Annotated in this window: 100 protein-coding genes, 13 tRNA genes and 1 pseudogene (1 of these 114 only partly in view); 77 read left to right on the forward strand and 37 right to left on the reverse strand. The window is 27.9% G+C overall.

Annotated elements, in window-relative coordinates:
• From CG473_RS04215 to CG473_RS00060, 4 genes are all read right to left on the reverse strand, one after another.
• On the reverse strand, positions 1–182 hold a 182-nt coding region (locus CG473_RS04215; RefSeq protein ID WP_169709372.1), incomplete at its 3' end, for a hypothetical protein.
• Between the two features lie 229 nt (positions 183–411).
• Positions 412–897, reverse strand: a complete 486-nt coding sequence (locus tag CG473_RS00050; RefSeq protein WP_166623169.1) for a hypothetical protein — start codon at positions 895–897, stop codon at positions 412–414.
• 142 nt (positions 898–1,039) lie between these two features.
• Positions 1,040–2,869, reverse strand: a complete 1,830-nt coding sequence (gene pepF, locus CG473_RS00055; protein WP_243720089.1) for an oligoendopeptidase F — start codon at positions 2,867–2,869, stop codon at positions 1,040–1,042.
• Positions 2,870–2,876: 7 nt separating this feature from the next.
• Positions 2,877–3,383 carry an adenine phosphoribosyltransferase gene (locus tag CG473_RS00060; RefSeq protein ID WP_094254277.1) on the reverse strand — a complete coding sequence of 169 codons (507 nt, stop codon included), beginning with the start codon at positions 3,381–3,383 and terminating at the stop codon, positions 2,877–2,879.
• A gap of 114 nt (positions 3,384–3,497) precedes the next feature.
• Between CG473_RS00060 and lepA the strand changes: the two genes are divergently transcribed.
• Both lepA and CG473_RS04345 read left to right on the forward strand, forming a co-directional pair.
• On the forward strand, positions 3,498–5,291 hold the full coding sequence (lepA, locus tag CG473_RS00065) for a translation elongation factor 4 (RefSeq protein WP_094254278.1): 1,794 nt from the start codon (positions 3,498–3,500) through the stop codon (positions 5,289–5,291).
• Positions 5,292–5,573: 282 nt separating this feature from the next.
• Positions 5,574–7,706 (forward strand): phosphoglycerate kinase, encoded by a 2,133-nt coding sequence (locus CG473_RS04345; protein WP_094254279.1) that lies wholly within the window; start codon positions 5,574–5,576, stop codon positions 7,704–7,706.
• A gap of 123 nt (positions 7,707–7,829) precedes the next feature.
• On the opposite strand, the gene CG473_RS00075 is transcribed toward CG473_RS04345, so the two are convergent.
• Positions 7,830–9,965, reverse strand: coding sequence for an ATP-dependent Clp protease ATP-binding subunit (locus CG473_RS00075; RefSeq protein ID WP_094254280.1), 2,136 nt, complete (start codon positions 9,963–9,965; stop codon positions 7,830–7,832).
• 194 nt (positions 9,966–10,159) lie between these two features.
• Between CG473_RS00075 and CG473_RS00080 the strand changes: the two genes are divergently transcribed.
• The 15 genes from CG473_RS00080 to CG473_RS04335 all read left to right on the forward strand — a co-directional run bounded on the left by CG473_RS00080 (position 10,160) and on the right by CG473_RS04335 (position 29,867).
• Positions 10,160–10,246 (forward strand) — tRNA-Leu (locus CG473_RS00080).
• Between the two features lie 5 nt (positions 10,247–10,251).
• Positions 10,252–10,327, forward strand: a tRNA-Lys gene (locus CG473_RS00085).
• A 148-nt stretch (positions 10,328–10,475) separates the two neighbouring features.
• A tRNA-Leu gene (locus tag CG473_RS00090) sits at positions 10,476–10,557 on the forward strand.
• Between the two features lie 72 nt (positions 10,558–10,629).
• Positions 10,630–11,310 (forward strand): hypothetical protein, encoded by a 681-nt coding sequence (locus CG473_RS00095; RefSeq protein ID WP_094254281.1) that lies wholly within the window; start codon positions 10,630–10,632, stop codon positions 11,308–11,310.
• A 104-nt stretch (positions 11,311–11,414) separates the two neighbouring features.
• The gene (locus tag CG473_RS00100) at positions 11,415–13,973 is read left to right on the forward strand and encodes a hypothetical protein (protein ID WP_094254282.1); all 2,559 of its coding nucleotides are present in this window, start codon (positions 11,415–11,417) and stop codon (positions 13,971–13,973) included.
• 199 nt (positions 13,974–14,172) lie between these two features.
• Positions 14,173–15,144: a phosphotransacetylase gene (locus CG473_RS00105; protein ID WP_094254283.1), complete on the forward strand. Its 972-nt coding sequence runs from the start codon at positions 14,173–14,175 to the stop codon at positions 15,142–15,144.
• Positions 15,144–16,334 (forward strand): acetate/propionate family kinase, encoded by a 1,191-nt coding sequence (locus CG473_RS00110; RefSeq protein WP_094254284.1) that lies wholly within the window; start codon positions 15,144–15,146, stop codon positions 16,332–16,334. Before CG473_RS00105 ends, CG473_RS00110 begins: the two co-directional genes overlap by 1 nt.
• A 169-nt stretch (positions 16,335–16,503) precedes the next feature.
• Complete coding sequence (locus CG473_RS00115) at positions 16,504–18,597, forward strand: S8 family serine peptidase (RefSeq protein WP_094254285.1); 2,094 nt, start codon at positions 16,504–16,506, stop codon at positions 18,595–18,597.
• On the forward strand, positions 18,598–19,584 hold the full coding sequence (locus CG473_RS00120) for a hypothetical protein (protein WP_094254286.1): 987 nt from the start codon (positions 18,598–18,600) through the stop codon (positions 19,582–19,584).
• Positions 19,585–19,734: 150 nt separating this feature from the next.
• A complete protein-coding gene (gene rpsL, locus CG473_RS00125; protein WP_094254287.1) occupies positions 19,735–20,151 on the forward strand; it encodes a 30S ribosomal protein S12 in 417 nt (138 codons plus the stop codon).
• Between the two features lie 30 nt (positions 20,152–20,181).
• Positions 20,182–20,652, forward strand: coding sequence for a 30S ribosomal protein S7 (gene rpsG / locus CG473_RS00130; RefSeq protein WP_094254288.1), 471 nt, complete (start codon positions 20,182–20,184; stop codon positions 20,650–20,652).
• A 6-nt stretch (positions 20,653–20,658) separates the two neighbouring features.
• Complete coding sequence (gene fusA, locus CG473_RS00135; protein WP_094254289.1) at positions 20,659–22,737, forward strand: elongation factor G; 2,079 nt, start codon at positions 20,659–20,661, stop codon at positions 22,735–22,737.
• Positions 22,738–22,903: 166 nt separating this feature from the next.
• Positions 22,904–25,084 (forward strand): hypothetical protein, encoded by a 2,181-nt coding sequence (locus CG473_RS00140; RefSeq protein WP_094254290.1) that lies wholly within the window; start codon positions 22,904–22,906, stop codon positions 25,082–25,084.
• 81 nt (positions 25,085–25,165) lie between these two features.
• The gene (locus CG473_RS00145; protein ID WP_094254291.1) at positions 25,166–26,152 is read left to right on the forward strand and encodes a hypothetical protein; all 987 of its coding nucleotides are present in this window, start codon (positions 25,166–25,168) and stop codon (positions 26,150–26,152) included.
• A gap of 295 nt (positions 26,153–26,447) precedes the next feature.
• Positions 26,448–29,867, forward strand: coding sequence for a hypothetical protein (locus tag CG473_RS04335; protein WP_094254292.1), 3,420 nt, complete (start codon positions 26,448–26,450; stop codon positions 29,865–29,867).
• Positions 29,868–29,949: 82 nt separating this feature from the next.
• On the opposite strand, the gene CG473_RS00155 is transcribed toward CG473_RS04335, so the two are convergent.
• Both CG473_RS00155 and CG473_RS00160 read right to left on the reverse strand, forming a co-directional pair.
• Positions 29,950–30,948, reverse strand: a complete 999-nt coding sequence (locus CG473_RS00155; RefSeq protein ID WP_094254293.1) for a hypothetical protein — start codon at positions 30,946–30,948, stop codon at positions 29,950–29,952.
• Between the two features lie 509 nt (positions 30,949–31,457).
• Positions 31,458–33,530 carry a S8 family serine peptidase gene (locus CG473_RS00160; RefSeq protein WP_094254294.1) on the reverse strand — a complete coding sequence of 691 codons (2,073 nt, stop codon included), beginning with the start codon at positions 33,528–33,530 and terminating at the stop codon, positions 31,458–31,460.
• Between the two features lie 611 nt (positions 33,531–34,141).
• Between CG473_RS00160 and CG473_RS00165 the strand changes: the two genes are divergently transcribed.
• From CG473_RS00165 to tuf, 4 genes are all read left to right on the forward strand, one after another.
• Positions 34,142–35,698 (forward strand): substrate-binding domain-containing protein, encoded by a 1,557-nt coding sequence (locus CG473_RS00165; protein WP_094254295.1) that lies wholly within the window; start codon positions 34,142–34,144, stop codon positions 35,696–35,698.
• Between the two features lie 82 nt (positions 35,699–35,780).
• Entirely contained in the window at positions 35,781–37,376 is a 1,596-nt protein-coding gene (locus tag CG473_RS00170) for a sugar ABC transporter ATP-binding protein (RefSeq protein WP_094254296.1), read from the forward strand.
• A gap of 1 nt (position 37,377) precedes the next feature.
• A complete protein-coding gene (locus CG473_RS00175; protein WP_094254297.1) occupies positions 37,378–38,718 on the forward strand; it encodes an ABC transporter permease subunit in 1,341 nt (446 codons plus the stop codon).
• A gap of 243 nt (positions 38,719–38,961) precedes the next feature.
• Positions 38,962–40,152, forward strand: a complete 1,191-nt coding sequence (gene tuf / locus CG473_RS00180; RefSeq protein ID WP_094254298.1) for an elongation factor Tu — start codon at positions 38,962–38,964, stop codon at positions 40,150–40,152.
• Between the two features lie 49 nt (positions 40,153–40,201).
• On the opposite strand, the gene CG473_RS00185 is transcribed toward tuf, so the two are convergent.
• A complete protein-coding gene (locus CG473_RS00185) occupies positions 40,202–41,062 on the reverse strand; it encodes a hypothetical protein (protein ID WP_094254299.1) in 861 nt (286 codons plus the stop codon).
• A 120-nt stretch (positions 41,063–41,182) separates the two neighbouring features.
• Between CG473_RS00185 and CG473_RS00190 the strand changes: the two genes are divergently transcribed.
• The 4 genes from CG473_RS00190 to mgtE all read left to right on the forward strand — a co-directional run bounded on the left by CG473_RS00190 (position 41,183) and on the right by mgtE (position 45,902).
• Positions 41,183–42,340 (forward strand): YitT family protein, encoded by a 1,158-nt coding sequence (locus CG473_RS00190; RefSeq protein WP_094254300.1) that lies wholly within the window; start codon positions 41,183–41,185, stop codon positions 42,338–42,340.
• A 176-nt stretch (positions 42,341–42,516) separates the two neighbouring features.
• On the forward strand, positions 42,517–43,782 hold the full coding sequence (locus CG473_RS00195; protein WP_094254301.1) for a coiled-coil domain-containing protein: 1,266 nt from the start codon (positions 42,517–42,519) through the stop codon (positions 43,780–43,782).
• A 7-nt stretch (positions 43,783–43,789) separates the two neighbouring features.
• On the forward strand, positions 43,790–44,371 hold the full coding sequence (locus tag CG473_RS00200; protein WP_094254302.1) for a diadenylate cyclase: 582 nt from the start codon (positions 43,790–43,792) through the stop codon (positions 44,369–44,371).
• A gap of 19 nt (positions 44,372–44,390) precedes the next feature.
• Positions 44,391–45,902 carry a magnesium transporter gene (mgtE, locus tag CG473_RS00205; RefSeq protein WP_094254303.1) on the forward strand — a complete coding sequence of 504 codons (1,512 nt, stop codon included), beginning with the start codon at positions 44,391–44,393 and terminating at the stop codon, positions 45,900–45,902.
• Between the two features lie 177 nt (positions 45,903–46,079).
• On the opposite strand, the gene CG473_RS00215 is transcribed toward mgtE, so the two are convergent.
• Positions 46,080–46,586 carry a hypothetical protein gene (locus CG473_RS00215; protein ID WP_094254305.1) on the reverse strand — a complete coding sequence of 169 codons (507 nt, stop codon included), beginning with the start codon at positions 46,584–46,586 and terminating at the stop codon, positions 46,080–46,082.
• 40 nt (positions 46,587–46,626) lie between these two features.
• Between CG473_RS00215 and CG473_RS00220 the strand changes: the two genes are divergently transcribed.
• The gene (locus CG473_RS00220; RefSeq protein ID WP_094254306.1) at positions 46,627–47,499 is read left to right on the forward strand and encodes an ECF transporter S component; all 873 of its coding nucleotides are present in this window, start codon (positions 46,627–46,629) and stop codon (positions 47,497–47,499) included.
• 118 nt (positions 47,500–47,617) lie between these two features.
• Here the strand turns inward: CG473_RS00220 and CG473_RS00225 are convergent, their stop codons facing one another.
• Genes CG473_RS00225 through CG473_RS00235 form a run of 3 tightly spaced genes read right to left on the reverse strand, consistent with a single transcriptional unit; the run spans position 47,618 to position 49,788 of the window.
• A complete protein-coding gene (locus CG473_RS00225; protein WP_094254307.1) occupies positions 47,618–48,376 on the reverse strand; it encodes a ribonuclease HIII in 759 nt (252 codons plus the stop codon).
• Entirely contained in the window at positions 48,366–49,304 is a 939-nt protein-coding gene (locus CG473_RS00230; RefSeq protein WP_094254308.1) for a Cof-type HAD-IIB family hydrolase, read from the reverse strand. Before CG473_RS00230 ends, CG473_RS00225 begins: the two co-directional genes overlap by 11 nt.
• The gene (locus tag CG473_RS00235; protein WP_211276223.1) at positions 49,294–49,788 is read right to left on the reverse strand and encodes a metallophosphoesterase family protein; all 495 of its coding nucleotides are present in this window, start codon (positions 49,786–49,788) and stop codon (positions 49,294–49,296) included. Before CG473_RS00235 ends, CG473_RS00230 begins: the two co-directional genes overlap by 11 nt.
• Positions 49,789–49,842: 54 nt before the next feature.
• On the opposite strand from CG473_RS00235, the gene CG473_RS00240 reads away from it, so the two are divergent.
• Genes CG473_RS00240 through CG473_RS00265 form a run of 6 tightly spaced genes read left to right on the forward strand, consistent with a single transcriptional unit; the run spans position 49,843 to position 54,547 of the window.
• Positions 49,843–50,376 (forward strand): tRNA (cytidine(34)-2'-O)-methyltransferase, encoded by a 534-nt coding sequence (locus CG473_RS00240; RefSeq protein ID WP_094254310.1) that lies wholly within the window; start codon positions 49,843–49,845, stop codon positions 50,374–50,376.
• Positions 50,366–51,070 carry a TrmH family RNA methyltransferase gene (locus CG473_RS00245; protein WP_094254311.1) on the forward strand — a complete coding sequence of 235 codons (705 nt, stop codon included), beginning with the start codon at positions 50,366–50,368 and terminating at the stop codon, positions 51,068–51,070. Before CG473_RS00240 ends, CG473_RS00245 begins: the two co-directional genes overlap by 11 nt.
• Complete coding sequence (locus CG473_RS00250) at positions 51,070–51,339, forward strand: MAG0865 family DivIVA-related protein (protein WP_094254312.1); 270 nt, start codon at positions 51,070–51,072, stop codon at positions 51,337–51,339. The genes CG473_RS00245 and CG473_RS00250 overlap by 1 nt, the downstream gene beginning before the upstream one ends.
• Positions 51,323–52,183, forward strand: coding sequence for a ribosome biogenesis GTPase YlqF (gene ylqF, locus CG473_RS00255; protein ID WP_094254313.1), 861 nt, complete (start codon positions 51,323–51,325; stop codon positions 52,181–52,183). Before CG473_RS00250 ends, ylqF begins: the two co-directional genes overlap by 17 nt.
• Positions 52,116–53,048, forward strand: coding sequence for an Hsp33 family molecular chaperone HslO (locus CG473_RS00260; protein WP_094254314.1), 933 nt, complete (start codon positions 52,116–52,118; stop codon positions 53,046–53,048). The genes ylqF and CG473_RS00260 overlap by 68 nt, the downstream gene beginning before the upstream one ends.
• Positions 53,048–54,547 (forward strand): DUF2130 domain-containing protein, encoded by a 1,500-nt coding sequence (locus tag CG473_RS00265; protein ID WP_094254315.1) that lies wholly within the window; start codon positions 53,048–53,050, stop codon positions 54,545–54,547. Before CG473_RS00260 ends, CG473_RS00265 begins: the two co-directional genes overlap by 1 nt.
• Before the next feature lie 32 nt (positions 54,548–54,579).
• Here the strand turns inward: CG473_RS00265 and CG473_RS00270 are convergent, their stop codons facing one another.
• Complete coding sequence (locus tag CG473_RS00270) at positions 54,580–55,881, reverse strand: thymidine phosphorylase (protein WP_094254316.1); 1,302 nt, start codon at positions 55,879–55,881, stop codon at positions 54,580–54,582.
• A gap of 3 nt (positions 55,882–55,884) precedes the next feature.
• Positions 55,885–56,583: a purine-nucleoside phosphorylase gene (deoD, locus tag CG473_RS00275; RefSeq protein WP_094254317.1), complete on the reverse strand. Its 699-nt coding sequence runs from the start codon at positions 56,581–56,583 to the stop codon at positions 55,885–55,887.
• A gap of 175 nt (positions 56,584–56,758) precedes the next feature.
• On the opposite strand from deoD, the gene CG473_RS00280 reads away from it, so the two are divergent.
• The 9 genes from CG473_RS00280 to CG473_RS00320 all read left to right on the forward strand — a co-directional run bounded on the left by CG473_RS00280 (position 56,759) and on the right by CG473_RS00320 (position 66,557).
• Positions 56,759–57,217 (forward strand): hypothetical protein, encoded by a 459-nt coding sequence (locus tag CG473_RS00280; RefSeq protein ID WP_094254318.1) that lies wholly within the window; start codon positions 56,759–56,761, stop codon positions 57,215–57,217.
• A 2-nt stretch (positions 57,218–57,219) separates the two neighbouring features.
• Positions 57,220–58,149, forward strand: coding sequence for a hypothetical protein (locus tag CG473_RS00285; protein WP_094254319.1), 930 nt, complete (start codon positions 57,220–57,222; stop codon positions 58,147–58,149).
• 41 nt (positions 58,150–58,190) lie between these two features.
• Positions 58,191–59,213 carry a LacI family transcriptional regulator gene (locus CG473_RS00290; protein ID WP_094254320.1) on the forward strand — a complete coding sequence of 341 codons (1,023 nt, stop codon included), beginning with the start codon at positions 58,191–58,193 and terminating at the stop codon, positions 59,211–59,213.
• On the forward strand, positions 59,206–60,042 hold the full coding sequence (locus tag CG473_RS00295) for a deoxyribonuclease IV (protein ID WP_094254321.1): 837 nt from the start codon (positions 59,206–59,208) through the stop codon (positions 60,040–60,042). Before CG473_RS00290 ends, CG473_RS00295 begins: the two co-directional genes overlap by 8 nt.
• Before the next feature lies 1 nt (position 60,043).
• Positions 60,044–61,822: an ABC transporter ATP-binding protein gene (locus CG473_RS00300; RefSeq protein ID WP_094254322.1), complete on the forward strand. Its 1,779-nt coding sequence runs from the start codon at positions 60,044–60,046 to the stop codon at positions 61,820–61,822.
• The gene (locus CG473_RS00305) at positions 61,815–63,656 is read left to right on the forward strand and encodes an ABC transporter ATP-binding protein (protein ID WP_166623167.1); all 1,842 of its coding nucleotides are present in this window, start codon (positions 61,815–61,817) and stop codon (positions 63,654–63,656) included. The genes CG473_RS00300 and CG473_RS00305 overlap by 8 nt, the downstream gene beginning before the upstream one ends.
• A gap of 158 nt (positions 63,657–63,814) precedes the next feature.
• Positions 63,815–64,639, forward strand: a complete 825-nt coding sequence (locus tag CG473_RS00310; RefSeq protein WP_094254324.1) for an MAGa7180 family putative nuclease — start codon at positions 63,815–63,817, stop codon at positions 64,637–64,639.
• Positions 64,620–65,345, forward strand: coding sequence for a hypothetical protein (locus CG473_RS00315; RefSeq protein WP_094254325.1), 726 nt, complete (start codon positions 64,620–64,622; stop codon positions 65,343–65,345). The genes CG473_RS00310 and CG473_RS00315 overlap by 20 nt, the downstream gene beginning before the upstream one ends.
• Positions 65,346–65,447: 102 nt before the next feature.
• Positions 65,448–66,557 (forward strand): DUF2779 domain-containing protein, encoded by a 1,110-nt coding sequence (locus CG473_RS00320; protein ID WP_094254326.1) that lies wholly within the window; start codon positions 65,448–65,450, stop codon positions 66,555–66,557.
• 73 nt (positions 66,558–66,630) lie between these two features.
• Here CG473_RS00320 and ftsZ read toward each other — a convergent pair whose 3' ends face one another.
• Genes ftsZ through CG473_RS00340 form a run of 4 tightly spaced genes read right to left on the reverse strand, consistent with a single transcriptional unit; the run spans position 66,631 to position 70,427 of the window.
• Positions 66,631–67,839, reverse strand: coding sequence for a cell division protein FtsZ (gene ftsZ, locus CG473_RS00325; RefSeq protein ID WP_094254327.1), 1,209 nt, complete (start codon positions 67,837–67,839; stop codon positions 66,631–66,633).
• A 9-nt stretch (positions 67,840–67,848) separates the two neighbouring features.
• On the reverse strand, positions 67,849–69,048 hold the full coding sequence (locus CG473_RS00330; RefSeq protein WP_094254328.1) for a cell division protein FtsA: 1,200 nt from the start codon (positions 69,046–69,048) through the stop codon (positions 67,849–67,851).
• 9 nt (positions 69,049–69,057) lie between these two features.
• The gene (gene rsmH / locus CG473_RS00335) at positions 69,058–69,957 is read right to left on the reverse strand and encodes a 16S rRNA (cytosine(1402)-N(4))-methyltransferase RsmH (RefSeq protein WP_243720088.1); all 900 of its coding nucleotides are present in this window, start codon (positions 69,955–69,957) and stop codon (positions 69,058–69,060) included.
• A gap of 2 nt (positions 69,958–69,959) precedes the next feature.
• Entirely contained in the window at positions 69,960–70,427 is a 468-nt protein-coding gene (locus CG473_RS00340; protein ID WP_094254330.1) for a division/cell wall cluster transcriptional repressor MraZ, read from the reverse strand.
• 132 nt (positions 70,428–70,559) lie between these two features.
• Between CG473_RS00340 and CG473_RS00345 the strand changes: the two genes are divergently transcribed.
• The 20 genes from CG473_RS00345 (at position 70,560) to CG473_RS00440 (ending at position 76,362) form a co-directional block, all read left to right on the forward strand.
• Positions 70,560–71,150, forward strand: a complete 591-nt coding sequence (locus CG473_RS00345) for an ECF transporter S component family protein (protein WP_094254331.1) — start codon at positions 70,560–70,562, stop codon at positions 71,148–71,150.
• The gene (locus CG473_RS00350) at positions 71,122–71,604 is read left to right on the forward strand and encodes a hypothetical protein (RefSeq protein WP_094254332.1); all 483 of its coding nucleotides are present in this window, start codon (positions 71,122–71,124) and stop codon (positions 71,602–71,604) included. Before CG473_RS00345 ends, CG473_RS00350 begins: the two co-directional genes overlap by 29 nt.
• A 177-nt stretch (positions 71,605–71,781) precedes the next feature.
• Entirely contained in the window at positions 71,782–72,216 is a 435-nt protein-coding gene (rplM, locus tag CG473_RS00355) for a 50S ribosomal protein L13 (RefSeq protein ID WP_094254333.1), read from the forward strand.
• Positions 72,216–72,608 (forward strand): 30S ribosomal protein S9, encoded by a 393-nt coding sequence (gene rpsI / locus CG473_RS00360; protein ID WP_094254334.1) that lies wholly within the window; start codon positions 72,216–72,218, stop codon positions 72,606–72,608. Before rplM ends, rpsI begins: the two co-directional genes overlap by 1 nt.
• A 49-nt stretch (positions 72,609–72,657) precedes the next feature.
• Positions 72,658–72,734: transfer RNA gene (locus CG473_RS00365), tRNA-Ile, on the forward strand.
• 104 nt (positions 72,735–72,838) lie between these two features.
• On the forward strand, positions 72,839–73,165 hold the full coding sequence (locus tag CG473_RS00370; RefSeq protein ID WP_094254335.1) for a PTS sugar transporter subunit IIB: 327 nt from the start codon (positions 72,839–72,841) through the stop codon (positions 73,163–73,165).
• Positions 73,166–73,347: 182 nt separating this feature from the next.
• Positions 73,348–73,424 (forward strand) — tRNA-Pro (locus CG473_RS00375).
• Between the two features lie 6 nt (positions 73,425–73,430).
• Positions 73,431–73,507: transfer RNA gene (locus CG473_RS00380), tRNA-Ala, on the forward strand.
• A gap of 4 nt (positions 73,508–73,511) precedes the next feature.
• Positions 73,512–73,588: transfer RNA gene (locus CG473_RS00385), tRNA-Met, on the forward strand.
• 23 nt (positions 73,589–73,611) lie between these two features.
• Positions 73,612–73,687, forward strand: a tRNA-Ile gene (locus CG473_RS00390).
• A 1-nt stretch (position 73,688) separates the two neighbouring features.
• Positions 73,689–73,781: transfer RNA gene (locus tag CG473_RS00395), tRNA-Ser, on the forward strand.
• 36 nt (positions 73,782–73,817) lie between these two features.
• A tRNA-Met gene (locus CG473_RS00400) sits at positions 73,818–73,893 on the forward strand.
• Position 73,894: 1 nt separating this feature from the next.
• Positions 73,895–73,971 (forward strand) — tRNA-Asp (locus CG473_RS00405).
• A gap of 3 nt (positions 73,972–73,974) precedes the next feature.
• Positions 73,975–74,050: transfer RNA gene (locus tag CG473_RS00410), tRNA-Phe, on the forward strand.
• Positions 74,051–74,152: 102 nt separating this feature from the next.
• Entirely contained in the window at positions 74,153–74,434 is a 282-nt protein-coding gene (locus CG473_RS00415) for a hypothetical protein (RefSeq protein WP_094254336.1), read from the forward strand.
• The gene (locus CG473_RS00420; protein ID WP_094254337.1) at positions 74,427–74,960 is read left to right on the forward strand and encodes a hypothetical protein; all 534 of its coding nucleotides are present in this window, start codon (positions 74,427–74,429) and stop codon (positions 74,958–74,960) included. The genes CG473_RS00415 and CG473_RS00420 overlap by 8 nt, the downstream gene beginning before the upstream one ends.
• 36 nt (positions 74,961–74,996) lie before the next feature.
• Positions 74,997–75,527, forward strand: coding sequence for an MHO_1580 family protein (locus CG473_RS00425; protein ID WP_094254338.1), 531 nt, complete (start codon positions 74,997–74,999; stop codon positions 75,525–75,527).
• Positions 75,514–75,963 carry an MHO_1590 family protein gene (locus CG473_RS00430; RefSeq protein WP_094254339.1) on the forward strand — a complete coding sequence of 150 codons (450 nt, stop codon included), beginning with the start codon at positions 75,514–75,516 and terminating at the stop codon, positions 75,961–75,963. The genes CG473_RS00425 and CG473_RS00430 overlap by 14 nt, the downstream gene beginning before the upstream one ends.
• A 7-nt stretch (positions 75,964–75,970) precedes the next feature.
• Complete coding sequence (locus tag CG473_RS00435; RefSeq protein ID WP_094254340.1) at positions 75,971–76,201, forward strand: acyl carrier protein; 231 nt, start codon at positions 75,971–75,973, stop codon at positions 76,199–76,201.
• An 86-nt stretch (positions 76,202–76,287) separates the two neighbouring features.
• Positions 76,288–76,362 (forward strand) — tRNA-Trp (locus CG473_RS00440).
• A 14-nt stretch (positions 76,363–76,376) separates the two neighbouring features.
• Here the strand turns inward: CG473_RS00440 and CG473_RS00445 are convergent.
• Entirely contained in the window at positions 76,377–77,243 is an 867-nt protein-coding gene (locus CG473_RS00445; RefSeq protein ID WP_094254341.1) for a DegV family protein, read from the reverse strand.
• 21 nt (positions 77,244–77,264) lie between these two features.
• Here CG473_RS00445 and CG473_RS00450 point away from each other — a divergent pair, with 21 nt between their 5' ends.
• Genes CG473_RS00450 through CG473_RS00460 form a run of 3 tightly spaced genes read left to right on the forward strand, consistent with a single transcriptional unit; the run spans position 77,265 to position 79,580 of the window.
• A complete protein-coding gene (locus tag CG473_RS00450; protein ID WP_094254342.1) occupies positions 77,265–77,867 on the forward strand; it encodes a hypothetical protein in 603 nt (200 codons plus the stop codon).
• On the forward strand, positions 77,846–79,099 hold the full coding sequence (gene tyrS, locus CG473_RS00455) for a tyrosine--tRNA ligase (protein WP_094254343.1): 1,254 nt from the start codon (positions 77,846–77,848) through the stop codon (positions 79,097–79,099). Before CG473_RS00450 ends, tyrS begins: the two co-directional genes overlap by 22 nt.
• Positions 79,089–79,580 carry an L-threonylcarbamoyladenylate synthase gene (locus CG473_RS00460; protein WP_094254344.1) on the forward strand — a complete coding sequence of 164 codons (492 nt, stop codon included), beginning with the start codon at positions 79,089–79,091 and terminating at the stop codon, positions 79,578–79,580. The genes tyrS and CG473_RS00460 overlap by 11 nt, the downstream gene beginning before the upstream one ends.
• Positions 79,581–79,590: 10 nt before the next feature.
• On the opposite strand, the gene CG473_RS00465 is transcribed toward CG473_RS00460, so the two are convergent.
• Positions 79,591–80,304, reverse strand: a complete 714-nt coding sequence (locus CG473_RS00465; RefSeq protein WP_166623166.1) for a YgjP-like metallopeptidase domain-containing protein — start codon at positions 80,302–80,304, stop codon at positions 79,591–79,593.
• Positions 80,273–80,947, reverse strand: coding sequence for a nuclease-related domain-containing protein (locus tag CG473_RS00470; RefSeq protein ID WP_094254346.1), 675 nt, complete (start codon positions 80,945–80,947; stop codon positions 80,273–80,275). Before CG473_RS00470 ends, CG473_RS00465 begins: the two co-directional genes overlap by 32 nt.
• 180 nt (positions 80,948–81,127) lie before the next feature.
• Between CG473_RS00470 and rpsT the strand changes: the two genes are divergently transcribed.
• Entirely contained in the window at positions 81,128–81,394 is a 267-nt protein-coding gene (gene rpsT / locus CG473_RS00475) for a 30S ribosomal protein S20 (RefSeq protein ID WP_094254347.1), read from the forward strand.
• A 79-nt stretch (positions 81,395–81,473) separates the two neighbouring features.
• Positions 81,474–82,028, forward strand: a complete 555-nt coding sequence (locus tag CG473_RS00480; RefSeq protein ID WP_094254348.1) for an inorganic diphosphatase — start codon at positions 81,474–81,476, stop codon at positions 82,026–82,028.
• Between the two features lie 408 nt (positions 82,029–82,436).
• Here CG473_RS00480 and topA read toward each other — a convergent pair whose 3' ends face one another.
• From topA to rpsF, 12 genes and pseudogenes are all read right to left on the reverse strand, one after another.
• Complete coding sequence (gene topA / locus CG473_RS00485; RefSeq protein ID WP_094254349.1) at positions 82,437–84,284, reverse strand: type I DNA topoisomerase; 1,848 nt, start codon at positions 84,282–84,284, stop codon at positions 82,437–82,439.
• Positions 84,285–84,332: 48 nt separating this feature from the next.
• The gene (gene ligA / locus CG473_RS00490; protein ID WP_094254350.1) at positions 84,333–86,327 is read right to left on the reverse strand and encodes an NAD-dependent DNA ligase LigA; all 1,995 of its coding nucleotides are present in this window, start codon (positions 86,325–86,327) and stop codon (positions 84,333–84,335) included.
• A gap of 6 nt (positions 86,328–86,333) precedes the next feature.
• Entirely contained in the window at positions 86,334–87,275 is a 942-nt protein-coding gene (locus CG473_RS00495; RefSeq protein WP_094254428.1) for an energy-coupling factor transporter transmembrane component T family protein, read from the reverse strand.
• Positions 87,268–88,197 (reverse strand): ATP-binding cassette domain-containing protein, encoded by a 930-nt coding sequence (locus CG473_RS00500; protein ID WP_094254351.1) that lies wholly within the window; start codon positions 88,195–88,197, stop codon positions 87,268–87,270. The genes CG473_RS00495 and CG473_RS00500 overlap by 8 nt, the downstream gene beginning before the upstream one ends.
• The gene (locus tag CG473_RS00505; RefSeq protein ID WP_094254352.1) at positions 88,182–88,985 is read right to left on the reverse strand and encodes an energy-coupling factor transporter ATPase; all 804 of its coding nucleotides are present in this window, start codon (positions 88,983–88,985) and stop codon (positions 88,182–88,184) included. The genes CG473_RS00500 and CG473_RS00505 overlap by 16 nt, the downstream gene beginning before the upstream one ends.
• 117 nt (positions 88,986–89,102) lie before the next feature.
• Entirely contained in the window at positions 89,103–90,356 is a 1,254-nt protein-coding gene (locus CG473_RS00510) for a hemolysin family protein (RefSeq protein ID WP_094254353.1), read from the reverse strand.
• Positions 90,356–91,813: a replicative DNA helicase gene (locus tag CG473_RS00515; RefSeq protein WP_094254354.1), complete on the reverse strand. Its 1,458-nt coding sequence runs from the start codon at positions 91,811–91,813 to the stop codon at positions 90,356–90,358. The genes CG473_RS00510 and CG473_RS00515 overlap by 1 nt, the downstream gene beginning before the upstream one ends.
• Positions 91,806–92,255 (reverse strand): 50S ribosomal protein L9, encoded by a 450-nt coding sequence (gene rplI, locus CG473_RS00520; RefSeq protein WP_094254355.1) that lies wholly within the window; start codon positions 92,253–92,255, stop codon positions 91,806–91,808. The genes CG473_RS00515 and rplI overlap by 8 nt, the downstream gene beginning before the upstream one ends.
• A complete protein-coding gene (locus CG473_RS00525) occupies positions 92,236–94,233 on the reverse strand; it encodes a GGDEF domain-containing protein (protein ID WP_094254356.1) in 1,998 nt (665 codons plus the stop codon). The genes rplI and CG473_RS00525 overlap by 20 nt, the downstream gene beginning before the upstream one ends.
• A gap of 192 nt (positions 94,234–94,425) precedes the next feature.
• Positions 94,426–94,665: pseudogene (gene rpsR, locus CG473_RS00530) on the reverse strand (30S ribosomal protein S18); the annotation flags it as partial.
• A gap of 12 nt (positions 94,666–94,677) precedes the next feature.
• Positions 94,678–95,130, reverse strand: a complete 453-nt coding sequence (locus CG473_RS00535) for a single-stranded DNA-binding protein (protein ID WP_094254358.1) — start codon at positions 95,128–95,130, stop codon at positions 94,678–94,680.
• A 2-nt stretch (positions 95,131–95,132) separates the two neighbouring features.
• Complete coding sequence (gene rpsF, locus CG473_RS00540; protein ID WP_094254359.1) at positions 95,133–95,531, reverse strand: 30S ribosomal protein S6; 399 nt, start codon at positions 95,529–95,531, stop codon at positions 95,133–95,135.
• Between the two features lie 185 nt (positions 95,532–95,716).
• Here rpsF and CG473_RS00545 point away from each other — a divergent pair, with 185 nt between their 5' ends.
• A complete protein-coding gene (locus CG473_RS00545) occupies positions 95,717–96,970 on the forward strand; it encodes a J domain-containing protein (RefSeq protein WP_094254360.1) in 1,254 nt (417 codons plus the stop codon).
• Positions 96,971–97,072: 102 nt separating this feature from the next.
• Here CG473_RS00545 and CG473_RS00550 read toward each other — a convergent pair whose 3' ends face one another.
• From CG473_RS00550 to rpsP, 4 genes are all read right to left on the reverse strand, one after another.
• Positions 97,073–97,582: an RpiB/LacA/LacB family sugar-phosphate isomerase gene (locus CG473_RS00550; protein WP_094254361.1), complete on the reverse strand. Its 510-nt coding sequence runs from the start codon at positions 97,580–97,582 to the stop codon at positions 97,073–97,075.
• A gap of 97 nt (positions 97,583–97,679) precedes the next feature.
• A complete protein-coding gene (gene rplS, locus CG473_RS00555; RefSeq protein ID WP_094254362.1) occupies positions 97,680–98,045 on the reverse strand; it encodes a 50S ribosomal protein L19 in 366 nt (121 codons plus the stop codon).
• On the reverse strand, positions 98,035–98,754 hold the full coding sequence (gene trmD, locus CG473_RS00560) for a tRNA (guanosine(37)-N1)-methyltransferase TrmD (protein ID WP_342351476.1): 720 nt from the start codon (positions 98,752–98,754) through the stop codon (positions 98,035–98,037). Before trmD ends, rplS begins: the two co-directional genes overlap by 11 nt.
• The gene (gene rpsP / locus CG473_RS00565; RefSeq protein WP_094254363.1) at positions 98,721–98,981 is read right to left on the reverse strand and encodes a 30S ribosomal protein S16; all 261 of its coding nucleotides are present in this window, start codon (positions 98,979–98,981) and stop codon (positions 98,721–98,723) included. The genes trmD and rpsP overlap by 34 nt, the downstream gene beginning before the upstream one ends.
• 371 nt (positions 98,982–99,352) lie before the next feature.
• On the opposite strand from rpsP, the gene CG473_RS00570 reads away from it, so the two are divergent.
• The 10 genes from CG473_RS00570 to atpG all read left to right on the forward strand — a co-directional run.
• Complete coding sequence (locus tag CG473_RS00570) at positions 99,353–107,512, forward strand: SGNH/GDSL hydrolase family protein (protein ID WP_094254364.1); 8,160 nt, start codon at positions 99,353–99,355, stop codon at positions 107,510–107,512.
• Positions 107,513–107,610: 98 nt separating this feature from the next.
• Positions 107,611–108,555, forward strand: a complete 945-nt coding sequence (pheS, locus tag CG473_RS00575) for a phenylalanine--tRNA ligase subunit alpha (protein ID WP_094254365.1) — start codon at positions 107,611–107,613, stop codon at positions 108,553–108,555.
• Positions 108,556–108,562: 7 nt separating this feature from the next.
• A complete protein-coding gene (locus tag CG473_RS00580) occupies positions 108,563–110,710 on the forward strand; it encodes a phenylalanine--tRNA ligase subunit beta (RefSeq protein ID WP_094254366.1) in 2,148 nt (715 codons plus the stop codon).
• A 148-nt stretch (positions 110,711–110,858) separates the two neighbouring features.
• The gene (locus tag CG473_RS04150; RefSeq protein WP_133509954.1) at positions 110,859–111,257 is read left to right on the forward strand and encodes a hypothetical protein; all 399 of its coding nucleotides are present in this window, start codon (positions 110,859–110,861) and stop codon (positions 111,255–111,257) included.
• On the forward strand, positions 111,244–112,017 hold the full coding sequence (locus CG473_RS00590; protein ID WP_094254368.1) for a F0F1 ATP synthase subunit A: 774 nt from the start codon (positions 111,244–111,246) through the stop codon (positions 112,015–112,017). Before CG473_RS04150 ends, CG473_RS00590 begins: the two co-directional genes overlap by 14 nt.
• Positions 112,018–112,085: 68 nt before the next feature.
• The gene (locus CG473_RS00595; protein WP_094254369.1) at positions 112,086–112,388 is read left to right on the forward strand and encodes an ATP synthase subunit c family protein; all 303 of its coding nucleotides are present in this window, start codon (positions 112,086–112,088) and stop codon (positions 112,386–112,388) included.
• 26 nt (positions 112,389–112,414) lie between these two features.
• Positions 112,415–112,954 (forward strand): F0F1 ATP synthase subunit B, encoded by a 540-nt coding sequence (gene atpF / locus CG473_RS00600; protein WP_094254370.1) that lies wholly within the window; start codon positions 112,415–112,417, stop codon positions 112,952–112,954.
• Entirely contained in the window at positions 112,954–113,511 is a 558-nt protein-coding gene (locus CG473_RS00605) for a F0F1 ATP synthase subunit delta (protein WP_094254371.1), read from the forward strand. Before atpF ends, CG473_RS00605 begins: the two co-directional genes overlap by 1 nt.
• Positions 113,498–115,162, forward strand: coding sequence for a F0F1 ATP synthase subunit alpha (gene atpA / locus CG473_RS00610; RefSeq protein ID WP_094254372.1), 1,665 nt, complete (start codon positions 113,498–113,500; stop codon positions 115,160–115,162). The genes CG473_RS00605 and atpA overlap by 14 nt, the downstream gene beginning before the upstream one ends.
• A gap of 2 nt (positions 115,163–115,164) precedes the next feature.
• Positions 115,165–115,343: the beginning of an ATP synthase F1 subunit gamma gene (atpG, locus tag CG473_RS00615; RefSeq protein ID WP_094254373.1), read on the forward strand. Its footprint extends 679 nt past the window's final position; 179 of the gene's 858 nt are visible here — the first part of the coding sequence; it begins with the start codon at positions 115,165–115,167; the stop codon falls past the right edge of the window.

Genomic DNA, 115,343 nt, shown 5'->3' on the forward strand with positions numbered 1-115,343 from the left:
GCTTTAATTTCTTTGATCATCTCAAAAAGTTGACTTTCAAACGATTTATTTTTCATATTAGTTTCATTATAACTTAAAGTAACGTCTAATTTAAGTTTATAATCTTCTAATATTTTTCCTTCAATTGGATTACTATTTCATTCATACAATTCAGCCAGTTTATTTCTAGAGTTTAAAACCAAGTTTTCTCCAATATTATGACTTCAAATGTAATTTTCAAACTTTTGAGCATCTTTGTTTTTAATAGTTTTAATAAATGTACTTTTGATTGCGTCAAAATATTACTATTATTAATGCAATTTGATTTACTAAAAAAGCACTCTGATTCAGAATGCCTTTTAAACTAGGCCAATATCACTTTCATTATCCTAATGACCTAGTTTGCTTAGTTACACGATGGTTACAAATATTTTAAATATTATGAAATCCCTTTAAGACTGTGATATCAGTTTTCATATCTGCAATCTCCACTTTCATTTCAGCGATTTCAACTTTTATATCAGCGATTTCAACTTTTATGTTCGCAATATCAGTTTTCATTTCAACGATATCTGCTTTAATGCCGACAATTTCATCTTTAATTTCTTTGATCATCTCAAAAAGTTGACTTTCAAACGATTTATTTTTCATATTAGTTTCATTATAACTTAAAGTAACGTCTAATTTAAGTTTATAATCATCTAATATTTTTCCTTCAATTGGATTACCATTTCATTCATACAATTCGGCCAGTTTACTTCTAGAGTTTAAAACTAATTTTTCCCCAATATTATGACTTCGAATGTAATTTTCAAACTTTTGAGCATATGTGTTTTTAGTTGTTTCGATATATACCTCCTTTATCCAATTATAAAACCTAATTACCGTTCATTTTATAATGTTGATAAAAATTTCCACATTTTTCCACATTGTAATTTAGAACACCGTTTTAATAATGTTATTTTTCAATGGTTTTTTGAAATATATAAAATGCAAATTTTTATAACATTTACTAATCGAAAAACAAAAAAAGCGTTTTTGTTAAACACTTTAAAAATAATTATTTTTTAAAAATTTCTTTTCCTAAAGAAATAAATTTATCAACTTTTTGATTCAATAATTCAAAAGCCAAATCGTAAATTTCTGGACTATATAAATCAATTCCTGATTCTTTTAGTAAATCAGCAGGTCATAATTTTGAACCCATTGATAAGAATTTATCGATGTAATTTTCTAAAGCTGAAATACCTTCATCTTTGTATTTTTTGAAAAATACATTAGCAACTACATAACCAATAGCATATTTATAAACATAAAAATTATAATAATAATGCGGAACCATAACAGATAATATTGCTTGTTCATGTTTTTCAACAACTTCCGGGAAATTATCAATTTTATATTTGTTACCTAGATCTTGGTATATTTTTTGTAAATCTTCAAATGTCCCCAAAGGCACATTTTGATCCATTGCCTTATATAAAGTGTATTCATATTCGCTAAAGTGAGTTTGTCTAAATACTGTATTTTGAAAATCTTGTATTGAATCACTTAAAAGATTAAATTGTAATTTTTTATCTTTAGTTTTGTGCATTAAATAATCTTCAAGCATTAATTCATTAAAAATAGATGCAATTTCGGCTAGAAAAATTGGGTATTGGCTTAAATTATATGCTTGCTTTTTATCTGAAAAATAAGAGTGCATTGAATGACCCAGTTCATGAGCTAAAGTTTTAACTGAAGTCAATTTGTAATCATAGTTCATGTTTATATATTTTTTTTCTAATGGATAAGACTGTCCTATTGAATATGCACCACTTCTTTTATTATCAACTGGCATATAATCTATTCAGTTTTCATTAAATGCTTTCTTAAGAACATCTTGGTATTCTTGACCCAAATCTTTTGTTGCGGCTAATATTAATTCTTGAGCTTCTTCAACTGAGTATTTACTTTGAACTTTCACTAAAGGTAATTTTGAATCTCATCTTTTGTAAGTTTTATTATACTTAGATTTAAAAAATTTAGCATAGTTAGTTCAGTACTTTTGCAAAATATGAGTATTTGAAGCTACTTTTTGATATAAGTTTTTTACTAAAACTTTATCAACTTGATCTTCTCATAAATATGATTCAACACTAGATTTGTGACCTCTTAATAATGCAGCAGCAGAAATGTCTCTAAAATGTGAAATTAGTAATTTAGCAAATGATTGTCTATGTTTTGCAAAACCTCTGTTGTAGCCAATGTAAGCGCTTTTTCTAAAGTCTTCATCTTTATCTTCAAGTAATGAAACATGATTGGCTAAAGTTATTTTAGTTTTACGTTTACCTTCTTTTGTTTGAGCATAACCATAATCTAATTCTGAATTAGAAATAACTGAAAAAATTTCACTTAAATTAATATCAGCATATGCTCTTTTTTTAAGATATTCTTCAACTTTAGCTGGAAGTCTAAATTTTTTTGAATTTAATGTAAATTCTAAATCTTTACGATAGTTTTTAAATGCTTCATCTTTTAATCATTCTTTAAGTAAAGATTCTGCATCTAAAATTCTTTTTTCATGATCACCAAACTTAGCTATAAATTTGTAATAAATTGTCATAAATTTTTGATTTAGTTGGTTATATTTTGGATCAATTACATTTACTGCTAAATTATTAGAAATATAATTAGATGCTTTATCAACTAATTTTGACCATCTATCATAAGCTTTTAAAAATTTTAAAAATGAATCTTTATCTTTTAAATATTCATCTTTAACTTCAACTAATTTTTCTGCACCTTGAGTAATTTTTTCAAAAAGACTTTCTATTGTTGATCCTTCTAAAATTGCTTCTAGATCAAATCGATATTTTTCAGGTACATCTTCATATTTTTTATATTGCATATTTTTCCTATTCAACTGTAATTAAGCTCTCTACTGGAGCATTTAATATTTTTCTTCCTTCTAAAAAAGCTAATTCCATTAAAACTATAATTTTTATAACACTAACTCCTTGAGAAGTAAGTAAATCAATGATTGCATTTAAAGTACCACCTGTAGCTAATACATCATCAATGATAACGGCTTTTTGACCAGCTTTTACGTAGCCTTTTTGTAATTCTAAAATATTTTTTCCATATTCCAAGGCATAATTTTTTCTGATTACTTCACCAGGCAATTTACCTGCTTTGCGGACCATAATAAAAGGTTTTTCTAAAAAAGCAGCTACTGGTGTACCAAAAAGAAAACCACGTGCATCTGGTCCTACTATAATGTCAGCATCTTTAGCCATTTCAGCAATTTGTTTAATTGTATAATTAAGCGCTTTACCATTTGCTAATAAAGGCGAAATGTCTTTAAAGATTATTCCCTTTGAAGGAAAATCTGGAACATCTTTAATATATTTTTTTAAATCCATAACCTATTAATTATAATTCATTTTTAACGATAGGTTATTATTGCCTTGCTTAAATTTAAAGATAAGCAGCTAATTATCTTAATAATATTAATTTAATTTATAATTTGATTTTATATGGATAAATCAAGAATAAGAAATTTTTCAATTATAGCCCACATTGATCATGGAAAAAGTACATTAGCAGATCGGATTTTAGAACTAACTAATGCAGTTGAAAAACGCGATCTATTAGCTCAGCATTTAGATTCTTTAGATATAGAAAGAGAACGCGGTATTACAATTAAATTGAATGCAGCTCAAATTAAATATAAAGACTACACTTTCCATTTAATTGACACACCTGGCCATGTTGATTTTACTTATGAAGTATCGCGATCTTTAGCAGCTAGTGAAGGAGCCTTATTAATTGTTGATGCTTCGCAAGGAATCGAAGCCCAAACTTTAGCTAATGTTTATTTAGCTATTGAAAATAATTTAGAAATTATTCCAATAATTAACAAAATTGATTTACCTTCAGCTGATGTTGAAAAAGTTAAAAATGACATTGAAGAAATTATTGGTATAGATGCTAGTGATGCTATTTTAATTTCTGCTAAAAATAATATAAATATTGAAGCGGTTATGGAAGCTATTGTTGCTAAAATTCCTGCACCAAAAAATGCTGATGATTCTAAACCATTAAAAGCTTTAGTTTTTGATTCATATTTTGATCCTTACCGCGGTGTTGTACTTTTAGTTAGAATCATCGAAGGTAAAATAAAAGTAGGCGATAAATTCATTTTTATGGCAACTAAAAATGAATTCCATGTTACTGAATTAGGAGTTAAAACTCCTGTTGAAGTTAAAAAAGAATTTCTTGAAGCTGGTGAAGTAGGTTGAATAGCTGCTTCAATTAGAAATGCTAAAGATGTTTCTGTTGGAGATACAATTACTTTAGTTGACAGACCCACTGAAAATGCTTTACCTGGTTATAAAAAAATGAAAGCAGTTGTTTTTACCGGTTTTTACCCAATAGATGGTAAAGATTATCCAATGCTAAAAGATTCATTAGAAAAAATTGCCTTAAGTGATAGTTCGATTACTTGAGAATTAGAAACTTCAAAAGCATTAGGTTTTGGATTTAGAGTTGGATTCTTAGGACTTTTACATATGGAAGTTTTACAAGAAAGACTTTCTAGAGAATTCAATGTTGATTTAATAGCTACTAGTCCGAGTGTTACATATGAAGTAACTAAAACAGACGGAAGTGTTGAATATATTTCTAATCCAGCAGATTTTCCAGAAAAAAATTACATTACTAAAATGGCAGAACCATTTATTAAAGCGAAAATATTAGTAATTGAAGAATATATTGGAGCTGTAATGGAATTATGTAATTCTAAACGCGGTAAGTATATCGATATTGAATATCATTCAAAACGAATGACTGTAATTTATGAAATGCCACTTGGTGAAATTATTTTAGATTTTTTTGATAGATTAAAATCAGTTACAAAAGGTTATGCATCATTTGATTATGAAATGATTGGTTATAAAGAACAAAGACTAGAAAAAGTTGACATACTTTTAAATCGTGAAAAAGTTGATGCTTTTAGTTTTATTAGTCACATTGACTTTTCATATGAAAAAAGTAAAGCACTAGTTGAAAGATTAAAAGAAGTAATTCCAAGACAATCTTTTGAAGTGCCGGTTCAAGCCGTTATTGGCGCTAAAGTAATTGCTAGAGAAACCATAAAAGCTTACCGAAAAGATGTAACTGCAAAACTATATGGTGGAGACGTAACGCGTAGACAAAAACTTCTTAAAAAACAAAAAGAAGGTAAAAAGCGTATGAAGGCAATTGGTTCAGTTAACATCCCGCAAGAAGCATTTTTGGCAGTTTTAAAAACAAATACAGACAAAAATTAGATTCAAAATATTTAATTTTTTAGTTTGTTTTGAGCAATTTAAAGTTAATTTTATTTTGTGAAATTAATTATAAATTTGTCAATTTTTTTGACGCACCCAAGATAAAAACAATATAGAAAATTAAATATTTTGGTAAAATTATATTAATTCATGGATTTAGTAATTTATAATACCTTTTGAGTCTTATTTGAAAGCTCAATGAATTAATTAGTTCAATGAATAAATCCAGAATTAAACTTAATCGTTATTGAATAGTTAATTATTCGTACATGAGAGGAAAGAATGAAAAAACACATCACAGATTTAGAACTGCGAGGTAAAAAAGTTTTAGTTAGACTTGACCTTAATGTTCCTATGAACAAAAGAGGACAAATTACTTCAACTACAAGAATAGAAGCTGCATTAGAAACATTAAGACATATCATTGACCACGGTGGTAGAGCTATTGTTTTTTCTCACTTAGGAAGAGTTAAAACTAAAGAGGATAAAGAAGCAAATACATTAGCACCAGTTGCAGCAAAATTAGCTGAATTACTTGGAGAAGATGTTAAATTTGTACCTCAAACAAGAGGTAAAAGATTAGAAGCTACAATTGACAGAATGAAAGATGGAGAAGTTGTTGTAGTTGAAAATACAAGATTTGAAGATTTAAATGGAAAGCTTGAATCAGGTAATGATGCAGAACTAGGAAAATACTGGGCTTCATTAGGTGATGTTTTCATTAACGATGCATTTGGTACAGCTCATAGAGCACACGCTTCTAACGTTGGGATCGCAACATATATTAAAGAATCAGCATTAGGATTTTTAGTTAAAAAAGAAATTCAAGCGCTTGAAGTTGCATTGCACAGTCCTGAAAGACCATATATTGCTATTGTTGGTGGTGCAAAAGTTAGTGATAAAATTGAAGTTCTTAAAAAATTAGTAGACAATGTTGATAAATTAGTAATCGGTGGAGCTATGGCATATACATTTATGGCTGCACAAGGTGTTGGTTACGGTAATTCATTAGTTGAAAAAGACAAAATTGAATTAGCTCGTGAATTCATTAAAACATACCATGACAAGCTTATTCTTCCAATTGATCATGCAATCTCAAGAGAATTTAAAGATTTTCCACCTCAATTCAATTCAGAAAATCCAATTGAAATTCCAGCAACTTTTATCGGAATGGATATTGGACCTGAAACAATTAAATTAATTAAAAAACATATTGTTGGAGACGAACTAGAAGGAATTCCTACTGCAAAAACATTATTCTGAAACGGACCTATGGGAGTTACAGAATTTAAAAATTACCAAGCAGGTACTCACGGAGTAGTTGAAGCAGTTAAAGCATCAGGCTCACTATACAGTGTTGTTGGTGGTGGAGATTCAGTAGCCGCAATTGAAACTTTACATGCAGCAGATTACTTTAGTCATATTTCAACTGGTGGTGGTGCTTCTATAGAATTTATAGAAGGTAAAGAATTACCAGGTTGAGAAGTTATTCAAGATAGAGATGCAATGCCAATCGATTTATATGAGCATTCAAATGTTTATGCAAATGATAGTTTAGATGATGTCTTGGTTCAAGAACCACATGTTGAAATATCTAGAGAACTTGATGCTTATGCAGATACAATGAATATGAGTTCTCCAGAAGTTGAAGTACATCAATCACAAGATTTATTTTTAGATGAAGAAGAAAATGACTTTTCAGAACTTTCAACAATCGAATTAGAACAATCACTTTTAAATGATCTAGAAGTTATTGACAGTAAAGATCAAGTTCACGATGTTGTAGTTGCTTCAGAAATTAGTCAAAGTGCTGAACAAAGTGCAGAAATTGAACATTCAACAGATGAATTATTTGAAGAAATCGATGAAGCCGATGATTTATTATTAGTTACCGAAACACAAGAAGAAGCATTTGACACTCATGAACATGAAGATGTTGAGCATCAGGATCATCACACAGAAGAAACTTACAATACACAAGAGCAAGCAAATACTCAAGAAGATTATTTCCATACTAAAGAAAATTACATAACTCAAGAAGAAACTCAAGAAGACTTTAATATTGAAGATAGTTATTCAACTCAAGAAGATGCTTTTGAAAATTTCACTACTGATGAACAAAGCTACTCTACACAAGAACAAACTGGTACAATTGAAAATGAAAGTACAATCGAAATGTCTAATAGTGATACTTTAGAAGATGAACTTGAATCTGAAAATGGTACAGATACAGACGAATTTTTAAGTGTTACCGAAGAACAAGATTTATCACAAGTTGATGATTTCTTAGATGAACATTCAGCTGGTAAAGAAAATATCGAATCAATGTTTGAAGATGTAGAAACTAATTCACAAGAAATTGATGATTCACCTAAAAAACGTGGTTTCTTTTCTAAGTTATTCAAGAAAAAATAGAATTAAATTAGTGTCTCAAATGAGACATTTTTCATTAAATTAAAATTTAAAATTACCTTAAAACAAAAGCCACCTCCAAAAATATTGGGGTGGCGTTATTTTATTAGTAAGCTATTTTATGATTTAATTTGGCAAAGATTTTCTTGTGACAAATTTACCAGCTTCATAACTAATAATATAATGTAAATCAACACTTAAATCTTGTTCAAGAATTTTTTGCGCTAGCATTGATTCAATATTGTCTTGAAGATATCTTTTAATTGGACGGGCACCGTATTGCTCATTAAAACCTCTTTGACTAATTTGATAAATAACATTTTCATCAAACGAAATATTGTAGTGATTTTTACTTAATCTTTGAGCTAATTTTGATAATTCTAATTTGACAATTTCAGCTTTAGTCGATTCATCTAACTTATTAAAAATTACAGTTGAGTCAATTCGATTTAAAAACTCGGGGCGTAAAAATTTTAATAATTCTGTTGTTACTTGACTTTCAGAAGCTTGATTAATATTTTCAATTGATGAAGTAAGATTACTTGTCATAATAACAATTAAATTTTTACCATTAATTTTTCTGCCTTGTGAATCAGTTAATTCTCCATTATCTAAAAGCTGCAATCAAATATTCATAACATCTGGGTGAGCTTTTTCGATTTCATCGATTAAAAGGATTGAATAAGGTCTTCTTCTAATTTTTTCTGTTAATTGTCCACCTGATTCAAAACCAATATAACCTGGAGGGCTACCAATTAATTTAGAAACAGAATGTTTTTCCATATATTCTGACATATCAAGTCTAATTAAATCGTTTTCACTTGCAAAAAGAATTTTTGCTAAAGCACGAGCCATTTCTGTTTTTCCAACACCTGAAGGACCTAAAAACAAGAATGAGCCAATAGGTTTTCTAGGATCGTTTATATTAGCTTTATTTCTCATAATTATTTTATGAACTTCTTTAATAGCTTCATTTTGACCTTTAATTTGCTTTCTTAATTCAGAATCAAGATGCAAGATTTTATCTCTTTCAGTTTTTGCTAATTTTGAAGCTGGTATACCAGTTCATTTTGAAATTATTATCATAATTTCTTCACGAGTAACTTTATTTTTTATTAATTGATCAGGATCGTTATTGATTGCTTCTTCTAATTTTTTAGTTTCTTCTTCTAATTTTGGCAATGAATTATATTTTAAAGCAGCTGCTTTTTCGTAATCTGCTTCACTATAATATTGTTCAATTTTATGATTTGTTTCATAAATTTTATCTTGCAAAATTGCTAATTTATCAATATTAGATTTAGATTTAAGTCATTTTTTTTCTAAATCTTTGTATTTTTCTTGACTATCTTTTAATAATTCATCAATTTCATCTAACCTATTTTTATGTTTATCTGCATCACTAGAACGCAATGCAACTTTTTCCATTTCTAAAGAAGCTCTTTTTTCTTTTTCTTCAATAATTACTAACGGTTCATAGTTCATTTCTACTTTTATTGAAGCTGCTGCTTCATCTACTAAATCAATTGCTTTATCTGGTAAAAATCTATCAGCAATATATCTATCACTCATAGTTGCAGCTGTAACTAAAGCTTCATCATCTATTTTAACTTTATGGAATGCTTCAAATCTATCTTTAATACCGCGCAATATTGTAATTGTGTCGTTAACTGTTGATTCATTAACAATAATTTTTTGCATTCTTCTTTCAAAGGCAGGGTCAGTTTCAATGTATTGCTTAAATTCATTTAAAGTAGTAGCACCAATTAAATGCATTTGCCCGCGTGCTAACATAGGTTTTATAATGTTGGCAGCATCCATACCACTTCCACTTGAATTTTTACCCATTCCACTAATCATGTGAATTTCATCTATAAAAAGAATGATTCTCCCGTTTTCGTTTTCGATTTGTTTTAACAAATCTTTTAGTCGCTTTTCAAATTGGCCTTGATATGAAGCTCCTGCAATTAACGAAGGTAAATCAATTTCGTATAATTCCTTATTTAATAGATCTAACGGAACTTGCTTTTCGACAATTTTTCTAGCTAATCCTTCAACAATTGCAGTTTTTCCAACACCTGGATCTCCAATTAAAACTGGGTTATTTTTACTTTTTCTAGACAATATTCGAATCATTTGCCTTATTTCGCCATCACGATTAATTACCGGCTCTAGTTTATTTTCTCTTGCTAAAGCAGTAAGATTTCTTCCATATTTTTCCAATGGTTTGCGATTATCGTTTTCTGTAAAATTTGCTTGCATAATTACCTCCTAATGTTTTTATATTTTAATTTTAGCACTCTTAGCCTTCTAGTGCTAAAAAAATTTAATTTTGTTAAATTGCTTTTGCTATCAAAAAAAACATCCGTAATTCAAATAAAAATTTCTTAAAAAATTTACTTCATTTTTACAATGCATGTATATAATAAATAAGCCTACTAAGCAAAAAAACACTTGCCCGAGTGGCGGAATAGGTAGACGCAGGGGACTTAAAATCCCCCGGCAGAAATGCTGTGCTGGTTCAAGTCCAGTTTCGGGTACCATTTAAGCGCCCTTAGCTCAGCAGGTAGAGCAAATGGCTTTTAACCATTGGGTCAGAGGTTCGAATCCTCTAGGGCGTACCATTTCATTTTAAATGACTAATTTATGTTCTTCGGAACATTTTTTATTACTCTTTGTAGTAAGACAAATAATTTTACATATTCTTATATCAACTTAGGCCATTATAAAATTTAATTTGCTTTTATAGAATTGGTTTATAATTTTAAACAGGCCCGTGTGGTGAAATGGCAGACACAGTTGACTCAAAATCAACCGCGAAAGCATGCTGGTTCGAGTCCAGTCACGGGCACCATATACAAATGTACCTAAGTGAGCAATATTGCTCATTTTTATTTTGACTAAAATAGATTAAAATAGAACTATCATGAATATAAAAAAAGCAGCTTTTACAATTTTATCAACATTTGTAATTGCAATATCTGTGACATTATTCATTTTATATTCATATACATTAATAACAATCCACTACCAGTTTAATCCTTCAGTGATTAATAATGATGTAATAGCATATGTTAATACCATAATTCCTTTAAGCATCTTTGCAATTTTAAGTGCAACAGTTTTAACAGGCTCTATTTTGCTTTACATGATAGGTAAGTATTGATATTCAAATTCGGAATCCAAACAATCAGAAAACTATTTAAGATTTAGAAAGAAAAGCAGCTTGATTTATTTTAATTTGCTAGTTATAGTTTTTGTAGTTTTATTAATTTTAACAATTGTAATTCTTAGTTTAAATATTCATTACATAGAACTATATTATTCTTATTTAGATTTAAGTATTGTGAAAGTACAAGTTAATGTTTCGATTGTTTCACTAGTTTTTTACCCAGTTTTGTTAATAATCTTTACTTTTATAACTTGATTATTAGTAAAAACATTCGAATTAATCAGAAATTTAAGAGTATTAAGATTAAATACTAAAACTAGTCATTATGTAATTAACTCACTAGTTTATAAAATATTTCCGCTTTTAAATAAACTGACATTTAATTATTATAAAAATGTAAATTTAATCTATTTAAATACTATGTCGAAGAAGTAAAAAAGCGATTTTTCCACAAATTTGAAAATTAAACAAAAAAATTTTAATGTGATATTATTACCGTACCAAATCAAATATGGAAATATATTTAATCGGAGGCAACTGTGTTAAATAAAAAAACCGTTATTTTACTAACCGCAGGATTGGGAGTTTTTGTAGTAGGAGCAGGAGCTGCTTCAGGAATCATTGTTAGCACTAGAAATAATAAAAACGTTACTATAGAACCTGTTCAAGCTGTCCAAAATACAGATTCATCTGAATTTGTTGAGCAAATTAAAAATTTTGATTTCAATAGAACAGAAAGCGCTCAAAGTATTTTTTCTAAAGGGAAAATGAGTGCAGACCAAGTTTCTAAATATATTGATACAAAAAAATTAAAAGATGATGAAAAATTAGAAATTGAAGTTACTGAATTAAGTGATGAAAAAGCTGTAATGAATGTTTATGTCTTAAAAAACGAAACTGTACAAAGTCAAAGCGAAATTACAATTTCGGATTTTAACAAAACACTTTTTAGTTATAACTCAAATACTAATGTTGAAGTTGTTACTCCAAATACCTTTGAAGAAGAAATTAAAAATTTCACTACTAAATTAACTTCAAGAAGTTTTCCGGTTAATCCAAAAATACAAACATCAGTTTTTGAAAAGCAATTTAATTCAAAATCAAATGCCGATAAAGTAACTTATGTTTATTCTTTTAACGATGAACTAAGAACATTATTAAATTCAAGACCAGAATATAGGGTTAGCAAACTTGAAATTACAGATTGAGATAAATTAGTTGTTGATTTAAAAGTAACTATGACTAGTTCTGATAAAAGTTGAGAAATTAATTTTAGACTTGCAGATTTTGCTCAAGAAAATGCAAGTTCTAATAATTCAACAAGTCCAGAAATTGATACTGCATTAATAGAATTAGAAACTATTAAAAAATCATATATGTCAGAATATAAAAATTTAAATGCATCACTTGATTTAAATGCTTTTTCTTCTGGTTTAACTAAAGATAATTTAATTTCTAAACTTGAATCAAATTTCCAAAATTTTGAATTTTTAGGTAAAGACTATTTAGTTGACTTTACAACTGAAGTTAGCAATTTACAAAATAAAGTAAACATAAAACTGAAATTACAATCTAAAAACGAAACAGTCATTATAAGTTTTAATTTAGTTAATTTTGTCGTAATTGATTCTAAATCTGTAGAACAATTTGAAGCACTTGAAAAATTAGTAAAAAGCAAAAACAATTCATTAATTATTAGTGTTAATAAAACTGCAGAAGATTTTTATGAATCATTCTTAAAGGGAAATTCAGTTAAAGCTCAAGAAGACTATTTAAAAGCCAATCTAGATAAATCATCTTTAACTGTTTTTAATGAACTTATTAAAAAAGAACTAAATTTTGCATTTCAATCAAATATAGTATTGAATAAAGCTAATAATGATAGTTCAAGTGGGTATCTAGAATTACAATTAAGTGCATTAATAAATAACAAAATTAGACACATCAATGTACAAATTGTTGGTTTTTTATCAAAAGTTGAATACCAAGCATTTTTAAATAAAGTTGCTCAAGAAGAATTCCAAAAAGCACTTCAAAAAGAAATCGAGCAAAAAGCAAAGCAAGAAAAACTTGAATTAGAAAAAGTTAATGCATTAATTACTAAATTGCAAAATACAAAATCATTAGAAATTAGTGCTTCACAATCACTAAAACAATTGTATGATGAATTAAGAGTTCTTCCATTTAGTGAAGCGATTTTGAAAATAAGAAATTTTGTTAAATTGAGCGAATTTTCAGAAATCAACAATTATGTTGCTATTGAAAGTGTAATTTTTAATTTCAATACAAAAGCAATAATTGGTCAAAATCCATTAACTGCAACAATCAAAGTAGCTCATAAATCTAGAAAGTTTACTTTGGTTTTTGAATTAAAAAAACAAGATGAATTACTAAATTACAATGGTACAACAATTGAAATGAACAGTACTTATCCTCTTACTTTAATTAGAAAGTATTTTGCTGCATCTGCAAATGATGCTAAAGAAAAATTACAGCCAGTTTTAGATGAATTAAAAAATTCAAATTTACAAGTTGTTGAATTTATTAGAAAAACAAGTTTCAAATCAGTTGTTTTAAACCCGCTTGCCAATTCAAAACATAGTTTCAATTTAGAATTGATTGACCAAAACAATATTAAGTATTTTTTCATCATGAAAATGCAACCTTACAAAGTTAATCTTTCAGAAGCATTTTACATTGAAGAAATGACTGTAAAACTACATTTAGCAGCTAGAACTAGACAATGACTTTCAAATTACAATTGACAAAGAGTTGCTGAAGTAATTTGGTTTCAACGCTTAGTTTATCCACATATAAAAGATTCTTTCCAACCGGTTATTGACAAAAATAAAATAAACAATAGAGACGTTAATCAAAAGTTTTCAATTAATCAAGAATTATATAACTTTTTAACAAGTAATAAAGTTGCGGTAATGCGTTATTTTTCAGTTGGTTCAGATAACCAAATTGGAGTTACTATAGTTTTTGATGCTATTGATGAAAATGGCAATAGAGTTGATAGTTATAATGTTGTAAACTTTATAGTTCCTTATATACAAATTTGAGAACCTCATACTCGATATTGAAGAACCTGATAATAATTTACAGCTAATATATTTTAAAAAGCACCCGATTATAATTTCGGGTGCTTTTTAATTACAATTTAGCTATTTTATGCTTAGATTAGATAAATTATTACCAAAGATTTACATTAGATTTAATTGTTACAAACAATAATTATTAACTACTACGTGTATAATTAAAGTATTAAATTTATTATTATAGAAAGAAGGAAATATGGCAATTAATGCGGCTCCATACATCTTAAAAAGAATGGAGACAATTAAAGAACCTATTAAAATCTTGATAGTAGATGGTGATGACCAACGTGCTATCGAAGCAGCAAAGATATTAGAACAATATCCAAATGTTGAAATTACTTTACTTGTTGAACAAGACTTAAACATTGGCTCATTAGAATTTATTAATATTAATAAAAATGAAGCTCAATACAAAAATTTTTGTGAGTTGCTTTTTGAACAAAGAAAAGGAAAAGACAGCATGGATTCAATTAAAAAGGCTTTAAAAACAAGACCTTTTTATGCGATGATGTTATTAAAAAGCGGGCAATTTGACGGCGTAGTTGGCGGTCTTGCTTACAGCACAGCTGATATTTTAAGAGCTGCTTTTAAAGTTATCGGACCTCAAAAAGGTGTTAAAACTATTAGTTCATTAATGATTATGGCTAAAGAAGAAAAAATGATGGTTTTTTCAGATATTAGTATAAATATTGAACCAGATGCATTGCAATTAGTTGATATTGCAAATAATTCAGCTAAATTTATGGAAAGCTTTAAAATGAATGTTAAACCTGCTTTTCTATCTTTTTCAACTCAAGGTTCAGCTACTAGTCCTCAAAGTACAAAAATGCTTGAAGCAAAAGAAAGATATAATCAAGAAAATCCACATCGTCCTGCTTTGGGTGAAATTCAATTTGATGCAGCTTTTAGCCCTGAAATATTATCGAAAAAATATAAAAATCCAGAATTTAATGATGCAACAAATTTATTTATTTTTCCGGACTTAGGTGCAGGAAACATTGGATACAAAATTGCTCAACGTTTAGGTGTATATGATGCGTTCGGACCAATTATTACTGGAGTTGCACTGCCAGTTAATGATTTAAGCCGCGGTGCTAAAACTGTAGACGTTGTTAATACTGTTTTCATTACTGCAATTCAAGCACATTCACTAAAAGAAGGTAAATAATGTCAAAAGTTTTAGTAATAAATGCTGGCTCAAGTTCAATGAAAGTTGCGCTTTTAGATAGCCAGTCAATGGAAGTAATAGCTGAAGGAATTGCTGAAAGAATTGGCTTAAATGTTTCTAATATTAGTTTTAAATTTAATGGTAAAAAATTCACTAAAGAATTAAAATTAGATAACCATGCTCAAACGGTTAAAGCATTTTTAAGCTTGTGAAAAGAAATTAATCTTTATAAAGATTCTAAAGAAATTACTCACATCGGTTTTAGAGCTGTAAATGCAGGACCTACATTTACTAAATCAGAAATTTTAACTGATTCAGTATTACAAGCTTTAACTGATAATATTGATCTAGCTCCTTTACATAATCCTGCTGCTATTGCTTCAATTAAAGCTTTTAAAAAAGAAATGCCACATGCTAAATTAAGTGTTTCTTTTGATACAGCATTTCACTCAAGCATGCCAAAACTAAGTTATGTTTATCCAGTTCCTTTAAAATGAACTAAAGAATTAGGGATTAGAAAATACGGAGCACACGGAACAAGCCACTTATATATAACTAAAAAAATGGAGCAAATTTTATCAAAACAAGAAGTTAATATAGTTTCTGCTCACATTGGTAATGGTGCTTCAATTACAGCTGTAAAACATTCTAAATCATTAGACACAAGTATGGGATTAACACCATTAGCAGGTGTTATGATGGGAACTCGTTCTGGTGATATTGATCCTTCTATTGCTGAATTTGTGATGAATAAAACTAAAATGTCAATTACTGAATTTACACAAGCACTAAATAAAGATAGTGGATTAAAAGGTGTTTCAGGTGTTTCTAGTGACATGCGTGATGTAATTTCAAAAGCCGAAGAAGGCGATGTTGATGCTGAATTTGCTTTAGAACTATATAGTCAAAAAATTGCAGATTATATTGTGATTTATTTAAATAAATTAGGTCATTGTAAAAATATTGATGCCATTGTTTTTACAGCAGGAGTAGGCGAAAACTCTTCAGTAATTAGAAAAAAAGTGGTTGAAAAATTAAGACTAGTTAATATTGAAATTGATTTACTAGAAAATGAAAAACGTCCAAGCGATTATTTAAAAATTTCTACAAATAATAGTGCAATTGCAGTTTATGTTGTTCCAACAAATGAAGAATATGTAATTGCTAAAGACGCTTTAGATTTACATTAATGAATTGATAACAGGCTTTATATGTCTGTTATTTTTTGTTTTTAGATGGAGTTTTGGCTCTAATTTAAGTGCATAGAGACACTAAATCATAAGCATTAATTGTGAAAATGAGATAATTTACTTAGGAAAGGAGTGATAAGTAGTTAACTAAATTAAGTAAAGGAAAAATATGAAAAAAAATAAATTAATAAGCCTTTTAGCAGCATCAGCACTTACAGTTACACTTATTGCTGGTATTGCTTCTAATAATTTGCAAAATCTCTCTTATAAATTACCCAATTCATTAAATAATAATAAAGTAAATTTAGAAGGTAGTGTTGAACCAATTTATAAAAACTCTGACACCGAAATAAAAAATAAGAGCAAAATAATAACCATTAAGAATAAATCTTATATGGTCCAATTAGATAAATCTTTCCATGATATAGTCGAAACAAAAGAATATACGACAAGTATTTATTTAAAATCTACAGACAATATAGATGAAATTATAAAAACACTATCTGAACAAAATTTTTCACAAATTAATCAGATTCATATTTCATCTGTTTTACCATTAATTTTAATTACATTTGATGATGAAAAATTTTATGAAAATAATGACAATATTTTAATGTCTTTACCATTTGTAGATTTTTCAATTTCCGAAGTTTCAAATAATATTGTAAATCGCGAGTTATTTTATGACAAGATTGAAGACATAACACCAATAAGGATTAATAATAATCTATTTAGAAACGAACTTTACAATTATCATAAAACTAGATCAAATAATTCACATTTAGGTAAAGTAAAAGTGGGAGTATTAGAAGCTGGTGGATATGTAGATAAGAATAATGATGCATTTAATATTTGAAGAAACACTATTCATACTATGGATAAGGATATTACATTTAATAAAACATCTGATCATGCTACAGCAGTGGCATCATTAATTACCGGAAAAAATTCTATTACCAACGATACAGAAATTTACAGTGGTGTTGTTACAAATTACACAGATCTAATAAAAACTTTTGAATGAATGATTCAAAATGGTGTAAAAATAATAAATCATAGTTATAAAAGAACTATTGTTGAACATATTAAAGGAATAGTAAATGGCAAGGAAGTAACAATTGACAAAAGGTTTATGGGTTATGTTGGATACGACCAGTTCAATTACTACTTAGATTATATTTCACAGAGATACAATATTACAAATATTTTTGCTGCAGGAAATGATGCCGAAGAAACATTTGAAGGAAGAAATTACGAAAAAATTGAAGGTTGAGCACTTAGTCCGAATGTTATAGCGGTTGGAGCATACTCTAAATCATTAAATAAAAATAATACAGAACTAATTTCAAAAACAGATTATTCTGAATCTGGAGTCGAAGAAAGCGGACTGAGTAATAAATATTATTCATTTACTGATTTACCTAAGCCGATTATTGTTGCCGAAGATAATGTTATAATAAAGTCCAAAAAAACAGAAAGTGGATTTTATGATGCTGTTGGCACAAGTTTTTCGGCTCCAAGAGTTACATTAGGATTAGCCCTAGTTGATCAAAAATTCAAAAATCTTAATAGTAGAGTAGATACTCATATGGCAATATTGGCTGCTTCTGGCAATAATTTTAAAAACAAACCATACACTAATGGCGAAAGAAAAAATGATGTCATTCGCTACAATGGTTTTGATAAAAAAGTAGGAGCAGGTAAATTAGATTATGACTCAATTAAAATTGCGGCACAAAACGTAAAACAGTATGAAGTTCCTCATCAAACTAAAAAATTTGAAGTTACCACTGATATGTTTATAATAGATTACGGCAAAATCATATCAATTGGTGTTGCGTGATTATACAATGCAGGATATAAAATGGAAGTTGAACTTCCGAGAAATAATTTTTTATATGATTTTATCCCTCGTGAAGGTCCAGCAATTATTTTTGGTTCAAATGGCGGGCCAACTCATAAAACTAAAGAAGGACAAGCTAACTTTCAAGAAGGTTACACAATTATTAAAGGAACAATATATTCTGATTTCGATGTTTACTTAGAAAATTGAAATGCATGAGGACAAAGATGGGAAACAGCAGTATCAGCACGAAGTTCATCTACAAATGTTGAAAGATTGGTGTATGAAAATAGATATGGAGGTTATACAAATAGTTTTAGAATTAGAATTGTGAAATATAGAACCGCAGAATCAAAATACGTAACCAAAGCTATTGATAAAATGTCTTTAAGCTATGTTATTTGAGACAAGGATAATTAAATGAAAAAGTACACTAAATTAATTTTGTCATTTTTTACATTTTTATCAATCCCATTAGCAGCATGTAATCCCCCCGATACATCAAATATTGTTGAAAAAGAAAAAATAAATTACGAATTAAATTTATCTATTGCAAACAAAATTGAGCGTAATATAGAAAAAATCAAAACCATAAATATCGAATCAGAAATATTGAATTTAGCAGTAAAAGTTAATTATTCATTTAATTTAAATTTACAAAATGAACTTGCAAAATTAAAATTCAAAGATTATCCGCTTAAGGAATCTGATATAAAAAATTATATTACTGGTTTTATTGACACTATAAAAAATAGAGAAATAATTGAATCACTAACTTCAAAGGAAATTAATAAACTATTTGAAAGTCAATTGTTAAATAAACAGGAATTAAATATAAAATTCAAACAAAGTATAAGTGGAAAATCACAATACGATAGATTTCCGAATTTTTACAAAATAATTGATTCATTTTCCGATTTTAAGCAATATTTGGCATATTCTAAAGACTTGCCTTTAAGTAAATTAACTGATGATTCAAATATTTTAAGTTTAAAAAAATTACAAGCAGACAGTTTGGATAACCTAATTGAATTTAACGGCATAAGCGAAAACTTCTTTAAAGATAATTTATTACTAATATCTGGATTAGCATTTTATGAAGAAGTGATAAATATAAATTATGATGAACATTCACAAAAATTAAACTTAGAAACACTAACTATAAAAAATTTTCCAGATTCGAACAATAATTATTTTGCAACCGTAAATAAATTGCAAGAAGATAAAATTGAAGAACCTTTACCTGTCCAGGATTTATCTTCAGTAATTTACCGTTGATCTAGACAGAATGAATGATTAATTGTATTAAATAAGCAGCAATTAGGAATTGGTGAAAAAATTGAAGATATTGAAATTAGTGAAACAAATTTAGATAATTATGATTTACTAGTTGAAAAATATATTTAAACTTCCACCTAATCATCTAGGCAAAATCAGGTATAAATTAGCTAATAATTTATTAGAATTATTTTTTGACACACTAAACGGAGTTGTTGTATAATGAAACAAGTTTTCTAATTTTGAAGACTGCCAAAATTAATAAATTGAAAGGAAAACATGGCAACAATTAACCAATTAATTCGCCAGGCACGTAAGCCTAAAGTTAAAAAACCTAATGCACCTGCATTAAGTCAAAACTTTAATTCTATTCACAAGAAATATACTAAACTTTCTTCACCTTTTAAAAGAGGAGTTTGTACAAGGGTTGCAACAATGACACCTAAAAAACCTAACTCTGCTTTGCGTAAATACGCAAGGGTAAGATTGTCAAACGGAATGGAAGTAACTGCTTACATCCCTGGAGAAGGACATAACTTACAAGAACACAGTGTTGTTTTAATCAGAGGAGGTCGTGTTAAAGACTTACCTGGGGTTAGATATACAATTGTACGTGGAACTCAAGATACAGCTGGTGTAAATAACAGAAAACAAGCTCGTTCACGTTACGGTGCTAAATCACCTAAATCAGAATAATTATTATTAAATTAGAGAAAGGAAAATAATATGGCAAGAAAACATAAAGCGCCGCAACGACAAGTATTACCAGATCCAGTTTTTGATCAAGTTATCATTACAAAACTAGTTAATAGTATTATGCTTGACGGTAAAAAATCAATTGCTCAGAAAATACTTTATTCAGCTTTTGACATTATTAGAGAAAAAACTCAAAAAGATCCAATGGAAGTGTTTAACGAAGCTATTAAAAATGTTACACCTCAAATTGAAATTAGAACTAGAAGAATTGGTGGAACAAACTACCAAGTTCCTATGGAAGTTTCAAAAAGAAGAAAAGCAACTTTATCATTAAGATGAATCGTTCTTTATGCTAGATTAAGAAATGAAAAAACTATGGACTTAAGATTAGCTAACGAAATCATTGATGCTTCAAACAAAATTGGTGGGGCAGTTAAAAAACAAGAGGATACACATAAAATGGCTGAAGCAAATAGAGCTTTTGCACATTTCAGATGATAGTTGATTATGGCAAGAGATTTTAAATTAGCAGATTATCGTAATATCGGTATCATGGCACACATTGATGCTGGTAAAACAACAACTACAGAAAGAATTCTTTTACATACAGGTAAAATCCATAAAATTGGAGAAACCCACGATGGTGGATCTCAAATGGACTTTATGGAACAAGAAAAAGAACGTGGTATCACTATAACAGCTGCTGCTACAACAGCTTTTTGAAAAGATAAAAGAGTTAATATAATTGATACTCCAGGTCACGTTGATTTTACAGTTGAAGTTGAACGTTCACTTAGAGTACTTGATGGAGCAGTAGCAGTTTTAGATGCACAATCAGGAGTTGAACCTCAAACCGAAACAGTTTGAAGACAAGCAACAAATTACAAAGTTCCTCGTTTAGTTTTTGTAAATAAAATGGATAAAGCTGGAGCAAGTTTTGCTAAAGCTGTTCAATCTGTTCACAAAATTTTAAGAGGAAATGCAGTTCCTATTCATTTAAATATTGGTAAAGAAAATGAATATCAAGGTCACATTGATTTAGTGGAAATGAAAGCATACATTTTTGATGGTTCACCTGAAGAAGTGGCTAAAGAAATCGAAATTCCGGCTGAATTAAAAGACAGAGCAAAAAGATGAAGAATTCGTTTAATCGATGCAGTTTCAACATATGATGATGAAATCTTTGAACTTGCTTTAGAAGAAAAAGAAATTCCAGTTCCTAAATTAAAAGCTGCAATTAGAAAAGCTACTTTAACTAGTGAATTTTTCCCAGCAGTTTGTGGTACAGCTTTTAAAAACAAAGGTGTTAAAGCTTTATTAGATGCAGTTGTTGATTATTTACCTTCGCCTTTAGATGTTCCTGCTATTAAAGGGCATTTAGGTGAAGAAGAAGTTACAGTTGAAGCAAGTGATGAAGTACCTTTTGCGGCTCTAGCTTTTAAAATTATGAACGATCCATTTGTTGGTTCATTAACATTCGTACGTTCATATGGTGGTATCCTTGAAAAAGGAACATATGTTTACAATACTACTAAAGATAAAAAAGAACGTGTTGGTCGGATTTTACAAATGCACGCTAACAGTCGTGAAGAAATCAGCCAAGTATATGCTGGTGACATTGCTGCTTTAGTAGGATTAAAATCAACTACAACTGGAGATACTTTAGTATCTGAAAAAGCTCCTAAAGTTGTTTTAGAAAAAATGGTTTTCCCAGAACCAGTTATTTCACAAGCTCTTGAACCTGAAAGTAAAGCTGCTACTGAAAAATTATCATTAGGATTACAAAAATTAGCAGCAGAAGATCCTACTTTTAGGACTTACACAGATGAAGAAACCGGGCAAACAATTATTGCTGGTATGGGTGAGTTACACTTAGATATTATTGTCGACAGACTAAAAAGAGAATTTGGTGTTCAAGCTAAAGTTGGTGCACCGCAAGTTTCATATCGTGAAACAATTACTAAAACGGCTGATATTGAAGGTAAATACATTAAACAATCAGGTGGAAAAGGACAATACGGACACGTATGAATTACTTTTGAACCTAACCCTGATAAAGGTTTTGAATTTGTTGACAAAATTGTTGGTGGTAAAATTCCTAAAGAATATATCAAAACAATCCAAAAAGGTCTTGAAGAAAAAATGGCAGCTGGTATTTTAGCCGGTTATCCTATGATAGATCTTAAAGCAACATTATTTGATGGATCATACCATGATGTTGATAGTAGTGAAATGGCTTATAAAATTGCTGCATCAATGGCACTTAGTGCTGCTAGAGATAAAGTAAATACTGTTTTACTTGAACCTATTATGGACGTATCTGTAGTTGTTCCTGAAGATAACTTTGGTGATGTTATGGGTGATTTAAGTCGACGTAGAGGTCAAATTGTTAATAATGAAACTCGTTCAGATGGAGCAAGTATTATTAGAGCACACGTACCTTTAAGTGAAATGTTTGGTTATGCAACTGAATTACGTTCAATGTCAAGTGGACGTGGTACATATCAAATGAGTTTTGATCATTACGAAAAAGCTCCTAAAAATATTTCAGACAATATTATCAAAGCAAGAAACGTAAAAAATTAATTTTTTAAAAGAGCCGCGGCTCTTTTTTTAATTACTTAATCAACTGAATCCATTTCATTACGTGTTTTCCACACTTTTAGTTTTTTCAATATAATTTTTCATTTGTTTTATAATGTGGGCGAAAAAGAGTCACAGAATAATAAAACTCTTTAAAAAAGGACTTTCTATGAAAAAAAATCGCTTATTTACATTTGCTACCTTATCTACTCTTGCTTTTACAAGTGCTTCAATTGCTATTGCCTGTTCAGCAGATCCTGGTAATAATGTAAGTGTCGCACCGATTACATATAATGTTTCGAAAATCTCAAATAATCAGGCACAAATAAATTTTAACGGTCTACAAAGTAGCCAAATTTATTTGGTTTCACTTTCTAAAAAAAGTCATGATCAATTTCAGGAAATTAAGAAAATTAATGCCTCTATTGAAACAACAATTGATAACCTAGATTCAAATACTTCATATTATTTCAAATTGCTTGATGCGCAGGATAATACTTTATTACAAGGTTCATTTAAAACAATGATCGAAAACAAAGTTACACCCAATCCAACACCAACTCCAAAACCTACTCAGCCACCTACTTCTCCTCAACCAAAACCCACACCTGAACCTACTCAGCCTCCTACTTCGCCCGAGCCAAATCCTACACCAGAACAACCAGCTCCAACACCTGAACAACCAGCTCCAACACCTGAACAACCCGCTCCAACACCTGAACAACCCGCTCCTACACCAAAACCTAATCCTAAACCTACTCAACCTCCTTCTGATTCGGCATCTACATCTAGAAATGTTGTAGTTACTTCTTCAACAAATTTGAAAATTCATTCGGGTTACGATAATAGTAATTTAACAACCATAAATGAAGTAGCGAACGCTGAAGATAATAAACGTTTTTCATATACTGAAAGTGCGGACACGACCAATTTTACAACAACGTGAAGTGCTCAAAAAGATTCAATTAATGGTTCTTTGAAAGATTCTGATTTTCTAATTTCTAACCGAAAAGCTGATTCGCCAGAATATAACCCTAACAACAATACTTTTAAAACTGCTAAAGAACAACGAGATGAAATTTATCTTTCTACTAATGGTGATGTTAATCCCGTTGGCAATGTATATGTACAGAACTATAATTTTTGATACAATTACAAAATTCAAAGCACTCGTTCACACTCAAATCTAGAAAGAACTCATATTGACAGTTTGGCAAAAGCACCGCAACCGATTAAATTACCAGATAAATTTAATTCAATGATTAAGCAAATGGATTCAACTGAAGGAATTAAGTTTAATCAAGAATCACTTAAGTATTTAGTCACTCATAATGAAATGGGTCAAAATCCAAAAATGTTTGCATGAAAATTAATTACACTTAGTGATGAGATCAGAATGAATCAAAAATCTATAATTAGTGATCAAATTCCTGAAACAAAGATTAAAGACAATGAAAAAACAATGCGTTTATTTCAAAATTTACCAAACGGTACAAAAAATATTAAGTTTTACACAGACGAAAAAGGTGCAAATAACACTACAGGTGTTCTAAAAATTTATGTTGTTTATACTGATGCAAACAACAAAGAACATGTCTTAGAAAAAGATTTAACTCCAGATTATGCTGGATTAAAAAGAGATGTTGATTATTTAGCAGCTATTGGTGACCGCTCATTTGTTATTTCATATAGATACGCTGGTTACTTTGATTCAAATGATGATTATACCGACGACAAGAATACGACTTTTAAGCCTACATATGACACAGTAAAACAATACGCAAGTGATTTCAATCGTAACCCCTCAGCTCTGAAAAGTAGAATAGATAGTTACTACAAGTACCCTAAATCTAAAAATTTAAAAAATGTTACTAATTCAGGTGGTACGGCTTGACTAGTAGATAGAATAATTGAAGATGGTCAAGATCCTAAAACTAAGCAAGATGTTTATTCATTCATAGTAGCTACAAATAAACACGTAGCTGATATTTCACGTTATTCTGGTGCTAATATAAGTGGTGGAAGACTTAATTCAGATGGATCAAATCCGTTTCCAAGTCTTTCCGTATTTAAAGGTGAAAATGCTGGAAGGTATGATGAACAAAATAGACAACGTTTAAACGCACAAGTTAGTTGAACTAATAATTCAGGATTTGATACTTTTATGTGATCTCGTTTTATTGAATCTGACCAATTAAAATATGAGAATGTAAAGCAAATTCCTTTTTGGGAAATTGAAGGAGGAAGAGCAAGGGAATCGGGTGACTATTGGAATCAAATGATTTACTACGATACATTAAGCCTCAATGCAAAACCATCTCCATGACGTCCTGTTACTAACATTCACTAAGACTATATTAAAGGACTTAGTTACTCAGACTTTCTTAACCTTAAACACAAAAATTTAGATACAACTAAATTCGAATTTAATATGAATGAAAATGATCCTACATGACTTACCAAAAGTAAGAAAAATTTTCTAGATTCTATTATCTACACGCCAAAAGTAACAATCGGCCATATTAATAGAGCTGGTAAACCAGATGAATTTAATAGTCCAATGTATAGTGCTGGTTTAAAACGTGAAAAAGATTTTGGTCATGTTACTAACGAATTATTTGGACTAGACTTATTTTTAATGAAAATGTCATTTAAACGAACTGATTTGGAATCAATGTGACCTGAATTAATTAAAATTCTTGATTCAGATGCAAGCGTTCAAAAAGAGTTTTTTTCACATAGTTTAGATGGAAGTGCCCCAGTTATTGGAGATAACGATGAACGCTTTATTTTACCAAGAACCGACGAAAGAGTAAATTCATATTTTGCTGGCTACCCTTCTAATAAAACAGTTGAACCTGATGGCCTTGCTTTTAGTTGAGGTAATCCTGAAACAAGCGGAACTTCGTCCATGAAACCTTACTACGTTGTCGGAGGAAGTAATAGTGATGATTTAAATTATTTAGATAAATTTAACAAAGAATACTTTAAGAAGTATTACTCTGAATATTCTGAAGGTGGAAGATTTAACGGCGACTTATATAACGAAAAAGATTTACCTTCTAACTTTAACCATAGTAAATTAGTTAACAATGAAAAAGCAGGTATGTGAACTTCAAATTCAAATGCTGTTACAACAACTTTCTTATCAGGTAACCCTGTTACACGTGGGTTTTCTGGGTCAATGGTGCTTGATGCAAATTTTAGAAATTATGGGATAGTTTTTGCTCAAGGTACTGCATCAAGCGAAGATGCAAAAGGAATTACCCGAGTTACATTAGTAGCTAATTTTATACAAGAAGATCCATATTCTAAAAGTCAGGTTGATGGCATTACAAGACCTAGTGTTCGTTTAGAATTAGAAAATGTTTTAAAAGCCAAATTTCCAAATTTAAAAACATTAGTTTTAAACAAATAAACCTGTTTAATTTGTCACTAAAACGGTCCCTTGTTGAAATTTCAAGTGCAATACTGGCAACAATATTACTAAAAGAGAGATGAAAAATCTCTTTTTTTAATTTTTATATATTAACAGGGCAATTAATTACAAATAGGGGGAGCTAACAAAAATTGACGGTGAAATATTTATAATTTTTTAGTCCTATTTTGTGGATTCTTTACATTTTAGGTTTTTTAATATAATTTTTCATTTGCTTTATAATTTGCGCGGAACAATGTGTCTGAATAATAAAACATTTTAAAAAGGACTTTCCATGAAAAAAAATCGCTTATTTATATTAGCTTCCTTATCTACTCTTGCTTTTACAAGTGCATCTATTGCTATTGCTTGTTCTCCTGAAAATGGTAATAATCCAAGTCAAGATTTGACAAATATTTTTACAAAGACAAAAGATCAAGTAAACAAGTATTTAACAAATACTTACAACAATAAATCTTTAACAGTTAAAAAAGATGAAGTTATAAATATTGAAAATAATGTAAGTTTTGATAACGAGTGAAGTGCCAAAGTAAAAGTTTTAGAAATTAATAATACTGACAAAAAACTTAGCTTCAATGTCAAGGTAAATTACAAATCACAATTATTCAAAAATGACGGTAATAATTATTCCTTAACTCTTTCTTATATTTCTGAAAGTTCTAATCCAATTATACCTAAACCAGGTCCGACTCCCAATCCTCAACCAGAACCAAAACCTACTCAACCACCAACTTCTTCAGAACCAAAACCCGATCCTCAACCAGAACCAAACCCCACACCTAAACCTACTGAGCCTCATACTCCTTCTGAACCAAATCCTAAACCTGATCCATCACCAGCTCCAAAACCCGAAACCGATCCAGTTGTTGACACCAATCCTGCTCAGCCCCCTACTCCTTCAGAACCAAAACCGGATCCTCAACCAGAACCAACCCCCACACCTAAACCTACTCAGCCACCTACTCCTTCAGAACCAAAACCTGAACCAAAACCTGAACCAAAACCTGAACCTGAGCCTAGTCAACCACCTTCTTCTTCAGATGCGACATCTACACCTAGAAATGTTGCAGTTGCTTCTTCAACAAATTTGAAACTACATTCTGGTTACGATAATAGTAATTTAGTTGCCCTAAATCAAGTAGCAAACTCTGACGATAATAAACGATTTGTATATAGTGAAAATTCGGACAAGACCAATTTTACAACAACGTGAAGTGCTCAAAAAGATTCAATTAATGGTTCTTTTAAAAATTCTGACTTTCTAATTTCTAATAAAAATGCTGATGCACCAGAATATAATCCTAACAGCAACACTTTTAAAATGGCTAAAGAGCAACGCGATGAAATTTATTCATCTACTAAAGGTGATGTTAATCCTGTTGGCAATGAATATAAACAGAATTATAATTTTTGATACAATTACAAAATTCAAAGCACTCGTTCACACTCAGATCTAGAAAAAACTCATATTGACAGTTTGGCAAAAGCACCGCAACCGATGAAATTGCCGGAAAAATTAAAACCACTGATTAAGCCAATGGATTCAACTGAAGGAATTAAGTTTGATCAACAATCACTTAAGTATTTAGTTACACATAATGAAATGGGTCAAAATCCAAAAATGTTTGCGTGAAAATTAATTACACTTAGTGATGAAATTAGATTGAATCAAAAATCAATAATTAGCGACCAAATTCCTGAAACAAAGATTAAAGACAATGAAAAATCAATGTACTTATTTCAAAATTTACCAAGCAACGCAAAAAATATTAGATTTTACACGGATGAAAAAGGTGCAGATAACACTACAGGTGTTCTAAAAATTTATGTTGTTTATACTGATGGCAAAAACATAGAACATGTCTTGGAAAAAGATTTAACTCCAGAATACGCTGGATTAAAAAGAGATGTTGATTATTTAGCGGCTATTGGTGACCGCTCATTTGTTATTTCATATAGATATGCTGGTTACTTTAATTCAAGTGACGATCGTAACGACAATGAAAATACGACTTTTAAGTCTAAATATGAAAACATAAAAAGATTAGCAGACGACTTCAGTAGTAGGTGACCGCGCTATGGTAGTCGCTTGAAAAGTCAAGCAGATCAATACTACACTAGACCGAATGTTAGAGATTTAAAAAATATTAGTCAGTCAGGAGGTACAGCTTGACTTGTAGACAGAATAATTGAAGATAATAAAGATCCTAAAGAAAAACAAGATGTTTATTCATTTATAGTGGCTACAAATAAACACGTTGCTAATATCGCCCGTTATTCTGGTGCTAATCCAAATGGTAATAGACCCGAATTAGATGGATCAAATCCATTCCCAAATCTTTTTGTATTTAAGAGTGAAAATGCCGGAAATTTTGATCAACAAAATAATGAAAGGTTAAATGCACAAGTCAGTTGACTTAATAATTCAGGATTTGATAATTTTATGTGATCACGTTTTAAATCATCCGACCAATCAAAGTATGAGAATGTAAAACAAATTCCTTTTTGACAAATTAATGATGGAACAGCAGAGAGTTCGGGTAATTATTGGAATCAAACCATTTTCTATGATAAACAAAACATTAATGCAAAACAATCTCCATGACGTCCTGTTGCTAACATTCATGAAGAGTATATCAAAGGGCTTAGTTACCCTGAATTTATTAATCTTAAAAACATAAATTTTGATCCAACCACATTCGAATTTAATATGAATGAAAATGATCCTACATGACTTACCAAAAGTAGACAGAACTTTCTAGATTCTATTATCTACACACCAAAAGTAACGATCGGCCATATTAATCGATCTGGTCAGGATGAATTTAATAGTTCAATATATGGAGGTGGTTTAAAACGAGAATCGGATTATGGTCATGTGACTAATGAATTAATAGGACCAGACTTATTCTTAATGAAAATGTCATTTAAACGCGCTGATTTAGAATCAATGTGACCTGAATTAATTACAATTCTTGATTCAGATGAAAGTGTTCAAAAAGAATTTTTTTCACATAGTTTAGATGGAAGTGCCCCTATTATTGGAGATAATGACGAACGCTTTATTTTACCAAGAACCGACGAAAGAGTAAATTCATATTTTGCGGGGTATCCTTCTAATAAACTTACTAGTGATGCTAGTGGCCTAGCTTTTAGTTGAGGTAATCCTGAAACTAGTGGTACTTCATCTATGAAACCTTTCTACGTTATAGGAGGAGTTTCTAATGATAGCGTGAGGTTTTTAGATAAATTCAACCAAGAATACTTTGATAAATATTACGCTGAATATGCAGAAGGTGGAAGATTTAATACCGACTTATTTAACAATAAGAATTTACCTTTTAACTTTTACCAAAGCAAATTAGTTAATAATGAAAAAGCTGGTATGTGAACTTCAAATTTAAGTGCTGCAACAACAACTTTTTTATCAGGCAATCCTGTTACACCTGGGTTTTCTGGGTGAATGGTGCTTGATGCAAATTTTAGAAATTACGGAATAGTTAATGCTCAAGGTACTGCAACAGACAAAAATGGTGGTAATACTCCAACTACATTAGTAACTAATTTTATACAAAATGATCCATATTCTAAAAGTCAAGTTGATGGTATTACAAGACCTAGTGTTCGTTTAGAATTAGAAAAAGTTTTAAAAACTAAATTCCCAAATTTAAAAACACTAGTTTTAAACAAATAAAGTCGTTTAAGATCACACTAAAAAGGCCCCATAGAAGGAAATAATAAAAATTAACGGTCATAGCAAAAACCGTTAATTTTTATTATTTTTCGTAAATTTCTACTAACTCATCGTGCATTTCAATACGGTAACTATCTAGTTTTACATTTTCTTTTTCAATTCCATATTGCTTTTTATTAATTACAGTAAGTGTTTCGTTTTGAAGTGACCATCCAAATTTTAGTGATAAGTCTACATGTATTATTTTTCAGTATCTTATATCTCTAATTTGAAAGTCGTTAACAGTTTTTATAAAATCAATAATTCCATTTTCTGATTCTGACATGTTTAGTGTTTTTAAATTTATCTTATTAACTATTTTGTCATAATCAATTTTAATTATTCTTTCATTATCACTTAATGCAGAAACTATTAATAAATTTTCTTTAAAAAATTCTTCATTAATACCGTTAAAATCAATTAAATTATCTAATTTTTCTGACTTGAATTTTTTAATTTTTTCATTTCCTTTTTCGCTTAAAATGTCATCATACAGTAATTCACCGGTGTAGGCTAAATATTTTTTAAAATCAGAAAAATTAGTTATTATTTTATGAAAGTTATAAAGTTTTCTTTGTCACAAAGCATGAAGTATTAACTCCATGCTTGGACGGGTTAATTGATCCTTATTAATTAGTCCGTTTTCAAATAAACGATTAATATCTACTTCTTTTCTAAAATCTAACCATTTTCGTTCTTTTATTGTATCGATGAAACCATAATAATATTCATATATACCCTTTTCACCACTAGGAAAATATTTTCTTTTGATTTCTATTTGACCTTTTTCGTTTTGGAATATATAACTATTATTAATTCTTACTCTTAATTCATTTTCATTCGAAATAGGATTAATATTTTTTATTTTTTTGAAATCATTTTCTATTTTTGCAGCAATTTTTGCATTCAAAATATGATTAATCTCAAATTTTTTACCATCGTCATCATTTGGTTCTTTTACTGAAATCATTTGACTACATGAAGCAAAAACTGATAATGTTAAAATTGATGAAATAGACATAAAAAATTTAAATTTTTTCATAGATTCTCCTTCTCAAATTACATAGTAAATATCTAATATTTAATACTTCATTTATATATTATGTATTGACAATACTATATTTATTAATGTAAATTTATTGATAATTATCAACCGACAAATGTTTTTATTAAAATTTATTCCCCTTTACACAAAAAATTATATATTTTTTACAAATTATGCATATTTAATAACAACTTTTTCAAACAATTGTCTAAATTATGGTGCTTTAATTTAAAATTCAACCTCATTATTATTTATAAATTTCTAAAGATATTGAATTTAGTTTAAAATCATTTCCCCAAACTAATAATTTCGTTTTGTAAAAATGTTAAAGTAATTGATATCACCGGAAAAAATAAATTAATGTTTAAAATGTATCTCGTTATAAAATAAACACAACTAGAGATTTTATATTCACCTTACAAGTTCTATTTTTGTAGTTGCTGATTTTTAAATTATAAAAAATACAACACTTTTTGATTTAGTGTTGTATTAAAATTTGATTTAATTTATTTTTTCTCATCTCAAACTACATAACTTAATGACAATTTGTCAATTGATTTATAAGCATATTTTACATCAGCACTTTTATATTTCACAACTCTAATTCTATAACTATTTGTATTGTAATCCATTGCTTTGTGAACCAATCTTTCTACATTAGTATTATATTTAGTCGATGAACCTACGGTTACTCATTTTTGACTTCACCCATTGTAATTTTCCAAGTACACGTCAAAATCTGAATATATAATACCCTTAACATTTTCGTATCCGTTTTTAAAATCAATTTGTCTTTCACTTCTACTTTTTGTAGAATTTGCATTTTCTATAGCAGCAATTGCAGTTCCTACATAGGGAATATAGTTATACAAATCGTTTTGCCATGGATTTGGTGTAAACATGTTATATCCAGCATTGTATAATCATGCAAGACCAATTGAAATTGTTTTGCCGTGATTTACATGAAACATTTTGGAATAAATTTCAAATTTACTTTGTGTGTGTGGAATTTCATATTGTGTTGTGTTTGCTGCTGCTGCATGCAATTTTCAATTATTTATTTTACCAGCACCAACTTTTTTATCAAAACCATTGTAATTTAATCATGGAGTTTTGGTTTCTCCTACATAAGGCTGACCTTCAAAATCCGATCCGGAAGCAGCTAAAATTGCCATATGGGTATATACACGACTTTTTAAATTTTTAAATTTACGATCAACAATTGATAAACTAGCAGTAACCCTCGGAGCTGAAAAACTAGTTCCTATTTTGTCATATACTCCAGTTCATTCCCTTATAGCATTAATATTTACATCATCTTCTGCAACAATTATTGGCTTTGGTAATCCTGTAAATGAAGATATCTTATCTCCCAGTTTGCTAGTTTCTATACCAAATTCAGAATAAGGAGTTTTAGTAATCACTTTACGATTATCTATGTTACTTTTTTTGGAAAATGCTCCAACTGTAATAACATTGGGACTAAGCGCATAGCCTTCAATTTTTTCATAATTTCTTCCTTCAAATGTTTCATCAGCATCGTTTCCGGCAGAAAATACGTTTGTAACATCATATCTTTGAGATATATAATCCAAATAATAGTTAAAATGGCTATAACCAATATAATCGTGAAATATCTTATTTAATATTATTGTGATGCCTTTTTCTTTTTTAGTTATATATTCTACAATTGTTCTACCATAACTATGATTAATAAGTTTAATGCCATTTCTGATCATTCATTCAATAGATTCAATTTTATTTTTTGTTGTTGCACTATATATTTCGGTTTTGTCAGTAATAGAATTTTTTCCATTAATTAATGATGCAACTGCAGTAGCGTGGTCGGATGTTTCATTAAATTTCAAATCCGATTTCATCGTATGTATCATATGTTTTGTTGATGAGAAAACTTCATGTCATTTATCTACAAATCCATCAACTTCTAAAACACCTACTTTAACATTTCCTGAATAGGCATTATCAAAAATATATTTTTCATAATTCGTTAAACCTTTATTTAAAATTTCTCTATTGTTTTCGATTGTTTGCATTTCATTATTTAAATCTTCTGATAATTCCATATTTTGTGTTGATGGTGAAATTTCAGAAATAGAAAAATCAATAAAATTCAAATTAGACAAAATCTTATTATTTGCCTCAAAATAACTTTCATCTTCAAATGTTATTAAAATTAAAGGTGCGAGACTTGATACATAAAAATTAACAATTTTTGAAAAATTTTGTTTTGATAATTCAATTATATTTTTCTCCAAATTATCTTTAGATTTTAAGTATATATTTGCAGTATATTCTTTTGTTTCAGTTATATTACTTAAACTATAATCTAATGAAACATCATATGTTTTATTTCGAACTGTTATTATATTGCTGATTGCCTTATTTTTTTCTGTTGTTTCAATCGAATTAATCAAGCTATCAAGTGTTTGCATAGTTTCTTTAGTTATTGATTTACTATTCTGTGATTTTATTTCCATTACATTTAGTGACATTGTTGAAACGATAGGAATGCTTGCAACAATCACTAATGATGAAATAAACATGTTAATTTTTTTCATAAAAGTCCTTTCTAAATATTTACTTTGTTAAAAATTAATTCCCTTTCTAAGTAAATTATCTTCTTTTCCCAATTTTTTCTTTGGTATGCTTAAATTCTTAAAATTTTTAAAACAATTTTTAGAAAATAAGAGAAAATTTTAATAGTCAAAAAGTTGTACAAATTTTAATGTTTAGAATAAAAATTTCATAACTAAGTTAGAACAATATCGATAAGAATAAAAATTTTATTCGATGGTTAAACAAATAAGTGAGAAAAGAGAGGAGATCAAAGTCATTGGTACTCATTTTAAATTCCCATAATTTTTTTGAAATTAATTTTACTAATTCTAAAATTTTGCAAAATTTTTGTTTTTTATTTTAAATTCTATTCTATTGCCTTAAGTAAAATTTTTAAACCGCTATTGGTTTTATTATTGGATTTTAAGTTATTCTTAATTGTTGGAAATTAGGCTGCAAATTTTACAAATAAGTGGAAAAAAAGTTCCATATGGAATCAAAATCATAATCATTTTTTGGAAATATGTATAATTTAAACATTAAAAATATACTTCCCAATTGTTGAAAGAATTTATATAAACTGAAGACTCGGGAATCTAATTAAGGAGAAAAAATGAAATTAAACAAAAAATTATTGTTTGGTTTAGGTGTGCCTGCTATTGGTACAATTGCAACTATTGCTGCAGTATCTTGTGGAACTGTTGACCCGTTTCCAGGACAATCAAGTAAAGATCTTGCGGAAGTACAAAACGCTTCTAACTTTACTGTTAAAAACTTTGAAGCAACTGGTGGTACCACCGAACAAAATAATGCTCTAGATACTTTCTTAAAAGGTACAACAGGAAAACCTACAATTACATTAAAAAGTGGCGTTGATAAAGTATCTGGAAAAATTGTTACCGATGATTTTGATATTTCGACAGTTTCAGGATCAACTTATTCATTTGAAATTAAAAATGTTATATATAGTGGTGCAGATAGTGCAAAACTTAATGTTCTTGTTAAAGTTACACAAGGCCCATCTACAGGATATTACGTAGAGACAATCGCTAACCCAAAAGGAGCATACACAGCTAGTGATGCAACATTCGCTATGTCATTTGGTGATCCAAATAATCCTCGTTGAATTAATGCTACAAATTATATGACTGAAGCTGCTAAAATTAATGGTTATGGCGGAAATACAACAAATGTTGGTGTTCAAAATAATCAAAATACAAATCTTTTATCTGATTTAGATAAAGGTGCAGCCGCTTTAATTATTGGTTCAATTGATGGTAATTCAGTTGGTTCTACAGTTGATTCTGCAGTAAGTAAAGGTGCACAAGTTATTGCTTATGACCGTTTAATTACTGGTACAGCTAATTACAATTGATATGTTGCATTTGACAATTACTTAATCGGACAAATTCAAGGTATGTACATGATGGCACACTTCTTTGGATTAGACACTACAGGAAAAACAGATTGAACTAAAGAAACTTTATTAGCGGCTGTTAAAGGTGCTACAAGATTAACAAGTGAAAAAGGAATTATTCTTTCGGCGGGAGCTCAAACAGATAATAATGCTGGTCTATTTTTAGGTGGTGCATTGGATATCATTAAAGAAGTAATGAAAATCGACCCACAAGTAAAAATTTACAATAGAGATGGTGCAAATTCAACTATTCAACAATTGGATACTAACTGAAGTAATACTACTGCAGCAACAAACTTTGCAGCCGTATATAACTCACTAACTACCGAACAAAAAAATTCACTAGCAGGTGTTTTAGCACCAAATGATGGTATTGCTTTAGCTATTGCCGCTACATCCGAAATAAATAGTAGAGCTAATCAAAAAGCTAACGGAATTTACATTACTGCTCACGACGGAAATATAGAAGCAATAGATCAATTGAAAAAAGGTGCAACTGATTCTTCAATTGGAATGACAATTTCAAAACCAGACATAAATTTAACTAAAGTGGCTGCATCTCTAGCAACTGTATTAGTTGCTTTCCCAAAAGCTACACCAGACCAAATTTATTCAATGGTTAGATTAGCTAACCCAACAATTGAATTTACCCTTGAACAAGGTCAATATAAAGTTGGAGCTAAAGTTATTAACACTATCATGTTAGTTCCAAGAGTTGTTACACCTCAAAACGTATCAAGTCTTTCTAACTAAAAGAAATTAAATAAAAATAAATATTAATAGTGAATTAACGCATGTTAATTCACTATTAATTTACAAATGAAATGGTGTTAATATGAATCAAAATAATTTAACAAATAGTGATCAATTTCAATCAATTTCTTCTACAAAAAAAATTCAAAATATACTCGAATTAAAAAATATCACAAAAAAATATCCTGGAGTTACAGCGCTAAGTGATGTAACTTTCGAAGTACGTAGAGGTAAAATTTTATCTCTTGTTGGTGAAAACGGAGCCGGTAAAAGCACATTACTTAAATCAATTACCGGTGTTATACCCGCTTCTGAACGTGAAGGTGATTTATACTTTGAAGGGAAAAAAGTACGCTTTAATTCAATAAAAGATAGTGAATCAAATGGAATAGCCATCATTCATCAAGAATTGTCAATTTCTCCTTTTCTGCCTGTCTATGAAAACATATTTATGGGTCATTTTAAAAGAAATAAAGTTGGAGTATTAGACTGAAATTGAATGATTAAAGAATCCAAAAAATGATTGGATTGTGTCGGATTGACTGACATTGATGTAACTAAAAATGCTGGATTTTTCAGTGTTGCCCAACAACAGTTAATTGAAATTGCAAAAGTGCTTTCACAAGAAGCAAAACTAATAATATTAGATGAGCCAACAGCTTCTTTAAATGATAGAGATAGTTATTTGCTTTTGGATATTATGAAAAAATTGAAAAATGAAAACAACATTACATCAATTTTTGTTAGCCACAAATTAAAAGAAGTCGAATATGTTGCTGATGATATTGTAGTTATTAGAGACGGAAAATTTGTTTCTTCATATAATAATGAAAAGGAAAAAATTTCAGAAGCCAAATTGATAAAAGATATAGTTGGTCGTGATTTATCTGCTAAGTTCCCAAAAAAACCTGATAGAAAAATTGGCAAAGAAACTTTAAGGGCTGAAAATGTTGTTGTTGAACATCCTCAATTAAAAGATGTATTTGTTGTTAAAAATGGATATTTTAATGTTAAAGCAGGCGAAATAGTCGGTCTAGCAGGTTTAGTTGGATCTGGTCGCTCTGAATTGGCTTTATCAGTATTTGGTAGACAAAGCGGAAAGATGACTGATGGTCAAATTTTCCTTAACGGAAAAAAAGTCATTCTTAATTCAGTTTCAAAAGCCATTAGTAACGGAGTGATGTATGCTTCGGAAGATAGAAAAGGTGCTGGTTTAATACAAATGTTTTCTATTGATTACAACATTGCTTCCTCATCTTTATCGAAATTTACTAAATTTGGTGTTTTAGATAATCATATGGCTTACAAAAATTCAGTTAAAATGAGGGAAAAATTAGGTATCAAAGTTCCTAGCGTGGATTATTTAGTTGAAACCTTGTCGGGTGGAAATCAACAAAAAGTTGTTTTGGCTAAATCTCTAACAACTGAACCTACTACATTAATAATTGACGAACCAACAAAAGGAATTGATGTTGGTTCAAAATACGAAATTTATAATATTATTTTTCAATTAGCCAGCGAAGGAAAAGCCGTCATTGTTATTTCTTCTGAATTAGAAGAGTTAATTGGATTAACTGATAGAATTTTTGTAATGGACAGTGGCTATGTAAAAGGAGAAATCCCTACTAGCGAAGCTACACAAGAAAAAATATTTGAAATTAGTCAGAGAAAGGTATAGAATGACAAATAAAAATAACCGGGGTCAGTCTCAAATTTCGGACAAATTTAAATCATTGAGTACTGGATTCAATAATACTATTAACAATTTAAGCGATGGTATTAATAAAGTAACATCTCAAGTAAGAAGCTCCTATAGAAATACCACCTTTTATAAAAAAACAAGTCCTTATACTAAAAAAATTAGACAACATGTTACTAAGAATTCAATGTATTACATTTTATTATTAGTAATCATACTTTTTAGTGTTTGAACAGGTATTAAAACTCAATCAAATATTCTGAATCCAAATCAGTTTGCATTATTATTAAGACAAAATGCACATTTAATTATTTTAACATTACCTATGCTATGGGTAATTGTAAGTGGTAATATTGACTTGTCAGTCGGTAGGCTATTTGGACTTTCTGGATATTTGGCCTTAAGAACTTTTAACCAAACCAACAGCGTGATAGCTGCTCTTATAGTTACACTATTAATTGGTTTAGTAATTGGTATTTCAACTGGTTTTTTAGTTGGATACATGAAAATTCCTGCCTTTATTGTTACTTTGGGAGGAATGTTATTATTCCAAGGATTACTTTTATTCCTGTCAAATGGAACTACAATTACACCTTCTGCGGATGTTGATGCTTCAGCATTTAGAAACTTTGCTCTATATACACTTGATTATCGAATTGGTAAATTCCATATTGTCGGATTTATAATCTTAATGTCATTAGCTATCATACTTGTAAGTTTAAATATATTTGGTTACGTTAGCAAGAAAAAAACAGGCCTTAAAGGTGAATGAGTTATTTCATTTATTATGAAACAAATTGTTATTTTAGGACTATTTACTGCAGTTGCTATACTTTTAGCGTTTTCAGAAAATGGGCTACAACTATATATACTTTATGTTATCGGTTTTGTTGCTTTATTTATTTTTATAAGTAAATATACCAAATTTGGTAGAGCGATTTATGCAATTGGTGGTAATAAAAAAGCGGCTGCACTTAGTGGTGTAAATGTCAATTGAACATTAATGAAAATATTTATGATAATTGCACTTGTAGCATCATTTGGTGGAGTAATTTATGCTAGTGTTAACTCTGCAACTGAATCATCTGCTGGGGCAGGTGCTGAATTAACCGTTATTTCTTCTGTCTTTGTTGGTGGAGCAAGTGTTTCTGGTGGTATAGGTACAATTATCGGAACTGTAATTGGTTCATTTATCATTAACTTCATTCAAATTGGGTTCGCAATTTTACAAGAACAAGCTGCTATCATCAACATTATTCAAGCTGCTATTCTTGTTGGAGTTGTATTCTACGACACAGTTGCAAGACGAAAAATCGGATAAAAATTTGAAATTGGGGAGACCCAATTTTTTAATTTTGTGGCTAAAATTCACCTAAAAATACTACATATAAATACCGATAAGACCACCAATATTTTTCTCTAAAAATAGCACTTTAATGTAAAATAGAAAAGCTATTTATGATTTAGCCTAACTAAAAAGGACAGGTTCTAGATGTAAGACTAGACAGTGGTGGTTTTAGCGCTAAAACAAATTATTATATTAAAAATTGAAAGGATTTAAAATATGGCAAAAGCAGAATTTGACCGTAGTAAGACCCACGTTAACGTTGGTACAATTGGACACGTTGACCATGGTAAAACTACTTTAACTGCAGCAATCGCTACAGTATTATCTAAAAAAGGATTGGCAGAAAAACGTGATTATGCATCTATCGATGCTGCTCCAGAAGAAAGAGCACGTGGTATTACAATTAACACAGCTCACATCGAATATGAAACAGAAAGCCGTCACTATGCACACGTAGATTGTCCAGGACACGCCGATTATGTTAAAAACATGATTACAGGTGCTGCTCAAATGGATGGTGGAATTTTAGTAGTTTCAGCAACAGACGGTCCTATGCCTCAAACTAGAGAACACATTCTTTTATCTAAGCAAGTTGGTGTTCCAAGACTTGTTGTTTTCTTAAACAAAGTTGACATGCTTGAAGGTGAAGATGAAATGATCGAACTAGTTGAATTAGAAATTAGATCATTATTATCACAATATGAATTCGATGGAGACAACACTCCTATTATTAAAGGTTCAGCTTTAAAAGCTCTTGAAGGAGATGCTAAATATGAAGCTGCAATTATGGAATTAATGGATGCAGTTGACACATGAATTCTTGAACCAGTTAAAGACTTTGAAAAACCATTCTTAATGGCTGTTGAAGACGTTTTCACAATCACAGGACGTGGAACTGTTGCTACAGGTAAAGTTGAACGTGGTACATTAAACATCAACGACGAAGTTGAAATTGTTGGATTCATTAAAAAACCTCGTAAAACAGTTGTTACTGGAATTGAAATGTTCCGTAAACTTCTTAAAAAAGCTATTGCTGGAGATAACGCTGGATTATTATTACGTGGAGTTGAACGTGACCAAGTTGAACGTGGTCAAGTATTAGCTAAACCAGGTTCAATCGTTCCTCATACAAGATTTGAAGCAGCAGTTTATGCTCTTAAAAAAGACGAAGGTGGAAGACATACACCATTCTTTGCTAACTATAAACCTCAATTCTACTTCCGTACAACTGACGTTACCGGTGGAGTTGAATTTACAGGTGGAAGAGAAATGGTTATGCCAGGAGATAACGTTGACTTAGTTGTTGAACTTATTGCTCCTATCGCTGTTGAAGAAGGTACTAAATTCTCACTACGTGAAGGTGGAAGAACTGTTGGTGCTGGATCAGTAACCAAAATCCTTGCTTAATTAATGCATTAAAAAAATTCGGAAATTAACACCGAATTTTTTTAATTTCTTAATATTTGCTTTCATCAAAAAATTTATTTGAAATTGCTTTTTTTGCTTGGATATCTTTTTCAATAAATTTCATTAACTTATTCACAGTAGAATTAGAATCAAAATTATAATTTTGTAACTCTTTTAATAATGTTTCATAAGTTCGTATCTTTTTCTGAAATACTCTTGCTTTATTTCTTTGCACTAGTATTAATTCTGCTCGTTGCATAATATCTTTATAATTATCTTCAATATGGAACATTCTTGTTACATCATCAATACTATATATTTTAAGTTCTTTAATAACTCTTTGAATATCAGTTTTAATATAAAAACGACTGTAACATTTTTTACCAGCTTTTTGATTTTCATGAATAAAAATTAAAGCACCTGCAAATGCAGCTATGGCACCATCTTTATCTAATCGTAATTTTTTAATATCTCTTTCAGAAAAATTATTTGAGATCTGTTCTTTTAAATAAGGAAAATAATTTTGCTCAAAACCACTTTTTGTTAATTTAGATAGAGAAATATTTGTATTAGGTAAAACTTCTGCAATATTTGCTTTTGGAAATATTTTTCCTAATATAACTTTTTCTAAATGTGTACTAAAACCAACAAAAGTTATATCTTCTTCTTTAAAATTTGGAAATCAATTGTTTAAATTTTCAGTAATTTTGTACTTAATATTTTCCAAAATTTCATCTTTTGATTCTACTTTTGGAAAATCAACTATATGTGTTTCATGTTCTCAATTTTTATTATTTTTGCGACCAATTGTATAAGCAAAAGGCAAATCAGGGTCTTGATTATAACCTTGTAATGAATAATTAAACGGTCCAGAAATTGCCTCAAAATCTATGTAAATTTTATGTTTCATAAGTTATTTTATTTTATTCTATATTTTTTAAATCTAGAAAATTGTTTGCTATTGTTTTAATTGATTCTTTTATAAAAGACATTAAATTCAATAGAGCCAATTTGTTGTAAAATTGTTATTATGTCGAAAAAAAGTGAATCGGAAAAAAATAAAACAATTTATAAAATATATAAGCCACGTAAGGCAACATTAATTAAAAGAACAAAGAAATTTGTTGATAAATTATTTGCAAGAAAAAAAGAATCAATTTACTTTGCGACAGGCTATAGTAATGCTGATATTGAAAAATTGCCTTGATATACAATCATAGCTTTTAAAAAATGAAATTTTATTAGAACATTTTTTGCCGCAATGATTTTAAATATTGCCGTTATATTCTTTTTAAGTCAAGCTCAAACAGTGCCAGCAGGAGTTACTGGGGCGCCAACTTTATTAATGTTTGTTATTCCAGCATTACGTCCGTATTTTGGGCTTTTATTTTTAGGAATTAACTTACCAATTATTCTTTATTACACAAAGAAATTAAAACCAAGTTTTATTTTACTTAGTTGATCTTATTTGTTATTTTCAGTATTTTGATCTTCTATTTTTAACATTAGTGTAATACAGAAAAATTTATATCCTTTATTTGATATTGCAAATGTTTGAGCAATATCAAAAATTACAAGCAGCGGCTATGAAACATGACCAATATTAGTCTATGGTGGTTTCGGTGGATTTTTACTAGGTTTAGCACAATTCATACTTTGAAAATCCGGTTCTTCTACAGTAGGCACTGATATGATTTCTTACTATATATCTGTTAAATATCAAAAAAACATCGGTGGTATTGTTAGAATCATTAGTTTAATTTCAGTAGCTGTTTATTTTGGAATTTATAGTGCTGTAAGATGAGATTTAATAAACGATGCTAATACACCATATAGAAACTTTTTAGTAATGCAGCTTTTTGGGACCATAATATCTGTAGTAGTTTCAACATTAACTATTGACCTGCTTTATCCAAAATATAAGAAAATTAACGTTTCTATATTTACAGAAAGACCTGAAACAATTAAACTATTTTTAAAGAAAATTGATTATTGACACCCTTACACTGTTGAAAAATTAGAAAAGAATAATGAAACTTCACAAAAATATAAAATGACAACTGTAATGTTTTATTTTGAATCAAAAGCTTTTATTCCCGATCTACAAAACTTTGATCCAAAAGCATGAATTAAAACATATGATATTAAAAATACTTTCGGTAGATTCAGTACACAAAAAATTGAATAAATTTAATTTTAGAAATTAGTGATTTAATTAAAATTTAGAGTTCGAAATTAGTTAAAACTCAAGCGGCATAATATTGCCGTTTTTTTACTAATTGTTAACATTCTGCAAGAATTGAGTTAACATATAAATATATTTATTTCAATATAATTTATTTAATTAAGATTCAAGGAGAAATTATGGCAGACAAAAATAAATCACAAAGATGATATTGTACTTATGCAGCTCAAGATGATGGAAAATTTCTATGATCACTAAAAAAAGCAAAAGAAGAACCTATTGGTGTTTATCAATATCAAAGAGACGCCGTTAATGTTTTTAAAGATTTAAACATTACTGCTACTTTATGATTCCAAAAAGAAGGGAAATTTGTTCGTACAATCAAAACAATTTATACTCCTGAAGGTGAAGAAAAAATCGTAATCGATTCAGATGATAGTGATGAAGTTCAAGAAGAAGCAAAAAGAAAACTAAAAGAAAGACAAAAAGCTGAAAAATCAAATATTCCAGTTCAAATTCAAGAACCTATAAAAACATACGAAAAAGAATATAGAGACGAACAAGCACAACGTTCTAAAGTTGAGAAAAAACTTGAAAAAAGTAAAGCAAGTGAAAAAACTTTAGAAATGGAACTTGCAAGATTGATTGAAGAAAATAACCGAATGGAAAGACAATTATCTGAAAAAGATAGTGATTTATCAAAGGTTCATTCAACAGTTCATTCTCTTGAAAAAGAACTAGAAGCAGAAAGATCAAAAACACAAGAATTAGCTTTACAAAATATTAATAATACTAGTGAAATCATTTTGATCGAAGAAAGAAATCGTTCAAAAGAATATGAAGAAAAACTAGCTCTTGAAAGAAAAGCAAGATTAGCTGCCGAAAGAGAAATTGAAGAAATCAATCAAACAAAAATTATTGAACTTCGTGAAAGTGAACTTCTTAACAAACCAAATGATGATGAAGTTACTGCAAGAATGAATTCAGCTGAAGCTAAAATTAGAGAACTTGAAAGAAGACTTGAAGCTAAGCGAAAATTGGAAAAATCTAATCGTCATATTGGTTTTGAAGATAAAACTAGCGAAATAATATTATCTGATATTGAAGCAAACTATCAAGATGATCATGAAGCACAAGATGAAGCAAAACGTCAGCGAGAATTATTAAATAATCCAGTGTTGCTTTCAAGTAAAAAACATAATAATGAATTAGTGGAAAAATCTTCGGAAGCAGATAAAGTTTGAAGCGAAAATGATTCTAAAAAATTAGATGAAATGGCTGATGACAATGTTGATTTAGTTAAAGCAAATCCAGAAGATGAAAAAAAATTATGAGGATTATCATCTCGTACTTGATTACTAATTGCTAAAACGTTTTTTGTTCTTGCCATTATATTCTTAGTTGCAGTTATAGCAATCGCAGTTGCATCTGGATTTGTTGCTTAATTAAAATATGGATCCAATTATAATTGCATTAATAGGTGTAATCCTATTTATATTAATAATCATTCTAGCAATTGTACTAATTCCATATATCGGACTTTTATACAGAGTTGTTTTTAAAAAATCTCGATATTCTAAATTAGGTTCATCAAGTAAAATTCGTCTTATTCACCAAGTTAAAGAAGCTGTAATTCAACTTTCAAAAGATAAAACTGGTGCAATTATAACTATTGAAAATCACGATCAAATTGATAACTTAAGAACAGATGGAGTAATTATTGATGCAAATATAAGTAGTAGTTTAATTATTGCTTTATTTCAAAAAAATAGTCCCCTACATGATGGTGCAATTGTAATTAGAGATAATAAAATTCTTTTTGCTGCTACATATTATAAAATCACTCGTAAATCAATTGATAATCGTTATGGTGCCCGCCACAGAGCTGCCATGGGTATTAGTGAATTAAGTGATGCAACAACCATTGTAGTTTCTGAAGAAACTGGAGGAATTAATATTACTAAAAATGGATTATTCCACAAAACAAATATTGATAATTTCCAAGAATCCTTAGTTAAGCTTTTAAGAGAATAAAAACTAGAAGGGAGGATACATGCCTAAAGAAAATGAAAATTATGAGCATGAAAGGTTTGAAAGCCATATTCTTCCTACTGATACAATAGAACAAGATCTTAATCCGACACAATTAAAAGATGAATTAACTTACTATATTAAACATCGCCAATTTGCCGAGTTAAGAAAAATGGTCAAAGAGTGACCAATATTAAATTTAATTGAAAGTATCTATAAAATGGAAGACATTATACAGGTACTTTTTTTTAGATTTATAACAACAGAACAAGCTGCTGAAATTTTTGCTGAATTAGATGTAGATGTTCAAGCTAGATTAATTAATCTTTTTACAGATGACCTTTCAAGTCAGATTATTAATGAAATGCGCTCTGATGAAATTAGTGACCTTATTGAAGAATTACCTGCAAGTATGACTTCAAGAATAATTTCTAAAGTTGATGATCCTGAAAAAAGAAAAAAAATTAATGAAATTTTGCTTTATGAAGATGAACAAGTCGGAAGCATTATGAGTGTTGATATTTATCCACTTAATGAAAATTGAGACTTAAGACAGTGCCTTAAAAAACTTAAAGAAGCTTATAAAAAAAACACTGAAATGAATCATTATTTCTTTGTTATAAATGAAAAATCAAAATTAAGTGGCGCAGTTTCTTTAGAAGACATAATTTTTTCAAATCGCGAAACATTACTAAAAGATGTAATGTTCCCTGTTGAAGCAGCTTTAGATACAGAATCAATCGACAGTGCCCAAAATATTTATGCTAAACAAAATATGTCTATTTTGCCAGTTGTTAATGAAAATGATTTTTTTATAGGGATACTAGATGCTGAAGCCATGCTAGATGCAGCTCGTGAATCTGCTACAGAAGATATTTATAAACAAGCTGGTATTACAGTTGCAGATTCATCAATTTCATACATGAAAAGCTCTATATGAGCAATTATTAAAAGTAGAGTCTTTTGGCTTGCTTTACTTTTAATAGGTTCAACATTAAGCCAGATTGTAATTCAAATATTTAGTGATATATCTTCTAATACATTATCTGCATTTGTGACAACTACTTTTTTAACTTCATTAGTACCAGTTCTTTCAGGTGCAGCTGGTAATAGCGGTTCTCAATCATCAACTACAATAACAAGGGCTGCTTCATTAGGTGAATTTGATGATGTAAAACTCAAAAGCATAGTTAAAAGAGAATTTTTAATAGGGTTTTGAATTGGACTAATTTTATTTGTAGTTAATCTACTTAGACTCTCTATATATTTTTCAATTGAAAGGTCATTAATAGATAGAACATTAATAACTGTAATTTTAATGTTTGCTTCATCTTTATCACTATTTATAATAATTATTTTTGCAAAAATGTTAGGAACTATTATTCCGATTATTGCAATTAAATTTAAAAAAGATCCTGCAGTTTTATCAGCGCCTATTTTGGCTACATTAAGTGATGCAATTGCTATTTTGATATTTTTTGGCCTTACCATAGCGATGTTTTTAGGAATAAATCAAATTTCACCACTAGCTTAAGTATGAATTTTTGTGATAATTTGCAGTTAAAAATTGCTCTAAAAAATATGAAAATAAAATTCGAATTTACATTTTTTGACTATAATATGCATGGACGTGAGTCTAAACATACAAAAAAAACTTTCCTAATAAAAGAATATCTGTCAATTAAATTCTTTTATTGCAATGGAAAGTTTTTTAATCACATTTTACGTTTGTTTTAGTTGCTTTTAAATAATGATAGACTTTATATTTACCTACATTTTGAAAACCCAATTTTTGATAGTTAGATAGTTTAAATTCTAAAAAAACATTTTCACCTTCAAAATTGCCATCTTCAATAATATACATATGTTCAGCTCTTCTAAATCATCCAGTCACAAATTTAATATCACCTAAGAGTCAAATTACTTTAAAATTCGAAGCTCAAAGTTGTAAAAAATCAATTAAGTCTTCAACTTTTGTAATAAATTTTACCTTGTCATTAGAACTAGTTTTAGCTAATTTTTTTGAATCATAAACATACAATTCATTTTCATTAATAAAATCTTCACTAAGCCTATTAAAAACGTTTGCATCTACTAAAAAAATGTTACTTTTAAATGTTTCTTTTAAATTTTGGCTTGTTAAATCTAATTTATTTGTAAAATTAAAAGAGTTAAACTTGTCAAAAGATGAATTAGTTGTTATCAATACTTTTATCATACCTAAATGATAAAACTTATTAAAAGGAGTGTGTTAAAAAATGCAGAAAATATTTCACTATCAAAAAATCACTTTTTTTAAGACTTGATTAAGAACGCAATTCCGTTTTACAGTTTTTGATTTAACATTAGCAGGCATCTTAATGGGGTTAGGAATTATTGTTACATATATTTCAAATCTCTCTTTAAGAGGTGTATTAAATGTTGATTTCGAGATTATATTTTCAATATTTTTTGGAATTATTTTCGGACCATTCAAAGGAGTTTTTTTAAGTGTTATTTTAGATAATCTTGGGCTTTTGTTGCGTGGCAGAATAGGCTTTTGAATGTGAGAATATGCAATTGTTGCATTTTTGATTCCAATAATAGCTTGAGGATTTTTTCAAATCTTAAAACTAAAAAAACGAATCTACATGATTATTCCAATCTCTTTTATTGTACTTTCATTAATTTCTGTTTATGGTTTGTTTATTGGATACGGAGAAATTGGTTCTTCTTTTAGATTCAGTGGCATTACTCAAAGATTTAGCTATCAGTCTATGTTAGTTATTTTAGTTGTAGGTTCAACATTAATTTTAATTGCAACATACTTTATTAGCGAGCGGTATTTTTCTACAAAAAAGAACCGTTATTATCAAATTTTAACCATTATTTCTCTAACAGTTTTTATACAAGTTATTTTTAGGTGAATTTGAGGTCCGTTTGCTTTTATCAATTATTTAAATCGTTTTAGCAGTGTACAAAATGATAGGTCATATTCAATTTATTTTCCTATTTATATGATTCCCATTGTTTTAAAAAGTTTGATTACAATTCCGCTTTTTAGTACAGTTTTAATTGTTTCGATTCCAACAATTATGTTTTTGAAGGCTAAATATGACAATACATTTTTAAATGTTTTAAAAGCAAATTAGCAATTTATTATTCTTAAAATGAGTTTATAAAAAAATCCCCTTTTGATTTAGGTGACTAAATTTTAGGGGTTTTTAAATTAATTTATAATTCTGTTCTAGATGTATAAATCCAAACGATTTATTCTTTTATATTAAAGTTTTTAACTATATTATATCTTAGAATTTTTTCAGCTGTTTCATCGCCTTCTGATCTACTTTTAACAAAATCATTAATTCAGTCTTGAGTTTTGGTTGAAGCACCTAAAGGAAATGTTGTTTCTCATTCACGATTCAACTCTTCCATTCTAAAAAGTAATTCATTTCTAGCCATAATTGAAGCAATTGCAACAGATGGATGTTTGCTTTCTGCTTTTTCACTTAAGATAATGTCAGCACCAATTTTTCTAAAACGAGGTCAATTAGCTTTTGGATTTGTTTTTTCATCAAAATAGTGATCAAAATAACCAGTAATAGCTTTTAAGGTTGAATATTGATCAATAAAAACATAATCAAAATCACTTATTTTTATAGTACTTCCTTTTCCTTTTTGACTATCAGTATAAGCTTTCATATGAACGAACATTTTAATTAAATTAGCATTACTTCTTTTGGCTAAATTATTGTAACCTTTAACACTTATGAATGCTGTTTTATATTTAGCTAGTTTTTCATCTTGGATAATTTTTGCTAGTTCTTTAATTCTAGAATCTGATAATTTTTTTGAATCAGTTATACCTAATTCATTAATTCTATCCATTTTTTTATTATCAGCAATTGCTACTGCAGCAACTAATGGAGTTAAATAATCTCCAACACCAGTTTCATCAATTCCTAAAACGTTTTTATCTTTGAAAAGAAGATCAAGGGTTTCTTGATTTTTAACTTCACTAATTTTCATATTTTCTCCTTCTTTCTTTATTGCTTAAATGTTTTTTAATTGCATGATCAATATATTCTTGTGGTTTGTTTAATAAATCTTCAATGAAATATCCAACTGCACCATCACTATTTATTTTCTTTAAATTAATTACTGCTCGATAAGCAATATCGCGATTAGCATTACCTACAGAAACAGATATGTTTGCAACTTTAAACATCGGAACATCATTAAATGAATCTCCAATAGCAACAGTTCTTTCCCATGGTATATCATAATATCTCATTAATAAAGAAACCACTTTTCCCTTACTTACTCCAGGCCTAGCTATATCAAAAGCAGGAGGTTCATTTATACCTTTACTTCAGTAACCAAATTCACCTAAATCACCAAATTTTTGTTTCATATATTTTTGTAAATCAACTGGGTCTGTAGTTGGTTTAACATCAAAAATTACTCCAGTAGGTTTAAGTGGTAATCTATGATAATCTAAGCCTTCGTGAAATTTTTTAACATTTTTAAAACCAAAGATTTTTTCCAATTTAGGATCTCTTTTACTTAACTGTACTCAGCCTGGTCCTTCGATTGCAATATTAGTAATTTCACTTTTTACTCTTTCATCACCAAGAATATACAAGACTTCATTTAAATCAAGAAAATGTACCTGCGGTGTAAAATCTTCATCTTTAGGATTATGAATTTGGGCTCCGTTGTAATTAGCAATAATTGTATCTAATTTAAGTTCTTCATACATTGGTTTAGATGAACGTCACGGCCTACCAGTTAAAATACATACTACGTGACCTGCTTCTTTAGCTTTAAAAATCATTTCCTTTGTTTTTGGGTGAATTTCACCAGTAGAACTATCTGATAAAGTTGTGCCGTCTAGATCTATCATTATTAAGAATCTTTTATCATCTGCCACTTTTTCGACTGTCTTATTTTCCATTTAAAAACCTTTCACTTTTCATGAAACTATATTCATATTTATTAGTTTGCTTATCTATTTTTAATATTACATAACCCGGGTCCGAATCATATCTTGCTAAAACTATTGATCCTGGGTTAATTGCCAAACCATTTTTTGTTTCTACAATTAATGGTACATGTGAGTGACCGGTAATAAAAAAATTTGCAGAATGTTTATTTGCAATTTCTTGCATTGCTTTTACATTCATAAGTTTATTATAACCGATTAAGTGGCCGTGCTCTATATGAAAATTAAATCCTGAAAATTCAAAATCAATTTCTTCTGGATTTAAACCGATGTCATTATTTCCATCAACAAAATAGTCAAAATATTTAATCATGAATGTTTGATTTACAATGTTATCTCCAGCTGAAATAACTAAATCAGCATTTTCAAATTCAATTATCTTTTTAGCAACAGTGTCAAAATTATGGATATCACTCATTATTAGAATTTTTATCATAATGTAAATATAACATAAAGCATCAAGTCATGCTAAATCGGCTATAATAAAAAAATGAAAATAAATATAGTTTTTTATCAACCAGAAATACCTGGTAATACAGGTAATACAATGCGAACTGCTGTAGCAACAAATTCTAAATTTCACATTATTAAACCACTTGCTTTTGATCTTGATCATCCAAAGATGAAACGTTTTGCTGCAGGTTATGATAATGATGATTTTGATATGGAAGTTCACAAATCATATGATGAATTTATTTCTAAATATGGGAATAAAAAGATTTTTTACATTACTCGTTATGGGATGAAAAATTATGCTGATAAAAATTATGTTGAAGAAGCTAAGTTAAATGGTGGAGAAATATGAATTATGTTTGGTAGAGAATCAACAGGCATTCCCAAACAAATTATGAAACAGGATTTAGATAGAGCTCTAAGAATTCCGATGTCAACAAAAGCAAGATCTTTGAATTTAGCAACAGCAGTTAATATTGTTTGCTATGAAATATTGCGCCAATTTAACTTTGAAGGATTAAGTGAATTTGAAGTTCAAAAAGGTAAGGATTGAATTCTAAATGATAACTAGTAAAGATAATCCAACTTATAAATATTTAAAATCTTTGCAAACAAAAAAAGGTAGAAAACAGCATTCTAAATTTATTATTGAAGGCTACAAGATGATTGCCGAGATTAAGAAAAAAGGCATCAATATTACGACATATGGAAAAAATGCCGATATTGAAATGGCTATTGATTTGTTAGCAAATATTTCTCAATTAGAAACTAATCCTGAAATAATTGGAGTGGTAAATTTTTTAGAAAATACAGATATTTTAAATTCTAAAAAAATTTTATATTTAGATAATGTCCAGGATCCAGGTAATGTTGGAACATTATTACGTTCGGCAGTTGCATTTAATTTTGATACAGTAGTTTTTAGAAATATAGATATTTATAATTGAAAAACAATCCAAGCTTCAAGAAATGCACATTTTGATTTAAAATTAATTAAAGAAAATGATAATCTTGATGTCTTAAAACAATTGCATAAGCAAAAGTTTTTAATTCTTGCAACCAATTTACATCAAAATTCAAAAACAATTGAAGAGATTAAAATACTAGATAAATTAGTATTAATATTAGGTAATGAAGGCCATGGAATTTCACAAGAAATATTAGCAATTGACCATCAAAACATATTAATTAAAATCAGTTCTAAAATAGAATCGCTTAATGTTGCTATTGCTGGCTCAATTTTAATGGAAAAGGTAGGCAAATAATGAAAGAACAATTTGAACAAATGTTTGTTGAAATGAAAAACAAAACATTTAATACACAAATAAATGGTTATGATGCATCAGAAGTTGATGATTTTATTGATCATATTTACAAGCAACTTAGAGGTATATCAGATGCTTGTGCAATTTTAGAAAAAGAAAAAAACGGGATTGAAATTGAGATTCATAATTTAAAAGAAAATTTAGTTGCTTGTCAAATTAAAAATGAGTTTCTAGAAGCACAAGGTTCATATAATGAAAGAAATAAATAATCAAATATTAGAACAGCAAAATATAAATTGATACCCTGGCCATATGGCAAAAGCTTTAAGACAATTAAAAGAAAAAGCGGTCATATGTGATTTATTTATTGTTGTATTAGATTCTAGAGCTCCTATATCAACTTACAATGATATATTTGATAAAATAGAACCCAATAAACCTCGTTTGTTTATTTTTTCAAAATCTGATTTAGGTGATAAATCTAAAATTGAAAAATTGAAAAATCGTTTTTCAAGTAAAGATAATTTGTTAGTCTTAAATCTTAAAAAAGAAAATTCAAAAAAAATTATTTTATCATCGGTAGAAAAATTATTAGCACCCAAAAGATTGAAGGATAAGAAAAAGGGATTGTTAAAACCAAGGTTACGTATTTTTGTAATTGGTGTTCCTAATTCTGGTAAGTCAACATTAATCAATATTTTAAGTCCTAATAAAAAAGTAAAAATTGGAAACATGCCAGGTATCACAAAAAGTCAGCAATGAATTAATATTGGTGATTATCAACTTTTAGATACACCCGGAATGTTATGGCCAAAATTTGATGATCAATTAATTGCTATTAAATTAATGATTATCGGTTCAATTAAAAAAGATGTTATTTCAATAAATGAATTATTTGAAACGTCTTTTAAATTAGTTTCTAAATATTATCCTGAAAAAATTAAGGAATTAAATTTAACACCTTGTTTAAAAAGTGTTGAAATTTATAATGAACTTGTTAAGCTTGCAATTAATTTAAATATGTTAACAAAGTCAGGATTACCTGATGTTGATAAAGCAAGAAATTGATTTTATGAAACAGTTAGAAATTGAAAGGGAGTCACATATGACTAGTAAAGAAGTAATAAAAAAAGAACCAGGTTCTTATAATGAAATGTATACCAATAGAAATGTAAGAATATTATTAAGTGATTATACTGTTGTGGTAAATAAGTTATTAAAAAATCATCCTAATGCAACTCCTTTTGCAAAAATAATTTTTGCCAAAGCAATAGTTACTTATGCTCCTTTATTACAATTATTTTCAAAAGCTGGTTCAATGCAAATTACCATTAATTCAAGCGGACCTTTTGCACCTATAAAAATTTATTTGGATCAGCCTGGTCATATTAGAGCTAATTTAGCAAATTGAGAAATAGCAACAGAATATGATAATAGCGAAAATATTAATTCAATTCCTTCTATTCTAGGAATAGGTGATAGCGGCTTAATTAAAGTTAAATATGAAATCAATAGCAAAATTTATGAATCTCAAGTTAAATTAGCAGCTGGTGATTTCAGTACAGATTTAGCATATTTATTTGACCAATCTTGACAGATATTTTCAGGCAATAATCATAGTGTTATTTTAGATAAAAATAATAACATCACAAAAGCAATTTCCGTTGTTATGCAATTGCTGCCAGGACATGATGAAGATGATATTGAATTAATTAAAAAATGTTTTAAAGATAATGATCTATCAAAATTAACGATTGATGAAATTGTCGACAGAATACCAAATTCAAAAAAATTAAGTACATTTTTATTAGATGATGATTGTAATTGTTCTTTTGATAAAAAAGTTAATAGTATTAAAAATTTAGATGAAAATGTAATTAATGATTTATATAAAAATAAAGATACAGTCGAAGTTAAATGTCCGCAATGTGGTAAGAGTGATTTTATTAAAAAATCAGATTTAGGAAAGGAAAATTAATGTATAAATTTATTAAAATTGATGATTTATTGTATCTTGAATTTGATCAAGATATTAAAAAAGGTACACGTATCTTGTGAGATGATTTATTACAAAAAGTTCCTTCATACGGAAAAAGAAAAATGTTAAATGAAACATTTAAAAGTAATGCCGTTTATAAAGATGATTATAAAGATTTAGAACAATTTTTTTTAAGTAGTCCAGTTTATGAAAATTTAGAAAATGAAAACAAATTAAAAATTGCAAATATAAAAATTCAAAAAGATAGTGAAATAATGGAATTGCAAAAATTACATGAACAAGAATCAAAAAGATTAGCCGAAACAATTACAGACCTTAATGCTATTAAAAGTAAATTAGATTTAGAAATTGTTGCTCTTAAAGGTCGATTGAATAATTTTGAAACCGAAAAACAAAAAGAAATTTTAGAGTTAGAACACAAAATGGATAATGCAATAAATTATGATAAACAGCAAAGCGAAAAAATAATCAACGAGCTTAATGAAAAAATTATCAATTTAAAAAATGACAATCAAAATTTAATAAACAATAAAGAACAGGAAATCACGATTGCAAAAAGCAAAGCCGAAATAGATGCAAATAAAAAAATTGATGAAATTCGTATAGAAAAAGAAGAAAAAATTCAAAAAATGGAATTATCATTTACTCAAAAAATAAGTGAACTTGAAACTACAAATTCTCATTTAGAAATGAATTTAAAACGAAAAGATGAAGATCTAGCTAATTTAAAAAGAGAAAAACAAAGCATAAATATCAAACTATTAGGTGAAGAACTTGAAGAAGATATTTTTCAAAAAGTTACAAATAAATATGGATTGCTTGCTGAAGGAAAAATCAAATTTGAAAAAACAACTGCACCAATTAAAGGTACTAAACCTGATTTCTTATTTGAAATTATGGATGGTAAAAAAACAGTTATGAAAATAGTGATTGAAGCAAAAACATTCCAAAAATTTGATAATGATGGTAACCCTATGTTTGGAAGTACAAAAAACAGAGATCACTATTCAAAATTAGAAAAAGATAGAAATAATTTCAAGGCTGATTATGCAATTTTAGCTACAGAATTAGAACCGCAAAACAATTTTTTAATTTCAAAACCTACCGAAAAAGAATACAGAAATATATTTGTTGTGAGACCTCAATATTTAGATAGTTTATTAGATATGTTTGTAAATATTGCAGACAAATTAAGGATAATAAATAATAAGATTATTAATTTTGAAGAAAAAGAAAATATTATTGAAAAGTTCAACAATATGAAAGACTCAATCCTAAATATCACTATCAAAAACATTGATAATCAAGCTAATAAAATTGAAACGGCAAATGAAATGATCAAAAAACAAAGCGATATTATTGCTGCATCAATTAGAACTATGATTGACTCTCACATAAATACCTTGAAAAATAAAATGGAAAATTTCAATATTATTAAGATGGCTGAAAAAATCTCCAAACTTGAAATGGAAGAATAAAAAAATCTGCTTAAATCGAATAAGCAGATTTTTTATTTCAATTGTTCAAAAATTATTGTATTTGCAACTTGTTTATCTTCTAAAGAATAAGCACCTTTAAATAAATTAGTAATTGAATTAGGAATGGGTTTTGAAGAATAAAGTGTAAATAATACATCGTCTTTTTGGACAACATCATTAGTTTGTTTATTAAATCAAATCCCGGCTTCATTATCTAATATATCTTCTTTAGTATGTCTTCCTGCCCCTAATTCTAAAGCTGTAATACCAAATGCTAAAGCATCTTTAATAACTAAATAACCTTGTTTGTCTGCTTTGATATCTAATGAATATTTTGGATTTCATCATTTATCTTGAGTAATTTCTTCAAAATTTCCGCCCTGTGCTTCTATGAAATTTTTAAATGAATCTAAAGCACTTCCTTGTCTGATTACTTTTTCAATTAATGTAATTGCTTCACCTTGTGTTTTAGCTTTTTGAGCCATAATTAATAAAGTTGCTGCTGATGAATAAATAATTGTTTTAATATCATTAGCATAATGACCTTGCAATGTTTGAATTGCTTCAAGAACTTCATTTTTATTTCCGATTGCTCTACCTAGAGGACGATCCATGTTTGTAATTTCAACTCTTACTTCACGATTTAATAATTTACCAATGGCAATCATTCTTTTACCAAGTTCTCTTGCACTTTTAATAGTTTTCATGAAAGCACCTTTACCAACTTTTACATCTAATAAAATTTTATCTGAACCAGTAGCAAGTTTTTTTGACATTATTGATGAAGCAATTAATGGAATTGAATTAACTGTACCTGTTACATCTCTAAGTGCGTAGATTAATTTGTCAGCAGGAACTAATTTTTCATCTTGACCAATAATTGCCATATTAATTTTATTAACTTGATTTTTAAAATCATTATCGCTTAATGATATTGAAAAATTATTAATAGATTCAAGTTTATCAATTGTGCCTCCAGTATGACCTAAACCTCTACCACTCATTTTGGCAAATTTAACACCGCAAGCAGCTAAAATAGGACCTAAAATTAAACTAATTTTATCCCCTACTCCACCTGTAGAATGTTTGTCAACTTTGATACCAGAAATATCACTTAAATCTAAAATAGAACCGCTGTACATCATTGCCATTGTTAAATGTGTAAGTTCTTCATCATTCATTCCATTAAATCTTATTGCCATTAATAATGATGACATTTGATAATCTTTAATTCTTTTATCTACAAAACCATTAACAATAAAATTTATTTCATCTTTAGAAAGTTCTTGATTTTGAAATTTTTTTTCAATTAAACTAACAATATTAAAATCCATTTTTTAAATTGCTCCTAAAGCAACTTCGATCATTTTAGTAAATTTATTTTGTCTTTCTTCACTAGAAGTTTCTTCATGTGTTACTAAATTGTCACTGATTGTTAATAAACATGCTGCTTTTTTATTTAATTTTTTTGCAACTGCAAATAGTGCTGATGATTCCATTTCAACAGCTGCTGCTTGAGTTAATTTAATTGTTTCATCTAAATCTCTAACTGCATAAAAAACATCTGATGAGTGAACTCTTTCTAATTTAACTTCAATTCCAGCTTTTTTTGCAGAAGCAATTAATTTGTCATTTAATGAAGAACTAGGTTTTCAAATATTAGATTTAATTCCTGCTATTATTTCTCCAAAACTATCATTATCTGTATAAGCTTCAGTTGCTAGAATTACATCGTAAAGATTTAAATCTTTAGTATAAGCACCTGCTGAACCTACTCTAATTATTGATTCAACTCCGTAATTTGCATATAGTTCATGAGAATAAATTCCTATAGAAGCATTACCCATTCCACTAGCAGCAATAGTAACTTCTTTACCTTTATATGTTCCTGTGTACATAAACACATTTCTAACTGTGTTTACCAATCTTGGATTTTCCAAAAATTGTTCAGCCATATGTTTAGCACGAAGTGGGTCTCCTGGCATTAAAACAAATTTAGCGATGTCGCCTTTTTTAGCATTTATGTGTGGTGTCATTTTAACCGTCCTATTTTGATTTTATATTTAAATATTTTAGCCTATTTTTTATCTTTCTTAACACTATGGTTTGCTAACGGAAGTTAAAAAAAGAGACTAAAAAAGAAAAATTGACAACGTTGAAAATAATGTAAAATTTAATAAACAATAAATAATATGAGATTTAGGAGAAATTATGAGTGCTACTAAAAAAATGCTTGTGGCTGGAATGGCTTTAGGTTCGATCGTTGTAGTTGGTGGAGCAGTTGGTATTGGTGTAATAATTGCACAAAGAAGATCAAGAGTTACTACTTTAACTGCTGAGGCTTTAAGAAACTATCAAGAAGCAGTTGATAAGAAAGTTACTGATGAAATAGCATTGATGAGTAAAAATCAACCGGCAACTGCAGTTTTTACAACTATCGAAAACGGAGAAACAAAAAATATTTCTTCAACATCTGCAAATTCTCTTTTCAATATCGACTCAATTCCAAGACCGAGCGATACTGTAACAGCAGTTGTAATTGTTAATCATGTTAGTGCAACGGATGTGTCAATTAGAATTGAGTTTAATATTAATGGAAGTGCAGCGCAAGTCGAAGGATTTGTTAATACTTCAATATTATCATTTACTGGCTTTAACGCAAGCGCTTAATTATGACTGACCAACTGGATAAAAATATACTTTGAAATAAGCTTTTTGGTTTTAAAGAGTATGCATTTGACCTTGACGGAAATTTAATTCTTAAAAATGAATATGAAACAGATAGCCCATTTGCCTGAGCTATTGGTTTTTTTAATCCTGAAAGCAATCAATTTTACATTGCAAGTAAATCATTTATTAAACAAAGAAAAAACTTAACTGAATTTATAACATTAAATGAAAATTCATTTAAGTTAATTTCTACAACTAGCGATGAATATAAATGGATTTCAAATAATTTACTAAATGAACCAAAATTAGTTGAAAATAACGATTTATTTATGCTTAACTCAATAACTGAACAAGATTCCGGAAGCGATTTAGTTTTTGCAATATCAATTAAGCAAATGAAAAAAGATGCTTGAAAAAGGTTTGTTACATATATAACAAAAGTTGCCAAATACTACAATTTGATTAATTATGAACCTTTAACTCATGAAGGTAAGCATACATTAAAATTAAAGTTTAATGTCCAAGATGATATTGAAAGCGAAAAAATTGTTGATTTAGCAATTTCATTAGTTTCACTAATTCCTTTATTTGTTTTAAGAATGCGTAAATCAGTTGGTGATATTTGAGCTGACTCTAATTTCTTAAGACCAGGATATTATTTCAATTTGTTCATGATAGAATTCAAAAAATTAGTTGATCCTGAAATTTTGAACAAAATCGATTTTAGCAATTACACAAGTGTGTTTAAAAATACAATTTTTCTAAATGAAGACTTGAAAAAAGAGTTGGTAAAATTTGGATATAAATTAGAATTTTTTGAAGAAGCAAAAGTTTTAGCTGTTGACAATTTTTTTAGACTAGATTTATTTAAAAATAGTTACAACGAATATATTTTAAAATTGCGAAATAATTTAGCCACTAAGTTACCTTAAACTTTGTTACAATAATTTGAATCTTATGCTAATATTTTTCTATGGTTAACAAAAATAAAAAAGCGAAAAATTCAAAAATTCAAAAAGAAAAAAAATTTTATAAGTCTGCTAAATTGACCTATGCCGAAATAGCAGCAAGAGCCAATGTAGGTATTGGAACTATTTCGCGTTTCTTTAATAATGGTTATATCAGTGAAATAAGTGCATCGAGGATTTCATCGGTAATAAAAATGGAGCAAGAAAAACAACATTTTCTTTCTAGGAAATACAATCTTGAAGAAAAAAAATATTATTTAATTGCTAAAAAGTTTTCTGACCAAGACTTAATTAATATAATGAATACTTTGGATAGCGGAACTAAAATACCGTTTAATCAAATTTCAATTATAAGTGTTGGCAATGATAATGATACTTACTTTAGAGAACTAAAAAATGCCATTAGCAAGTTACCTAATGGTATTGTTTTAATTAATCCACCTAAATATCCACCTATGGTTAAATATTTAGAAGAAACATCATATTTACCCAAAATTGTCTCATTTGGTTCAATTATTGAAGGTGTAAATTCTGTTTACATCGACTATAAAAAAATTATCGAAGAAATCAGTACTGAATTTGTTAACGCAACAGGTGATAGAGGCTTGGCACTAGTAACTGATTCAAGACTAAATCTTCAGGCAGTAAAATTGCAAACAGAAATGTTTATAGAATTTTGTAAATCAAGCAACAATTATTGCAAAATTAAATTTTTTGACAGTAAAAATAATTCAACAATTACAAACGTAATAAGTGAATTAAAAGAAGCTTCAATTCGCAATGCTATTTGTACAACACATGAAGTGTTTCAGAATTTAATGATTTATAATAATGATAGTTACTTTAGATTAAGTGATATAGGATACAATAATATTTTTGATTACAATAGAGGTTACTTTATAAAAGAATTTATCGACTATTATCAAATATATTTAGAAATAGAAAGAATTTTATTAAGTGATGATATGACACCAGTTATTTTGCCAATTCAAGGAAGCTTAATAAAACCAGAGATAGAATATGATTAAATTAGGTTCACACGTTCCATTTAGTGCACCCGGTTACCTTGAAAAAGCAATTGAAATAAGTGTTAATAATAAGGCTAATTGTGCAATGATATATTTAGGAGCGCCCCAAAATACTAAAAGAGTAGCAATTGAAAAATACAATTTAGAAAAGTACAAACAAAAATATGAAACTATAATTTCCTTAAAAGATATTATAGTTCATGCACCATATATTGTTAATCCATCTAATCCTGATAAGCAAGAATTTGCAGTTGAATTTTTAACACAAGAAATTGAAAGAATGCATAAAACTGGATTAGAAATTTTAGTATTGCATCCAGGCGCTTTTACAAATCATTCAGTTGATATTGCAATAAACACTTTAATAAGTTCATTAAATCAAATTTTTGAAAATACTAAGTATAGTAATGTTTCGATTGCTTTGGAAACTATGGCGGGTAAAGGTACTGAAATTGGGATTAAATTTGAACAGCTTTTAAGAGTGATTGAAGCAGTTAAATCACCAAGATTATCAATTTGTTTAGATACTTGTCATTTATGAGATGCAGGATACAATTTAAAAAAATACGATGAATTTAAAAAAGAGCTTGTTGCAAAAGATTTACTTAAACATGTTTCGGTAATTCATTTAAATGATTCTAAAAATGATTTAGGTGCAGCAAAAGATAGACATGAAAATATTGATAAAGGATTTATTGGTTTAGAAACTTTGGCAAAATTTGTTCATGATAAAGATTTTGATAATATCCCTATTGTTTTAGAAACTCCAATACCGGAAAATGGTCCGATATATGATAAAGAAATTGAGATGTTAAGGAAGGCAAAATAATATGTTTTATTTACTTAAAATAGTAAGAGGCAGACTTTTAGTTATTGTAATATTAACTATTATTTTGATTCTAGTTCAAACTGGTGTTTCTTATTATCAAACAATTGTTTTATCAGAACTTATTCCTAGTCCTAATTCTGGGAGTTTGAGCAATGATAATTTTGTTATTAATTTAATTTTAGTTTTTGCTTTAGCTCTAGCAGCATTTATTTCATCGCTTTTTGCAAATTATTTTGCAGTTAGTGCATCTAGTCAGCTCGCTATGCAATTAAGACTTCAGATTTATGACAAAATTTTAAAATTAACTAATAAAGATATCCAAAATTTTACAACAGCTTCACTTACTGTAAGATCAACAAGCGATATTAAATTTTTTCAAGAAGCTTTTTTGGAAATGATAATTTTCATTCCTCGAGGTGCTTCATTAGTAATTGGTGCAATAGTAACTGGAATTATTTTAAGTCCAAGTTTGTCACTAATCATGGCTTTTACAATTCCATTTTTTATAATCATTACAAGTACAATTGGTGCAAAATCAAGAAAATTTCTTAAACTGCAACGAGAAGCACTTGATACAGTTCAAAGATTAATGAGAGAATCAATTTTAGGAACAAGAGTAATTAAAAGTTATAACCTAGAAAATAAATTACAAAGCGGTTTTGATGAAGCTGACAATCTTTATGTAACAACTTCTAAACAAAGTGCACAACGTTTTTCATTTATTCAACCAATTGCAATTACCGTAATCAACGTATCTATAATGGTTGCATTTATTGTTGCTTCATATTTACAAATAAATGGAATTGACACACAAATATTATCCTTAGTAATTCCGTTTACACTAGTAATATTTAGATCATCAATTGGTTTATTTTTACTTTCATATGGACTAACACAAATTATGATGTCATCACAAAATGCTAATAGAGTTTCACAAGTTTTAAAATTTGAAATTATTAAAAAATGAAATGACGAAAACTTAGAAATTACAAATGGTGATATTGAATTAAAAGATGTTAATTTTAGATATTATGAAAGTTCAAAACTAGCACTAGAAAATATTAATATTAAAATTAAAAACAAACAAAGAATTGGAATCATAGGACCAACCGGAAGCGGTAAATCAACTCTAGTTAATTTGCTTGTTCGTAATTTTGAACCTGAATCTGGAACAATAAAAATTTCAAATACTGACATAAGCTTAATTGACAAACGAAGTTTAAATAATGATGTTGGATTAGCATTTCAAGAACCGCAAATTCTTTCTGGAACAATAAAATCAAATATTGAATTAGTTCACAGAATTGAAAATATTAAGGATTTAGAATCAAAAAATAATGAAATTATTAATTCATTAAGATTAGCTGAAGCTTGAGAATTTGTAAATAAATTCGAAAATAATATAGATCATGTTATTGAACAGCGCGGTAATAATTTATCTGGTGGTCAAAAACAAAGATTACAAATAGCTAGAATAATGGCACAAAAAGCTAAGATAACAATTTTTGACGATTCAACTTCTGCTTTAGATAAAATTACCGAAAGAAATGTTTTAAGTAATATAAATAATGAATTAGATACTACTTTAATTGTCGTTGCTCAAAGAATTGATTCAGTAGAAAACATGGATAAAATTATTTTCATGGATAATGGGAAAATAATTTCACAAGGTACACATGCTGAATTATTAAGAGAAAATAAGCATTATCGAAATATTGCATATATTCAAAATGGTAAAGAAAGAACCGATGCTCAAATCAGGGAGTTGAATAATGCTTAAAAAAGTCTTTTTAAAAAAACAACCAAATTTTTTAAATGGATTCAATTTCATTTGAAGATATTTAAAAAATTTTAAAAAAGCTTCGATTTTCGTAGTTGTTGTAACAATAATCATTGCTTTAATTAATGTTGGTGCAATTGTAGCTTTATTTCTTTTAATGCAACTTGTTGCTCAAGCAAATCAAAATAATAATATTGCTACACAAGTAATTATTTATTCAGCAGTATTACTTGGAGCATATCTTGTCATATTAGTTTTAAGTATAATAAGAAACTGAATTGTCGTAGTTGTTTCAACTGATGTAGCTCATTTAATGAGAAGTGATTTATTCATAAAGTTAAAGCTTTTAAAAATTATTTATTATGACCAAACTCCAAGTGGAGATTTACTTTCAAGAGTTTCTAATGACATGGAAAATATTATTAGATTTTTATCAAATAATATTTCTCAAATTATTGGTGATGTTACACAAATGCTTGTTATGGCTATAGCTATGTTTGTATTTTCACCGCAAATTTCTGCTATTGTGATTTTTGGTTTTTTACCTATTTCATTAGTAATAATTATTTTTATTGCAAGAATAAGTAGAAAACGTTACACAGATAGACAAACTTCACTAGGTGAAATGAATGGATTTTTAGAAGAAACTATTTCAGCAGCCAGAACCATTAAAACTTTAGGTGCTGAAGAAATTTTGCAAAATAAATTTAATGATTTAGCTACAAAGCAAAAGAAAAATGATGTTAAAGCTTTAATTAATTCGTATTGAGTATTAAGCTGGAATTTATTTTCAGGCGATTTAATGAACTTAGTAGTTATTGTTTTTCCAGTTATATTTGCAGTAAACAATATTCATTTTGGCGGAATTAACACTACATTAAATGCAAGCGGAACTACCAACATTGGTGCTGCATATAGTGTTTTAACTGTATTTACATTATTGTCAAGAAACTTTTCAGGACCAATGTTTCAAATTTTTAATAACATTAACGTCTTACAAAATTCTATAGCCGGTTTAAAAAGAGTAATGAATATTTTCGAACAAGAAAATGAAGCAAATGAATCAGAAAAATATGACTTGCAAAATATTAGAGGAGACATTCTAATAAAAGATTTGACTTTTTCATATGACGGAAATAAAAACGTTTTACACGGAATAAATTTACATGTTAAATATGGAGAAGTAGTTGCAATTGTAGGTCCAACCGGATCAGGTAAAACTACTTTTATAAATTTACTTACTAAATTTTACGATATAGAAAATGGATATATATTTATTGATGGTGTAGATATTAGAAAAATCACCAAAGAATCAATGAGAAAAAATGTTTCATTAGTTTTACAAGATAATTTCTTATTTAATGAAACAGTTTTAGAAAATATTAGAAATGGTAATTTAAAAGCTACCGATGAAGATGTTTATGCAGCTGCTAAAGCAGCGCATGCGCACGAAATGATACTAAGACTAGAAGATGGATATAAGACTGTTTTAGACGATACTAAAATCACATTATCAACTGGAGAAAAACAATTAATTTCAATTGCAAGAGCAATTTTGAAAAATTCAACTTTATTAATATTAGATGAAGCTACTTCAAATATAGATAGTGAAACAGAAAGTTTAATTCAAAAAGCTCTTTTAAAATTACAAGAAAATAAAACTTCTTTTATTATCGCTCATAGACTTTCAACAATACGTAATGCAGATAAAATTGTTGTCTTAAAAGATGGGAAAATAATTGAAGTTGGAACACATGACCAATTACTTAAATTAGATGGATTCTATGCCAAAATGTCAAAATCTGGCAAAGAAGATGCTGATTTATTTGTTTAAAATTATATGCAAATTGTACTTTGCATATTTTTTAATTTACTAATTAGATTAAATTTCTTTAAGACAAATTAGGAAAAATTGTTCATTCCTTGACTATTATTTAATTTCAAATTTATATATAAAAATTGTTTAATGAGATAATAAAACAAAGAGGTTTTATGAAAAGAAAATACTACAATAATAAAGATTATTTTTTGGATTTGAATACTAAAAAACTAACTTTATCTGAAGAATTACACAAAAAATTATTAAATAATCAAATGGGATTCAATAAAGGTTTTAAAAAAATAACTGCTTCAAGAGCTTCGAATGTTTTGGCATTAGGACATTTTGATTCACCCTTTGCTGCTTTTTGTGATATTTCATATATTGGTTTACCAATGCTTGATACAAAATACGTAGATGCTGGAATAGCAATTGAACCCAAGGTTTTAGATGCTTTAAAAAGTCACTTCAAAAATTATACTTTTGAAACATATGATCAAAAAGAATATAACTTTGATTACTTTGCTGATAAGGATACCGTTATAGGTGGAACACCAGATGCTTATATTCCTGAAATCAATACAATTATTGAAATTAAAACCACGGGTTTTAAAAATTACACTAACTGAACTGATGCTCCTTTAGGATATCAACGACAAGCACAGTTGTATTCATTTTTAAAAGGTAGTAAACAATTTTGAATTGTTGCAACATTTTTAGAAGAAAGTGATTATAAAAATCCACATGATTTTCCAATTGAAAAAAGAAGAATCAAAACATTTAAGTTTAAATTAGATGAAGCAATGGTTAAAAACGATATTGCATATATCAAAAAGTGGTATGAAATTTATACACAATCAGGTATCAGCCCAGAATTTGATTTAAATAAAGATGGTGATTTAATCGAATATTTAAAATGTGAAAATGAAGTTGAATGACAAAAATTAATTGACAAATGGAAAGAGGTCGGAAAAGCTAATGCAATATTCGAAGGATAAAATTTTAAAATTTATTCAGTTTAGTAATTATCACCAGTTTAAAAATCCATATTTCACTTGAAATTCATTTGAAAAGTCTGCAATTACGGAAGAAGATTTAGACGATTCTGAATCTAACATTGAAGAATTGTTATGGGATTTTGGTGAAGAAAATGATGAGGTTTCATACCGGAGTGTAAGTGATGCAGTAAATGTATTCAAATTACATAATGATTCAGCAGTTCAAACATTATGTGAAAACTATCATGATAGTGAAATTGTTTTTATTGACAAAAAAATGGAACCTGAAATTAGGTATAAAAAAACAATTCAAGCATTTGAAAACGAAAGTGTGAAATTAATAATTAACCCATTCATTTATACGGATAAATATGAATTGAATTTGTTTTTTATTGACAAACATCAAAAAGAAATTGGCGCCTTAAAATTTTCTGCCAAAACACTTGCAAAAGATTTTTTAAAAGCATTTTATAATTTATTTTTAATTGACGATCTAGATAAAACTTATTTTAGCGATTTAGTTAATTACAATTATTGTATTTTAATTATGGACTATTTAAATTCATTAGAAAAAGGAAAAATTAGTTATAAAAAAACTTACACAATCAATATTCAAAAAACATTCGCATTTGATTCTAAAAGAAAAAATGATTTAATCGTAAGCAATTATGTTGATGAACTAATTAAAAAATCAAAATTTATATAAGGTGAGTATGTTTTTAAAAAAAGAGATAATGATATAAAAAATCGCAAAGCAAATTTACCATATTCATATCTAAATTATTCTGTTAAAGAAATATTTAATAAAATGAAAGATGGCACTTTACATTCTTCAATTAAATATGATAACGAAATTTACAAACTGGTTAGTTTGATTGAAAAACCAATTTATATTTATAATGAAATTATAAGGCGCAAATCTATAAGCAAATTAGTAATAGATAAATATGATTTAGAAAGCCGGCTATATAATAAATTTAGTGATGTTCCATTTAAAAGTGATTTACTCACTTATTTTTATCCAGATGCAAAAAAGTACAATCAAGTAAAGTTTAAATTACATAAATTAGCTTCAGAAGCTGAATGAATTAATTTGAAAAAATATATTGAGAAACTAGAAAAAGAATTAAAAGTTGTTGATCAAGAATTAACAAAAACTGAAATTGATAAATATTTAATAAAAGACATTAAATACATATGATACGATTTTGAAACTATATCTTTTCCTTTTTGCGCAATTGATAATTTTGTTCCCTATACAAAAATTCCTTTTCAAGTTTCAATAATTAGAACAATGAACAGCACACAATTACAAGGTGAAGATGAAGCCGAAAATTTAATAATAGATCCAATTAACATTGATTTAGAACAAATTGCAAAATTTATAGATCGAATCTATTCATTTGCAGATTTACAAAATAATTTACCTGCTAGATATATTACATATAATAAGGCATTTGAAAATAGTGTTTTAAGAAGTATTGTTAATATCATGGAAATGAGTAATTTTTTAAACTATGAAATTTATCAAAAAAAAGTAGAGCAAATTATTGATAATACACTTGATTTAAATGATTTTTTTAAAGAAAGCAAAAGCTTAATTTTAATTGGTGAATTGTACTGAAAATCAAGTATCAAATTAGTTGAAAAATTTATAACAAAACATAACTATCCTTTTAAAAATATGATAATTCCATATTCATCTTTGGATATTCAAAATGGACTAGTCGCAATGGAAGCTGGGATCAAAAGATATATGGGAAATATAACTGATGAAGTATGAAAAAGTGATTATGAAAAAAATTTAAAAACATATTGTGAAAATGATGTTAAAGCAATGTTAATGGTTTTTGAATTAATTAAAGATATATTCAAAAACCAATATCCTGAATTAGGAAATTTTTCAAATCCATATTAATAAAAAAACAAAGCCAAACTGGCTTGTTATCAAATAATTTTCTAAGATAATTAATTTCTTCGAAACATCGAAATTAGTTATCTTTTTTTGAAAATCAATTTGGCAACTTGCTTTTCTTAGCTTTGTTTAATGTAGTTTCATTGGTTTTGGTTCCAAGGTCAAAATGTGTTGTTTGTAAAATTTTACTTGTCAAACTCAATTTTTCAGAAGCTGGTAAAGGATCATCTAAAAGAAATTCTTTTGTTGATTCTTTTTCATATTCAATTTCTAATGTTTTAACCAACTCAATAACTTCTGTTTTTTGTTCAACGGAAGTTATTTTTCTACTTGTATCAATTCCTGTGGCAATAACGCTTACGTACATCTCGTCATCATTTGAATCATTTATCTTTGTACCAAAAATAATATTTGTGTCTTTACCAGTAGCTTCGGTAATAACTGCAACTGCGGTATTTATCTCCTTTAAGGTAACATTCGAACCACTAATGTTGATGATTGCATCACTAGCTCCTTTAATTGAATTTTCAATTATAGGACTAGAAATTGCATGAACAGCAGCACTAGCAGCTCTATCTTTACCTGTAGCTCGACCAATACCAACAATTGCATTACCTTTATTTGCCATTACGGTTTTAACGTCTGCAAAGTCCAAATTTATTCTAGCCGGAACTCCGATAATATCAGTTAAAGTTTTAACGGTTTGTTTTAAGATGGTATCAGCATAAACAAAACTATCATTTAATGGAACATCACCAAATTGTTCAAGTAATTTATCATTGCTAATAGTAATAATTGAATCAACTTTTGATTTTAGTTTATCAATTCCTTCAAGAGCATTATTTTTTCTTTTGTTCCCTTCAAACATGAAAGGAGTAGTCACAATTGCAACAACTAAGGCACCAGCACTTTTTGCAGCTTCAGCTACAATAGGTGCAGCACCCGTTCCTGTTCCACCACCCATTCCGGCAGTGATAATTACCATATCCGAACCTTTAACAACAGCTTTGATTTCTGCAAGACTATTTTGTGCAGCTGCTTCACCTATTTTTGGATCAGCTCCTGCTCCTAGTCCTCTTGCACTATCTTTATTATCACCTTCGTTACCTAAGTGAATTCTATTTTCAGTTAAAGAATTTTCTAGAGCCTGTTTATCGGTGTTAGCAACATAAAATTCAGCGCCTTGCAAATTACTCTGAATCATGTTATTAACACTATTAGTCCCTGAACCACCTACACCAATAATCTTAATTGATGCTGTGGGTACAAATTGTTTTTCCTGCATATAGTTCCTTTATAAGAAGGTTGTTTTTCTTTTGCTGTAATTTTGGTTGATTAGATATTGTAACGGCATTGTGAATGTGCTTGTATCTAATGAACTTTTTGAAGTATTACTAATTCGAGATAAAGCTCAAACTGAGTAAAATTTGATTTCATCTAAACCTGGTGTTCGATAATTGGTTTGCAATTCAACTTCTCGATCATCAAAAATTTTAGATGCAATTTCAAGTGTTTTACCCATAAATGAAATGTTTCCAGAAAAAAATAATTTAATTTTATTTCCGTTTATATCTTTTATACTTTCGCTTGTTTTTTCTCAAAAACTAGTAATCAACTTAGTGTAGTTATTGATAAAATCTTTTACTGATAAGAGAGGAGAGAAATAATTGATTTCATCTTTTCTTTCTATTGCTGTTTCTAAAAAATGAGAAAATAAAAAGTGATATTTTTTTGCAGTATCATAATCAAAATCAAATTCATTCATTGTATGTTTTATAAATGAATTTTCACCAAAATCAAGATACTTTATAATTGTAACATTTCCGTCTTCGCGTTTACTAATATATGTTTTGTTTCGGCCAAAATGTATGTTGATAAAGTCTTCTTTTAAATCCTTGTTTACAAAAGCATCATTAACTAATTTTGCATATGGATAAATTTTATTAATTTTAAGACCAAGCAATTTAAATTTTTCTTTTAAATTATTTACTATTGATTTTTCAGCACATGTTATTTTTGCGTGAATTTCAAATTTTTGGTTATCAAAATTAATTTCATCGATAGACTCATATATGTTAATGGTTTCATCATAAACATTTAATTCATTAAAATGCAAAGGCACTACATCGATAATGTAGTGATTTTGGTTTACTTTTTCATATTGGCTTGCTATATTTTTGATTAAAGAAATGATTTTCTTTTTAGAGTTGTAATTCTCGTTTAAAGTTTTAGTTACGCTAAAATCATTTAAAGTTGTTTTTAAAAAATCTGTTTTATAAACAATGTCTATTTTTTCTAAGCGAGTTCCTATTTTTTCATAGTAATTAACTAAATAAGTTCTAGCTGCTTGAAGACTTGATTCAACATCATCTTTATCAACATAATATTCTTTTTCCAAAACAATAGAATCAACATTATCAAAATTGACATAGGTTACAAATCTGTAAGTTGCTATGTCTATTTCAACTAGTGTCTGGTATTTTGGAAGTCCCATATTTATCCTTTAATTTTTTAGTTTGGTTAAAACTCTAAGTTTTGCACTTCGTGAGCGTTTATTGTTTGTAATTTCATCGTTTGTTGGATTATAAGTTTTTGCTTTGAACTTAGCTTCTTCAATAATTGGTAAGCGAAAGTCATGTTCACGTTGAATCAAATTTTTAAAGAAATCTTTAATTATTTTGTCTTCTGCAGAATGGAAACTAATAATCATTAATTTACCGCCAACTGGCAGATAATCAATTGCTTTAGTTAAAAATTCTTGCAGAGCAGAAAATTCATCGTTGACTTCAATTCTTAGTGCTTGAAAAACAGTTTTTGCATGATTTTTTTGACGAACTAGTTTAGCTGGCAATGCTTTTCTAATTAAATCTACAAGTTCTAAAGTTGAATTTAATGGTCTGTTTTCTACAATAGCTTTCGCAATTACTTTTGGTAATTTTACATCAGCGTTTTTAGTAAAAATACGGACCAATTCATCTTGAGTTGCATTATTAATTATTGAGTGTGCAGTCAAATTTTGTTCTTGATTCATGCGCATGTCCAATGGACCATCTTTGTTATAACTAAAACCTCTATCGGCAAAATCTACTTGGACGCTGGAAATTCCTAAATCAGCTAAAAAATAATCAACTTTATCAATTTTTAGTGCTTGTAAGTGAGTGTCAAAATTTCTAAAGTTACTCTTAAATACTCGGGCACTTGGATATTGGGCAAGTTTCAATTTGCTATTTTTAATTGCAAAATCATCTTGGTCAAATCCGATTAATTTTAGTTTTTTATTTTTATTTAATATAGCTGCAGAATGTCCGGCATAACCAATAGTTGCATCAACAAAAATTTTATTAGTTAAACTATCAATTTGGTCAAGGACTTGTTCTAATAGCACGGGTTTATGAAAATCCACTATTATTTTTCCTTTGATTTTTCTACTTCGTTTTCAAAAACCGCTTTGGCAGCTTCTGAATAAGCAGAATCATCCATCATTGAATCAAATTCTTCTTGTGATTCTGAACTTCAGATTTCAACTTTTGAACCAGCTCCAATGAAAACTACATCTTTTTTGATGGCAGATTTTTTAATAAAGTTTTCAGGAATTACAAATCTTCCTTTAGCATCAACTTCAACTTCAGAACTTCTTTGGTAAAAAGCTCTTTTAAATTTTGTTGCTGCAGCATCAAGATAATTGCTTTGGTCTAACTTTTGAGTATAAATTCTAAAATCAGATTCGGTTCACATCTCGATAACATTATCAAAACCTAGAACAATGAAAAAACGGTCACCAAAATTATCTTTAAATTTAGCCGGTACACTAACTCTGTAACGGCTATCAAGTGATCTTGGATATGTCCCATAATTTCCCATTCTATCCCCCATCTATTTTATTTTATATTTTTTTGCCCATAATCAATGAAAAAATGCCTAAAATTTTCAATTATTTTGTTTTTGAGTTAAATAAAAAAATTTCCAAAAGGGGAAATTGGCTAAAGGATTAAATATAATTATTAAATGAAGCAAAAAAAAGTTAATTTGGGGATATCAACCCACGAAATTGCAGTCTTATCTTTATTAATGGCCCTAACTGTAGCCTTTAGCTTTTTTAGAATCCCAATTGGAACAAGCGGCAATGGGATTTATTTAATTGGAATAATAGTTTTTTTAAGTCCAGTTATTATGAAAAATTTTTGAACGCTAGTTCCAGTAGTTTTTGGAGTTTTAATAGCAGATTTAATAGCTGCTTATCCATTTTGATATTTCAGCATTTTAATATATGGAATTTCAGCAATAATTTTGGTACTTGCGACTAAAATTAAAAAATTAGCCTGATTATTTTATTTTATTGCACTATTTTTTACATTGCTTTTTCAAGTTGGAAGCTATTTTTTAATCAACTATTTTGTTTACGGATTAAATACAAGTGTTGTACTTTTACCTTGGGATTTTATTCAAAGCGCTATTATATTTTCGATTATAATTATTTTATATTTACCAATAAATAAATTGATGGATTTGTTATATAAAGATAAAGCTAATCGATTAGGAAATATAAGTAATAAAAAAGATAGTAAAAATGAGTGAACAAGAACAAAGCAAAATTAGATATCTGCAAAGAAGAGTTAAACAAGATCATCGTTTAATTAGAGCAGGAACAATTGTATGATCTTTGTGTATTGCTATTTTTATATCTGCAATTGTTTCTTTAAGTTTTTATATTTCTGCAGCAGTTAATAGTTACAGTGCAAGTAATAATTCTGTTGTTATAATCGATGGCAGCGATATTAACCCGATTAACCTATCTAATTCAAGATTTTATTTATCAATTATTTTTTTTGCCGCTTCAGTTGCTACGAGCATAATATTTTCGTCAGCAGGGGCAATAATTGAAATCATAACTTCGGTTAATATTGCTAGATATGAAAAATTTGAAATTAGAGCGTTATTAATTTGAGCAATTTTGTCGATATTTTTCTGATTTTTATTCTTCCCTTGAATTCTTTTACATGTTAAATTTAGTAAAATTAGAAAAGAAATATTATCTATTCCACTGGGGTAGATTTTTTAATAATTTTAAAGATTAAAAAAATGTCTGTTTTCTAAAAAATACTTTATTATTTATAAGGAACTTCACTTTTTGTTCAGGTTGTCGCGCCCGTTAGCGATGGCAACATTAACTTTAGTGTTAATTATAATAAAAGTAAATTATAAAATAATCTAAAAAACAAGGAGCAATATGCGACAAACCACAATCGTAAAACATCTTGAAGTTGAAAAAAAATGATTCCTTATCGATGCCGAAGGGAAAGTACTAGGTAAAGTAGCAGCACAAGTGGCAACTATTTTAAGAGGTAAAAATAAACCAACATTTACTCCAAACGTAGATATGGGTGATAATGTAGTTATTATTAATGCGGAAAAAATTATTTTAACTGCAAATAAAGAAGAAGACAAAATGTATTACTCACACTCTGGATACCCTGGAGGATTAAAAGAAATTAATGCAGCAAAACTAAGAGCTAAAAAACCAATTGCTATTTTAGAAAAAGCTATTAAAGGAATGTTACCACATACAAAATTAGGGCGTAAGCAATTTACTAACTTATATGTTTATGCTGGAGACAAACACAAACAAGAAGCACAGTCACCTGTGAAAATAGAGGTTAAATAATGGCAGATATAATGTATAGAGGATTAGGTAGAAGAAAAAAATCAGTTGCTAGAGTAATTCTACGTCCTGGTTCAGGAAAATTCGTTATTAATAAACGTGAAGCTAAAGATTACTTAATGAGCGACATTTTAATTAAAGATGCTATGCAACCGATTGTAATTACCGAAGTTGAAAACCAATTCGACATTTTAGTAAATGTTCGTGGTGGAGGTTTATCAGGACAAGCCGGAGCAATTAGATTAGGAATTGCAAGAGCTTTACTTGAAGCTTCAGCTGACTATAGAGCTAAACTAAAACCTGAAAAAATGCTTACACAAGACGCTCGTAACAAAGAACGTAAAAAGCCAGGATTACGTAAAGCTAGAAAAGCACGTCAGTTTTCAAAACGTTAATATTTTATTTAACAAAATCAGCAATTGTAATGTAAAATTGTTGATGCATGGGAGCGTAGCTCAGTTGGTTAGAGCACACGACTGATAATCGTGAGGTCGATGGTTCGAGTCCATTCGTTCCCACCATTTATTTATTAATACCAAAAGCATTCGTGCTTTTTTTATTTCCCTTACATTTACCACATAATGAGTAAAAAAATTTGTATAATAATTTTCAGGAGAAAATAATTATGAGAGATGATCAAAAATACAAAAAAACAGCTTTTGAAATTATTGAAATTATTGGTGGAGCAGACAATATTACCAATGCTTACCATTGTGCTTCAAGGTTAAGATTTGAAATAAAAGATCAAACAAAAGCACACAAAAGCACAATGGAATTTATTGATAACGTTAAAGACGTTTTTCAAAACGGTAGCGAACTTAACGTGGTTATTGGTTCAGACGTTAATTTATATTTTGACGAAATGATTAAATTACCGGGAATGGAAAAGTTTGCCAAAAAACCTAGTAAAAAGTTTTGCTTATTCAAAAAACTATTCAAAAAAGACAAGTAAAACAGTTAATAAAAATACCTAAAATTTATTGTTAAAAATTACATTATTTTATATAATAAAAAGGCACTTATGAAGAGTGTAAAAATAATAATTATTTTAATCGATAGTTATTAAATATCTATATAATTACAATGCTTACAAAGACATTTTATATCACTTATTTATACAATTTGTAAGCACGTGGAGAAGTAGCTCAGCTTGGCAGAGCACTTGGTTTGGGACCAAGCGGTCGAAGGTTCAAATCCTTTCTTCTTCACCATTTTATGGGGGGGTAGCTCACCTGGCTAGAGCGCCTGCCTTGCACGCAGGAGGTAGAGGGTTCGACTCCCTTCCTCTCCACCATTATGGCACTGTAGCTCAGCTGGTTAGAGCATCCGGTTCATACCCGGAAGGTCATGAGTTCGACTCTCATCGGTGCTACCATTTGGAAAAATACTAGCAGTATTGGATCTATAACTCAATGGTTAGAGTAACCGGCTCATAACCGGTCTGTTGCAGGTTCGAGTCCTGCTAGATCCACCAAGGGCAATTACCCAAGTCTGGCTGAAGGGAGTAGTCTTGAAAACTACCAGGGGATGAAAGTCCCGCGGGGGTTCGAATCCCTCATTGCCCGCCATTTGATATTCATAAATATCACCAAAAAAAACAATATCGCGGAGTAGAGCAGTTGGCAGCTCGTCGGGCTCATAATCCGAAGGTCATAGGTTCGAATCCTATCTCCGCAACCATGGTCCAGTGGTAAAGTGGTTTAATACGCCTCCCTGTCACGGAGGAGATCGCGGGTTCGATCCCCGTCTGGACCGCCATTTGGCTCTGTAGCTCAGTAGGTAGAGCAACGGATTGAAGCTCCGTGTGTCGCTGGTTCGATTCCTGCCGGAGCCACCATATGACAATTGTCACATCCTCAAGTTATGAGGATTTTTTTATTTTTTTTATGCGTTTTTTCGGATAAGGACTTTTTATTGCATTAATTAATGAGGTACAAAAATGAAAAAACTAAATACACTACTTGATTCAAATAACACAAAAATCGTTTGAGATATATTAGAAGGCTATAATGCATATATTCGTTCAAAGTCTATTCATCGATCGGTAAAAGAAAATTATTTTGAAGCCACACTAGCTAAATTAAGTGATTTACAAAGAATTATATTTTTAAAACACTTTTTTAATATTAAAATGCCAGCCGAACTTAATTTAGATTTGCTAACTTTTAAGCAAAATTTATATTTAACAACTAATAATTTCCTGGAGAACTTTTATGCTTAATAATTCAGAACCAATCCAAGTTTATGAGCACAAAATTAATATGGTAGCTCACTATAAAGTAAATACAAAAGTAACTCCAACTGAAAGACATGATGTTGAAATTAAAAGATATTTAAGAGATGATACTTTTAGTGTTAAAACAACTTTCTATTCTACTCGTAAAAGAAATATTGTTTTTGCTTTACAAATCAATAATAAAAATATTGCACAAAGCAGCAATTTCTATCTTGAACCAGGTGATAATAAAACACATATATTCGATGCAATTCACATCAAACACAAATTAACCGAGGTTGACAATTTAAAAGTTGTAGTTATTGACTATTCTAATCAAAGATTATCTGATTTCTTATTTATTACAGATTTAAATATTTCTTTAAGTGATTATAAAAGACAATATTTGATAGATAACAAAACGCTTTTGGTAAAGATTCCGCATATTATAAATATATCAAATTGAGCATCACAAATACATAAAGGAGTTCTACCTACAATTGAGACACAATACTTAAATTTAGAGCTCTAAAAGCCTAAATACGACCGTCTCAGACCAATTGAAAATATGTTGAATTACAGCGTTAAAAATATTAATAATACAGATGTTAGTCGAGATATAAATATTAAAAGTGGCAAAGTTACTTTTGCACAAGCAGAAGGCTTTGCTAAAATGAGAACCGGGGTGAATTTAGAAATAAATCACAAAGATGCTTCCGGTAATTTTTTTATAAATTCACAATCGATATATGATTTTGAAAAAGGTATTACAAAAATTGGTCTAGAATCAGGGAGTAAAAATGGACTCTTAATCCCTTTTAATTTTAAAGGCAAATATATAATAAAATTCGAAGCAATGTTTAATGAGGCATTTAAGGATATTGAATTTGGCATTGTACAAAACTTTAAATCGAAATTATTAGATCCCAATGAAGGGACAATAAGACTAAAAATAAAAGAGACAAATCGAGATGATTCACTAAAATGAAAAAGAGGATATATCAGTTATAAAGACTTTAACGAAATTATAGATAACGAAGTTACAATTGATTTTTTAAATTTGAAATACTATTACAGGGAACCTAATGTTCAAGATTAAAACAATTAAAGCAAAGCTTAAAAAACATAGATTATTTATTTCAATTTCATTTGCTGTCTTCGTAATAGTGGGAATAGGATTAGGACTATTTTTTACATTGAGTGGAAATGCATCCTCAAACACAAATCCGCAAACTCCAAAATCAACTGTAAATGAAAAGTATGCTCCATTACTAAGCAGTCAAGTATTTCATGAAATTGATGAAACTTATTTTTATTCTGCAATCAAAATACATGATGGATTTATAAAAATAGATCAAGACATAATTGCCAAAATAATTAAGGATCAGATTTCAAGAAACACACTAGGTTACGGAAATATAACGTATGAATATATTTTATTAACTGATACTAAAATTTTGCTTTCATTGATATGAAGCGATAGCAACAATAATTCACTAACAAAAACATTTGAAATAAGCGCAATAAGTCTATAATAAATTTATGGAAATAAAAAAAGATATATATAAGGCTCTTAATCGCCTTGCCAACAAAAATGTTTCAGGCGAAGATTATTTACTAGATATTGGAATTGATTCACTAGATTTATTGCAATCTGTTACTGAATTAGAAGAACACTTTGCAATAGAACTTTCTGAAGAAGAATTAGTTAGAATTTTAACTGTTGATAATTTAGTTGACACAATCACTACAAAAGTGAAAGAAAAAGAATAGCATTAAAACTATTCTATGGGACCAATATTTTTCATAAAAAAATGGGGAATTTGGTCATTTTTATATATAATTTTTTTAATTGACGTAGGAGTATAGTTCAATGGTAGAACAACGGGCTTCAACCCCGTGTGTTATGGGTTCGAGTCCTGTTACTCCTGCCATTTTTTTATTACTTTTAGTTTATTAAAGCTTTTAATTTATTTATAACTTCTGGTCGGTAATTTAAATTTGCGTAAGCTAATGCTTTTTCGCCTGTGTGAATTGCAATAACTGAAGGTATATAACTTACTAGTACTTCATTTTGACAATGTTCTTCTAAATTCTTGCTAAAAGCATTAACATCTGGATTTTTTGCATGAAGAATTATTGGATTGAAATATTCGGAGTGATTTTTTCGTTTTGAAATTCTTTTAGCTACCTTATCACAAATTTTTTCAAATACCATTCCTTTTGAGTCTTTTAAAAGTTGTCCATGTTCAAATTTTATAACGGGCACAATTTTTAAAACTTTAGCTAGAGCAGCTGCTTTTGGACTAAGTCTACCACCAGCAACTAATCTTTCATTTGAATGTGGCAATAGATAAAAGACATCATCTTCTTGATTTTTATTTAGTTTTTCGATTGCAGTATCAAAACTGACATTATTTTGAATATCAAGTTCAAATTCAATTATTTTTGCTAGTGTTAAAACAGTTAAAGATTCTGATTTTACTACTAAAATATTTTTAAAATTTTTTGAGTTTATTTCTAGACTTTGATATTGACCTGATAAATGTTTAGAAATCGGAAAAACAACAACCTTGTCATATTCTTTAGATAATTTTTCAAAAATTTCCAGAATAGAAACAACTGAACTTTGACTTGTTTGAAGAATACTTTTTTCATTAAATTTGTCATAAATATTTGTGGCATTTATATCAATACCATCATTATAAAAAGCACCGTCTATAGTTATTCCTAATGGTAAAAAATATCACCCATTTTTTTCAGATATATTTTTTTCTAAGCCTGCGGCCGAATCAATTACAATAGCGATTTTCATAATTTATATTATAATGAAAACATGTCTATATACTTTAAAAATAAGCAATTCAAAAACACCATATCTATATCAATAGATAGTGCTAAAAAACAATCTAAAATTGAAAAATTAAGCGGATCACTAAATGGAAAAATTATTTATAGCGATGGAGAAATTATTGCAGTTAATTTAATTAATTTAAGTGATGATTTTGAAAATAAATTTCAAGATTCTTATGGAATTATTAACGATTCTCATATTGAATTTTTACAATTAAAAGGTTTACAAAGTGAACTAATAAATGCTATTTCAAATAAAAAATCATATGATGCTGTGAAAGTAATTGACGTAGAAAATTATAAAGACACAAGAATGAAACTTGTTACTGCGCAATCGAATGTAATATATAAAATATTAACAAATTTCTCGGAAATTAAAAAAGAGCAAAAACTACTAATTGCACTTCCTGGATGTATTTTGCCAAATTCAAATGTTGTTGGTTATGATGATATTTTAGGATTTAAATCAGATGGCTTAATTCCATCTGAAAAAACTTTAGGAATTAGTCAAAAAATATCACCGTATACAGATTTAGAAAAAATAGGAGACTTTAATAAATTCACATGAAAAATTTCAAACAAGTAATAGAGGATTTTCAAAAAAGAAATATTGTTCACACTATTTCTAACGTTGAAAAACTAGAAAAAATCACAAACAAAGAAGGAATCTATATCGGATTCGATCCAACAGCTACAAGCTTACATTTAGGTAATTACACTCAGATTGTTAATTTAATAAGATTACAAAGAAATGGTTTTAAAGTATTTGGAATTTTAGGTGGAGCTACTGGAATGATTGGGGATCCTTCATTTAAAAATAGCGAAAGAAAGCTGCTTGAAAATAATGAATTAGAATTAAATAAATCTAAAATTAAAAAACAACTTGAGAGTTTCAACTTGAAAGTTATTGATAATTTAGATTTTTACAAAGATCTAAATGTAATTGAGTTTTTAAGATTTGTTGGTAAAGAATTTAATGTTGCAACTATGTTGTCAAAAGATAGTGTGGCAAACAGAATACAATTCGGTCTTTCATATACTGAATTTTCATATACTTTATTGCAAGCTTATGATTTTTATCAGTTAGCACAAAAATATAATGTTGCTGTTCAATTAGGCGGAAGTGATCAGTGAGGTAATCTTGTAAGTGGCTTGGATTTAATATCACGAAAAATAAATGCAGATTTTCCTTCTTTAGCAATTACTACTAATTTAATTGTTGATGAAAATGGTAATAAATTTTCTAAAACAACAGGTGGTGGTTCATTGTGATTAGATCCTACATTAACTACTCCTTACCAACTTTATCAATTTTTACTAAACCAACCTGATTCTATGATAGAAACTTTAGTAAAACAACTTGTATTAAAAGAACTAGATGAAATTGAAGTTGTTTTACAAAAACATAAACAAGATACAAGTCTAAAAATTGGTCAAAAATACTTAGCTTATCAAGTTGTTTCAGACATACATGGTAAAGAAAGTGTTGATCAAGCAGAAAAAATTAGTTCTATATTATTCGGAAATGGTCTTGCAAGTAATTTAAATGAATCTGATCTTGAAATCTTATCTAAAAATTTGGATGTGTTCAATTTCTCAAGTGATATTATCACAACTCTATTAAATTCAAAAATTGTTCAGTCAAAAAGGGAATTAAGGGAATTTATTGCTAATGGTTCATTAGAAATTAATGGCGAAAAATTTTTAAGTGAAGAACAAACAATTAACAATAATTTATATGGTGATAATTACATTTTGATTAAAAAAGGTAAACGTAATTTCTACATAGTAACAACTAAAAATCATAATGGTAATTAAAACAACAGTTGATAAAATTTCAAGTGACGAAATTGTTGTTTTTACAACTGATACAGTTCTAGGTTTGGCAATTTCTGCAAAAATTGAAGATAATTGAAAAAAATTAGCAATATTAAAAAAAAGAAATATTGATAAAAAAATAATTATTTTGGCTGCTGACATTGAAGATATTAAAAAAATTACTAAGTGAAATAATGAAGCTCAAAGACTATCTGATTTATATTGACCAGGAGCAGTTAGTTTAATCATAAATGGAATAGGTTTTAGAATACCTAACCAAAAGAAATTATTAGAATTTTTAAAGATTAACGGACCAATGTTTGCTACGTCAGCAAACATTTCTGACCAACCTGTTGCTCAAACTTTAGAAGAAACCTCATTAATATTTCCTCAAATTAATTCATTTTATTATTTTGGTAAACATAGTGGTAAAGCTTCTAAAATAATTGATGTTGATAATAATAAAATTTTAAGAAATTAAAATGAATGATTTAACTGATATAACCAGTTTCATTCATTTTTTTTCTTAGACTTTTAAAATTAGGAATATATTTAGATACATTATTTCAAAATTCGCGTGAATGATTATGATGAATATGATGTGATAATTCATGAACTATTAAATAGTCTAATATTTGTTCTTCAAATGCAAAAGCTCAAAATGAATAATTTATTATTTTCTTTAATACATAATTTGTAGCTCAAGCACTTTTTTTGGACCTAATCTGAATTTTGTGTTTTGGTATTTTCATGATTGTTTCTCAATATGTTTGCCTGTCACTTAAAAATTTTCTAAAAAGCCCTTCAATTATTTTAAGTAATTGTTTTTCAAAATTAGCATCACTTCTAATTTTTTTAACATATGCAACATTATTTATGTTAAAAAATAATACACCATTTAAATAGTTGTATTTTATTTGCTTTCCTAAAAAGACAAAATATTTTTCTTCTAAATTGTACTTTTGATTTTCGTCAATTTTAATTAACTGTAAAACATATCTGTGTAGATGTGTTTCAATAAAATTTTGAGAAATTATACTTCAGCCTGCTTTGCCTTGCTTATATAAAATCTTGTTATCTTTTATCCTTATTGATGAATTTTTATAGTTTGTTTTTACTACATTAACTTCAGTATATTCACCTATTTCATTTTCAAAATAAAGAACATCTGAATTAGATTTTTTTCTGTCTAGTGTATATTTCATGTTGCTTTTTATCTCTTGATTTTTTAGTTGCATGATTTAACAAAGTATTGTTGATTGCTTGAATTTCATATTGATTTATTTTAACATTCAATAAATTATCTATTTGATCTAAAACATTTGTTAATTTGTCATCGGTAGTAATAATTACATGCTCCGGTTTTGAATCAATATCAACACTGTTTACTTTTTTATCAAAAACAATAAAAGATAATATTGGAACTTTGATATTTAAGATATTAATAATATGTTCAATATGTTTATCATTTTGAATTATTGGGCTTGGAAAATCATATTTTTTACCTACTATAGTTTTTGTTCATGTTGCATCTTTTGCATGCCCAGAAATTGCCCCAATTGTTGATTTATATTCAAAAACTATTATTGCATATGCAGTAACTAAAATTCCGTCTATTTCAAAAAGCTTATCGTTTTTATATTTATATAGTGAAGGACCGTGATAAAACTTATTTTTATCAGAACTTCAAGCTTCAATTTTTTTTGACATTCTTTTTTCGAATTCGCTACCAATTTTTCTTATTTTAGATTGTTTAACTTTATTGATAATTAGTAACGTTAAAATTGAAATAAGAATAACGAATAATATTCCCATTCCAATTCCAATTCCTATAAAATATAAATCCATAAAGTTAATTATAATGCAAAACAAGCTTAATAATTAACTATAGAAACTTATAACTTTTTTTGTAATTATTATCATTCAGAATAATTACAAGTAATTTTGCAAAATTTGATATTATTAAAAAGCTACTATTAACTTTCCACATTAGCATATAAGCATATAAAAAGTAAAGGATCAGAACAAATGGCAAATATTAAAGCAAATATTAAAAGCATTATTACAAACGAAAAACGCAGAGTACGTAATCATGCTATTAAACAAAGAGTAAAAACAGCAATTAAAAAAGCTAAAATAGCTATTGACACCAAAGCCGATAATGTACTAGAGTTAATTAAACGTGCACATGCTGAAATTGCAAATGCAAGATCAAAAGGTGTTTTCCATGATAATACAGCATCTAGAAAAAGTTCTCGTTTAGATATTTATTACAATAAATCTATTCAAGCTTAGAATTTACTGCCTCGGCAGTTTTTTTGTTATCTTATTTAAAATTTAGCAATGATTTATTTTTTTGATTTAAAATAAAATCATGGAAAAAAATTTATTAAAAGTAACAATTGAAATACCAAAAAATTCAAATATTAAATATGAATATGATAGAGCAAGCGGTAAAATCCAAGTTGATAGAATATTGCGAGAAGGATTTTATTATCCAGCAAATTATGGATTTCTAGCTGATGCATTAGACTGAGATGGAGACGAGTTAGATGTTCTAGTTTATAGCCCAGAAAAATTTCTTCCAGGTGTTATTGTTCAAGCAAGAATTGTTGGAGCAATGAAAATGGTTGATGATGGAGAAACTGATACTAAATTAATTGCTGTACATGCAGATGATTATCGTTTAGAAAAAATTGAAAAACTAAGTGATTTACCACAAGATTTTCTTAGTTCTGTTGAAAGATTTTTTGATAATTACAAAAACTGAAAACGTAAAGGCATCGTTAAACTTAGTGGCTTTGAAGATGAAAAATGGGCTATGAAAGAATACAAAGAGTGTGTAGAATTAATGCAAAAATACGGAAGTATGAAAAAAAGTGAATTCATTAAATTAATGAAAGAAGAACATCCTGACAAGTACCAATAGCAGCATAAGTTCAGAAATTGTAAATGAAGCAAATCGAAAGAGAAAAATAGTATCTATATTTTTAATTTGAACTATTATTATATCTTTTATTTTACTAATTGCATTTTGAACAAATGTAGGCATACAGATAAATTACTTTAGAAACGCATCGACTCGAAATGGAGAAATTGCATCAAGTACATTTTTTTACATTTTAACTACAACAATTTTTATATTTATATTTTTAATGATTATAAGTGGATTCACATTTTTTAAAGTTGTTTCAATTAATTATTATAGTTCTTATAAATGAAAACTATCTGTTTGATTGATTGTTAATTTATTCTTATCGCTTATTTTGTTTCCGACAATTTATTTAATTGTTTTAAATGTTAAAATCGCAAAAGAAAAGACATCCAGTTATATAACTTAGGATGTCTTTTTTGATTTTTTAAGTTTTGCTAAAATTGAATTAGTTTTATTATTTTTTTCTTTACTTTTTCTATACTGACAATTTGGGAAATTGATGCAGCCAATAAATTCTCCAAATTTGGAATTTTTGAAAATTAAATCACCATTATCTAATGGACATTTTTGGCCTGTAAAAGTCGGTAATAAAACTGTATTATCTAAATTTTGATATGCAAATTCCAATGTTTCATCAAATCGATTTCAAAAGTCTTGCATAACAGGCTTATAATCAAGTTTACCATCTGCAATTTCATCTAGTTCAGCTTCTACTTTAGCTGTGTAATCTTCATTAATTATATTTGGAAATCCGTCAATTAACTTAGCAACAACTTCTTTACCAAATTGAGTCGGAATTAATTGCTGACCATTTTTTTCAACATATTGTCTGCTCTTTATTAATTTGACAGTAGTTGCAAATGTTGATGGTCTACCAACTTTTATATTATCTAATGTTTCAATTAACGAACCATCATTAAATCTAGCAGGTGGTTGTGTAAATTTTTCTTGTTTTTCAATATTTCTAAGTTTTATTACATCTCCAACTTTTGCATCAAGAACTAAACCATCGATATTTGGCATTCCAATAGCTTTAAAATATCCATCAAATGTAATATTAGATTGTGAATATGTAAAGTTATAACCTCCATTAGTAAAATTATAAGTAGTATATTCACGACTAGGTTGGCTCATAATTGCTTTTAAAGTGTTTTCATAAATTAGAGCATATGTTTTGTAATCATCGCTATTTAATTTATATTTTTCAAGTGCTTTTTTGGGTGTTAAAGATAAATCCGTTGGTCTAATTCCTTCGTGTGCATTTTGATCTCCAATTGAAACTTTAACGTTACCATCTCAGTATTCAGAACCATGTTTTTTTGTAATATATTCTTTTGCTTGTTCTAAAAATGTTTGGCTTAAAAAAGTTGAATCTGTTCTAGGATAAGTAATTAATCCATCATCACCATAACCTTCAAAAAGTCTTTGAGCTGATGATTGTGATCTAGCAGCACTAAGAGATGATTTTTTATAAAATGCAGCTTGTTTGAATGGAGTACTTTTAGCATCTTTTCGAGTTGTTTTTTTAATAGAACTAACAACCATTTCATTTTTAAGTTTATCAAATATTAAATCAACATCATTAGGTACAATTCAATTTTTATCACCTTTATTTTCATCTAAATAAAGTAATGAATAATTTTTAGAATCAAACCATGCAGCTATATAAAAATATTTTTCTGGTATGAAAGCATCGATTAATTTTTCACGGTCTACAACCAATTTTAACGCAATAGATTGTACTCTACCTGCACTAGGATTTGTAGGTGCGTTGTTAAACTTATATTTCATTAAATTCGATAATCTAAACCCTATAATTCTATCTAGCATTCTTCTAACTTTTTGTGCTTTTACTAGATCGTGATTTATATCTGTAAGATTTTTAAATGCATTACTAATTGCTAATTTTGTAATTTCGTTATATCTTACTCTTTTGTGTTTATTTTCAAGTTTTAAAAAATCTACTAGGTGCTGACCAATGGCTTCACCTTCTCTATCTGGGTCAGTTGCAATAATAACCATGTCACTTTTTTCAGCAACTTTTTCCAATTCTTTAACAACATTCTTTTTAACCGGATCAACAACGTATTTAGGTTCTCAATTTTCTAAATCTATTCCTAATCTATATTTTCCACTAGCAGGTAATTTTGCAATATGACCTACTGAGGCTTTGACAATGTATTCATCACCAAGATATTTTTGGATCGCCTTAACTTTATTTGGCGATTCAACTATAACTAATTTACTCATAAAAAAAATTTAACCACATTTTTAACTATATGGTTAATAAATTTTTTATTATTCTATTAATTTATTGAATTCGTCTTCAGTTATTATTTTTATTCCTAGTGATTTAGCTTTTTCTAACTTAGAACCAGGGTTTTCTCCAAGAACTAAATAGGAAGTGTTTTTACTTAACGAAGTTAATATTTTGCCGCCATTTTGATTTACTAAATTAGAATATTCGCTTCTGCTTTTTGAAAGTGTACCTGTGAAAACGAATGATAATTTATCAAATTTCATACTTCTTAAGTTTTGATGTATATAAAAAACAAAATTGTTTGAATCTAAAAATAACAAAAGTTCTTTAGTTTGATCATCGCTAAAAAATGTTTGTAACGATTCAATCATTACGGGACCAAAATTATTAATAGATTCAAGAGAATTAAAATCAAAATTAGATAGTTCACTAAAACTACTTATTCCTTTTTTAACTAATTCTTCTACTAGTGTTTTAGCTCCGACAACACCGAAATTTTTTATTCCAAGTGCTGCTAATACTTTTTCAGCTCCAATTGATTTTGACTTGGTAATTTGTTCTAAAATTACACCTATAGATTTTTCGCCTCAACCTTCAAATTCAATCAATTCATTTGCTCTTTTTTCAAGTAAATATAAATCAGAAAAATTTTCTATGAACTTATTTTTAATTAAAAATTCTAATCTCTTTTGACCTAATGAAACAATATTCATCCCACCTTTAGAAACAAAATAGACAAATTTTTGCAACAGCTGTTCTGGACAATTTTTGTTAGTACAAAATTGGTCCACTAATGAATCAAATTCGACTAATGAAAAATTACATGATGGACATAATTTTGACTTTTGAAAAATATCAATATTTTCTTTTTTATTGGTTAATCCAATTACCTTAGGAATTATTTCGCCTGCCTTGATTACATTAACTTCATCACCTATATTCAAGTTTAATTCCTTAATGTACTCGTAATTATGAAGAGTTGCTGCACTTACAATAGTTCCGTTTAAAGCTACAGGATTAAGTTTAGCATTATAAGTAATAATTCCTGTTCTCCCAACGCTTGGAAATATGTCTATTAGTTTAGTTGTTGCAACAATTGCATCAAATTTATATGCAATAGCTGAATGACTAAATTTAGATGTTGAACCTAAATCAGAATATATTGAAAAATCATTAACTTTTAAAACTAGTCCGTCGATTTGAAAATCTCCAACACTGTTTCTATCATAATTTTCAATAAAATTTTTTAGACTTTGTTTTTCATTATTATTAAAAATATTGATTGTAGTAGTTTTGAATTTTAAATTTTGAATAAATTCAATTGCATCGGTATAAGTCGCTAAATTGTGTTTTTCCGGACTAACAACTTCATAAATAAATGCTGCCAATTTTCTTTCTTTTGATAGTCTAGAATCTTTTTGTCTTAATGTGCCACTTGCAGCATTTCGTGGGTTTGCAAAAATATAGCCTGATTGTTCATTTAATGAATTGAAACTACTTATTGGCATATAAATTTCGCCCCTAAATTCAATATCATTTTTGTAATTAATTTGTTGAGGTATTGTATCGATTCATCTCACATTTGAAGTTACATCTTCACCAATTTTCCCATCACCTCTAGTTAAAGCTGAAACTAGAAAACCATTTTTATAATGTAAGGAAATTGACAATCCATCGATTTTATCTTGAACAACTATTTTAAAATCATTTGTAATTTTTTCCACTTTGTTTAAAAAATCTTCAACATGATTTCAGTTATGTGCTTTGTTTAATGAACCCATGTTTGTTAAGTGAGCTACTTTTTTAAAACTATTTTCTAAAACTTTTGAACCAACTCTTAATGTTGCATCATCTTTTAAATCAGCAAATAATTCTGGATATTTTTCTTTTAACTTAAACAATTCTCAAAGATTGTAATCATATTCAGAATCACTTACGAGTGATTGTTCAAGATTAAAATAATGATGATCTCATTTAAGAATATCATCATTAATTTTTTTTATTTTTATTTTAATTTTTTCAGTACTTTCCACGTGCACCTATTTTCCAAAATTGTTAAATCCACTAATAAAATAATTGAAACTAATATAATTGTGAATTTTACCTGCTTCACTTAAAATCACTTGATTTTGTATAAAAGCAATATTCATTAATATAAAGTAAACTAATAATCCAACAAAGAAAATGAAAATTAAATAATCAAAATATTTAAATGATAGTTTACGATATTTACTTCGCGCTTTGTAAGGATTATAGCCTCTAGTTTCCATTGCATAAGCTAAATCTTCAGCTTTATTAAATGAAGTTACAAATAAAGGAACTATTAAGGTAATTAAGGCTTTAGCCTTTTCTTTTAATCTCCCGTTTTTAAAATCTACTCCACGTGAAGCTTGAGCTTTCATAATTCTATTTGCTTCTTCAAGTAATGTAGGAATAAAACGCAATGCCAACGAAATAATCATTGAAATTATTTCTACTGGAATAAACAAGAGTTTTAAAGGATAGATTCAAAATTCAATTGCTTTAGTAAGAAAGATTTGTTTTGTAGTGTATGTTAAAAGTGATGTAACTAAAATTATTGTATAGATTCTTATAATAAGTGAAACTAAATCCATAATGTTTTGGTATGTAATTACAACTCTAAATGGCTGATCTTGAACCTGCTGATTTACATAGTTTGGAAATCCAACAATAATTTCGCCAGCTGCATCTTTAAGTGCTTCACGGGTGAATATATTAATAGCAAATACAAATAGTGAAACTAATATCGGTGTAATTAAAAGAGTAAAAAATGGTTTGATTCTTTTGATTGTAAATCCATAAACAACCATAACAAGTAATAGAAGTATTAAGCTTGAAACAAGGTATTGACTTAAAAATGTCATAGTAATTATTAAAACAGTTAATAAAATTTTTAATCTTGCGTCAACAAAATGCAAAGGTGTTGCATTTGGTAAATATTTTCCGAATACATTACGCATTTTTTGCCTTTGCTTTCTGAGTGATTTTTTCATTTAAAAAATCACTCATTTGATTTAGTGACACTATTTTAGGTATTTCCAATTGAGGGTACTTTTTTTGTATCTTATTAGTTAATCTAATTATGCTTGGAGTTACCAAATTGTTTTGCAATATAAAATTTTCATCTTTTAGAATTGAGTAAGTAAAATCATCTCTAATTATTGTGCCTTGATCAAAAACAATACATCTAGTAGTTCTTTCTAGAACATTATCCATGTCATGAGTAACCATAATTATTGTTTTTCCATCTTTATTTAATTTGTCAAAAATTTCTAATATTTCTCTAACTCCTGCTGGATCTAAACCGGCAGTAGGTTCATCTAGAATTAATACATCTGGTTCAATTGCTAAAATACCTGCTAAAGCAACTCTTCTTTTTTGTCCACCAGAAAGAGCTAAGGGATTTTGCTCTAAAAATTCTGGACCAAGACCAACTGCATCTAAATATTTTACTGCTCTTTGAGCAGCAACATCTGGTTCAATTCCAAAAGCCATTGGGCCAAACATAATGTCTTTTTTGATTGTTGATTCAAATAATTGATATTCTGCAAATTGAAAAACAATACCAACATGTTGTTTGACTATTTTTGAATATTTGAATTTATTTCTAAATGTTTTTTTAAGTGAAACATTTTTTAATTCAATGAATTTTTCTTTTTTCTTTTTGAATTCATGTTCAAATATTCAATTTAAATTTCCTTCATCAGGAACTAATAATGAATTAAGATGCTCAATAAAAGTAGTTTTACCGCTTCCAGTTTGGCCAATAATTGCAATATATTCTCCTTGGTCAATTGTGCAAGATGAATTATGCAATGCCTTGAATTCTAATGGAGAATTTTTATCAAAAACATGACTGATATTTTTTACAATAATTTTCATAATTCTTCTAAAAGCTCCTCTTCGTTATATGTTGGTTGGATCCCATTTATATGCTCACTAAGTTTATAAATAAATGGTGAATCAATTTTAGCTAATTCAATAATTTCTTTATTATTTAAAATTTCTTTTGGAGAACCTTGAGCAACTAATTTACCATCACTAAAAACAATTAAATGATCAGCTTGGATTGCTTCATCCATGTCGTGAGTAATTGAAATTAAAGTTTTTTCTCTTTGTTTTTGAATTTCTCTAATTAGTTTTAAAACACTTTGTTTCCCTTTAGGATCTAACATACTTGTAACTTCATCAAATATTATAACTTCAGGATTTAAAGCCAAAACACTTGCAATTGCAACTCTTTGCTTTTGTCCACCAGAAAGTGAAATAGGTTCTCGTTGCAAATATTCATACATTCCAACTTGTTTACTTAATGTATTTATAGTTTCTGAAATTTCTTTTGGTTTCATTTGCTTGTTTTCAAGTCCAAAAGCGATATCATCTTCAACGGTTCCTCCGATAAATTGATTATCCGGATTTTGAAAAACTATTCCGATTTTACTGTGAATAATATCTTTGGTTGAAGACCTAACTTCTACACCATCAATTACTATGCTTCCTGAAGCTGCTTTGTATAGTCCAACAAGTAATTTCCCAAATGTACTTTTACCACTTCCATTATGTCCTAATAAGGCAACATATTTACCCTTTGGAATTTCTAAATTTATTCCGTCTAATGCATTTCTTTTTGCGCCGCTATATGTAAAAACTAGATCCTTGACTTTAATCATTATTTTATTTTATAACATACTATTAAATTATTTCCAATGTTTAAAATCTATTTTATGTTTATTCTCAAATTTAAGTTTTAAAATTGAAGAAAAAAAACGGAAATAATCCGTTTAAATTTATTTTATTGTAAATTCAAAATAGTAATCATTTTCTTCATTCTTTTCTAATATTTCAAATAAATATTTTTCTTCAAAAAGAAAACTATCTCCAACTTCTAATTCTTCAGGAACTTCATCTTCATCATAACGAATTCTTTTATAAAATTCTGTCAGGCTTTCATTTTCTAAAAAATCAAATTCAACATCACTAGCATCTACTAATTCAGTCATAAGTGAAGAACCTCATAAGTAATATTTTCCTAATGAAGCTTCTAATATTTCTTCTTCATCATCATGTTCATCATATATTTCACCAATTAATTCTTCAATTATATCTTCCATTGTAAGAATTCCAAGTGCATCATCATTGATTTTACTTTTTGTAACTATAGCCATATGACTTTTTTTGATTCTTAATGTTTCTAGAGCTTGATGTAAAGAAATGTTTGAAGGAATTTTAGGCATTTCTCTAACATAATCGATTAATATTTTTGATTTTGGTTCATCTAAAATATCACTAACGTGAACCATACCTACTACTTTACCATCTTCATTAATTAATGGTAAACGTGAGTAATTTGTTGATTTAAATAATTTAACCGCTTCTTTAACGCTTGCATTAGCTGCTATTGTTACAACTTCCTCAAGTTTTATAAAATGAGATAAAACTTTTTCGGTATCTAAATCAAAAGCATTTTTTACTAATGTAGTTTCAGCATGGTCTATAACACCTTCTTGGTTAGCTATTTCAACATAATTTTTTAAGTCTATTTCCTTATTTGTAATTATGTTTTTATTTTTAAATAAAAACGAAATACTTGTAAAAGGAGAAAATAATCAAATAAAAACTTGAACTGGGTAAGCCGCAAATTTAAGATATTGCAAAGCACGTTTTTTTGCAAATATTTTTGGAAGTATTTCTCCAAAAATAACAATTACAGGAGTTAATGCACTTAATGTAATAATAGTTGAATAAAATTCAACATTGCTTTCAGGAACATTTAAAAATCGTAAAACTTGACTAAAAATTATTCCTATTAATAATGAACTAAGGATGTTAACAATATTGTTGCCAATTAATAACGTCATTAGTAATCTGTCAAAATTAGAAATTTGAGTTTTAACTAGTTTTGCATATTTTTTTTCTTTAGCCTTGTGTTCTAAAGACGCTACATTTAGTGATGTATAAGCTGTTTCAGAACCTGAAAAAAAGGCAGAAAAAATAACTAGAATGATTGAAATAATTATTAGTATATAGACTATCGGGTCCATTATTTTACTCCTGCTTCAGCTTCCATTTTTTTCAATGTAGCCGCTTCATCTGGATTCATATTTCTAAAATTTGAATGAGCGGGATTGAAGATTAATTTAGCTGTACTTGTTTGTCCTTGACGGTTTTTTGATACTTTAATTTCAACAAAACTTAAACTGTTTGATCTATCATCGCTTTTATCATTTTTGCGATAATAATCATCTCGATACATAAATAAAACTATGTCAGCATCTTGTTCAATAGAACCTGATTCTCTTAAGTCTGATAAAAGCGGTCGTTTATCCGGTCGTTGTTCTACTTGTCTAGATAATTGCGCTAATGAAATGATTGGTATTTCTAATTCTCGGGCTAAAGCTTTAAGTTGGTTAGATATTTTACTTACTTCAACTTGCCGGTTATCACCGCCTGATTTTTTCTTGATGTGAATTAATTGTAAATAATCAATTATTACTAAATCTAATTTCTTTTTTGAATTAGCACGCTTTATCTGATTGATAATGCTATACAATTCACTATCGTGTTTTGAAGAAAAGTTAATATTTCAATTAGAAAATTTACTTACACTTGCTTGAATTGCTGTCTTTTTTTCTTTAGTTAAATTCGAAGCTTTTCTTAATTGCAATGTATTTACTTTACTATCTGAAGCTATTATTCTTTCAACTAATTGCGAACTGTCCATTTCAAGTGAAAAGAACAAAACATTTTTATTAAATTGTTCAGCTGCATTTACTGCAAAATTGATTGCTAAAGCAGTTTTTCCCATTCCTGGTCTAGCAGCTAAAATAATTAATTGTCCATTTTGTCAACCTAATGTAATTTCATCTAGATCATCAAAACCAGAAGGTATTCCAGGAAATTCAGAAGTTGTTGATCTATTACTCAAATCTTGTAAATAGTCCATAGCTACTGTGTGAATGTTTTCGAATTCAGTATTTAGTTGTCCATCATAAATCTCGTTTAATTTAATTGAAAATTCCGTAATAAAATCTAAAGTAGGTTTATCAATTATTGAATCAGATTCAAATGCTCTTTTATTTTCTTTTAGTAAATTGTAAATTTTTCGATATTTGTTTTTTTCTTTTAATTTATTTACATAATCAATTAACAATTCAGAAGAACTAAGACTAAAAGCTAAATTATCAATATATTCAGAAGTTAGATTCGGAAAACGTTGAACGAAGTTGTGATCATCTTTAATTCTACGATTTAATTCAGTGACAATTGAATCACGATTTACTAGTTTAATTTTATTTTTTGCTTCAAAAACTGTAGTATCAAAATGTACCATTGAGTCAATAATTGAAAAAAGTTCTTGATGCATTGGTACATCAAAATCTTCCATTTTTATAATTCCTCTAAATTCTTCAATTGTAGAACGGTTATATATTAGTAAAGCCAAAACTAGGCTTTCGACTAATGGGTCACTTAAATTTGTTTCGCTTTTGGTATTATACATCTTCTTCAATTCTTACTTGGATGTGGAATTCGATTCCATCATATAATTTGCCAACAATTTTATGATTTCCAATGTAATTTAAATGAATTTTTTCGATTGAATGTTTTTCTAAATGAAATCCAGAATCTGCTAAAGAAGCCATAATTTGTTTTGTGGTTATTGAATGATGTGTTTGACCATCTCCAGTTGTATGATTAACTTTTAATTTATAGGTTAAATTTACTTTTTCAAGTTGAGATTTTAATTCAATTGCATGTTGTCTTTTGATTTCGTGTTCCTTAGCAATGGCTTCCAATCTTTTGTTAAGTAATTTAACATTTTCTTTATTGTATGGCACTCCTAATCCATTTTTAATCAAAAAATTTGATGCATAACCAGGACTTACATCTATAACATCATTTACTTTTCCGTCTTTATTATCTTTAATAATTATTACTTTCATTTTCTTTCACACTCACTATTGCTTGTTTTATATTATCTACGAAATCCGAAAGATTTTCGTCACTTGTTGCTGCAGCAGCACCGTAGTGTCCGCCTCCACCTACTGCTTCAGCAATTATCTGTACATTTGTTTTGATTCCTCTAGCACTCATTTTGTATTTTGTTGGTGTAGAATTTGGTATTTTAGCAACAACAAAGGCTGCTTTTCTACCTCTAATTCTTAGCATTTCATCAGCTGTTATTGAAACAACATCTTCGGGCACTTCTGCTTCAGAATATGTAATAAAAAATCCTTTCTTAACTTCTTGGGTATCAAGTAAAAGTTTTTTAACAACATTATTTATTTCTTCTGTAACTTTTAATAATTCTACACTTTCTGCAGCACTTGCGCCTCTAAATTCTAATATTGCTGCGGCATTAAAAGTTTGAGCAGATGTTGATTTTTGAAATTGGTTTGTGTCCATATAAATTCCATTTAATAAAAGCTGTGCCATCATCGGTGTAAATTTAAAATCATGCTCAATAAAACTTAATACTTCAGTAACTATTTCACTTGCTGATGAAGCAGTTGTTTGTACATATTGATTTTTTAATGGTGCAAATTCAATATTTTGACTTAATCGGTGATGGTCGAAAATAAAAATATTTTCTGGTTTTATTTTATCAAATGCTTCAGGATTTTCAATCCTATTTTTTTCTGCTGTATCAACAATTATTACTAATGTTGAACTATCACTAATTTGGTTTGCACTTGATGGTTTAATAAATAAATTTGATTTAGGTAAATATCGTTCTAGTGCAGCCTTAGTTGTATTATCATAAGTTACATTTTGAATATAAACTTCTTTTTTTCCTAATTGAATAGCTAATTGGCTTAAAGCATAAGCTGAACCTAAAGCATCTAAATCAGATAATTTGTGACCATAAATAATGACCTTTTTAATTGCTTTAGAAACTAATTTTGATTCCAAACTTTGTGCAATTTCTCTAATTGCTGTTCTAGAATAATCGATTGCAATTTCACTTTTTGAACCAAAAAAGATAGGTTTAGTATCTTTTTCGTATATCGTAATTTGATCTCCACCACGGCTTTGACTTTGTCTTAGAGCTTGTTTTGAAATTTCAAATAATTCATTAATTTTATATTGTCCTTTTGCAATACCCATTGAAACAGTCAGTCTCAAACCACTTTTCAATTTATTATTATTGTCAATAGTTTCAACAAATTTAAAACCTGATTCAATCATTTTTTCAATTGTTTGATTATTTGTAATTAGAATAAATTTACCTTTAACATATTGTTTATATGCCAAGTTATATTCTTTAGATAAATTTTCAAGCATATCTACAACAATTGTTTCAATTGCAAATATTTCTTCTTCACTAGTAGTTGATTGATAAAGTTGATAGTTATCAATTTCCATTTCTGCAATAGCAATTTTTTCATCTTTGTAGTTTTTGATAATTGATTCTTGTAATGTAATATCTTGAATTGTAATAATGTTATATTCAATATATTTTCGAACTTTATAATTTTTAGTTACTGAATTTTTTCCTATTTTTCTAGAAATAATTATTTCATCAGAATTGTTATCATTAAATGATCATTCAGGAAAAATTTGAGTTACGGATTTATCAATTAAATTACTCCCTAAACTTGTTGTTGCAAAATCTGATACTCAAACTATTTTAGAATCTGGCGAAAGAATTAATAAACCTAAATCGTTTATTGAAACAACTGTATCTAAATATTTATAAAATGATTTGTTGATATAAAATTTTTTCTTAAGTAAACTTCTTGTAAATCAAAATGAAAATACAATTGCAACTGCAACAGTAAATAGAATTGCAATTGCAACGATAACTAAAATATTAAGAGGCAAGCTGCTTGTTAAAATAGTTACTATTATTCATATTATGTAACCTGTTAAAAATAATGTTCCCAAAATCAAAGTAATAATTCAATATCATTTTTTCATATTGCTTTATTATAAATTAATTTAATAATAACAACATATATCAGTTGTTTAAGTTATTAAAAAAAGCGCTTTTTTGCGCTTTTACTTTGCTGAAGATACTTCTGGTTTAGAAACTCTTGCTCTTTCACCTTCAGGTCTTTGTTCGTTTCTGTTGAAACGTTCTCTTTTAGGTTTAGCTGTAGTTCTAATTCTTTCTTTAGTAAATTCAAGTAATGCCATTTCACGAGCTCTTTTAATTGCTGTTGCAAGCATTCTTTGTCTTTTTGCTGATACACCTGTAATTTTACTTGGTAATATTTTTCCGTGTGCATTAACATATTTTGATAATGTATCAACATCTTTATAATCGATATAGTTAATACCTTGTAAATCAAGTTCGCTTATTCTTTTTCTTTTAAGAAAAGGTTTTCTTTTTCTTTGTACGAAAGCCATTTATATTCCTTTCTATTCATCGAAATCGGCTCAATTGTCATTATCAACTTCTTCTACAAAAGTTGTTTTAGGTTGAGTTCCGATATTTGAATTTATTTCTTTAAATTCTGATTCAAAAGTATTTACTTGATTATTTCTTTGTTCTGAAATACTTCTTGATTCAAGAATTGATACTGAATCTGCATTTATGTCATAACTTGTTAAAGTCTGACCGTCTTTTTTATATGAAGAAGACTGCAATGATCCTATTATTGAAACCAAAGTTCCCTTTGAACAATAAGTTGATACATAGGTAGCTTGATTTCTTCAGACTACTACCGGTAAAAAATCTGCTGGGTATGTACCTTCTTTAGTACGATATTGTCTATTCACAGCAACTGTGAATCTAGCATATTCAACACCTGATGATGTTTTACCTACAATTGGAGCTTTTGTTAATCTTCCAACAATTGAAACATTATTCAATTTTACTCCTTAGAAGTTGTGTCTGATTTTCTATAGTTATTTGGTCGTTGGTTTCTTGGCTTGTCAAAACGAGGTTTTCGTTCAACAATTTTCATAGGTACATTTTCTTTACCTAAACCACGCTCAGTTGTTAAATTAACAACCATTTTTCTTCAAATAACTTTATTGATATTTACTTTTCTTGTAAATTCACTTAATTCTTCAGTAGCATTATTTGAATTTACTATTGCTAGAACATATTTAGCTGTTTTACTTTTATTAATTTCGTAAGCTAATTCGGTTCTATCCATAACTTCAAATTTTTCAATACCACCTGATTTAAATGTTGACTCTAATAGATCTTTAGCCACTTTTTCATCAGTAGCTGGAGCTAATATCATCATAATTTCGTATTTGATCATTGGTCCTCCTTCTGGTCTAAATGGGTTACTTACTTTTAAAAGTAACCAAGGTAATATATTTATAACACAAAGATGGCTTATTTAGAAAAATAACATTTTCAGATTTAAAAAATTTTTTAAATTTAAAAAATAGTTATATTAAACAAAATTTTATACAAATTAAATACTATTGTAAAATATTGAATATGCATTTAGAAGGTCACGAGCGAGTTTTAAAAGAGTATCACAAATTATTTTCAGATATTGAATTAAATTCAAGCATCGAATTTTTAACTAAAGAAGATATTAGAAAAGCATACTTAAATGCTTCTAAAAAATATCATCCAGATGTAATTGCAAATAGTGAAACTGAAAATACAACGTTAATTGATACTAATGCTAAGATGGCTAAATTAAACAATGCTTATTCAATTTTAAAAGAAAAATGCGATGAGTATAACCGAATAAAAAAAGAATATATTGAAGCATTAGTTTTAGCAAGTTCATTAAGACGTAAATATAAAGGCTACCGAGTTACAAATTCTAATAAAAATTCTAAAGATGTTTTATTTTTAGGTACTAATGTTAAACCTAAACCAATTGATTTAAATTTAGTTAGGGAAATCACAAGAAATTATTGACTAGCAAAATTGTTATTTTATTTTTCATGTCTTTTTAGTTTATTCTTAGTATTTATTATTGTAGGAATCACATCTAATTCACAAAACTATAGTAATGTTTTTCAGACATTCGCTTTAAGAAATGTAGACACTTTGACAAATCCAGATTCATATCTTGGTTTATCAGAAATTGGATTAAAAGCTTACATTGGAACGGCAGTGACATTTATTTTAATAATTTTTATTACGCTCACAATTTTTATTTCATCTCTTTATATTTCGGCAAAAAGAGCAAATTTAATTAATGCTTCAAGTGATAAAAAATATTCATTATGATTTAAATATTGATTATATTCAGCATTATTTTTTGCGACCATTATACCTATAATATTTTTAATAATTGAAACAAGAAAGATTCTTGATAATAGCATGCGTAAGCCTTCAGGTACGATTTATTTTGTAAAAGTCAGACTAAAATATTTTCTTATTGCTTCTATTTGAATATTATTAGTAATTGGTACTGGATTTTTCTTAGCTTCTGAATTTAATAATAGTTTCACATTTTTATTTGATTCATTTTCATCGGGTAAAATTGATTATTCAGATTTTCAATCTTTATTGAAATGAAACGACTCTGCATCATTTTTATATTGATTCGGTTTATTTATGTGACTTAGCTCTTTAATATCAATTTTTGGTATATTATTTGGACTTTTATCAAATTTAAAAAGAGTTGAATTATTTGATCCAGTTGTAAGTATTTTCATCATCAAAAATAAATTATTTATTAAAAGTAAGTTCTTAAAAAAATTAAAAAGTTTTAAAATAAAATTTCGCTAGTAATGTTAAATTTACTAGCGTTTTTAAATACTTTGCAGATAAAAAAAATTAAGGCCTAAACCTTAATTTGAACTTAATTAATACACTTAAAAGTATTTTAATTTAACAAGTTTTGTTACAACTTGCATTTTTGCAATCTTTAGTGTGATTTTCAAAAACATCGATACCCTTAATTCTATCAATGTGTCTTCCACCTTCAAATTCAGCATTTTCATAAGCTTCAATTATTGCTTTTGCTTCATCAATTGAATGAATTCTTCCGCCAAAACACAAAACATTTGCATTATTATGTTGTTTAGCAAGTCTTCCATCTGAAACTGTTGAAACTCTTGCAGCAACAATATTTGTATGTCTATTTAAAGCATATGAAATTCCTAAACCGGTTCCACAAACACCAATACTAAATAATGGTTCTTTTTCAGTTCCGATTCTTTCTTGTATAAAGTTTGCTAATTTGTGACCGTAAGTTGCATATGAAGTTGAATCAGTAGAATTAGATGTTCCTACATCATGAGTTTCATAACCTCTTGATTTTAAATATTCAATTATTTGCGCTTTAAGTTCGTAACCAGCATGGTCACTTCCTAAAGCTATTAATTTTTTATTGCTCATATTTTTTACCTCATATTTATAATAAACTTTAAGTCAAAAAATGAAGTTATTTTTTTAATAAAAAAACGCTTTATAAAAAACGTTTCTCATAATTAAATTATTTAATGGCTTTAAGTCTAGCGCTTTTACCACTTTTATTTCTAATGTAGTAAAGTCTTTTTCTTCTAACTTTATTTCTTCTAACTAGTTCAATTGTTGAAATTAAAGGCGAGTTAATTGGGAATGTTCTTTCAACTCCAATTCCTCCACCAACACCAGCTGAAATTTTTCTAACAGTAAAAGATTGGCTTGTTCCTTTTCCTTTACCATCTTTTGTTATTACTAACCCTTCAAAAATTTGGATTCTTTGTTTATCTCCATCACGAATAAGTACGTGAACTCTAACAATGTCTCCTGTTTTAAAATCTACTATGTCTTTTCTAATTTGAGTACTTTCAACAAGTTCAATTAATCTATTTCTCATTTTTATACCTTTCAAATAAATCTGGTCGATTTAATTTAGTTTTTCTAATTTGACTTTCTTTTCTTCATTTTTCTATTTCAGCATGATTACCATTTACCAACACTTCAGGAACTTCATATCCTTCAAAATTTCTTGGTTTAGTATACTGGGCAAAATCTAATAAATTATTATTGAAACTTTCTAGTTCGTGACTTTCTTTTTTAATGACTCCATCAACTAATCTAATTATTGAATCGGCCATTATCATAGACGGCAATTCTCCACCTGTAACTATGAAATCACCAAGCGAAATCTCTTCATCAACATAATTTAGAATTCTTTCATCAAAGCCTTCATAGCGTCCTGCGATGAATGTAATTTCGTTATTTTCACTAGCTAATTTCTGAGCCATTTCTTGGTTAAACACTTTTCCTTGTGGACTTACTAAAATTTTTATACCTTTAACAGTATCAAGCGCTAATTTAATCGGTTCAACTTTTAAAAGCATACCTTTTCCACCGCCATAAACTGTATCGTCAACTTTTTTTTGTTTACCAGTAGCAAAATGTCGTCAATCAACTATGTTTACTTCTATTAATTTATTTTCAATTGCTTTACCTATAATACTTTCATTTGTAAATGAAGAGTAGTATTCAGGAAATAATGTAAGAAAATTTATTTTCATTGTACCTATGATTACTTTGTTTTTTGAACCTTGAATTCTTCTCAAATTTTTTCTTGTTTTAACAATCTTTTAACAGTATCTGTTGGTTGCACACCTTTAGATAATCAACTTAAAATTTGTTCTTTTTTGACATTTAGATTTTTATTGTGAGGATTATATTGACCAACTTCTTCAATGAAGCGACCATCACGAGGAGCTCTTGCATCTGAAATAACAATTTTATAAATTGCATTAAATTTTGAACCCACTCTTTTTAAACGGATTTTTACCATTAATTCTCCTTATCTTCTGCTTTTTAGCTATGTAATCATAGCATAAACTTATAAGGTTAAGTAAAATTGCTTAACTTCTTTTTTTATAAAATAATGCAATACTGTTAAAGCTAAATTAAGACTAAATCAACTAAAAATTAATATTGAATTTTGTTATTAATTTTTTGAATTAAAAAAATAAATGCTTTTTTGTGCATTTATATCCATCAATATTATTTTTTTACTTACAAACAACACTGTTTTTAATAAAAAATATCAATTATTAAAATCAATTTAAAATTTTATAATTTTGCCTTGTTTTGCTAAAATATACGCACGAACTGGTAACCGTAGATAATACATTAATAATAACGGTTATCAAGGGGGTATTTATGGATAAAAAGCTGAAAATAATTATTGGAACAAGTTCATCTGCTCTAGCAATAGGTGCTGTAGCTATTGGTTCTATTGTTGGAACTAGGTTAAGTCAAGAAAAAAGTGTTGAAAGAGTTTCGGAGTCAAATCCTATAACTGTTCAGGATGATTCTGGTAAAGCTCCTGAAAACAAAAAAGTTACTGAGCCATCAACTGTTGATACTAAAGGTAACAATTCTAATGTTGAAACTCCTGAAAAAAGTGAAATTACTAATAATAATTCAACACAAAGAGAAATCACAATCACAACTAATAATCAATATTTAATTGATGGATCTATTAAATATGTTGCGTTTGGTGATTCAATAACTTCTGGTTTTAATGCTAAATTGAGTGAAGATTATCCTGGTGAATTAGAAACTATTGATGGTAAAAAAGTAATAACTGGATTATCATATCCATCATTTTTAGCTAAATATATTAATGAAATAGATTCAAATAGGTTAGAAAAATATAAGAATTTTGGTGTAACTGGTTCTACTCTTTCTGATTGAAATGCTTTGTTCGATAATATTGCACAAGGTACTATTTCATCAATTCATGGATTAGATTTTCAAAGTTTCAAAACTGAGTTTACAACTCGCCTAGCAGATGCTAATTTGTTAACTATTTCACTTGGTGCAAATGATTTCATGAACATATTTATGAAAGAAATTGCCAGCCTTGATTTTAATAAATTCATTGGCGGAAGCGGATTAGATATGAAAATGGTAATTGCAAATGTAGTTTCTATTTTTACAAAAATTCGTGTACAAATGCGAAGTGAATTCGATAAACTAGTTGCAAATATTCAAAAAATTAACCCTAAAGTAACAATTAATTTAATTAATTATCCAATGCCATTTTTAAGACTAGTAGATGCATTTGATCAATTGACAAGCGGTGTTCAAATTGCTCCTGGTCAAACATTAAGTCAATATTTATTAAGTGTTTTAAATGAGCAAATTTCAGATAGAACAAACTATAGTGATTCAGTTCAATTTATTAATGTTTATGATGAAGATGATTGATCTAAATATCAATCAAAATTTACAACTCAAGTTTTAGATATTCACCCAACTGAAATTGGTTACAAAAAAATAGCTCAAGAAATTCTGCTTAAAATATCTATTGATAGAGCAAAATATACAAATCCTAAAAGTATTAATCCATCATGAGATGATAAATTTTTAGCTGTTGATAAAAACAAAAATAAACAATTAATTAATTTTGAAAAATCAACTGATCAGAATGTAATTAATACAATTCTTGGAGCTGATGGACAAGATCTATTTAACGAAAATGATCCATTAATATTAAAATATAAAGATAAATTTGATTCAAACGTTTTTCCGGAAAGAGTTATTACTAAAAACTCATTTTTAACAATTGGACAAAGCCTTTTAAAATTTGTTTTTAGTTCAAGTATATTTAAAGAAATTGACCCAGAATTAAGTCTTTATAAATTTTTCTTTGAAGATAAAAAAATTAATCCTGAAGATTTATTTGAAGCAATATATGATTCAAAATTTATTCAAAATATTTGAAATCAATTTCAATATTTAACTAATGAAAAAATAAATGCTGAAGGAACAATAAGCGTAAATTCTTTAATTGATTCATTAAAAAACGCTGCATTGCAAGCTGATAATTTCCATTCACTAATAGTATCAGTATTGAAATCTAGTTTTTTTACTAGTGATAAGTCACAAGAATTATCAACATTAATTCAAAAAATAATTTCAAATATTTTTGAAAAAAGCCAACTTTTTGATTCTGCATTAAGTTTGGTTTCAAATTTTCTTCCATCAAGTGATTCGAATACAAGTTTAATTAATATAGCTAAAACTATTTTGAAACAAGGCGGACTAAAAGAATTATTGAATGGTTTAATTAATGATTCTTTTGTTAATGCAAAACAGTATTCACAAACAAAAAACTTTAATGAATATATTTCCATTTATTTAGAAAAAAATAAATCAACTTTTGTAACATTTTTAAAAACTCTATTAACAAGTATTGTAGAAAAGAATCCTTCTGATATTTTGGTTTTATTAAAAGTTAACGTTTTTCCAATGCTGAAAGAACAAGGTATCAATTTAAGCGATTCAGATATTGAAGGAATTTCTAAATTAATTAATCAAACTATATTTGTAATTTCAGAATCAGAAATAGTAGAAAATCTTTATTCAATATTTTTAGATGCTTTTAAAAATTCAAAAGAATTAAATTTAGCAACCATTTTCTCTTCATTTTTAAATTCAATAACAAATCAAAACAACATTTATAAATTAGTAAAAAATATTATAGATTCAAAATATTTTGATGACCAATCTAATAGAACAAAATACTCAGAATCTTTAAAATTAATTACTAAAAAATTACTAACTCAAACTGCAGTTAAAGATTTAATTGTTAATTCATTAGTCCCATCAAAAGCAATAGCAAATATTGATACTAGTTCATTAGTAAATACAATTTATGAAGATTTAATTAGTGATCAAAAAACAGTAAGATTTACGGATCAATTTATTGATGCAATTTTTAATAATATCGATACGTATCGAAAAGCAGACAATTTTAACTCTTTCATTAATTTAGTATTAACATCACATCAATCAATTATTGTTGATTTTGTAAATGGCCTTTTAAATAAATTATCTAATTTTGATACTGCGCTTGCAAAGATTGCTTATGTAAATTTAGTCACACATCTAAATCTGCCTGAAATTTTTGAAAATGAAGAACAGCTTAAAGATTTAGGAAAATTAATTTCAATAGTTTTAAATGCAGTTTCAAATTCAACAATAATTAATGATATTTATAATTCGGCATTAAAATCAATTAGTGAAAATGGCTTTGATTTAAGTAAAATTTTCTCTCAAGCTTTAGATGCAGAAAATGGTTATTTTTCAATAATTAAAGCACTACTTAAATCAGAAACATTTAAAGATGAAAAAATTAAAACTGAATTTAAAAAATCATTATCATCTTTAGCTACACATGTTGCAACAAACGAGAAGTTTGCTACTTTACTAATAGGAAATATAGGAACATATGTTGGTGAAGAAGCAGCTAAAAGTATAAAAATACTTTGATCATCATTATTTAAGAGTGATAAATTTACAAAATTAATTGAAGATTTTGTAAATGGAATTTTTGCTGATGAAATCAATATTGATAATGTAAAAACAATTAATGAATTAATTGTGAAAATGATTACACATAATAAAGAATCATTTTCTGCAAACGTTAAAGCGGTTATAAGATATATAACAAATGAAAATGCAGATGAATTTAAAAAGCTACTTAATTTATCAGTTGAAAATATACTTAAATCTAATTCATTCGAAATGGATGATAACAGTCAATACGAAATTATTAACTTCTTTGTTGACACTATAAAAGTAGTAACTCAGTCACAATTGCCTGAAGTATTTTTGGCTACACTTTCTGAATCAATAGAAAATGGTAGATTTGATTTTGGAAATCTAACTAATTCATTTACAAAAGTGCTTGGCAATGAAACTGTTATTTGAAAACTAGTTCAAGCATTATTAGGTTCAGAGTATTTACAAGACAAGTCAAATGTTGATTCTTATAAAAGACGTTTAACTAAAACTATTTCAATTTTATTGAATAACACCCATTTTGTAGATCTAGCTGGAGAATTTATAAATAATACAATTTCTCAATTGTTGCAATCAAATGGTCATAGAGTAGAAATACTTAAATTGAGTAAATTTTTAATAACTTCTGAAAAAACAAAAACCTTACTTGCAAATATTTTAGAAAGCATTTTTGACAATAGCAAATCATATGCTGAATTTACATCAATTTCACAAGCTTTAAAATATTTCTTTGGACAGCATTCAGCTGAAATTGAAAATTATTTAAAGGAAATTACAAAAGATATTGCTAAAGATGATGGATTATTAAATGCTCTACTTCTTTCTGTATTAAATGAGCAATCTAAAAAATTGAATATAACATTATCAGCTAGTGATATATCATTATTAACCGATTTAATTAAATCTACAACAGATATAATTGCTAATTCAACTATTTACACCGATACATTTACAAGACTAAGAAGTAAAATATTAGAAGATAAAGCAGATCAATTAGAAATAGCTGATTTAATTAACATAATTCTTGATACTGAAAACGGTTATTTCAATTTTATTAAATCTCTTGCAAGTTCAACTAGTTTTGCTAATAGTGTATTTACATCTAGATTTGAAGCAAACTTAAGTAATTTATTCAAATCATTAATTAAAAGTGAATCTAACATTTATGCTATTTTAAATAGCTTAAAATTAGACTTAAAATTAGAATATGCAAATGCTAATAAAGATATTAAAACAATCCTTGATTCAAATGAATTTCAATCAGTTTTAGATTTAGCAATTAAGAAAATTGTTGCTTCACCACAATTATTCCAAAAAAGTCAAAATTGAAACGATCTTTTCGGAATAGTAATAGCTACATTTTCAGATTCTGATGTTAAAACTATAACTAAATTTGTTAAATACTTATTGAGTAATCATGCTTCTTTAATTAATTCTGCGTTTAAATTCATTACTGTAGAAACAACCAAAAATCTAAATATAGAATTTTCAAATAGAGAATTAAATGCAGTTGCAGAGTTTGCTTCAAATGCTGTAAATATATTAGTTGATGACAGTTTAATATCACAGTTTTTAACAATGCTAAAAACTAACCGTGAAGCGGATTTAGTAAGTTTCATATTTAAAAAAGAAAATATTGAAAAAATTATAATTTTATTTTTAAATAGTAATTATTTAGCAAACAATTTAGACAGTATAAATTCAAATTTTAAATTGATAGCTAGAATTTTTATAACAAATAGAACTATATTTGATGCTTTTAAAAATCAAATTGTTAATTTAATTACTCAAGGAAATGATTCAAAACATGCCGCTTCATTATCGAATGTTTTTGACAAAATTTCAAAAGATCAAAAAACTTTGGAATTCGCAGAAGCGTTTATTGATTCAATTTTCACTAATTATAACGAATACAAAAAGGCAAAATCTATTGAAGAACTTGCGAAAATATTTATTTCAAAAAATAAAACAAATCTTGTCAAATATTTCACATATATCTTGAATAGTTATGTTTCAAAAGATGATGATTTTCAAACATTATTATTAAGTCCAATTATTGCATTTGCTAATTCAAATAATATTTACTTTAGTTCTAAAGAAACTGAAACAATTAAAGGATTGGTTTCTAATTTTGCATATGCATTATCACAAGATTATTTGCTAAATGATTTAATCAATATAGTTGATTTAAAATTAAGTAGTTCAGATTTTGATTTATCTAAGTTATTTAACCAAGTGATGGACCATTTTATAAGTGATTCTTCAAATGTATTTAATTTATTAAAGAAATTAATAGTTTCATTAAATAATGACAAAACATTTGATAGTGCAACTTTTAAAAATCAACTAAAAAGTTTGGCAATAATTTTAATTAAAAATGAAAATGCATTAAATGCACTGACAAATATATTTAAATTTGATGATATAAAACTAAACAATTCATTCAAAAATATTATTAATAATATTAGTTCTAGTCCTGATTTTGAAAAACTGGTTGATAAATTGCTAGATTCAATTTTAGTTGATAATACTTGAATTATTAAGTCTAATAATTTTAATGAGTTAATAGCTAATTTTATAATGGATAAATCAACATCTATTATGGAAATACTTTCAAATGTAATTTTAAAAGTATTTAGAGAAAATAGACAAGACGTTTTAAATTTATTTAATTATTCAATTGACAAATTTGCTTCGCAACTTAGCGCTGATTTAAATGAGGATGAAAAAAACAGCTTATCACAACTGATTGTCGATTCCTTAGAAACATTATTAATTAGTGATATTCCTAATTTATTAATTCAATCTATAGCCGCAAATAAAATTGAAACTAATAATATTTCAATTGATACAATTGCATTAGAAGCTGCTAAAAACCCACAATTTATTTATAGAATTGTAATGTCTTTATTAAATTCAGAAAATCTATCTTCTTCATATAATGAATCAAAAAGAGTTAAGTTAATAAGCAAACTTGTACCTGTCTTAATTAAGACAGATTTTGTTAAAGATGCATTAATGAATTTATCATCTTCTTTAATTCTTAAAATTGGTAGATTTGATGGAGATTTAAAGCATCTTATTGAAAAAATTCAGAACATGGAAGAAACTTCAACATTTATTTCTGGTATGCTAACTTCTGTTTTAAGTAACAAAGAATTAATGATTGAAAGCAAAAATTTTGATGAATTATTTATTAATTATTTAAAAATAAATAAAAGTAACTTCACTATATTCTTGAAACAAGCTATAGCTGCATTAACAAATGATTATAGATTTAAAAATGTTATTTATTCTATTATTGCAACACAAATTCACAATTTTAATGTCACATTAGATAATGAAGAAATTTTACTTATGTCTTCAGTTGTTAGTCAGTCTTTAGGCTTAGTAGGTGATTCAAAAATACTTGAAGGAATTGTTGATCAGTTTATTCAATCATTCAATCCAAATGTTACAGCTACACAATTATTGTTCCAAGACGCTAATGTTTTAAATAAAATTATTTCTTCAACATTAGATTTTGAAAACAATGGTTGATATTTCTTCAAATTATTGTTAAGTAGTCAAACATTTAAAAATGCTAAATCAATTAAGGATTTAAGTTCTACATTATATTCATTACTAAAAAAACTAACTCAGAATACTTCTGTAATGGAAAAATTATTATTTTCATTTACAAATAACCAAGCACACTTGAATTCTAGTTTTAGTAAAGTAGCAAATAAAATAATAAGTAATAGTAATTTTGAGAATTTATACAAAATTATATTTGAACAAATTCATTACATTGCGGCAAACGATTTAGTTGTTAAATATAATTCATATGATTCCCTATTTAGTGATTTAATTAAACGTTCAAGCACTCAACTAAAAGCTGCAATAAAACCGCTTGTTAAAGACATATTAACAACTGTAGATATTGATATGCAAAATGTTTTGGCTTTCTTATTAAAACCGATGTTGCACGGTGCTAATATTATGGTTACTGATGAAGATCAAAATCAATATGCACCATTTATCAATATGTTAGTTGCTTATTTTGCCAAAACAAATATCATTAACCAAGCAATAGATGATGCTTTCAAAGCAATAAATACTGATCAAATAACTTCATTAAGCACTAATTCAATAATTAATACAGTTATAAACGGTGTAATTGCACAACTGACAAGAAATGGACAAATTGCTGTATCAAGAATCCTATTCATTTTACGACCTATGTTTAATTTCGTCAATTCAAAAGCAGTTGGAAAAGCATTTGCAGATTTTCTAAATATACTATTTGATAGATCAAATGTAAATGACAAATATAGTGGTTTTTATAGAATTGTAGAAAACTTTATTAGACCAGGTTCTGTTCCAACAATACCTGTTGAACCTAGTGAAACACCAACTACTCCAGTAGATGAACAAGCTAATAAAAATGAAGTACAAGTAAATGGAATAAGTGGTTTTGATGTAGGTAATTTACTAAATAACTTACAAGCTACAATTGACTGACTATACAATTATGTTGATGCATTTAGTTATAGAATTGCACAAGCACAAGTAGATTGACAATTAGAAAATCCAAATAAACCTTACTTTGAAAATCCATACTACAAGGCAAATTATAGATTGGTTCAAATCCTTGTTATGTTCCTTAAACAAGTTACTCCTGATGGTTTATTCTGAACAGGAACTAGTTTAGGTATTGAAACATATCGATATATTAAAGAAGCATCAAATAGAGGTTATCTGCGTGCTTTTGCAGAAAAACAAGCTGCTTTACAAGTAACTGGACAAAGTGTTTATCAAGGTATTAATCAAATTAATCAAATCCTTGGAAATTCAGCAGTTTGAGTAAGAATTTACAATTATAAAAGTACCGATTCACTTGCTTACATTCACTATCAATACAATGGTGATGGATCAAAAAATAAAGATCGACATCGTCCTGGCATGATGATTCGTGATACCCTATTCAAATGATTGGAAGCAGGATATTCTAAAAAGGATATTTAGTCAACTAATAGAGGACGCTATTAATGCGTCTTTTATTTTTAAATAAAAAAATACAAGTATGATTTTTATAATAAAATAGAAAATAGAAATGAGTGACAATGAATATTGAATGAGAAAAAATAGTTACCTTAGAAGGTTTAAAGCAACTTAAAAATAAAATTAATTCTAGTGATGGTCCAATTGGAATTTTAAAACTTAAATTAAAAAACGCAAGTAGAGAACAAAAAGCTGATATTGGTAAAGAATTAAAAGAGGCCATGACTTTTTATGAATCTAAGTATGAGCAAATAAATAAGCAAATTGAAGCTGAAAACATTAGATTTAGAAATGAAAAATTTAGACAAGATCCATTTCAAAATAGTATTAAAAAATTTGGGCTTCATCCATTAACTTTAATTTCAAATCGAATTGAAAAATGATTTTTGCAAAACGGTTATTATAGTGCTCCATCTTCTCATATTATTGATGATGAATTAAATTTTGAAGCATTAAATATACCTAAAGATCATCCTGCTAGAGAAATGCAGGATTCACTTTATTTTAAAAATGATAAATTACTTAGAACTCATAACACAGGTTGAAGTATTTATCAATTACAGCAAAATCCAAACAAGTCATTTAGTCATTTTACTATTGGTCCAGTTTATCGTAATGATATAGATGATCAAACTCATTCACATCAGTTTAGTCAATGTGATTTTGTTTCGGTTGGTCATTTTACAATTAACAATTTGATCTATACATTAAAAAATTTACTTTCATATGTAATGGAAGAAGAAGTAAAAATTAGAATGAGACCTAGCTTTTTCCCTTTTACAGAACCATCAGTGGAAGTAGATATGTTTTATGATAATAGATGAATTGAAGTTTTAGGTGCTGGTATGTTGCATCCTAAAGTGTTAATGGGCGCTAAATATACAAATTCAATGTCAGCTTTTGCTGCCGGAATTGGAATTGAACGTTTGGCTATGATTAAATACAAGGTAAAAGATATAAGAGATTTCTATTTAAATGATTTGCGTTTTATAGAAAATTTTAAGTAGGTATTAAATGTTATTTTCATATAAAAAATTAAAGCAAATTGCTTTACTTGATGAATCGATAAAAATAGAAGATGTTGTTAATGCAATTAATTCAATAGGTTTTGAAGTTGAAGAGTATAAAAGCTACCAACAAATTCACGGAATTAAATTTGGTAAAGTTTTAAATGTTTATAAAAATAAAAATTCAGATAAATTAAATGTTTGTGAAATTCTTTTTGAAGATAAAAGAAGAATTATCCAAACAGCTGCGCAAAATGTTTTAGCAAATAAAACTGTAATGGCGTTTATACCCGGATCTATTTTAAAAGGTACAACAATTCAAGCAAAAGAGATGCAAGGAATAGTAAGTGAAGGAATGCTTGTTTCTTTAGAAGAATTAGTTCATGATCCTGAATTAGTTAGAGATGAATATCGTGATGGTATTTTTCTATTAGATGATATTGATTTAAACTTAGATCCAATTAAGTTTTTTGATTTAGATGATTACATAATTGATGTAAGTATTTTATCTAATCGCAGTGATGCTAATAGTTACAAAATAATGGCTTTAGAATTAGCTGCTTATTTTAACTCCAATTATCGTTTAGATGAATTATCAAAAATTACGTCTAAATCAATTGATCTAAAAATAAATACAGATCAAAAAAGTTTTAATCTAGTTGAATACAAAGGTAATCTAACAATCGACTTAAAAGACCAACTCCTTTTAATAAAGTCAAATATTAAAACTATGAATAATCCTGTTGATTTAACTAATCTTAACTTAATTATGACTGGAGTGCCAACCCATGTTTATGATGCAACTCAGGTTGACGAAATTAATATATATACCAAAACAGAAAAAATAAATATTTTTGGAAACAAGGAAGTTAATTTAGATGATGCATTAGTTGTAGCCAATTCTAAAGATTCGATTTCTGTTGCTGGTGTAATCGGAATAGAAAATTATAAAGTTTCACAAGATACATCAAGTTTATTATTTGAATTTGCAATTTTTGATAACAGCCTAGTACGTAAAAGCATGCGACAAGTAAAAATTGACACAATGGCAGGTCGTCAAGCTTCTAAAGAAATAAGTTTTGGAATGATGAATTTAGCTTATTCAAATTTAATCACTTACTTTGAAAATAAATCAAGCATTAAAACAAATTTCAATATTTACCCTAGTAATTATTCGATAAAGTTTGATGAAAAAATTCTTAAAAATTACTTAGATAATTTTGAATCACATGATTTTTCAAAATCATACAATGCACTAAGAATTTTAGGATTTGAATTTAAAAATAATGAAGTATTGGTACCTTCATATCGACACGATATCGAATTTAGTCAAGATATCGTTGAAGAGATATTAAGATTTTATGGTTATGATAATTTAGTGCCTGTTAAGCCAAATTTAATTAATACAAAAATTTATGACACTTTGGAATTAAAAAATTCTGCTGTTGCAGCAGGTTTTGATGAAATTAGAACTTACAACCTTATTTCCGAAGTTAAAAATAAATTTAATCCATTCAAATTTAATCTGAGCCAAAAATTGGAAACATTTATTTCATTAGAAAAACAAGTTATTAGAGATTCTTGAATCCATTCTGCAATTGAAACAATTGAATATAATCACAAAAGAAAACTAGAAAATCTTTCATTTTTTGAAATGGGTATTTTAAATAAGTCAATTAATTTTTTTGGTATTTGTTCAACTAATTACAACATTTTACAAATGAAGGATAAGTTAGAAGCGATATTAAGTAATTTTGAAATTTCTTATAAAGAAGCCAGTTTTGATTTTGCTAATCCAACTGAACAACTGGAAATTTGATCTGGAGATAAATTTGTTGGATACATAGCGAGAATCAGTGCCAAATTAACTGATGTTGATCTTATTGTTGCCGAAATATTAATAGATGAATTAAAACCAACTAATTTTGTAAATGCTGATTATATTAATACTGCATTAAGCGACATTGATTTAAATTTTGAATTAAGTAATAATGAAACTAATTTTGAAATTGTAGAAAAATTGAAACCATACGACTCTAAAATTAGTTGATTTGTTAAAGATGTTTTTGAAAAAGATAATAAAAACATTGTTACCGTTTCGATTACATCTGATAAAGAAACAATTGATAAATTGAAAAATAAATTTTACAATTAAAACACCTTCGTGTGTTTTTTTGTTCAAAAAATATTTAGTAGTAATTTTAATAAAATAAAGTTGTAATTATTAACTCACTTTTTTTAATTAGTATTAAAATAAAAAAAGCATGGTTTTGGAAAAGTGAAGACTTAAAGTGAATTTTTGAATGATATTATCACTTTTGGTAGGAAGTATAATATGTTTATCACTTTATGGAATTGAATACATAAGATACTATGCATTTCTAGGTTGGGTTATTGGAACATCAATCGTTTGATTGATTTACAATTTCAATATCGTAATTCTAAGAAAATATTTATCAAAATTAACCAAGTTTAGTTATTTCGGGGTCTATTTATTGAAAATGATTGTAGTTGGGATTATTATCACTGCAGTTGTATTTATAAATCTTTTTAGTGAAATAAGATTAATGTCTAGTGTTGAAATAGCTTTAGCCCCAATAAATATATTTGCGTTGATTTTTGGTATAGGCACAATTCCAGCTATCGTTATAATTGTAAATTTGTGCAAATTGAAAGGTGAAACTAAAAGTGGAATTAAATAAAAATAATGCTGTTGCCGGAAATCCTCTTACTTCCCAACTGTGAGTAGTTCAACCTCATATTCTCACTTTATTTATAATAATAATTATATTTATTTTCATCTCGCTATATGTATTTTTTAGAATAAGAAAAGCAGATCCTAAAAAAGCACCTAAAGGCGTTGTATTTGTAGCAGAGCAATATGTTGGATTTTTCAAAGATACATTTGATTCGGCTACTGACGGGAAAATAAATTGAACATCTCCATATTTATTTGTTTTGTTCTCTTTTTTACTTGTTGGTAATTTACTTGCTCTTATTGGTTTTAGAGCAATAGCTACAGCTTATACAGTACCACTAACATTTGCTTTAATTTCATGAATTATGATTTATGTATTTGGAATTTTCTATAACAAGTGAGGATTTTTCAAGAAATTTTTAAATCCAGTTGAAATAGTTGGTCAGTTTATTCCTATACTATCTTTATCTATTCGAATGTTTGGAAATATAACAAGTGGTAGTGTAATTATTTATCTTTTATATTCAGTAACTGCATGGATTTATAGTCTAATGACAGGATCGACAATTGCAACATATGTTCTAGGCCCGATTGTTGCTCCATTAATGCATTTATATTTAGATGCTTTCAGTGCAATGGTGCAAGCTTATGTCTTTACACTCTTAACTATGATTTATTGAATCGGAGAAATAGGCGAGGCAGGCCCGGAAAAATCTAAAAAAGTCACTAAAAAAAATAAAAGATTTGTTCTTAAAAAAGCTTAATAATAATGGCCCAAGTAAGCCATTAAACTGCTTAAAATAACAATTTTATTAAATTTAAGGAGATTATAATGAATGAATTTACTAATACAATTATTGAAGCATCAAAAGCTGTTACAGCAAATGCTTCAGCAACTGTGGGGCAAGGATTAGCAGCAGGATTAACTGCTGTAGGTGCCGGTTTAGCAATGATTGGTGCCTTAGGTACAGGTATTGGTCAAGGTATATCTGCCGGAACTGCAGCACAAGCTGTTGGAAGAAATCCTGAAGCTGAAAAGAAAATAAGACTTATGTTAATTATTGGTTTGGCTATTGCTGAATCAACAGCTCTATACGCTTTAATTGTTTCAATTCTTTTAATATTCGTTTTTTAGGGAAAAGTTATTTTTAAGGAGACAATATGAATCAAATTGTTGAAATAAATCGTAGTACTTCTGAAACTCTAACAGAGATGTTTCAGAGTCTTTTTCCTTCAATTCCATTATTTGTAGCAACTGTTTTATCATTTATCATTTCGTTTATTTTTTTATATATTTTTTTATATAAACCAGTTAGCAAGTTTGTCAAAGATCGTCAAACATTTATTCAAAATAATATTGATAGTTCAATCGAGAGCAAACGTCTAGCACAATTAGCACAAGAACAAGCAGCTGATTCACTTTTTCAAGCTCATGAAACTGCACAAAAAATTGTAGTAAAAGCAAAAATTGAAGCTGAAAAAGTTGCAAATGAATATATAACAAATGCTAAAAGAGATGTCCAAATTATTGTTCGGAATGCAAAAATGGATGTAGAAAGACAAGAAAATGAATTTTACGAAAATTCAAAAAATCACATTGTTCAAACATCAGTTGAATTAGCTAAAAAAATACTAAGTAAAGAAATTAAACCAAATATCGAAAATGAAATTCTTTTAGAATTAGAAAAAATGCAAAAATAATGTCAGATAGAAAATACGATATTGCACATGCCTATTCTGATGCACTAGTTGATTTAACAGAAGATAAAGATTTAAGAAATGTTCTTGAAAATTTAATTTTTATTCAAGAAGTTGTTAATTCAAATCCTGAACTTGTAGAATATTTAAAAAGTGAACAAGAATCTATTGATGAAAATAAAAAGTTTTTAGTCAAAATTTTTGAACCTGCAAATGAAACTGTAAAAAAATGAATTTGGATTATATTAGAACAAAAATTAATTTACTATTTGAAATTAATTTTGTCAGTTGTGATTCAAAAATTAGAAATGCGTTTAGGAATAAAGCGTGGAATTATTTATACAACTAATGAATTATCAACAACAAAACTAAATCAAATAAGTAAATTACTTAGTCATAAAATTAATAAAGAAGTTATCTTAGTTAATAAAATAAAACCAGAATTACTTGCCGGTTATGAAATAGTGATTGATGAATTAAAATTTAGCAATAATGTAAATGAGTGATTACAAAAGTTTGCAAAAGAAATTAAAAAGGAGCGGTTAGATGAGACAAAATAGAGTAAATGAAATTGCTTCATTAATAAAAGAAAAAATTAAAAATTATGATTCAAAAGTTCACAATAGTGAAATCGGAAAAATTGTAAGTGTTGGTGATGGAATAGCTCTTGTAAGTGGATTAGATTCTGTTCAAGAAGGTGAAATTTTAGATTTTGGTTATGACGTTTTTGGTCTAGCTTTAAATTTAGAAGAAGAATTTGTTGGAGTTGCAATCTTAGGTAATGATTCTGTGCTTAAAGAAGACATGGAAGTTACAAGAACTAAAAAAATTATTTCCGTTAAAGTTGGTGAAGAACTTTCGGGTAGAGTTGTTGATGCACTTGGCAGACCAATTGATGGTAAAAAATCAATTCAATCAACAAAAACTAGAGATGTTTTTATAACTGCCCCTGGAGTTATGACTCGACAATCTGTTGATCAACCACTTGAAACCGGGATTATGGCAATTGATAGTATGATCCCAATTGGTCGAGGTCAGCGTGAATTAATAATTGGAGATAGACAAACAGGAAAAACTGCAATTGCAATTGATACAATTTTAAACCAAAAAGGCAAAGGCATAAAATGTATTTATGTTGCAATTGGTCAGAAAAATTCAACTGTTTCTCAAATTGTTAAAAAACTAGAAGATAATGATGCGCTTGAATATACAACGATAGTAGTAGCCGGTGCAAGTGAACTAGCTCCAATGCAATATATAGCACCATATACAGGTGTAACAATTGCTGAAGAATTTATGCAAAAAGGTATTGATTCATTAATAATTTATGATGATTTATCAAAACATGCTGTAGCTTATAGAACGCTATCTTTATTACTTAGAAGACCGCCAGGAAGAGAAGCTTATCCAGGAGATGTATTCTATTTACACTCGAGATTATTAGAAAGATCAGCTAGACTTAATAAAGAATATGGTGGTGGTTCAATTACAGCGCTTCCAATTGTTGAAACTCAACAAGGTGATATTTCAGCTTATATTCCTACAAATGTAATTTCTATTACCGATGGTCAAATTTTTACAAAAGAAGCATTATTTAATTCTGGTCAAAGACCAGCAATTGATGTTGGTTTTTCAGTTTCTCGTGTTGGTTCAACTGCTCAACATAAAATGATTAAACAAGTAGCTGCTTCATTAAAATTAGAATTAGCTCAATATAATGAAATGCAAGCTTTTAGTCAGTTCGGAAGTGACTTAGATCAATCTACAAAATCAATATTAGATCATGGTCAAAAAGTTTATAATATCATTAAGCAAAATCAATATTCACCAGTTGATCAAGTAGATCAAGTTCTTGTCTTTTTAGCTGTAAAATTGAAAGTTACAAACATAATTCCAGCTGAAAGTATTGAAACTTTTAAGAAAAGAATAATTTCTCATTTTAGTAGTAATAAAGATGCGCTTATTCTTAGAAACGAATTGCAAGAAACCAAAAATATTTCACCTGAATTAGAAAAAAAATTAAAACAAATGTTAATAAAAATTGCTAATCAAGTTGTTAGTGAAATACCAGGATATGATTCTAAAAACTTTCAATCTATTCCAGGTGTAAATCAAGTTCAAGATGAAAAAAATAAAACTCAAAAAGACAATGTTATTTTAAGTAAAGATAAAGAAAAAACAAGCAATAATAAAAGCAGTAGCGGTAAATAAAAATGGCTTCATTACAAAAAATTAATCAAAGAATTTCGCTTGTTGATAATATAAAAAAAATTACAAAGGCAATGGAATTAGTTGCTACATCAAAATTAAGAAAATTACAAAACCATAGCGATAAAGTTAATGAATATAGTTCAACTGTTGATGAAATGTTTCAAAAAGTTTCATCACAATT

Origin of the sequence: Mycoplasma testudineum, assembly GCF_002245785.1 — a bacterium.
Lineage (GTDB): Bacteria > Bacillota_I > Bacilli_A > Mycoplasmatales > Metamycoplasmataceae > Mycoplasmopsis_B > Mycoplasmopsis_B testudinea.